Here is a 93443-nt window from a genome sequence, read left to right on the forward strand (position 1 = left end):
GAGTAACTCAGGTGGAAACGCGGCCGCTCTATTTGGTTGATCGATCTCCCATGCGTGCTCCAGACAGAGTATTAAAAGGTTGCTTGAAGACCGATTTTCTTGCTCGGTCATGTTCTCATCCCATCGCTCACCACCCTCGCTACGAGCACAGATATGGGCAACATTGGAATTCAAAGATCGCTCACCTGTTTCAGGATCAACTTTATAAAGCGGGCGCCGGCAAGATGGGTAGGCGCACCTAAATGCGTTTGCATACAGTGCTTTCACTGTCGCTGGAGATGGTGGGCGATGTTCTTTCGGCATTGCGAGCTTCCTTCAAGATGTTGTCTGATCTTAGGCCAACTTTTCACCAGGCAAATAGGGACAAGACCACAATCTTCAGTCGATCCGTCTCGCCTCATCAGTGAGCAAGAGCACGTAGTAACGACGCGTAAGCCTCCTTCCTCCTATCCCAATCCTGATAAACTCTCCCACCTTCGCCCCTCTGATCCAGATTCCCCCAATGCCTCTACAACCCGCCCCACTCTCCCGCCGCTTCTCCGTCGCCCCGATGATGGATTGGACTGACCGCCATTGCCGTTTCTTCCTACGCCTCCTATCGAAGAACGCTCTGCTCTACACCGAAATGGTCACCACCGGCGCGCTGCTCAACGGCGATCACGAACGCTTTCTCCGTCACAACGAAGCCGAGCACCCTCTCGCTCTGCAGCTCGGCGGTAGCGTTCCGCTCGATCTGGCCGCCTGCGCGCGTATGGCCCAGGAGCACGGTTACGACGAGGTCAACCTGAACGTCGGCTGCCCAAGCGATCGTGTGCAAAACAACATGATCGGTGCGTGCCTGATGGGTCACCCGCAGTTAGTGGCAGATTGTGTGAAGGCGATGCAAGACGCGGTGACAATCCCGGTGACGGTAAAGCATCGCATCGGCATCAACGGTCGGGACAGTTACGCGGAGCTGTGCGATTTCGTCGGCACTGTTCGCGATGCCGGATGCACCAGTTTTACCGTGCATGCGCGGATTGCGATTCTGGAGGGGTTGTCGCCGAAGGAGAATCGTGACATTCCGCCGTTGCGCTATGACGTGGCGGCGCAGCTGAAGGCGGATTTTCCGGCGTTGGAGATTGTGCTGAATGGCGGGATCAAGACGATGGAGGCTTGCCACGAGCATTTGCAGACGTTTGACGGTGTGATGTTGGGGCGTGAGGCTTATCACAATCCGTATTTGCTGGCGGAGGTGGATCAGCAGTTGTTCGGCAGTTCGGCGCCGGTGATCAGTCGGGCTGAGGCGTTGGCGCAGTTGCGTCCTTATATAGCCGAGCATTTGCTCGCCGGTGGGGCGATGCATCACATCACGCGGCATGTGCTGGGCCTGGGCACGGGGTTCCCGGGGGCGCGAAAATTCCGTCAGTTGTTGTCGGTGGATATTCACAAGGCCACGGATCCGCTGGCGTTGCTGGATCAGGCGGCTGAGTTGCTTGAAGGTCGTTGATTGATGGTTTGAGTGTGCGGGCGACGCATGAGCGTTGCCCGTTGTTTTGTTGTACTGACAGGATGTCTTTTGTTTATGCCCGCGTTTACTTTTTCTGCTTTCAAGCGTTTCACCCTCCTCGCTTTGTTCAGCTTCACTTCCGACGTTTATGCGCATTGCGATGGCTTTTGTATGGGCCGGACCGATACGCCGTGGGAGGTGACGCAGTTTTCCGGCTTCACTTTGGTGTCTTTAATCCTTGCACCTATTTCGTCTAGCCAGGAAACGACCGACAGTCACAAGCGTGTTTACTCTGCTGAAGAACAGGAAGACGCGCGACTCTATCTCGCCAGCGACGGCATGCTGCAGGCCGCGTATTTCACCTCGGCCTTGCAGCGCTATCGCCTGGAGTCGCCGGATTCGGCGCTAAACGATCTCGCCGTTGCGGCGTTGATCAGCGCTCAGTGATCAGGCGGCCGCTGCTGCGGTCCAGTTGACCCAGCCAAACAGCCACGTCGCCAGAATCAACAAACCAAACGCGATCCGGTACCAGGCGAACGCGGCGTAGCTGTGGTTGGCAATAAACTTCAGCAAGCCACGCACGGCGATCATGGCGAATATGAAGGCAGTGACGAAGCCGAGGGCGAAGACTGGCAGGTCGTTTGGCTGGAACAGGTCGCGGTATTTGTAGCCGGAGTACACGGCGGCGCCGACCATGGTGGGCATGGCGAGGAAGAACGAGAACTCGGTGGCGGCTTTGCGCGACAGGCCGAAGAGCAGACCGCCGATGATGGTCGAGCCGGAACGTGAGGTGCCGGGAATCATCGCCAGGCATTGTACGAATCCGACTTTCAGTGCGTGAGACCAGCGCATGTCGTCGACGTGTTCGACGCTGATCACATGGCTGCGCTGTTCGGCCCACAACATGATGATACCGCCGACGACCAGTGCCACGGCGACGGTGATCGGGTTGAACAGGTATTCGTGGATCGCATCGGCGAACAACACGCCCAGGACCACGGCGGGCAGAAAGGCAATCAGCAAGTTGAGGGTGAAACGCTGGGCATTACGTTCAGTGGGCAGGCCTTTGACGATTTCGAAGATCTTCGGTCGAAACTCCCAAACGACGGCAAGGATGGCACCCAGTTGAATAATGATGTTGAAGGCCATGGCGCGTTCGCCGCCGAATTCCAGCAGGTCGGCGACGATGATCTGGTGGCCGGTACTCGAGATCGGCAAGAACTCGGTCAGGCCTTCTACCGCACCTAATATCAACACCTGGAAAAGGGTCCAGAAATCCATTAATCCTCCGTCAGAGCGCTCTTGATGAGCGACCGGGTAATAACACTCAGGGGTTGAGTATCTGCAGTGAGACCATTGACATACATAAACGCAAAAGTTCATCAGCCACAAAGATTACGTCTTATTAAAAGACACACTCAAGCCATGTTAGTAATCGTCGGCCGACGAACTACGCAGAAAATATTTAGGCCTTTCTGCAGAAAAAAGTTGCTCGGACAATAAAGTGTGATCAATATCACATTATGCAGAGATGGCCAGACAGTGGCAGATGGACATAGACAAAGCCATCGCAATAAGCTCAAAATAGTGGCACCATTGCATATCGCCACCATCTAAGCAGTAGTTCACCCCTCCGAGAAAATCAACTAAAAGCTTGAAAAGCTTAATTATTGTTAGAAAACTCGGGAGACACGTCTAAAATCCGCGCAAATGTTACCAATTGTCAGTCACAGATGAGAACCGGTGCTTTAACATCCCGATGTCAGCACTTAATTCGAGTCAATGCATGATGCTCTCAGGGAACTTAGCGACTAGAAGCCCGCGCCCGACAAACGACGAACCTGGTGTTCTTACTCTGGGTCGTACCCGTGGCGTGGCTGAACATTTCAAAGCGCTAGTCGCCCAGCATTTACGCACTGATATGGCGCTCGAAGCCGATGCGTACACTAGTTCATATCAGTTGAATGAACAGTCTGGTTCGTATCGAGCGATATTCCTGGTTATCGACAGCCCACAAGCCCTCGAAGACAATCTTGCGCTGGTCGAGAACCTGCGCAGCGACAACTTGAAGCCGATCATTTGCGCGGTCATCACCGGTCGCGGCGCCTTCAACAAGATCAAATATTATCTGGCTGGCGCGGATGTTTGTATCAAGCTCAATACCCTTTCCGACGATAGCGCCGAGTTGCTGGGCGAGTTCTTCAACAGCGAAGAATGGCAACGCGATATCGATCTGACGCTTGATCCGACCCGTATCTGCCTGATGGGCACCAGCAAGAAACTCGATATCTCGTTTGCCGAAATGAAGATCCTCGAAGCCTTCGCGCAAACCAGCAATCACATTCTGAGCCATGATGAAATCGCCAGCATCATGGGTCTCAACACCAATTTCTACGACCCTCGCGCACTGGAAAAATCAATCAGTCGCTTGCGTGGAAAAATCAAGGACATGTATGGTACAAACGCGATTCAGAGCATTCGCGGCTATGGCTATCGCCTGCTGCGGGGTCTGATATCGACTGCCTGACTCTCGGGCAGCCTTCCCTTTTGCATACGTACGAAGGATCGTCTGATGCAACCATATAGCTCCCGTTCTGCTTCACGCCTGTTTGAAATCAAGCAATTGAATGAGCGCGACAACACGACCCATAACAATAAAACTCCATAACATAGCAGCAGATCGAGTGGAATTTATCGAGGGCCAATCTTGGGCCCAGACCCTGCCTATCGATTACTTCCGAGGAAGTCATTGCTCGCCTGCCGATTTTTCTTTTAGCCAATTTTGGTGTGTATTTAGGAGAGAGACATGGAAACTAGTACAACCCTCCCAAGGAAATATTTTGTTGTCGTGACTCACAGTACAACGTCGCAACGTGAACTGGAGAGCATGCTGTCCAGTGAACGTTTCAATTCGTTTGAAGGGGTGGATTCGCCCTCTTCCGCTCCAATGGTGATGGAGTTCACATATCCAAACATCAGTCGAAAAAATGTTGCGCGCAGTATTGAACACGATACTCAGCGAATATTGGCCACACTTGAGTCCGAATGGCGGGCAGCGCAATCGGCCAATCCCTTCCAGAATGTCCCGGCGATAAGCGCGGAAACCCGCAATATGCCGCCCGCCATTGAAGGTGATATGCCTGGCAATGAAACCTGGCATCTCAACCCTGATCAGGGTGCACTGGTCAAAGAAGGTGTTGAAATCAGCCTGACTGGCCTGGAAACAGCATTGGTCAGGAAAATGCTCAGCCATGAAGAGCGTGTTGTCAGTCGTGACGAGCTGATTCTCAGCATCGGTCGAGAACCGGAACAATATCGCGGCCTGGAAATGTGCCTGAGTCGTCTGCAAGACAAATTCAAAAGCGCCAGTAATGGTGAGCGACTGTTTCGTGCCGTCAGAAATCGCGGTTATTGCCTGATTCAGGAAGTCGTCGCGTAACCACGAAAATCTCCACGAACAGAACAAACAGAAAAAGTGCGATTACAAAAACAACAAGAGCACTCTGTTTGGCTAGATCTTCCTCCCTGAATTAAACATTCCCTGCCTCCACCCTCCAACAGTAACAAATACAACATACTTTATTCACCCCTCGCTCTACGACCTTTTCTAACACCCTTCTATTTAATTATTAAAAAGTTGGCACTTTGCCATCTTGTTAGAACTCGTCAGACACCATTCCAGCCAATAACTTAGTCTATTGACTGACGACAGTTCGGCATATCGATGTTGTTACCTCAGGACACTCGTTAAAACAAAAACAATAAGTCTGCATAACAACTCGGATTTCAACTGTTGAAACCTGAATGGACGTCTTTTGGGGATACCGTATGGATCTTTCTTTAAGTATCAATCGAAGCACAGGCCTCAAGGGACTGACCTTTTGGGGCCAATGGGCGCTGGCACAAGGCTTTGTGGTGACGCTGTTGTTCATACTCGCTGAGCAGCACACCGGGACGGTCGCGTTCTACTACCGAATGTGTGCAACCCTGGCGGTACTGGCGTCGGTGCCGGCTTATACGTTTAGCGGTGTGTATCGCAAGCGTGACAATTACCTGACCGGCCTCGGTCGGCTGTTCATGGGCTGGTCGATGACCATGGCGGCGTTGGCGTGTATCGCTTTTGTCTGCCAGGCCGATGAGCTGTTTTCACGGCAGGTGATTCTGAGCTGGGCGGTGTATGGCTTCCTCGGTCAGGCATTTCTCTACGCTCCGCTGCATGCGTTTTCCAAGTACTACCAGCGTTCGCGTAAAAGCGAACACAAGACACTGATCGTCGGCACCGGCGAACTGGCGTTGGGTCTGGCGAAGAAGCTCAGCCAACTGGAAAATCTGCCGTTGGTAGGTTTGGTCAGCAATGGCGATGTGTCTGCGCTGAGTTCGGATGCACCGCGCGTTGTCGGCGATCAGGAACAGTTGCTGAAGCTGATAGAGGCGCATGACATCCGTCGCTTGTACATCACCCTGCCGTTGTGTGAAGCCGCGAAAATCGAGGCGATTTATGGTGACTTGCTAGGGGCCAACGTTGATGTGGTGTGGGTGCCGGACTTGAACAGTCTGACCCTGCTCAATCACTCGGTGAAAGTCGTGGACGGTCTGCCGGCGATCTACTTGAACGAGAGCCCGCTGACCAGCCGCCCTACCGCTGCGTTGAGCAAGAGCTTGGTAGAGAAAACCGTGGCGTTTCTGGCGATCATCGCGCTGAGTCCGATCCTGCTGATCATTGCGCTGGCGGTGAAGATCAACTCGCCCGGCCCGGTGTTCTTCAAGCAGGATCGACATGGCTGGAACGGCAAGGTGATCAAGGTCTGGAAGTTCCGCTCGATGCGTGTTCACGATGACCGTGACGTGAAGCAGGCCAGCCGTAATGACTCGCGCATTACCGCAGTCGGTCGCTTTATCCGCCGCACTTCGCTGGATGAGTTGCCGCAACTGTTCAACGTGTTGCAGGGGCATATGGCCCTGGTCGGCCCACGCCCGCACGCCGTCGCGCACAACAACTACTACTCGGGGAAAATCCTCGCGTACATGGCGCGTCACCGGATTAAACCGGGGATCACCGGGTTGGCCCAAATCAGCGGCTGCCGCGGTGAGACAGACACCATCGACAAGATGCAGAAGCGTGTGGAGATTGACCTGCAGTACATCAACAGCTGGTCGTTGTGGCTGGATCTGAAGATCCTGGTGAAGACGCCGTTTACGTTGCTGTCGAAGGATATTTACTGAGGTTCGAAGCTGTATACCGCAAGGGGACGAAAGTCCCCTTTTTTGTGGGTGGGATTTGGGAGCGGGAGTGGATTGTGGAGGGATGTCAAAAAACTTGTGGGAGCGAGCCTGCTCGCGAAAGCGGTGGGTCAGGTAACAATGATGCTGAATGTACTGACGCCTTCGCGAGCAGGCTCGCTCCCACAGGGATTCGGGAATGGTTAGGGATTTGTGGCGTGACAGATAACCAATGTAGGCCTTCGCCTGCTCGCGATGGCGGTGTGTCAGGCAACAGGATGCCGACTGTACGGACGCTATCGCGAGCAGGGTCACTCCTACAGGGGATTCGGGAATGGCTCGGGATTTGTGGTGTGACAAATAACCAATGTGGGAGCGAGCCTGCTCGCGAAAGCGTTGGGTCAGGCAACATTGATGTTGGATGTGCTGACGCCTTCGCGAGCAGGCTCGCTCCCACAAGGATTAGGGAATGGTTAGGGATTTGTGGCGTGACAGATAACCATTGTAGGAGTGAGCCTGCTCGCGATGGCGGTGGGTCAGGTAACAGGATGCCGACTGTACGGACGCTATCGCGAGCAGGCTCACTCCTACAGGGGATTAGTGGTTGGCTTGGGATTTGTGGTGTGACAAATAGCCAATGTGGGAGTGAGCTTGCTCGCGATAGCGGTGGGTCAGGCAACATTGATGCTGACTGTGCTGACGCTTTCGCGAGCAGGCGAAGGCCTACAGGGGATTTGTGGTTGGCTCGGGATTTGTGGTGTGACAAATAGCCAATGTGGGAGCGAGCCTGCTCGCGAAAGCGGTGGGTCAGGCAATGATGATGCTGACTGTGCTGACGCCTTCGCGAGCAGGCTCGCTCCCACAGGTTTTCGGGTGTTCGGGAGATCCGCGCTTACTCAGTAATCTTCTCGAAATTCCGATAAAACATGTCCCCTTCCCGGCTATCGGTCATCGAGTGCAGCTGATAGCTGCGGCTCAGTCGCGCGCCACCGTCACGGGTCAGTGGGGCCCAGACCAGGTTGGCGCGGCGCATGGTCGACATGCTCATCATTTCGTCGAACGGGATCGACAGGTAGATGCCTTTGTCGAAACTACCTTCGCCATACTCGGCACTGCCCGCCGTGGTGATCGTCGCCCACGCGCCAAAGCGCACGCCATTGAAAAACTCGCGCGAGATGTCCAGCGTGCCGCCCCAGTCTCCGGCCAGATAACGCCCGACGCTCACCGCAGCCAATGTATCGAACGGCAAATCGGTATACGCCGTGACATGCCCGGTCACCACCGAGTAATCACGCAGGGCAAAGCCTTGATCGAAATCGCGCTGACGCACCCAGTTCAGGTCCGCGCCCACCGACCAGCGCTCACCGGTCGGGCGGAACAACACTTCACCGCCGACACCGGCAAACATCGATTCCAGATAACCGCCATAGACCATGCCATACCAGTCTTTATCCAACTGCTCGGCATGACTGACCTGGAACAGCGGCATGGTCGTGTTGGACGTGGTTAGGTACTGACGCAAATCCGTGCGCACACGCGGCAAACCGCTCGGCGCATCGTAGCTGAATTTGTCGAAGTTGTTGGCCAGGTTGGCGCTGAGCAAACCGCTCCACCAGGTGTTGCGGTTGAAGCGGTATTCGGCGTCGGCATCGGCGCTCAATTGATAGAGCAAGCCATCCGGGCCGCCGACGTTCTGCTTGAAGCCCAGCCCCACACCATAGCTGAAATGCTGCGGCGCTTCGGTGTAGAGGGTCTTCTCGTTGTGCGGCATCGCCGGGTTGATCTCGGTGGTGCGGTGCAGCGATTCAAGTGGCTCTTCGTTGTTGATCACTTCGCGGAAGGTCTGGCGCGGCAAGCTGGTTTCTTCCAGCGGCAAGTCGTAGCGCTTGTTGACCACGGTGAACCAGTCGATGTCGTCGTTGACGCTGTTGTCGAGAATCCGGCTCGCCCGTCCGACTGCCTTCGACGAATGGAAGTAGCGCTGCTGCTCGCCATAGACGATCAGCTCGGAATCACGCTGGGTAATGCGCTCGACCTTGTAGCCGGCATTCTGCTGCAAACGCTGCGAGACGTTGGCCCAGTTGACCTGATCCATCGCCGTGGCCGGTGCCTTCGCCGGCAGCGGTTCCGGGGTCGGATCGTAAGTCTTCGCCGGTGCCTTGCGGCTGACGAAATTGGTGTGAAAGGTCACGCCGAACATCGCCGTATTACCGCGCTCCCACGCCGCGCTGACATCGACCGAATCGGTGACTTTGAACACCGCGCCAAGGTTGATCGGCGAGTCCTGTTTGATCTCGTTTTCCTTCGGCTCATGCTTGTAGTCGTTGCCTTCGAATTCGAGTTTCAGACTGAGGCGATCCCACGGCGTCTGGTAACTCACGCCACCGAAGAACGACGGCCGGCCACGGAAGTACGAACCCGAGTTGACGTCACCGGTGCCTTCAAGCGCCGGACGGGTATCGAAGCGATCGCTGACGTAGCCCAACGGGTTGTCGATATCGCCGCGATTACCGAGGTAACCCCAGGCAATCCCGGCGCTGAAATCGAAGTTGTCGTAGCGCTTGTTGGCGACGAAAAATTCACTGGAGAACAAACCGGTACCACCGATATCTCGGAAGCCCAGCGCCACGTCGGGCAGCCAGTGACTTTCCTGCCACAGCCGGACTTTGACGTCGACCGCCTTGTCCTTATAGCTTTGACTACCGCTGAGGGCCTCCGAGCCGTACGGCCGGTTGGTGATCGCGGTGTAGCGAAACGAGCCTTCAAGCCAGTCCAGCGGCTGCAACGACACGCTGTAGCGGCTGTACGGATCGGTGCGGTTGGCGTTGACGCTCAACTCGCCGGCCGGGGCCATGCGCGCGGTTGGCGTCTGCAACAGACCGGTGCCACCGAAGTCATTCTGGGTAATGCGCGGCTCGGCATGGGCCAGACCGCAGGGCAATAACAACACAGCTGCAAAACGTAACTTCAACGAACCACCTCGGCCAGCTGCGTGGCAATGAATTCGGCCAACTGCTGATTCAGTTCAGGAAGAGGCGGATCAAGATCATCATTTTTCACCGGCACCAGAATCTTGCTGCCGGCCACCGGGAATTGCCCGGACTCACGATTCCAGTGGGCGATGCCGACACGCCGCGACACGCCGTTGGGCTGGATCAGCCACAGGTAATCGGCTTCGGCATCGGCCAGAATCGAACAGCCTTGCAGGTATTCACGGGCCTCCTGCAACGGCTGATACGGCAGGTGACACGGCTCGGCCACCGCGCCCAGCACTTGTACTTCATCGACGCGCTTCGGATAAACCAGACGATCGCCGTCATCGAGACGAATGTTGCGCGCGAAGCCGACTTCCAGCGCTACCGGATCGAGATCGGCGATCTGCCGCCCCGTCACCGGCATCTGCCGCACTTCTTCGGCAATGCGCTGCGCAAGCGCCGCACGACTCGGCAGATCGAACAGCATCGACATGCGTTGCAGCACCTCGAGATCGAACAGCACGCCAACCTTCAGCCGTGTCTGCTCTTCTATCAGCGACTGCCGCAGCAAGCCGCCCGCCAGCCAATAGCCCTCGGCATTCGGCACGGCTTCGCTGATCACATCGAGCAAGCGTCCGCCCGGTGGCAACTTGACCGGCCCGGGATTGGCGACATCGCCCGACACGGTGACGGCCGCCTGACTCACACTCGCGACCAGCAACAAGCTCGCCGACAACATTTTCAGGCGCATCACGGCAGGTGCCTGCGATCAGGGGTCAGTTGCACGACCTTGACGCGCAACTGCGACGTCAGTTGCTGCTCGCTCTGCAAGATGAAACCGTCACGCGGGTCGACCCAGTAACGATTGGTCGCGCTCAGGCCAATGGCCGGGGCGTCAATGTGTTCATCGACACGCAGCACGGTGTATTCCTTGTCGAGAATCTGCAGGGTCTGTTCGGATCGGCGCGAGAAGCGACTGTTAACGATCACCCCGACTTCCTGCCCCTTGTAGAGGTCGATCCAGCGCCGTGTGGTGAAACCGTCGGCGACGTGATGCAGGCCTTGTTTGAACGGCGCGTCATCGGCCAGCCGCGTGCCATCGAGATCGCCTTCCAGGCCCAGGCCAATGGTGCGCACGGCGAGGCCATTGCGCAGCAGCAGAACCTGTTTGCCCGAGGCGACCCAGAACTGCAGGTCTTCGCGCTCGCGCACCAGCGCCAGCACGCCGGAGCCGGAAGGCGTGGTCAGTTTCAGTTGCGGGTAGTTGACCCCGGCCACTTCGGCCGCCGACACGTCCACTTCATCCGGGCCTACGACTGCCGCTTTAAGGTTGTTCAACGAAGCGCTCATCAGCGGGTTACAGCCGCACAGCAACGAGGCCGCCATCAGGCACAGGCCAACTTTCAAAATATTCAAAGTCGGCGACCTTATTTGCTGTTGTTACTGTATTCGCTCCAGTTCTTCGCAGCGGAAGCGCCAGTGCCGACAATCGATGCCGATGGCACCAATTGGCTGATCAAGCGGTTCCAGCGAGTCACGTTGGCAGGCCCGACATACACCACGTCCTGCGGGCGGACTTCGAAGTGCGAAGCGAGCGCCATGGCGGTCGGCGATTCGGCTTCCAGCTGATAGATCTTGGCCGGTTCGACATCGAGGTTTTCCACGCCACGAATGACATAGACGGCGTTGCCATTGGAGGTGGTCTGGGCCAGGCCACCAACCGATCCGAGCACGTCGGTGAGGTTCATCGTCGCGGTCTTGAAACTCAGTGCACGCGGTTGATTGACCTCGCCCATCACGTAGATGCGCTTGTTGTCGTTGTACGGCAGATACAGCTGATCGCCGCCCTTGAGGTAGACGTTCTGCAACTCGGAATCCTGCTGATTGAGCGAGTCGAGATTGAGCGGATAGGTGCGCCCCTTGCGCGTCAGCAACAGCCCGGACAAATCGGCGTTGTTGGTGTCGATGCCGGCCGAGCCAAGGGCTTCGACCACGCTCAGCGGATTGGTGGAAATCGCTTGCGGGCCGGCCTTGGTTACCGCGCCGGTGACCACGACTTTCTGGCTGGCGAAACGCAACACCGCGACATCCACCTGCGGCTCGGCGATGAATGCCGACAGCCGCTGTTCGATGTCCGAGCGCAGTTGCTGGATGGTCCGGCCGGTGGCCTGGACTTCCTTGATGAACGGGTAATAGAGCGTGCCGTCGGAACGCACCAGTCGGCCGTTGGCATCGATCTGTTGTTGCGCGCCCGATGGCGCCGTCAGCTCGGGGTGATCCCACACGGTGATGTACAGAACATCGTTGTTGCCGATGCGGTATTCGGCCGGGGTCGCCAACAGTTCCGGCGGCAGCGACTCACGCTTTTGCGTGGCGCGGTTCATGGCGATCAGCTTTGGCGTGATCGGGATCAGCTCGACCCGGCTGCTTTCGCTGGCACCCTGGCGGGTGATGTCACTGGTGCTGAGGTATTGACCGGGGGAAAACATGCAACCTTGCAAAGCGAGACTTGCCAACATTAAAAGATAAACACTACGAGTCATAATGGCACTACGCTATTCAAGGGCGAATCCAAAAACAAAGTCACCCGACTTGCGTCGGGCGACCCTGTACTGCACTAACAGAACTTCCTGTTAGTTATGCGTGCCGGTTGTACCGGTGGTACCCGTCGTACCGGTGGTACCGCCGTTGGCACTGCCACCGCTGTTAGACGCCGCTACAGCACTGGCAACCATTGCAGTACTGGCTGCGGGCGCTTGAGAAGCCGCCACGTTGCCACCTACATTGGTTACCGCTGTCAGCGGTGCTTCAGCGGCGGTAGCCCAGTTGCTCAACATCGTCAACAGGGCAACTGCCATCACTTTTTTCATATCAACTCCTTTCTAACATTCGACCTGTTAAAAAACTGGCCTGAGTTAGCGGTGGTGAGTTCAAGTCCGCAAAAAGCGCGAACATGATCCGTCGTTCTTTCACAGTCTTACCCAACTGATAAAAGTCGAACGGCAGGTTTATATCTACGGACTTGCAAAAGGCTTTGCCAGTGTAATTTCCCGACGTTATCTAACAAGCTGACTGAAAATAACATTGGACTAAATGGCCATCATTCCAAGTAGCCCTTGGGATGATTCGATTGCCAGCGCCAAGTGTCAGTGACCATGTCCTGCAAGTTGCGCGTGGCTTTCCAGCCAAGTTCCTTCGCAGCCTTGGAAGCGTCGGCCCAACTCTCGGCGATATCCCCGGAGCGACGCGGCATCATGCGATACGGCACCGGTTGCCCGCAGGCCTGCTCGAACGCGTGGAGCACCTGCAGCACACTGTAGCCATCGCCGGTGCCGAGGTTCCAGGTATGAATGCCGGTGCATTCGGAAATGGACTGCAGCGCCTTCAAATGCCCGTCCGCCAGATCGACGACGTGGATGTAATCGCGCACGCCGGTGCCGTCGACCGTCGGGTAATCGTTACCGAAGATCGACAGCTCTTGCAGGCTGCCGACCGCGACTTGGCTGATGTAAGGCACCAGATTATTGGGGATACCGTTGGGGTCTTCGCCCATATCGCCGCTATGGTGGGCGCCGATCGGGTTGAAGTAGCGCAGCAAGGCGATGCTCCAGCGCGGCTCGGCCAGGCTCAGATCACGCAGGACATTCTCGACGATGAGCTTGGACTGGCCGTAGGGATTGGTCGGATTGCCTGTTGGGAAATCCTCGCGGATCGGCATCTGCTCAGGCTCGCCATACACCGTGGCCGACGAACTGAACACCAGACGGAACACCCCCGCCGCCGCCATTGCCTGGCACAGATTGATGCTGCCGCTGACGTTGGTCTCGTAGTACTCGAGCGGCTTGCGCACACTCTCGCCGACCGCTTTCAGGCCGGCAAAATGCAGCACCGCTTCAATGTTGTGCTCGCGGAAAATCCGGTCGAGCAGTAACCGGTCACAGACATCGCCGCGGATCATCCAGGCACTCTTGCCGCAAATGCCCTCAACGGCGTGCAACGCGGCTTCACTGCTGTTGCAAAGATTATCCAATACAACAACTTCATAACCTGCTTCAAGCAATGCAAGTGTGGTATGCGAGCCGATATAGCCGGCACCACCCGTTACCAGAATCTTCATAGTGCTATCCGTCTTTGGATGAGTGACAAGTAGCGTGTCAAGCCTGTTTTATTGAAGATGTGTCACAATCCACACAAACAGGCGACAACAACCGAAAACAAAACTAGTTCAATGACTGGCAATAAATATTTTTGCAGGTCACACTGTATTGCTTGGTACTTATTAGCACTCCCTGTGCACTCATCACTATCAACAGATACCGACTAAAAATAACTAATAACGCACTTACCGACATCTCATAACATTGTCGTGTTTTACCGCCACTGGCATTTGCCATTAATAACCTGACTCAGGTATTAAAGTAAGCCTTCAATCCAACATTGAACTTGTACGCCCTTTATTAGTGCGCGCATCTGTCGCCTGTGTTCCATGACTGTCCAGGATACTTTTATGATTCGTAAATGTTTGTTCCCCGCTGCCGGCTATGGCACGCGTTTCTTGCCGGCTACCAAAGCCATGCCGAAAGAGATGCTGCCAATCGTCAACAAGCCGTTGATCGAGTACGCCGTTGAAGAAGCGCGGGACGCCGGTCTGCAACACATGGCCATCGTCACCGGTCGCGGCAAGCGTGCGCTGGAAGACCATTTCGACATCAGCTACGAACTCGAACACCAGATCCGTGGTACCGAGAAAGAGAAATTCCTCGCCGGCACCCGCGAGCTGATCGACACCTGCACCTTCTCCTACACCCGTCAGGTGGAAATGAAAGGCCTGGGCCACGCGATTCTCAGCGGTCGTCCGCTGATCGGCGACGAGCCGTTCGCCGTGGTACTGGCCGATGACCTGTGCCTGAACCTCGAAGGTGACGGCGTGCTCACCCAGATGATTGAGCTGTACAAGAAATTCCGCTGCTCGATCGTCGCCATCCAGGAAGTCCCGGCCGACCAGACTCACAAGTACGGCGTGATTGCCGGCGAACTGATGTCCGACGGCATCTATCGGGTCAACAACATGGTGGAAAAACCGGCCCCGCAAGATGCGCCGTCGAACCTGGCGATCATTGGCCGCTACATCCTCACCCCGGACATCTTCGACCTGATCGCCGACACCCAACCGGGCAAGGGCGGCGAGATCCAGATCACCGACGCGCTGATGAAACAGGCGCAGAACGGTTGCGTGCTGGCCTACAAATTCAAAGGCCTGCGCTTTGACTGCGGTGACGCCGAGGGCTATTTGCAGGCGACCAATTTCTGCTACGAAAACGTTTACCTCAAGGGCCGCTGAGACGGCTCCCTTCACCCAACGAGGCCACCATGAACATTGCACAACATTCCGTAGAGATTGAACGCGAGGTGGGTAACCTCGGGGTGATGAGCTGGTTGTCCCGCCATCAACCGTTGCCCAGCGCCAACGAGTCCTGGCTGGGCACGATTCTGCTGGTGGAGCGCATTGGCGTGTTTCCGGCGTCCGGTGATATCCGCCGGCCGCTGCGCGACCCGTATCCGCTGCTCGCGCATTTGAAAAAACTGTATGGCGAGCAAGCGTTGGAGATGGATGATCAGGATGGCCTGAAAGTGATCTTCAGCGACTGGCGTTTTCGCGTGCGGATTTGCTGCAACGATCCGGCGATCATCATCAACGTTGAGACGCGCTGCGATACGCGGCTGATGCCGCAGAAGATTGCGGAATTGCTCGAGCAAGTCGACGCCTTCGAATAACTCCCCTCACCTGATCGTTCCCACGCTCCGCGTGGGAATGCATCCAGTGACGCTCTGCGTCACCCAGCGAAGGGACGCGGAGCGTCCCGGGCGGCATTCCCACGCGGAGCGTGGGAACGATCACCGCTCTGGGGTTTGCGCGTTATTTAGGGGCGGTGTCGCAACGATCCTTGGCGCCCATGATCCAGCCATAAAAGTAATCAGCAATCACCTTCCCGCCCGTGGCCGGCACCGGATGAATCTTGTCCGGGCCGATCATCGCCGCCGCGTAGCGTTTGACGTCCGGCCCGAACGCGCACTGAAGATTGGCGTACCCCAGATGCTGCTCACGCGCCCACGGCTCAAGCACCTGCGCATACGCCGACATCGGATACGCACTGGAGCGCGTGGTGTCCTGGCGCATGATCAGGTTGATACTCGCCTGCGGCTGAATCTCACGCAGCATGCCCACCAGCCCCTGAACGTTCTGCAGATACTGCGCGGGCTTCACGCCGAAACCCTGATCATTGCCACCGAGCATGATCATGTAAACATCAGCGGGGATCTTCGACACGGCAGCTTTCCACTGCACTTGCCATTGCGGGTCCTTGTGATAGAAGTCCGCAGAGGCCGCACCGGAGGCCGCCAGTTTCGAGACACGAACGCCGTTCTGTTCGTTGCTCATCCACAGGCCGAACAACGTCGGCGCGCCCTTCACCACTTCCAGTTTGAAGGACCAGTCTTTCGCTGCAGACAGGCCTGCCAATGGCACTTCCTGAACCCCAGCGCCTGTCAGCGTCATCGGCTGCCAATCTTCTGAAGGTGCCCAGCGGTAGCGGATCTCGCTGGATTCACCAGTACCGAGGTAAAGCAGTTTCGCCTGAGTGACAGCGGTATCGATACGCGGCGTAGGACTCGCATCCACTTGCAACCATGCGCCGGGCCGGCCTGTTACCGTGCGACTGTCCGGGCTTGCTTGCCCCAACTCTGAAACCTTCCAGTCGCCGCCAAAGTACTTGTCACTGCTGCGGGTGTATTTGAAATGCGTGCCGCCAAGCGCCGCGCCGTGGTTGAAACCGACGTAACCCGGGCCGGCAAAACCCACCTCCCCGGCCACGCGCTGCACCAGTTTGTTCAGATAGAAATCCTGCCCGGCGCTGTAGCTGTCGCCGATCACCGAGACCGACAAGACCTTGCCGGCCTTGCCTTCACGCCACTGCGCAAAACGCTCGCGGGCATCGCCTACCTGAACCACCGACGCTGCCACGGGTTGCGCATCATCTACTGCCAACATGCAAAATTTCCTTCAGTCTGGAATGGCCCACTGAATAACGGGATGTACACAGATCAACTGTAGGAGCTGTCGAGTGAAACGAGGCTGCGATCTTTTGATCCTGCGTTTCAAAAACAAAATCAAAAGATCGCAGCGTGCCGCAGCTCCTACAAGAGATCTTGTGTACGACACGGATCCACTGTGGGAGCGACGGTGCGACGATTCGACCTGCTCGCGAAGCTCTTAGCTGCGTTGTGGTTGCACCACTGGAGTGACAGGCACCAACGGTTTCTTCTTCGCCACCCGCTCACCAAGGAACAACACAGAGGTGAAATTGAACCGGCTGAAAATCATCGACAACACCACTGGCCCGAGCAGGCCGCAACTCAAGCCACCGAGCACCAGCAAACTCTCATCCTTCACCCCCAACCGCACCAGCACAAACCGCGACGTCGCCGCGAACAGCACATGAAACAGGAAAATCGCATACGAATAACCACCAAGCCAGGTCAGCGCCTTGGAGCGCATATCACTCGACAGCAAGGCGATGCAGGAGACACAACCCACGGTCAACCCGATCAGACTGCGACGATCAACAATCAACTCACGATCAATCGCCGCGACGTACAGCAACGTCAACGAGATCAACACAAACACCAACGGCCCGATCACCTTGAAGCGCTGCTTCAACGCGTCGACATTCTCTTGCCCAATCATCCCTGCAACGAAAAACGGCAACAGGTAAATCGCGCCGTTAATCCCGAACGCATCGAACTTGAACGGCGGCAACAAAAACAGCAGCGCCGCAAACGCAAACAGCCCATACAGCCGCGTCGCCGAACGCAGCATCCCGCGCCACTCCAGCAGTCCGACGAACATGAAAATGATGAACACCGCTTGCAGGAACCAGAAGTGGTTGATCGGCACCCAGAACGACAACAACGCGTCGATCACCCCGACGTCCTTGTTCACCCCCGGCCCTACCGCTTGCAACACCGAGAACGGCACGCCAACGCAAAACAGCGGCACGATCAAGCGCCGCACCTTGCCGCTGAAGAACGCGGAAAAGTCATTGCCGCGAATTTTGTAGATCGAATAGATGTACCCGGAGATGAACGTGAACAACGGCATACGCACGTACACCATCGAATCGGCGATCACCCGGAACGGCGAGCCGATGTCGATCTTCAACCCGCCGCCCAACGGCCCGATGACGTGATAGAGCACCAGCAACAGGCACGCCAGGCCACGCAGGGTTTCAATCTCCAGGGACTTTTTCTTGCTCGACATAAAGCACCTGCCTCAATTCAGAATTCGTGATTCGACCTGCACCGGTTTGTTCGCCCGCAGCATCAAGCCCAGGCCAACGAACAACACCGGCACCACCATCGAGAAGTGCCGGGCGAAGGAGCCGAAGTCCGGCTCGAACAGACCTTGCACCAGCAGAAACGCCAGCGGAATGGCGATCAGTTCCTTGGGTTTGGTCTGGATCGGCGCGCCCTTGTAATCAGTCGAGGTGATGACTTTGAACAGCAGCAGCGCGGTCATGATCATCAACGCCACGAAGATCACTTGCCCCGGCCCGGACAACAGAATCAGCTCCACCGGAAACGACAAACGGAAGAAGATGATCATCGAGTCCAGCGCTTGCGAAACGAAGTCGCTGCCGCTGAGCCACGACACGATCAAGGATTTCGAGCCCTCCTCGCCCGCCGTGCGCAGTTCGTTGTTACTGGCGCGAATCGATGACACCGGAAAGCCCAGTGCAAGCTGGATCGACATAGCTACCGCGAGATAAAACAGGAACAGCATCAGAAAGAACGTCGTGCGCGACACGTACTTTTTCATCACGCAGACGCCCACCCACGACAGCGAAAACAGGATCCAGTAGGGCCGAATCAGCACGCCGTAAATCACCGCCGAGAGAAAGAATCCGCCGCGATATTTGCGCGTCAGCGAGCTGAGCAGAATGCTCAATACCGCCACCGACACAATGATTTCCTTGGTCAGGTTCTCCAGGAAAAACGAACGCACAATGCCCCACAGACACAGGGTGCCGAAGATCGCCAACGGCATGCGCCGAAACACCACCACCGGAATCGCCGTGAGGAAAAAATTGCAGAACATGCCGTAAGCCCAGGCATTGGTCAGGTTGATCCCGGTGGGCCGCAGCAGGAATGCCGAACACTCGTAGGACGAGCGATCCGGCGAGAACGGGTTCCAGAAATTGCAGTTGTCGGCACGCGCGTAGGACGACCACAAGGTCATCGCATCCGGCCCCGGATCACGCGGGATCAGCAGCGGCATGGCCACCGACAGAAACAACCCGGTGAAGAGGATCAGGAACGACACATACGAATCGAGTCTCTTGCCACGAAACTCAATGCACGGCAGTTTCAGGCCCATGACAATGTGGCCTTTTTCGCCTGGGTCGCTCGGGTCAGCACAGCAATCACCACAAGCTGCACGATGATCGCGAAGACATTGCCCCACGCCGCACCGTAAATCGAATAATGCTTGATCAGCAGATAGCTGACCGGCACTGACACCAGCAGGCAAATCGCCGCACTGGCCAGCGACACCCGACTGTTTTTCGAGGCAATCAAACCGCCCCAGACAATGTCGCCAATCGCACGCAAGGCGAAGGAAAAAATCAGCACGCCGAGGATCGCATTGTCCGGACGCGGCACGCTGGTGGCGACGTAATCGAGCACCACGTTGAAAAACACATAGATCGCCACCGCCACCGCAGCCGACACGACTAGCGAGCGCATGACCCACTTGTTGATGAACAGTTGCTTGACGGTGAATGCCTGCTGATCAGCCTGAAAACGCTTGGCCAACAGCGGAATCCCGACCACCGCGACCACCGCGTACGACAACGCCTGCAAGGTGTTCGCCGCCGACCACGCGTACACGTATTGACCCAGTTTGGCGTACGGTTCGAGGTCGGCGATCAGAAAACGCTCGGCGTACTGACTCAACGCAATCAACCCGGTACCGAGGTAAAAGGGTAATCCCGCTCTCCAGACAGTGGCGGTGGCCAGTGTCCCGGCTTCTCGGCCGTGATGAACGTTCACCACAATCAGGTAACCGGCGATGATCACCAGCACGTTGGCGGCGACCCACAGCCACAACACACTGGCGATTCCCGAGACCCAACCGAGCATCATCCCGCCCACGGCCAGAACCGCCCACAGGCCGGTCTTGATGAAGAACATCAGTGCGCCCGCTGTGGCTTTCTGCGCAGAAAACACGAACGAGTTGATCTCGAACGACAGGTGTTCAGTAAGCAATACCAGCGTCACACAGAGGATCAGCGCGGCGGTCGCTTCAACTGTCTGGAACAGTGAATAAATCAGCACCGTCACCACCGACAGCACCAGCCCCACCGCCAGATACAGCAGCAAAACCTTGTCGACCACGCGGCGCGAACTGCCGCCGACGCTGATCAAGCGATTGATCTCGGAACTGAAACCGACGCTGTAGAACTTCGACGCAATCAGCGATGCTGCGACCACCACGCCGTAAAAACCCAGCGCCTCATACCCGAGGTAATGGGTGATCGCCAACACCAGCAAAAACTTCGCGCCTAACGCTCCGCCGCGAAGCAGCAGCCGAAATATCATCGAACGACACCCTTGATAATGTCGTCCATGGCCACGGTTTTCGCCTCGATTTCACGGCAGGTGTCGGTCAGGCGTTTGCCGAAATTCGACAGCGCATTCGGCGCGTAAACCGTGTCGATGATGGTGTCGACATTGATGTCGCCGCCGTTGATCACCCAGTCCTCGACGCCCATGTCCTGATAGGCGCCGAAGCCTTTGCGCTCGTAGCTGATGTGGTACGCCGGCACGCCGGAAAGCAGCGATTCGATGGCGCCGTGCAGACGCACGGAAATCACCAGGTCCGGTTGGTATTTGGCAATCGTCGCTTTCAACGACAACAAGTCTTCGGTGATGCCCAGTTCGCGATAGAACGCACCGTCATCGTTACCGCGCACCGCGCTCTGTACCGCACAGACGACTTTGCTTTTGTTCTTCAGGCGCTGCAGCAGCAACTTCAAGTTGGCCACGTAAGCGACCTTCTTTTCCTTGCTCCACTCCGGCGGCTTGCGCAGCACTACGCAGACCGTGGCTGGCGACGACGCGCAGCGGGTGAATTTTGCCTGCTGGAGGATTTTGCTCGCCAACGACTGCACCGCCAGATCCGGCGCGCGGTAGACGTTGGCACAGGCATCGAAAATCGCCGAAGAACGATTGTCACGCACAAACACCGCGTCGGCGCTGGCGTAGTGCTCGACGATCTTGCTGCTCTCGCCGTGGAACGGGCCGATGCTTTGCGGCAGGTACACCGACGGCACTTTGCTGAGAATCGCGGTTTCCAGTTGCTTGGCGTGGCCGAGTTTCAGCTTGATGTGTTCGAAGGCGCTTTTCGAGCGCATGTAGCCGCCGCCGACACCGACGATCAAGTCGGTTTTCTTCAGCAGATCCGCCAGCCCGGCGTAGGACTGATTGAGGAACACCGCTTGCTTGACCCGGCCCAAACCCTTGGCCGCCATCACCGGCGCGTCGAAACGCGGGTGCGGCAAGTAGCTGAAAGAGTCCGGATCGGAAGCGACCACGCTGATCGCGGTGTCTTCGCCAAAGTTGCGCTGCACCAGGGCGATGGCCAGATCGACGAGCAAGCCGTCACCGGAGTTGGAGGCACTGTAGCCATGCAAAATCGTTACGTTCATATGCTTGAGTTCTACTTAAAAAGTGGGAGCGCGGTACAAGTCGTAGGTCTGGCGAATCATCAACGCGGCGCTGAAACGCTCGCGGACAATGCTCCGACCTTCGTTGCCGAGGTCGAGCAGGCGTGGCTTCTGGATGATCGTCAGCACATCAGCCAATGCCTGGTGATCACCGGACGGGAAGACATAACCGGAGACTTCATTGGTGACCAGTTCAGGCAGCGACGTGCAGTTGCTGGCGATCACCGGCAAGCCCATGGCCATGCCTTCCAGCGGCACCATGGCGAAACCTTCCCAGCGACTCGGCACGATCAGCGCATCGGCTTTCTGGTACAGCGCCTGCACTTCGCTCGGCGTGACCCATGGCAGGTATTCAACAGAGTCCATCGGTGGGCACTCCACCGCGTCCTCGTTCACCGCGCTGCCGACCACGGTCAGTTTCAAGTCTTTGCGCTGCACGTTGGCGAAGGCCTTGAGCAGCACGTCGAAGCCTTTCTGATAATCGAGGCGACCGACGAAGAGCAGATGAATCGGCTCGGGACTCGCCGCTTTCGGCGCGTCATCCTTGCGATGAATGCCGTTGTAGATCAGCTTCATGCGCTTGCGCTCGATGCCGAAGCGCGCGGCTTTGTCGAGTTCGTACTGGCTGACGCAAATGATCACGTCGGTGACTTTCTGCAGTACTCGCTCGATCCACGCATAGACTTTCTGCTTGGTCGGCGAGCTTTCCATCAGGAACGAAAACGCGTGCGGGCAGTAGACGATTTTCGGCTTGCGCCACGGTCGCAGCAGCACACACACGCACCGGCCGATGACTCCGGAAAAGGTGCTGTGCAAATGCACCACGTCGGGTTTTTCCTTGAGCATGACCTGGGTCAGGCGCCAGGCGAAACGCAGCAACGACGGCACATTGCGCCCGGTGCGCGGGAAGGTGCGGATCTGTTGCGCGCCGATGCCGTGCAACTCTTTGGCCTGATCCTCCGGGACCAGATACACCAGCTCGTAGTTCGCCGCATCGCCTTCGGGCGAAGCCGAAATCGTCCGGATCACCGTCGCGACGCCACCTTTGATCGTCTCTGCCACGTGCAGTATTTTCTTCACAAATCACCCACTTCAAACAGGAAAAAACAGTCGCTGACAGTCAGGATTTGTCGGACGCGTATTCGTAGTTGTAATAACCGTTGCCGCCGTTGCCGTAGTAACTGGCCGCACGCTTCTCGACGCCGTTGAACACCGCGCCTTTCAACTCGATGCCGTTCTGCGCGAAGCGGCGGATGGTCAGTTCGATCTCTTTCGCCGGGTTCACCCCGAAGCGCGTGACGATCAGGCTGATCCCGGCTTCACGGCCAACGATGGCCGCATCAGTCACCGCCAGCAGCGGCGGCGTATCGATGATCACCAGGTCGTAGCGTTCGCTCAGTTCGGCGAGCAGCTCGCGGAAGTTGGCGTGCATCAACAGCTCGGAAGGATTCGGCGGGACCTGACCACGACTGATGAAGTGCAGGTTGTCGATTTCGACCTTGTTGATTGCCTGATCGATGCTGCAGCGCTTGACCAGCAGGTCGGACAAGCCGTTGGTGATCGGCGTGTTGAGGGTTTTGTGCAGGTGACCTTTGCGCATGTCGGCATCGATCAGCACCACGCGCTGACCGCTCAAAGCCATGACCGCCGCGAGGTTGGACGAGACGAAGGTCTTGCCCACTTGCGGGCTCGGCCCGGAAATCATGATGCGGTTGTTGGTCGAATCGAGCCCGGCGAAGTGCAGGCAGGTGCGCAGGCTGCGGATCGATTCGATCGACAGATCCGTCGGATTGCGCAGGGCCAACAGATACGCTGGCTTGTCGACACCGTCGCGGGCGCGGCCTTTTTTGTTGTCTTCTTCATCCTGCAAGGCGCTGTACGGGATCGACGCGTACACCGGCAAACCGAGTTGTTCGATGGCTTCCGGGCCTTCGAGACCCCGGCTCAGGGATTTGCGCAGCAGCACCAGAGCGACGCCGACGAAGGCGCCGAGGAAGGTCGCAATCAGCACAATCAGGGCTTTTTTCGGTTTGACCGGGCTGGTCAGGTCGACATCCGCCGCATCGACCAGACGCACGTTACCCACGGCACCGGCGCGGACGATGTCCAGCTCCTGGGATTTGTTCAGCAACTGCGTGTAGATCTGCGAAGCGACTTCGACATCGCGGGTCAGGTTGAGCAATTCCTGCTGTGTCGCGGGTAGATCGCCGACCTTGCCTTCCAGCGACTTCTGTTGCTGGGTCAGTTCGCCGATCTGGCTCATCAACGCGCGATAGGCCGGGTGCTGTTTGGTAAACTTGCGGTCCATCTCCGCCTGCTGCATTTTCAGCTCGGAGATTCGCGTTTCCAGCGCCACCGACTGACCGAGCACCGACTGGGTTTCCAGCGAGATGTTCACGGTCTTGCCGTGGGTCTGATAGGCGTTCAGCGCATCGCTGGCCTTGGCCAGATCACGTTTGACCTGCGGCAACTGGCTCTGCAGGAAGGCCAGACTCTGCGCCGCTTCCGCCGAGGTACGACGCACGTTCTGATCGACATAAAGCGCGGCGATCTTGTTGAGAATCTTCACCGCTTCAGCGGCGTCGCTGCTGGCCAGCGCCAGTTTGATAATCCCCGATTCCTTGCCCTGCTCGGAGATATCCAGTGCGTCCTGATAACCCTGAATGGTCACGATCCGTGGGTTGCGCACCACCTCGAAACGCGTACCGGGATTCGCCAGCAACTGGCTGATCTGCCCTTCTACACCGTCCTGCGCGAACGCTTCGCCGGCGACGCCTTCGACCAGCAGGTTGTCGTTGTCATCAAGCAACTGGAAGTGCTTCTGTTCGCCGGCGATCAGGGTGAGTTTCTTGCCCAGCAGTTCTTTCGGCAGATTGAGCCGGGCGAACTCCAGACGCTCACCGCCCCAGGCGTAACTGTTCAGGCCGAAACGCGGTGCGGCGACGCTGGTCTCGGTCTCGCCGCGATAACGCCGGGCGAGAAAGCCGCCAATCATCGGGAAGGTATTGGGGGTGACATCGATGTCCAGGCGCAAGTCGTCGACAGTCTTGCCGATCACCGCGCGGGATTTGATGATGCCGATTTCGGTCACCGACGGCGATTGCCCACCGAGCATGCTGTTGAGGTCGGAGAACCCGAGCATGTCGTTCTTTTTTGGCTCGACCTGCACCAGCGCATTCGCCAGGTACACGGGCGTGGCCAACACTGCGTAGGCCACACCGGTAACCATGAAGGCGCCGGTGAGCGCGCCGATCAACCATTTCTGGTCGATCAAACTGCCGAATATGCCGAGAAGATCAATACTGTCTTGATCATTGTCGCGGGTGCCGATGACGGACGGTAACTGCATAAGTCTGTTCTTACCATTCATTGATCTGAAGAATATTCATCAACGCGCGAGGCGTTGTGCCCATGAGCTAACAGCATCTTCAATCAATGCATGGGCATGAATAAAAGCGGCCTTGCCTTGACGATACGGATCTTGTATTTCGCGCTCGCTCTGCCATTTGCCGAGCAGAAATACTTTGCCTCTGGCGTGAGAGGCAATCTTCAATACTTGATTAACATGCTGTTTTTCCATCACCAGAATCAGGTCTGATTCATTGACGATGTCTGCGGTCAGTTGCCGTGCGATGAAGCCTTCGGCGTTATGGCCATGGTCTTCCAGCACTTGCCGGGCGGACGCTTCGACGCCCTCGCCCACCCGTGCCGACAGGCCTGCGGAGGAGACGGTGATCGCTGAGGGGGCCAGCGCGTTACGCAGCATCAGTTCTGCCGTCGGACTACGGCATATATTGCCCACGCAAACGACAAGGATCTTTCTGAACAAGGTTTTACTTTCCTGTGTAATGTCAAACGGCCAACATCCCGAGAGCAATTTAATGAACCCTCAGATCTTTCTTCACTCGGAAATAGATTCGCCCTGTTAGTACCGAAGCATTAAGTACCACAGCGTTTAAAAGCCCCCCAACCACTATTAACGGACTAAAAATAACTGTGATTTTCGGCTGATTGTTTTCCGACAAAAAATAACATTCGCGCACTTAGTGCCATCACCTCACTCGAAAATTGAGCAACGAGATCATTTATTCGCAGTTGTCACTTCTCTTCGGGAGAGCAGACATGAAAACAACACATCTCAAAAAACTCGGCGCGTTGGCACTGATGGTGGCCGGGGCTACAACTCAGGCTCACGCCAGCGAACTGTTGCCCAACCTTCCGGCGAAGAACATCGGCGTGCAGGTGAAGATCCAGAACTTCACGGCCGCCGACGCCGCGCAGATCAAATCGGCAGGCTTCGGTTTTGTCCGCTTCGGTGTGTGGAGCGACAGCCTGACCGCCAAGGCTTATCAGAAACAGGTCAGCGACGCCTTTGCGGCGGCGCAATCTGCGGGCCTGCCGGTGTTGCTGACGGTCCGCGCGATCAAGGCGTTGCCCGCCACATCGAGCGCCGAGCTGACCACTGCCGGTGAAGGTTTCGCCAAAGCTGTGACCGGGCTGCAACAGTCGTACAGCGCGCAACTGGTGGCGATCGAGTTATGGAATGAACCGGACCTGGAAACCTACTGGCCGACGCGCAATTTCGACACCACGTTTGTGCCGTTCATGAGCGGTGTGTGCAAGTCGCTGCAGGAGCAACCGCCATCGACGCCGGTGATCGGTTACGGCTTCGCCCGTCCACCCAGCGCAGGCTCGGCTGCGACCGTGGCGCTTAACCGCATCGTCAGCGAATACCCCAAATGCCTGAGCGCCGTGTCCTATCACCCCTATGGCATGACGGCTACGCAGATCAGCAACGCGCAGAACTTCATTCAGCAGAACTTTCATGTGCCGGGGATCATCAGTGAGTGGGGTATCTCGGCACTTGCTTCCAACGGCGGGCCTGAAGGCCAAGCGAGCAAGATCAACGCGTTTATTGGCGATGTTAAAAAACTCAACATCCCGCTGACCTCCATCTACGAATGGAAGAACAGTGATTCGGGCAGCAACGATCGCGAGAAGAACTTCGGCCTGCTGACCTCTGACGGTCAGCCGAAACCGGCACGGATGTCCGTCGAAGCCCTGTTGAACGCCCAGTAGCGCATGCACAACCGGCCTGTACGCAGGTCGGTTACTTTGAACCTGTTGGCCGTTTTGGCATCGTATTCATCGATAACCCGCCCCACCTTTCAAACAATCGTTTTCAGGTTGTTGCCGCAGGGGCCATCGATACACGTACCCGCCCTTGAGTGGCTGTCAGCGCTCGGGTAATGTCATCAGACCCATAGGACAGAGCACGCCCATGACTTCCAAGCTGGAACAACTCAAACAATTCACCACCGTTGTTGCCGACACCGGCGACTTCGAAGCGATCTCCCGTGTCAAACCGGTCGACGCCACCACCAACCCTTCCCTGCTGCTCAAAGCGGCGGCCATTCCGGCCTACGCCGAGCTGCTGAACGCCTGCGTCAGCGACTGCAAGGGCGATGTCGGCCTGGCCAGCGACCGTTTCGGCGTCGCAGTGGGTCAGGAAATTCTCAAAGTGATTCCGGGCCGCATCTCCACCGAAGTGGATGCGCGGCTGTCGTTCGACAAGGATGCCGTGCTGAAACGCGCGCATCGCTTGATCGAGCTGTACGACAAGGCCGGCATTGGCCGTGATCGCGTACTGATCAAGATCGCCTCGACCTGGGAAGGCATTCGCGCCGCCGAAGTGCTGGAGAAGGAAGGCATCCAGACCAACCTGACCCTGCTGTTCTCCTTCGCTCAGGCCGCCGCTTGCGCTGACGCTGGCGTGTTCCTGATTTCGCCATTCGTGGGCCGCATCTACGACTGGTACAAGAAGGCCAACGGCAACGACTACACCGGCGCCGATGATCCGGGCGTACAGTCGGTCACCCGCATCTACAACTACTACAAGTCCAATGACTACAAGACCGTGGTCATGGGCGCGAGCTTCCGCAACCTCAATCAGATCGAGCAACTGGCCGGCTGCGACCGCCTGACCATCAGCCCGGACCTGATCGACAAACTGGCGGCCGACACCGGCAAGCTGGAGCGCAAACTGGCACCGGGCAACGCCGGTGAAGCCCGTCTGAGCCTCAACGAAGCGCAATTCCGCTGGTTGTCCAACGAGGACGCAATGGCCACCGAGAAACTGGCTGAGGGCATTCGTCAGTTTGCTCGCGACCAGGAGAAGCTTGAGGCGCTGCTGCAGGCCAAGCTGTGATTTGAGTGGGTGAAATGCAAAAAGGGCGAACCTGTGAGGGTTCGCCCTTTTTTGTGGGTGCTGGATAATTTTAGTGTTCTTGCCGACCGCTTTCGCGAGCAGGCTCGCTCCCACAGGGGGATTGGTGATCGACGCCGCGTCAGTGTGGGAGCGAGCCTGCTCGCGAAGAGGCCCGTCCGATCGGCATCACTTAATGCCTTTCCAGAGCATTCACCAGATCATGAAACGCTTCACGATTGGAATCGTTCAGGCCCATGAGGATCTTGTGCGCTTCGAGCACCTTGATCCGCACCACTTCTTCCGACTGGTCCTGATCCGGCAGATCGTCCAGGCACTCCGGGCATGGCACCGGGTGGTTGACGATGTTGAACACCTGCTCGAAGCCCATCGATTGCAACAGACGGGTGATGTCTTCGTGGGTGGTGACGACAGTCGGCAGCAGGCCGACCTTCTGCCGCGACAGGATCGACAGTTTGGCCAACAGGCCCAACGTCGTGCTATCGATGCTGCGGGTTTCGGTCAAATCGATCACGATCGCGTTGAAATTCAGCGCGGTGAAGATTTTCTCAATAGTCGCATCCAACGCCGAACACAGGGTCAGGCGAACTTCACCGACGAATTTCAGGACGAAGGTGCCGTCCTGCTCGGCGAACTGGATTCTACCGGTACTCATTAAAGATTCCTGCTCAACACCAACAGGGCGATATCATCCGGCATCTCCCCTAGCGTGGCCAATCCAAAAACTTGCCGCAGACCATCCAGGCTGCCGCCCGCCGACTTCACCCGTTGAGGCAAAGCGGCTTCTTTTTCCTTGAGCGTAGGTTCTGGCAAAAGATCCAGAATGCCATCGGACATCAGCGTCAGGCTGAACGTCGGCGGCAGCTCAAGCACGTGGTCTTCGTAGGTGGCTTCATTGAAGAGTCCCACCGGCAGACCACGCCCTTCGAGATAACGAACACTGTCAGGCGTGTACAACACAGGCAACGGCAGATGGCCGCCGATGCTATAGGTCAACAAACCGGTCTCCTCGTCGATGACTCCACCGACCATTGTGACGTGTTTACCCAGCTTACAACTGATCAGCCCCCGGTTGATATGACCAAGGACTTCCGAAGGCTTGAATTCCGGCAAAGTGCCGTTGCGCTTGGATTCGAACAACAGGCGCGTGGTCATGAACTTCAGCAGCACGGTGACGAAGGCTGAAGAGGCGCCATGACCGGATACATCCGCCAGATAGAAAGCAACCCGGCGCTCGTCGACACGGAAATAGTCGACAAAATCCCCCGACAGGTACAACGACGGGATGATCTGGTGCGCGAATTTGAATTCGTCGATGCTCCACGGGCTTTCCGGCAGCATGTTCATCTGCACCTGGCGACCGGCGTTCTGGTCTTCCTGGAGCAGGTTCAGGCTGGCCTCAAGCTCGCGGTTGGCCTTTTCCAGCTTCTCGCGGTAGCGCTGGTTTTCCACCAGCAGGCGCGCACGATCCAAGGCCCGGCGCACAGAGTGCTCGAGCACAGCCAGATCTTCGAGAGGCTTGATCAGGTAGTCCGCCGCGCCCAGGCGCAGGGCCTCGACCGCGTCGTTCATCACGCCGGCACCCGACACCACGATCACCGGCGTCTGCGGCGACCGCTCGGTGACCTGACGGATCAGTTCAAGACCGCCCATCTGCGGCATGCGCAGATCGCAGATGACCAGGTCGGGCGTGTCTTGCTCGAATACCTGAAGACCCTGTTGGCCGTTGCTGGCCTGCAGGACGCTGAAACCACTGTCTTCCAAATAGGCCGCGAGGCTCGCGCGCACTACTTCGTCATCATCGATTATCAGCAGCGTGGCACTGGTTTTTGGCATGTGGGCAAACGGCGCCAGAATTAGGTTGGCGTAGTTGGCGGGGCATTCGGCCCTGCGCAGACTACTGGATTCGCTTTCTAGCCTCTCTACTGCACCGCTTTCGAGCATTGGCTGCAAACGCGGTTACACCAGAGGTGCCCTTCTATGGCGCAGACGGTACTCCCATCCGCAGAGCGTTTCAAGCATGCGCCGATGGTCGCTTGACGACTTTACTTGTCAAATCACCGAGAGTTATAAGAACAGCTCAAACCGTAACCCAATGGAAGGACGAACCTATGAGTCAAACCAGTCGGGACTACAGTGAAAAGCGCGATTTCATCCGCATGCGGGTCGATGCCGATGTCGTGTTGATTCATGAAGGCGATCAGATTTCAGGGGTGTGCATCGATCTCTCCAGCAGTGGCATGCAGGTCGAAGCGCCGCGCCAGTTCGCGGTCGGCGACCGCTTGAGCGTGCGCATCGACTCCGAACACGCGGCGCTCAGCGGACTTGAAGCCGAGACCGAAGTGGTCTGGGTCAGGGCACAGGATGGTGGCAGCCAGAAACTCGGCCTGACCATCCTCAAGATGAAATAGCTGCACACAAAAAAGGCGACCCTGAGGTCGCCTTTGTTTTTACCGGTCGAGATTAAAAATCGTCTTCGACCTGGCCATCCTTCACTTTGAACTCGCGGTTCTGCAAGTAAGCGTTGCGGATGAAGGTGTACTTGTCGCCGCTGATCAGCTTCTCGCTCGACAGCAGGCTGGCGCGGGTGTCGACGATGTTCAGACCGAAGATCGAGTTACGCGTAGGCACGTGGTCGATGTAGCGATACATACCGGTGTAGCTGTCGACGTACTTGGACGGCGCATCGCGCAACGTGCTCGGCCCCATCAGCGGCAGCATCACGTACGGACCGCTACCTACGCCCCAGTAACCGAGGGTCTGACCGAAGTCTTCGTCGCTACGGTTAAGGCCCATCTGGGTACCGACATCGAAGAAGCCGAGCAGACCGAAAGTGGTATTGAAGATCAGGCGAGCGGTGTCGACGCCCGCAGCAGCCGGTTTGGCTTGCAGGATGTTGTTGGCAAGGTTGGTGACGTCACCGACGTTGCGGAACATGTTGTGGATGCCGTCTTCGAGGAACTGCGGCGTGACAAACTCATAGCCCTGGGCCAGTGGCTTCAGCGCGTAAGTGTCAACGAAGTCGTTGAACTGGAAAATCGGGCGGTTGACGCTTTCCCAAGGGTCTTCTTCCGTTGCTGCCTGAGTGGCGAACGGCGCCAGCAACAGACCGGCACATACACTTAGCTGAGCGAGCGGATAGCTCCAGCGCATAGAAAAACTCCTTGGATATGTACTGTCGCGGACATCGGGGCCCGGGCATTAAGGCCGCTAGTATAAGCGCAAATGCCCGTTTGGACAGTCAGCCAATTGTGCAAAGTTGTAGGACGCTTCCCACCCCGAGCTTCACATAGCCGTCACGCAACTGTCACCTGGAATGACTAGCCTTAGCGCTATTTCAGGGACGTTGCCATGACACACGCCGAAACCTTGCCCGTCGCCACGTCCAGCCTGACCGCCGTACTGTTTGGACTCAGCGGTTGTCTGGTGGATTTCGGTGCTCGCGCCCGGCAACAGACGATCGCCCTGCCCGAGCATGCCGAAGCCACACCGGGCGCGCTCGACAGCCTGCACAATTTGCAGCGCCAGCAGATTCCCTGCGCCTGGCTGGATGAACTGCCCCCTGCCCTCGCCCAATCGTTGTCGGCCTTACTGCCGGCGTCGATCAAACCTGCGCAACATTCGGCAACACTCAATCCGTGGCCTGCGCCAAATGCCTGCTGGCAAGCCTTGATGGACCTGAACGTCGCCACTCTGGACGGCTGCGTACTGGTCAGTGGCGAACCGCGCCTGCTGCAGGCCGGCCTGAATGCCGGGCTATGGACCATCGGCCTCGCCTCCTGCGGCTCCCTGTGCGGCCTGGCGCCGAGCGAATGGCAAGCCTTGAGCCAGAAAGAACGCGAACAGTTGCGTGGCAAGGCGACCGTGCAGTTATTCGGGCTGGGCGTGCACTCGGTCATCGATCATCTGGGCGAACTCGACACCTGCCTGGCAGACATCAGCCTGCGCCGCCTCAAAGGTGAAAAGCCCTGACCGGGATCATGCAGGTTTGCCGGGAGTGGATTAATCTAAAGGTCAGCCATAGACCTTTGGCGCGCGGCTGCGGTCAATGCCAGTGCCTATTGATAAAAGGAAACCACCATGCCCGCCCAAGAACTGCAAAAACAGCTCGAGACCCTGCGCGAGCAGCTGGAGCAGAATCCGCCGCTGTCGGAAGCCGAGCGTGAGGATTTGCATGCGCTGATGGCGCAGATTGAACTGGAACTTGAACTCGAAACCAAGACCAACGATTCGAATATTGCCGACGGCGTGAACCTCGCCGTTGAACGCTTTGAAGTTGACCATCCAACCATAGCCGGCACCCTGCGCAACATCGTCAATGCGCTGGGCAGCATGGGGATCTGATTCCCGCCGAAACGCAAAAAGCCCTGCCATCACTGGCAGGGCTTTTTCATGTCTACGATTTGCAATGCAGTCCCCTGTGGGAGCGAGCCTGCTCGCGAAGGCGTCGTGTCAGTCGACATCAACGTTGAATGACACACCGCATTCGCGAGCAGGCTCGCTCCCACATTGGATATCGCACATTCTGGATCTTATTGGCGCACCAGGCGGTGATTCGGCAGCTGTACGCTTTCAGTGCTGCGATACGGGTTGATGTCCAGACCGCCGCGACGCACGTAACGGGCAAATACCGTCAGCTTTTCTGGCTTCAGCAGTCGCTGCAGATCAAGGAAAATCCGCTCCACACACTGCTCATGGAAGTCCGAATGCTGGCGGAAGCTGACGATATATTCCAGCAGACTGGCATGATCCAGCGCCGAGCCACGATATTCCACCACCACTGTGCCCCAGTCCGGCTGACTGGTCACCGGGCAATTTGATTTGAGCAGGTGGCTATAGACCGTCTCTTCGACAACCCGCGATTCATCGCAACGCAACAGTTCCGGGCGCGGATGCTCATAGTTGCTGACGCTGATATCCAGATCGTCGATGCACACGCCCGGCAGCGCCACGACGCCCTCCGCTTCAACATCCTTCAGGCTGCGAACCCGTACACCCACCGGTTTGCCGGCAGCGGCCGACAAATCCTTGACCAGCGTTGCTTCCAAAGAAGTGACGTCGGCAAACGGCGTCTGGTTCAGCGAGTTCAAATACAGCTTGAACGACTTCGATTCGATGATATTCGGCGAATCCGCCGGGATGCTGAATTCGCCGATCGCCACCACCGGTTTACCCGACGGCAGCAGCCACGACAACTCGAAGCAGTTCCAGAAATCCACACCTTTATACGGCAGGGTTTCGGCGGTCAGACCCAGCTCGGCCCATTTCGCGGTGCGCGGAATCGGGAACAGCAGGGACGGCGTGTACGTGGCGATGTATTCGCTGGATTTGCCCAGCGGCGAGTGTTCGGCTGCGGGATGCATGGCAGAAACCTGACTGAAGAATCAGCGGATTCTACCAGCCTTTGCCCGCGCCTTTGAGTGCTTACTGACTGACAGTCAGTTTGCCGACCATGCCCGCCTGATAATGCCCGGGAATATTGCAGGCGAATTCCAGGCTGGTCGCCTTGCTGAAGGTCCAGGTCAGTTCGGCGGTTTTGCCCGGCTCGACCAACACACTGTTGGGATCGTCGTGCTTCATGCCGTGGCCCATCGCCGCGTGATCCATACCCGCCATGTCGTGGGACATTTCCTTCATGCCAGTAGGCGTGAGCATGCCGCTTTGCTGCATCTGCAACATTTCCTGCTGGTGTTTGGCATGCATCGCCGCGTCGCCGAGGTTGAATTCGTGCAGCAATTGGCCTTTATTCACCAGCACAAAGCGAACGGTCTCACCGGCCTTGATCTGAATCGCCTTGGGATCGAAGGACATATCGCCCATCACCACTTCAATGCTGCGCGAGGCTTTGGCGGCCGGTGCTGGCTGGCCGAAATCATAGGTGTGCGCGGGAGCTGCAAACGCCGTCGAACTCATTGCCAACAAACAGATGGCCAGGGATTGGCGTAAAAACATGGTCGTTCTCCAACAAGATAAGGTTCAGCTTATGGGAAACTTTAGCCGGCCTGCGCTGGCATCTACCTGACAGGCAGATTACAACTTTGTCAGGTTGGCGTTTGACGCCAGCGCTCACGGTATAAAGCTTTAGTTTCTACCCCCCCGAATAAACCCGAGCTGCTCATGAAACTGTTGATCGTCGAAGACCAAGCGAAAACCGGCCAATACCTGCGCCAGGGCCTGACCGAGGCCGGGTTCAACACGGAACTGGTGGCCGACGGCAACAGCGGCCAGCAACTGGCACTGAGCGGTGACTACGCGTTGCTGATCCTCGACGTGATGCTCCCGGGACGCAACGGCTGGCAGATTCTGCAAGCAGTGCGCAGCGCCGGGCTGGATACGCCGGTACTTTTTCTCACGGCCAAAGACGCCGTGGAAGACAGGGTTCATGGCCTCGAACTCGGTGCCGACGACTATCTGGTCAAGCCCTTCGCTTTCTCCGAACTGCTCGCGCGGGTGCGCAGCCTGTTGCGTCGCGGCAGTGCCACACCGCAGGAAACCAGCCTGCAACTGGCCGATTTGCGCCTGGACCTGATCCGCCGCCGGGTTGAACGCTGCGGTCAGCGCATCGACCTGACCGCCAAGGAATTCGCACTATTGGAGATGCTCCTGCGTCGCCAGGGCGAAGTGCTGCCGAAATCGCTGATCGCCTCGCAAGTCTGGGACATGAATTTTGACAGCGACACCAATGTCATCGAAGTGGCGATCCGCCGTTTGCGTCTGAAAATCGACGACGAGTTTCCCAACAAATTGATCCACACCGTACGCGGCATGGGTTACGTGCTCGAAGAGCGTGGCGCCTGATGCGTCGTTTGTCCCTGAGTTCGCGCCTGGCCCTGTTGTTTGCCGCCTGCACCGCCGTGGTTTCACTGTTTGCCGGGGTGCTGTTCAACCGCGCCAGCGAGGCGCACTTCATTGAACTCGATCAACAGCAACTGGACGGCAAACTGATCGGCCTGCGCCGCGCCCTGCAGGATCTTCAACCTGCTCAACGTGAGGCGCGGCTGGCGGATGAGCTGAGTCGTCAGGCCGATCTGTCGCTGCGCATCACCGGCAGTGACGGCCAACGCTGGTACGACAGCTCGACGCAGATTCCCCAGGATTTGCCGCCAGAATCCGGCCTGTCGACCGTGAGTCACGACGGCACCGACTATCGCGTGCTCAACGCCCCGCTCTACCCGGAAAAAGCCGATTCACCGCAATTGAACTTGCTGCTGGACATCACCCATCACCAGCATTTCCTGCAACGCATGCAGCACCTGATCTGGCTGACCGTCGGGTTGTCAGCGCTGGCCACCGCTTTGCTCGGTGCCTGGGCCGCACGCAGCGGCTTGCGGCCATTGCGACGCATGAGCGCGGTCGCCCGTGGGATTTCCGCACAATCGCTGAATGCCCGACTGCCGGAAGCGCAAATGCCGCCCGAGCTTGCGGAAATGGCCCACAGCTTCAACGCCATGCTCGCACGCCTCGACGACTCGTTTCAGCGGCTCTCGGCGTTTTCCGCTGACATCGCCCATGAGCTGCGTACACCGCTGTCGAACCTGCTCACTCACACTCAGGTCACCCTCACCCGCCCACGGCCAATCGAGGATTACCGCGAAGCGCTGCACAGCAATCTCGAAGAACTGCAATGGATGGCGCAATTGGTCAACGACATGTTGTACCTGGCCAAGGCTGATCACGGTTTGCTGATGCCCAAGCGCGAACCCTTGGAATTGGCGGATGAAACCGATCTGCTGCTGGAGTTTTTTGCGCCGCTGGCGGAGGACGCCGGGGTCAAGCTGACGCGCGACGGCAATGCACGGATCGCAGGTGATCGCAGCATGTTGCGCCGGGCCTTGTCGAATCTGCTGGATAACGCGCTGCGGTTTACCCCGGCTGAGGGTTATGTGAGCTTGCGGATCGTTGATCAAGCGAGCGTTGTGCGCATTTCAGTCGAAAACAGTGGCGAGGGAGTTTCTGCGCAGTTGTTGCCACGCCTGTTTGATCGATTTTATCGGGCCGATCCGGCGCGACAGGAAGGCAGCAATGAGCATGCGGGATTGGGGCTGGCGATTACTCAATCCATCGTCCGCGCCCATGGTGGGCAAATTCGTTGCGAATCTGAAGCGGGATGGACGCGGTTTGTGATTGAGTTGCCTCGAACCTGATCGTTCCCACGCTCTGCGTGGGAATGCAGCCCGGGACGCTCCGCGTCCCTTCCAGAGCCGAACGCGGAGCGTCCGTTGAGGCGTTCCCACGCAGAGCGTGGGAACGAGCATGGAATCGCTTAAGAATATCTCAGCGCGTGAGCCGGCTCGATCTTCGCCGCCCGCCAGGCCGGATACACCGTCGCCAAAAAGCTCAGAATAAAGCCCGCCGAACAGATCAACAGCACATCCCCACCCTGCAATTCCGACGGCAGATTGCTGACGAAATACACATCCGAACTGAAGATATGCTGCCCGCTGACTCGCTCGATCCAGCCCACGATCTGACTGACATTCAGCGCGGCGATCACGCCCAACACGCCGCCAATGATCGTACCGACAATGCCGATCACCGTGCCCTGCACCATGAAGATCGCCATGATCTGCCGTGGCGTGGCGCCGATGGTACGCAAAATCGCGATGTCCGCGCCCTTGTCGTTCACCACCATGATCAGGGTCGCGATGATGTTGAACGCCGCCACCGCGACGATCATCAGCAACAGCAGGCCGATCATGGTTTTTTCCATTTTCATCGCACTGAACAGACTGCCCTGGGTGTGGGTCCAGTCGTCAGCCTTGAAGTCCGCACCCAAACCGGCGGCGATGTCCGAGGAGACTTTCGGTGCGGCGTACAGGTCTTTCACCGCCAGACGCACGCTCTGCACCTGATTCGGCTCCCAGTGCTGCATGGTCGCGGCATCTGCGACGTGGATCAGGCCCATTGAGCCGTCCAGTTCGGCGCCAACCTTGAATACGCCGACCACGTTCAGTCGCTGCATACGCGGGGTGATGCCACCCGGCGCAGTGCTGACTTCCGGGACGATCAAGGTGATTTTGTCGCCGACATTGAGGCGGAATCGCCGCGCGGTGATTTCACCAATCACCACGCCGAACTCGCCGGGTTTCAAGGCATCCAGACGGCCCTGAACAATGTGCTGGGCAACGATGGAGACCTTGCCTTCCTGCGCCGGATCGACGCCGCTGATCTGGATCGGCTGCATCAAGCCCTTGTAGGAGAGCATGCCTTCCATCTCAGTGAACGGCACGGCGGCAGTCACTTCAGGATTTTTCATCGCGGCGGCGGCCACTGGCTGCCAGTCATCGATCGGCTTGACGCCAACGATGGTCGCGTGCGGCACCATGCCGAGGATGCGCGAGCTCATTTCGCGCTGGAAGCCGTTCATCACCGACAACACCACGATCATCGCCAGCACGCCGAGGGCGAGGCCGATCATCGAGGTCATCGAAATGAACGAAACAAAGCGATTGCGGCGCTTGGCGCGGGTATAGCGCGTGCCGATAAAGATCGATAACGGTCTGAACATTCGCTGGGGCACCGTATAAAAATAAAAGACCCGACGCCTTTGCAGGCGCCGGGTTTCAGCCAATCAGATAGGCGTGAGGCGACCTTCTTGCAGGTGCAGTACGCGATCCATCTGGCGGGCCAGATTCATGTCGTGAGTCACCACCAGAAACGCGGTGCGCATTGAGGTGCTGAGTTCCAGCATCAAATCCTGAATGCCCTGGGCGGTGTGGGAGTCGAGGTTGCCGGTCGGCTCGTCGAGCATCACCAGACCTGGCTTGTTCACCAGAGCGCGAGCAATGGCCACACGTTGACGCTCGCCACCGGACAATTCCGCCGGTTTGTGTTCCAGGCGATGACCGAGGCCGACGCGTTCCAGCAATGCCGTGGCGCGCTGACGGGCTTCCGGGATCGGCGTCTTGCCGATCAGCAGCGGCATGCAGACGTTTTCCAGTGCGGTGAATTCCGGCAGCAAGTGGTGGAACTGGTAAACGAAACCGAGCGAACGGTTACGCAGCAGGCCACGTTTCTTCTCGCTCAGTGCCGACAGCTCTTCACCGTCGAGCCAGACGCTGCCCTTGGTCGGCGTATCGAGACCGCCCAACAGGTTGAGCAACGTACTTTTGCCCGAACCCGAGGTGCCGACGATCGCCACACGCTCGCCCGGGTGCAACTCCAGTTGCAGGCCGGCCAGTACTTCTACCGATTCCGGGCCTTCCTCGTAGGATTTGCCCAGGTTGCGGCAGCTCAAGATTGCTTGTTCACTCATGCCCGACTCACTCATAACGTAGCGCCTCCGCCGGCTGGGTGCGCGCGGCACGCCAGGCGGGATACAGGGTGGCGAGAAAACTCAGGACCAACGCCGCCGCACAGACCATGACCACGTCCTGGCTCTGCACCTGCGACGGAAGATAATCAATGAAATACACGTCAGCATTAAGGAATTTGTGGCCGATCAGGCCTTCCAGTGCCGAGATCGCGGCGCTGACATTAAGCGCGGCGAGAATCCCGAGCACCGCGCCAATCGCCGTACCGACCACGCCGATCACCGTGCCTTGCACCATGAACGTGCGCATGATCGTGCCCGGCGTCGCGCCCAATGTGCGCAGAATGGCGATGTCGCCCTTCTTGTCATTCACCACCATCACCAGCGTGGAAATGATGTTGAACGCAGCGACGGCGACGATCAGCAGCAACAGCAGGCCGATCATGGCTTTTTCCATGCGGATCGCCTGATACAGATTGCCGTGGGTGCGCGTCCAGTCGCGGGCGTAGTAATGATCCTCGCCGAGTTGCTGGGCGATGTTCCATGCTACGCGCGGCGCCTGAAACAGGTCGTCGAACTTCAGGCGAATGCCCTGCACCTGATCAGGCTTCCAGCGGTGCATCTTCGCCAGATCCTGCAGGTTGGTCACACCCAGATAACCATCGAGCTCACCGGCGCCGACATGGAAAATGCCGACCACGGTGAAACGCTTCATGCGCGGAAACATCCCGGCCGGGGTCACACTGACCTCCGGCGCAACAAAGGTGACTTTGTCACCGATGCCCACGCCGAGTTTGGTCGCGGCCTTGTCGCCAATCACGATACCGAAGCTGCCCGGCGTCAGATCGTCGAGTTTGCCCTGCTTCATGAAGTTGTCGATGATCGACACATTGCGCTCGAGCGCAGGGTCGATGGCGTTGAGCAACACCTTGGACACCTGACCGTTATTGGTCAGCAGGCCCTGCATCTGGGTGAACGGGGCAACTGCCGTCACCTGCGGGTTCTGTTTGACCTTGGTGGCCAGGCTTTGCCAATCGTTGATCGGTTCGGTGGATTCAATGGTCGCGTGGGGCACCATGCCCAGCACGCGGGTGCGCATCTCATGATCGAAGCCATTCATCACAGAGAGCACGACGATCATCACGACCACGCCAAGGGCGAGCCCGATCATCGAAGTCAGGGAAATGAATGACACAAAATGATTGCGACGCTTTGCACGGGTATAACGCGTGCCGATAAATACGAAGAGAGGTCTGAACATGTCGGGGCTTGTTCGGAGGGAAAAGGAACGTCCTTGTGGCGGGGGTCGATAACCAGCTTTACACTCAGACCACCGCCGCTACCATGGGTTCGCCATGTCGACATTAGATGAAGAAGATCGCCGCGAATACTACCGTATCGAGGACACGATCGCACTGGAAATTCGGCCCCTGTCCGCTCCCGAAGCCGCAGGCCAGGAAGTGTTGCAGGATGCTTCCCCACTCTTCAACCTGCTCAGCGAACTGCACCTGAGCGAATTCGAGTCGCAGCACCTGTTGCGCCAGATCAGCGAGCGCGACCGGGCCATCGCCGCGTTCCTGAAATCCCAGAACAAGCGCATCGACCTGCTCAGCCAGGTGGTCGCCCTGACCGTGCTCGGCCATATCGGCGAGCCGCAACCGGTGATCATCTCTGAAGGCGGGATCGACTTTCAGTATCCGACGCCGATCGCCACCGGCGCACACCTGTCGGTGAAACTGGTGCTGATGCCGCAAGCGCTGGGCCTGCTGCTGCGCGCCCGTGTCACCCATTGCGACCGCAAGGGCGAGGGGTACGACGTTGGCACCGAGTTCGAACACTTGACCGACGCCCAGCGCCAGTTGCTCGCCCGCTATATCTTGCAGAAGCAGGCACAGGAACGACGTCTGGCCCGCGAACAGAACGAATCTGGCATTTAACTTAAGGAAGCACCGTGACCCTCATCTACGGCCACCGCGGCGCCAAGGGCGAAGCACCGGAAAACACCCTGAGCAGTTTTCAGGAATGTCTCAAGCACGGCGTACGCCGTTGCGAACTCGATCTGCACCTGTCCAAGGACGGCGAGTTGATGGTCATCCACGACCCGACCCTCAAGCGCACCACGGAACGTCGTGGCAAAGTCGTCGAGCACACCGCCGCCGAGCTGGTGACCTACGACGCGCGCAAGGGCGGCCCGGGCTGGATCAAGCCGTGCCCGATTCCGACGCTGGAAGAGCTGTTCGAAAAGTGCGATTTCGATCACTGGCAACTGGAAGTCAAAAGCGCTTCACGCACTCGCGCGGCAACCACCGTGCTGGCGATTCGTGAAATGGCCCAACGGCATGGCCTGCTCGACAAGGTGACGATCACCTCGAGTTCGCGGGAAGTGCTGAAAGCGGCGCTGGATCTGGTGCCGGATGTGTCACGGGGACTGGTCGCCGAATACGCCTGGCTCGACCCCTTGAAGGTCGCGGCCAGCTATGGCTGTGAGATTCTCGCGTTGAACTGGACGCTGTGTACGCCGGAACGCCTGCAGAAGGCGCAGCGTCAGGGGCTGCATGTGTCGGTGTGGACCGTCAACGAGCCTGCGCTGATGCGCAGACTCGCCGACTTCGGCGTTGACAGCCTGATTACAGACTTTCCCGGTTTGGCCACTGCCACCCTCGAGAATTGCTGAAATCGGTCTCCCCGGCCGGCTCAGGCCACCGGCCGGAGCCCGTCAAAAAAGCCGGTTGAGGCCGTCGTACGCCGCTACCCGATAGGCTTCAGCCATGGTCGGGTAGTTGAACGTCGTGTTGACGAAGTACTTCAGGGTGTTCAGTTCGCCCGGCTGGCTCATGATCGCCTGACCGATGTGGACGATCTCCGAAGCCTGGTAACCGAAGCAGTGAACGCCCAGCACTTCCAGGGTTTCACGGTGGAACAGGATCTTCAGCATGCCTTGCGGCTCGCCGGCGATCTGCGCACGCGCCATGCTCTTGAAGAACGCCTTGCCCACTTCATACGGCACTTTGGCCTGGGTCAGCTCCTGCTCGTTCTTGCCGATCGAGCTGATCTCCGGAATGGTGTAGATGCCGGTCGGCACGTCATTCACAAAGCGCCAGCTACCGTTATCAACGATGCTACCAGCGGCCGAACGACCCTGGTCGTGGGCGGCACTGGCCAGGCTCGGCCAGCCGATCACGTCACCGGCGCCGTAGATGTTCGGCACGCAGGTACGGTAAGCCTCGTCGACTTCGATCTGGCCACGGCTATTGACCTTGACGCCGATGTTTTCCAGACCCAGCGTGTCGGTGTTACCGGTACGGCCGTTGCACCAGAGCAAGGCGTCGGCCTTGATCTTCTTGCCGGACTTGAGGTGCAGGATCACGCCGTTATCGACACCTTCAACGCGATCGTAATCTTCGTTGTGGCGCACGGTGATGTTGTTGTTGCTGAAGTGGTAGCTCAACGCCTGGGAGATTTCCGAGTCGAGGAAGCTCAGCAACTGACCACGGTTGTCGACCAACTCGACCAGCACACCCAGACCGCTGAAGATCGACGCGTATTCGCAACCGATCACGCCGGCACCGTAAACGATCAGTTTGCGCGGGGTGTGGTTGAGGCTGAGGATGGTGTCGCTATCGTAGATACGCGGGTGGTGGAAATCGATGTCCGCCGGGCGATAAGGACGCGAACCGGTGGCGATGATGATGTGCTTGGCCACCAGTTTTTCGACCACACCGTTGGCGCAGACCACTTCGATGGTTTGTTCGTCGGCGAAGCTGCCGGTGCCGAAGAACACGTCGACGCGGTTACGGGCGTAGTAGCCGGTACGCGAAGCGACTTGTTTGGAAATAACCTTTTCAGCGCTTTTCAACACGTCCGGGAAGGAGAACCAGCGTGGCTCGCCGATCGCCCGGAACATCGGGTTGGTGTTGAACTGCATGATCTGCCGCACCGAGTGACGCAGTGCCTTGGACGGGATGGTACCGAGGTGGGTGCAGTTGCCGCCGACCTGGCGACGGCTGTCGACCATCGCGACCTTGCGCCCTGCTTTGGCGGCGTTCATTGCCGCGCCTTCTCCCGCCGGGCCGGAACCCAGCACCACCACGTCGTAGTTGTAGACAGCCATGCGTACTCCTCAGAACAGGCCGCGGTGCCAGCAGCACCGGCGGCTAAATCACGCCGAACGGCGGCGCGAAGGAACAATTGGGGGTCAATCAAGAACCCGGACACAGTCTATAGAAGCGTCAACGCCGCGCACATTAACCCTTGGTCGCGTCGTAGGCTACTTTTGCCTGCACTACAACGCCAGCTTTCGTATTGTTCTCAGTCAGTTTTCTTGCCACTGAGGCGTTCGAAAGCCGTGTTGGTGCGGACGACAAAACCTGTATCGGCACGAATTACAAAGAATGCACCAATCTCATGTTTTTCGGCATAGTCCCACGCCCTTTCCGGGCCAAGAATCAGCAACAGCGTCGATAGTCCATCAGCCATCAGCGCTGAAGGATGAATCACCGTGACTGACGCCAGGCTGTGTAGGACCGGTGCCCCCGTGCGGGCATCAAAGGTGTGGGAATAGCGCCGACCGTCCTGCAGGAAATAGTTGCGGTAGTCGCCGGAGGTGGAAACGCCGTAGCCGTCGACATTGATGATGCGCTCGGCGACTTGCTGATCGTCGCGGGGCTCTTCCAGAGCGATGCGCCACGATGAGCCGTCAAGCTTGCGACCCTTTGCCTTTAGCTCACCCGTGGCTTCTGCGAGGTAATCGTGGATACCGAGGGTGTCGAGTCTCGCCGCGATAGTATCGACGGCATAACCAGCGGCGATGCTGTTGAAATCGACCTCGACGGCGGCATCCTTGCACAACTGATCGCCATTGATATGCAGATGCTGGTGACCAACCCGCTGCATCACCTCGGCCAGCGCAGCGGCATCAGGGACTTTCTCTTCACGACCTTGCGGGCCAAAGCCCCAGAGGTTCATCAGCGGTTCAACAGTCAGGTCGTAGGAGCCTTCGCTTTGCGCTGAGAGTTGTTCGCCAGTTCGGACCAATTCGAGTACCGACGCAGGCATTTTCTGACAGCTGTTGGCGGGCAAAGCGTTGAAGCGCTCGATGTCCGAATCATTGCGATAGGTGGATAACTGCCGGTCGACTTCGCCAAGGATGCCCTCCACCTCACTGCGAACCTGCGTCGCTTCAGGCATGCCTGCGTGACGCAGGTACTTGATCGAATACGTGCTACCCATGGTAGGCCCGCCGAAGCTTTCCATGGACTCGCCATTACCGCAGCCAGCCAATACGCCAGCCAGCATCACAAGCCAAAACAAGCGTCCAGTGAACAATTATTCATCTCTCCGTAAAACCGCGGCGGCCATTATGAATTAAAGGATCTGCAACATCTCTATACAAAATCCAATAGCGAGTACCTGAACATGTCCTCCACCACGGGCAAAGGCAAAGCGATCTTTCGCGTTGTCAGCGGCAACTTTCTCGAAATGTTCGACTTCATGGTCTATGGCTTTTACGCCACGGCCATCGCCAAAACCTTCTTCCCCACCGACAGTGCCTTCGCTTCGCTGATGCTTTCGCTGGCTACTTTTGGTGCCGGTTTCCTGATGCGTCCGCTGGGGGCGATTTTCCTCGGCGCCTACATTGACCGCCATGGTCGTCGCCAAGGACTGATCATCACCCTCGCGCTGATGGCTGCCGGTACGGTGCTGATTGCCTGTGTGCCGGGCTACGCGACCCTCGGCGTCGCCGCACCGCTGCTCGTACTGTTCGGTCGCTTGTTGCAAGGCTTCTCGGCCGGCGTGGAGCTGGGCGGTGTGTCGGTGTATCTGGCAGAAATCGCCACACCGGGCCGCAAGGGCTTCTTTGTCAGCTGGCAGTCTGCGAGCCAGCAAGCAGCGGTGGTCTTCGCCGGATTGCTCGGTGTAGGTCTCAACCATTGGCTGAGCCCGGAACAAATGGGTGACTGGGGCTGGCGCGTGCCGTTCCTGATCGGCTGCATGATTGTGCCGGTGATCTTCGTCATTCGTCGTTCGCTGGAAGAAACCCCGGAATTCCAGGCACGGAAACATCGCCCTACCCTGCGGGAAATTGTCCGCTCGATTGGTCAGAACTTTGGCATCGTCATCGCTGGCATGGCGCTGGTAGTGATGACCACGGTGTCTTTCTACCTGATCACCGCGTACACCCCGACCTTCGGCAAGGCTGAGCTGCACTTGTCGGACTTCGATGCGTTGCTGGTGACGGTGTGTATCGGTCTGTCGAACTTCTTCTGGTTGCCGGTGATGGGTTCGGTGTCTGACAAGATCGGACGTAAACCCCTACTGCTGGCGGCGACGATTCTGGCGATTCTTACAGCCTATCCGGCGCTGTCGTGGCTGGTGGCGAACCCGAGTTTCAGCCATTTGCTGATCGTCGAGTTGTGGCTGTCGTTCCTGTACGGCTCGTACAACGGTGCGATGGTGGTGGCGCTGACCGAGATCATGCCGGTGGAAGTGCGTACGACCGGGTTCTCGCTGGCCTATAGCCTGGCGACGGCGACGTTTGGCGGGTTTACCCCGGCGGCGTGTACGTATCTGATTCATGTGCTGGATAACAAGGCTGCGCCGGGGATCTGGCTGAGTGGCGCGGCGGTGTTGGGGTTGATTGCGACGCTGGTGTTGTTTCGTGGCAACAAGCATGAACTGCGCACGGCGCAAGCAGCCGTGCCTGGCGGCGCCCGATAGGACGCTTTCGCGAGCAGGCTCGCTCCCACAGGGGATTTTCTGAGCGACACAGATCCAGCGTGGGAGCGAGCCTGCTCGCGAAGGGGCCAGCACTGACAACACAACTCTAAAAGGCACACAAACAAAAACGCCCCGACCAAAGTCGGGGCGTTTTCATGTGCAGCTATCGCTTAGCGCGGGAACGCTGGCGGATTCACATCAGCCATGTCTTCCATCACGCGGATAACCTGGCAGCTGTAACCGAACTCGTTGTCGTACCAGACGTACAGAACAACGCGGTTGTCCTGCACGATGGTCGCTTCAGCGTCGACTACACCGGCGTGGCGCGAGCCGACGAAGTCGGTCGAAACCACTTCCTGCGAATTGACGAAGTCGATTTGCTTGTGCAGATCGGAGTGCAGCGCCATGTAGCGCAGGTACTCGTTCATCTCTTCACGGGTGGCGGCTTTCTCAAGGTTCAGGTTGAGAATGGCCATCGACACGTTTGGCGTTGGAACACGGATCGCGTTACCGGTCAGTTTGCCGGCCAGCTCAGGCAGGGCCTTGGCAGCAGCGGTGGCAGCACCGGTCTCGGTGATGACCATGTTCAGCGCGGCGCTACGACCACGGCGATCGCCCTTGTGGAAGTTGTCGATCAGGTTCTGGTCGTTGGTGTACGAGTGAACGGTTTCGACGTGACCATTGATGATGCCGAACTTGTCATTCACAGCTTTGAGCACCGGCACGATGGCGTTGGTGGTGCAGGAAGCGGCGGAGACGATCTTGTCGTCAGCGGTGATTTCACCGTGGTTGATGCCGTGAACGATGTTCTTCAGCTTGCCTTTGCCAGGCGCGGTCAGAACGACGCGGTCGATACCCGGGCACTGCAAGTGCTGGCCCAGGCCATCGGCGTCACGCCATACACCGGTGTTGTCCACCAGCAGCGCGTCTTTGATGCCGTACTGGGTGTAATCCACTTCAGTCGGGTTCTTCGCGTAGATCACCTGGATCAGGTTACCGTTGGCAGTGATGGTGTTGTTTTCTTCGTCGATGGTAATGGTGCCGTTGAACGAACCATGTACCGAGTCGCGACGCAGCAGGCTGGCGCGTTTGGTCAGGTCGTTTTCGGCGCCTTTGCGCACGACGATGGCGCGCAGACGCAGGCCGTCGCCACCACCGGTTTTTTCGATCAGGATGCGCGCCAGCAGACGGCCGATACGACCGAAGCCGTACAGCACAACGTCGGTGCCTTTACGTGCGGAAGCGTTTTGCTGGCCAACCACGTCAGCCATTTCTTCACGAACGAACTGCTCGGCGCTGCGGCCATTGCCTTCGTTGCGGAATTTGAACGCCAACTTGCCCAGATCTACCGAAGCCGCGCCGAGCTTGAGCTCGCTCATGGCTTTGAGCAGCGGGAATGTTTCGTGGACGGAGAGTTCGCTGTCGTCGGAAGAACGGTGGCGCGCAAAGCGGTGAGCTTTGAGAATCGCGATGACAGACTGGTTGATCAGGCTGCGGCCATAGATCGAGCTCACCACGTTGTTATTGCGGTAGAGCTGACCGATAAGCGGAATCATCGCTTCTGCGAGTGCTTCACGGTCGATCCATTCACCAAGACACTGGTCGGGCTTCTGAGTCACGGTAACCTTCCACATGTAGGGGCAGAAAAAAGGGGCTACATTATGCCGCCGACAACCTCCTGTAGCAATGCGCGCTTGTCGCGAAATCGGTAACAAAATTCCGTTCAAAAAAATTACGCCTCTCTCAAGCCCAGTAAATCCGGGGCTTTCAGCGCAGTCAATTTTTCGACGACTGTTAGACGATGTCTGTAACCCTCCGTAACACCACCGCGTTTCGGCACTACATAACCACAAAAAAACGGCTGGTTTTTATGGTTACCACTACATTTCGTCCAAACGGCGAAGATAGACGTAGTCTGCAACTGACAGGCGGCACCTGACGCCGCTACAATTACCGACTTTGTCGCAAAGCCTGGAGCTCAACCTTCCGTGCCCGTTCTGCGTCTACCGCTACTCCCTGCCGAGGCAGGTAAACAGCATTGGGGCAATTTGCCCGGTGCTGCCCTCAGTCTGGCGATTGCCGAGGCTGCCAGCGCTGCCAAGCGCTTCACCCTGCTACTGACCGCCGACAGCCAGAGCGCTGAACGACTGGAACAGGAGCTGAGTTTCTTCGCCCCGGATTTGCCCGTGCTGCATTTCCCCGACTGGGAAACCCTGCCGTACGACCTGTTTTCGCCGCATCAGGACATCATTTCCCAGCGCATCGCCAGCCTGTATAGGCTGCCGGAACTGGAACATGGCGTGCTGGTGGTGCCGATCACCACGGCCCTGCATCGTCTGGCGCCGACCAAATTCCTGCTCGGCAGCAGCCTGGTGCTGGATGTCGGTCAGAAGCTCGACGTTGAACAGATGCGCTCGCGTCTCGAAGCCAGCGGCTATCGCTACGTCGACACGGTGTATGAGCACGGCGAGTTCACCGTGCGCGGCGCGTTGATCGACCTGTTCCCGATGGGCAGCAAGTTGCCCTATCGCATCGACCTGTTCGATGACGAAATCGAAACCCTGCGTACTTTCGATCCGGAAAACCAGCGCTCCATCGACAAGGTCGACTCGGTCAAGCTGCTGCCGGCCCGTGAGTTTCCGCTGCAAAAAGACGCGGTCACCCGCTTCAAGGCGCGCTTCCGTGAGCGCTTTGACGTCGACTTCCGTCGCTGCCCGATCTTTCAGGATCTGAGCAGCGGGATTACTCCGGCCGGTATCGAGTACTACCTGCCGCTGTTCTTCGACGAAACCTCGACCCTGTTCGATTACCTGCCGCAAGACACGCAAGTGTTCTCGCTGCCGGGCATCGAGCAAGCGGCGGAGAATTTCTGGAACGACGTGCGTAATCGTTATGAAGAGCGCCGCGTCGATCCATCGCGTCCTTTATTGCCACCCGCCGAATTGTTCCTGCCGGTGGAAGATTGTTTCGCCCGCCTGAAGAGTTGGCCGCGTGTGGTTGCCAGTCAGCAAGACGTCGAAACCGGCGTCGGCCGCGAGCGATTCCCCGCGCAGGCGCTGCCGAACCTGGCGATCGAAGCCAAAGCCACGCAACCGCTGGCGGCGCTGTCGGCATTTCTCGATGAATTCCCCGGCCGCGTGCTGTTCACCGCTGAATCCGCCGGCCGTCGCGAAGTCCTGCTGGAGTTGCTTGAGCGTCTGAAGCTGCGACCGAAAACCGTCGACAGCTGGCCGGACTTCGTCGCGAGCAAGGATCGCCTGGCGATCACCATTGCCCCGCTCGATGAAGGTCTGATGCTGGATGACCCGGCGCTGGCACTGGTCGCGGAAAGCCCGCTGTTCGGCCAACGCGTGATGCAACGTCGCCGCCGCGAGAAACGTGCCGACGGCAACAACGATGCAGTAATCAAGAACCTCACCGAGCTGCGTGAAGGCGCCCCGGTGGTGCACATCGATCACGGTGTCGGCCGCTATCTGGGCCTGACGATTCTGGAAATCGACAATCAGGCGGCCGAATTCCTCACCCTCGAATACGCCGAGAACGCCAAACTCTATGTGCCGGTGGCCAACCTGCATTTGATTGCGCGCTACACCGGCAGCGACGATGCGCTGGCCCCGCTGCACCGCCTCGGCTCCGAGGTTTGGCAGAAAGCCAAACGCAAAGCCGCCGAACAGGTGCGCGATGTCGCCGCCGAACTGCTCGACATCTATGCCCGCCGCGCCGCTCGCGAAGGCTACGCATTCGCCGACCCGAAGGCCGATTACGCGACGTTCAGCGCCGGTTTCCCGTTCGAAGAAACCCCGGATCAGCAATCGACCATCGAAGCCGTGCGCGAAGACATGCTCGCGCCGAAACCGATGGATCGACTGGTCTGCGGTGACGTCGGTTTCGGCAAGACCGAAGTGGCCATGCGCGCGGCGTTCATCGCTGTGCATGGCGGTCGTCAAGTGGCGATTCTGGTACCGACCACCCTGCTCGCCCAGCAGCACTACAACAGCTTCCGCGATCGCTTCGCCGACTGGCCGGTGACCGTGGAGGTAATGAGCCGCTTCAAATCGGCCAAGGAAGTGAATGCGGCGATTGCCGATCTGGCGGAAGGCAAGATCGACATCGTCATCGGCACGCACAAGCTGCTGTCCGACGACGTCAAAATCAAAAACCTCGGGTTGGTGATCATCGACGAAGAGCACCGTTTCGGTGTCCGTCAGAAAGAACAGCTCAAGGCCCTGCGCAGCGAAGTCGACATTCTTACGCTGACCGCCACACCGATTCCGCGCACGCTGAACATGGCGGTGTCGGGCATGCGCGATCTGTCGATCATCGCCACGCCGCCGGCGCGTCGCTTGTCGGTGCGCACCTTCGTCATGGAGCAGAACAAGAGCACGGTCAAAGAGGCCCTGCTCCGCGAACTGCTGCGTGGCGGTCAGGTTTACTACCTGCACAACGATGTGAAAACCATCGAGAAATGCGCTGCCGATCTCGCCGAACTGGTACCGGAAGCACGTATCGGCATCGGTCACGGACAGATGCGCGAGCGCGAACTCGAACAGGTGATGAGCGACTTCTATCACAAGCGTTTCAACGTGCTGATCGCCTCGACCATCATCGAGACCGGCATTGACGTGCCGAGCGCCAACACCATCATCATCGAGCGCGCCGACAAGTTCGGCCTGGCGCAACTGCACCAGTTGCGTGGTCGCGTTGGCCGTAGCCACCACCAGGCTTACGCGTACCTGCTGACGCCGCCGCGCCAGCAAATCACCTCGGACGCGGAAAAGCGTCTGGAGGCGATCGCCAACACCCAGGACCTCGGCGCCGGTTTCGTACTGGCCACCAACGACCTGGAAATCCGTGGCGCCGGTGAACTGCTCGGCGATGGCCAGAGCGGGCAGATTCAAGCCGTCGGTTTCACGCTGTATATGGAAATGCTTGAGCGCGCTGTGAAGTCGATCCGCAAGGGCGAGCAACCGAACCTTGATCAACCGCTGGGCGGTGGCCCGGAGGTCAATCTGCGCGTACCGGCGCTGATACCGGAAGACTATCTGCCGGATGTCCACGCACGCCTGATTCTGTACAAGCGCATCGCGTCGGCGACCGATGAGGAAGGCCTGAAGGATCTGCAAGTCGAGATGATCGACCGTTTCGGCTTGTTGCCGGAACCGACGAAGAATCTGGTGCGGATCACGGCGTTGAAGTTGCAGGCCGAACAATTGGGCATCAAGAAAGTCGATGGCGGGCCGCAAGGTGGACGTATCGAGTTCGAAGCGCAGACGCCGGTCGACCCGATGACGCTGATCAAGCTGATCCAGAGCCAGCCAAAACGCTACAAATTCGAAGGCGCGACGATGTTCAAGTTCCAGGTGCCGATGGAACGCCCGGAAGAGCGCTTTAATACTGTAGAGGCGCTGTTTGAGCGCCTCCTCCCGAAATCTGTTTAAAGGACGCCGCATGCGCCTGTTTCGCTCGCTGACTTTGCTACTCACCCTGGTAGCACCTTCGGTTTTTGCCGATGACCTGTATCAGGTCGAAATGATTCTGGTGCGCCAGAACGCTGTGCCGGCCATCGTCAGCCGTGCCGCGCCGGAAGACTGGGCCGCTGGCGCTCAGCGCCTGGGCGATGACAGCAAACGCACACCTGCGCTGAATGACGTGGTGACCAAACTCACCGCCAGCGGCGATTACAGCGTGCTGATGCACAAGGCCTGGCAGCAAACCCTCGGTGAAGCGCCGGCGAAAGTCGCGGTCAGCGACGGCCAGGAGCAGTTCGGCCAGTTCCCGATCGAAGGCACGCTGGAGATGAAGCTCGGGCGCTTCACCGACGTGACTGCCGACTTCTGGGTCAATCAGATCGACGCCAATGGCCTGGTCACTGCCAGCGAGCGCCTGAAACAGGACAGCCACACCAAGAATGGCCAGCTCAACTATCTCGACAACGGCCATCTGGCCCTGCTGATCAAGATCACTTCCCTGACCGCGCCTGCGCCACGGGAAGCGCCTGAAGCGATTCCGGACTGATCGAAGTCCTTATGAACCCGCCGCTGAGCAAACCGTTGGCGCCCTCTTGGGTCAGCCGATTCAAGGAACAGAGCCTGGAGCGTGGCCGCCGCTACGCCGTGGAAAACCGGGTACGCATCGCCCAGGTCGGCGATGCAACGATTACCGCCAGTTGCGAAGGCTCTGGCGGTAACGTTTACCGTCAGACGATTCATCTGCGCGAGTCAGCCAAAGGCACTTTGCTGCTGGTGGACGCTGGCTGCACCTGCCCGGTTCGCACCAACTGCAAACATTGCGCAGCGGTGTTGCTGAAAGTGCAGGAAACCCTCGACTACCCCGCCGCCGCCAAAGACGCCGAACTCTTGGAAAAGCTGCAAGCCGTGCTGGAAAACCGCAGCCCGAAAGCGCCGCCGCAAGTGCTGGTCGATAATGTTCAGCCGATGCCGCGCCTGTGGCTGGCCAGCGTCGAGTTCAGCGCTTTCGAACCGCGTAACGGCAAAATGCAGCGCTATATTCAGCACCGCGCGGCGTTGTCGTTCAGTTATCTGGATGAGTACGTCAGCGGGCAGAAGCACAGCGACATCCTGATCCGTCAGGAAACCCAGACGTTGCGGATAAAACGTCACCCGGAAGTCGAACAGTCCTACCGCGAACAGTTAAGAATCCTCGGCTTTCGCATCGCCACGCGGCAGAGCAAAGCGCTGCCGGAAAGCGCCGGCGAGCTGTACGAGATGGTCAATGACAGCGCCTGGCTGACGTTTACCCTCAACGATCTGCCGAAACTGCGCAGCCAAGGTTGGGAGCTGCAGATCGATGAGGAATTCGGCTTCGATCTGACCGCCGTGGATGACTGGTATGCCACGGTCGAACAGGTGCCGGATCGCGACTGGTTCGATCTGGAACTGGGCATCATCGTCAACGGTGAGCGCCTGAGCCTGTTGCCGATCCTGCTCAACCTGATGCGCTCGCACGCGGAAATCCTCAACCCGGAACGCCTCGCCCGTCGCCGCGATGATGAACTGATTCTGGTCAACATTCCGCAACGCACCAGCGAGCATGGGCCGTTGCAAGTGGCTTTGCCGTTGGGCCGGTTGAAGCCGGTATTGATGACGCTCGGCGAGTTCTATTTGCAAGAGCCGGGCGAAACTACCCTGCGCCTGAGCAAGGCCGATGCCACGCGTCTCAATTCACTGGAAGGTCTTCCGCTGCTGTGGGAGGGCGGCGAACATATCCGCACGTTTGCCCAACGTCTGCGTGATATTCGTGATTTCAGCGCAGAAGCCCCAGAGGGCTTGAATGCGACACTGCGCCCGTATCAGCTCGAAGGCTTGAGCTGGATGCAATCGCTACGGCAACTGGAAGTCGGCGGGATTCTTGCGGACGACATGGGCTTGGGCAAAACCCTACAGACTCTGGCGCATATTCTCAGTGAGAAAATCGCCGGTCGCCTCGATCGCCCGTGCATGGTGGTGATGCCGACCAGCCTGATTCCGAACTGGCTCGATGAGGCGGCGCACTTCACCCCGCAACTGAAAGTAGTTGCGCTGTACGGCGCCACTCGCAAAAAGCACTTCGACAATCTGGCGGATTACGACCTGATCCTCACCACTTACGCACTACTACCCAAAGACGTCGAACGTCTGGCCAAGCAGCCGCTGCATGTGTTGGTGCTGGATGAGGCGCAGTACATCAAAAACCCGAACAGCAAAGCCGCTCAAGCCGCACGCGAGCTCAATGCACGCCAGCGCCTGTGCCTCAGCGGTACGCCGCTGGAAAACCACTTGGGTGAGTTGTGGTCACTGTTCCATTTCCTGCTGCCGGGCTGGCTCGGCGACGTGAAAAGCTTCAACGCCGATTACCGCGTGCCGATTGAAAAGCGCGGTAGCGAAGTCAGACTTCAGCACCTCAACGGTCGAATAAAACCGTTCCTGCTGCGCCGGACCAAAGAGCAGGTCGCGACCGAACTGCCGCCGAAAACCGAGATCATCCATTGGGTCGATCTCAACGAAGCGCAGCGCGATGTGTATGAAACCATGCGCCTGGCGATGGACAAGAAAGTCCGCGACGAGATCACCCGTAAAGGCGTGGCGCGCAGTCAGATCATCATTCTTGAGGCGCTGCTCAAGCTGCGTCAGGTTTGCTGCGATCTGCGTCTGGTCAACGACGCCACCCTGCCCGCTCGCGGCAGCACCTCGGGCAAGCTCGACAGCCTGATGGAAATGCTCGAGGAGTTGTTCGAGGAAGGCCGGCGGATCCTGCTGTTTTCGCAATTCACCTCGATGCTGTCCTTGATCGAAGACGAGCTGAAAAAACGTAATGTCGCTTACGCGCTACTGACCGGCCAAACCCGAGATCGGCGTACGCCGGTTAAGGAATTCCAGAGCGGCAAGCGTCAGATCTTTCTAATCAGTCTGAAGGCTGGTGGCGTGGGCTTGAACCTGACGGAAGCGGATACGGTGATTCACTACGACCCGTGGTGGAACCCGGCGACCGAGAATCAGGCGACGGATCGGGCGTATCGGATTGGTCAGGAGAAACCGGTGTTCGTTTACAAGATGATTGCCCGGGGCACGGTGGAAGAGAAGATTCAGCACCTGCAAAAGGAAAAATCCGACTTGGCGGCAGGCGTGCTGGATGGGCGCAAGGCCGGGGACTGGAAGTTGCAGAGTGATGATATCGAAGCGTTGTTTGCGCCGTTGCCGGATAAGCTCGATAAGCGTTGAGATATTTGTCGCCTGTTAAATAGCTTTCGCGAGCAGGCTCGCTCCCACATTAGATTTGTGTGATTCACAAGATCCCTATGAACACTGGATTGGTGAATGCCACAGATCCAGTGTGGGAGCGAGCCTGCTCGCGAATGGCTCACCTCGGTCTAACGGTTAAAACCCAGGCTCAACCCTTGGATACAGGCAACGGCGCAAACAATGCCTCAATGTCACTCTGCTCCAGCTTCCAGCCACCCGTCGTCCCACCCTCAAGCACCGCCCCGGCCAACGCGGCTTTCTCCTGCTGCAACGCCTGTATTTTTTCCTCTACCGTGCCGCGAGCGATCAACTTGTAAACAAACACCGGGTTGTTTTGCCCGATTCGATACGCGCGATCGGTGGCCTGATTTTCCACCGCCGGATTCCACCAAGGGTCGAAGTGGATCACCGTGTCTGCGGCGGTCAGGTTCAAACCGGTGCCCCCGGCCTTCAGACTGATCAGAAACAGCGGCACCTTGCCGCCCTGAAAATCCTTCACCGGTGTGCGCCGATCCGTGGTGTCACCGGTCAGCAGCGAATAGGCAATGTCACGTTGCTGCAATTCTTCCTCGATCAAGGCCAACATCGAAGTGAACTGCGAGAACAGCAGGATCCTGCGCCCTTCGCCGAGCAGCTCTTCAAGCATCTCCATCAAACTGACCAACTTGCCACTGCCGGAGCGCAGCGCCTTCGCCGTCAGCGGCATCTTGATCAGGCGCAAGTCGCAACAAACCTGCCGCAGCTTGAGCAAGGCATCGAGAATGATGATCTGACTGCGCGCCACGCCACTGCGGGCAATTTCGTCGCGGACTTTTTTGTCCATCGCCACGCGAACCGTTTCATAGACATCGCGCTGGCCGTCGCTGAGATCGACCCAATGGATGATTTCGGTTTTCGGCGGCAACTCGGTGGCGACCTGATCCTTTTTGCGACGCAACAAAAACGGCTTGATGCGTGCCGTCAGGTGCTGCATGCGCTGAACATTGCCGTGCTTTTCGATTGGTGTGCGGTAATCGCGATTGAAGGACTTGCTGTCGCCAAGCCAACCGGGCATGAGGAAATGAAACTGCGACCACAGCTCGCCCAAGTGGTTTTCCAATGGCGTGCCGCTCAGGCACAAGCGCTGGCGGGCTTGCAGGTCACGGGCCGCTTGCGCCGCTTTGCTGATCGGGTTCTTGATGTTCTGCGCTTCGTCGAGAATCAGCACGCTCCACAGCTGCGGCTGCAAGGTCTCCAGATCCCTCGGCAATAACGCGTAAGTGGTCAGTACCAGATCGTACTCAGCCAGATCAGCGAAATCCTTCTGCCGCCCCGAGCCGTGCAGCGCCAATACTTTCAACTGGGGGGTGAAACGCTCGGCCTCGTCGAGCCAGTTGGGAATCAGGCTGGTCGGCATCACCGCCAGAGCCGGGCAATCAAGGCGACCGGCGTGTTTTTCCGTGAGCAGATGCGCCAGGGTTTGCAGCGTTTTGCCCAGCCCCATGTCATCGCCCAAAATACCGCCGACCTCAAGCTCGCGCAGAGTCTGCATCCAGTTCAGGCCTTCGAGCTGATACGGGCGCAGTTGCGCGTTAAGGCCCGCCGGTGCAGCGACGTGGGTGTGACTGGAATTCTGCAAGCGCTTGGCGAAGGTGCGCAGCCGCTCGCCTCCCTGCCAATCCAGCGGCACGCCATCGAGCATACTCAAGCGCGCGGCATCCGGGACACTCAAGCGCAGTGCATCGCCCTGATGACCGCCCAGGTACAACTCGCCCAGCGTGGCCATCAGCGGTTTGACCCGACTCAGCGGCAGCGCGACCTTGGCGCCTGAAGGGTCGCCAAAACCGCTGGGTTTCAGTTCGATCAGGAGTTTTTCGTCATCGCTGCGTTGTGCCAGATTGACCGGGTCAAGCAAGCGCGGCTGGGTGCGCAACAAGTGCAGAAGGATCGGCAGCAAACTGTAGCGCTGGCCATTGACGACGATACCCAACTGCAAATCAAACCACTGATGCCCGGCCTCTTCTTCGACCTCGGCGTACCAATGCTCAACCGGTTGCACATTGAAATGAAAGCCGGGACTCATCTCCACTTCCCAGTTCGAGGCGCGCAACGTGGCAAGCCCTTCGTGCATAAACCCGAGCCAGGCGGAATCATCCGGCAACGTGAACATCTCACCGGGACGATCCAGCGAGCTCTTGCGCGTGGCTTTCTTGAAGCCGAGCCTTTGCAGTATCTGGCGCAGTTTCTTTTCCACCGCAGGCTGGCGTTGAATGCGCTGGGTTTCGGTACCGTTGAGGATCATCACTTCCGGGTTGCGATCCACCGTCGGCTGGCCGTTGTAGGTAAACACCAGGGCGGCGCGGTGCTCCAGAACGTATTCCCAGCGCGAGCGCTCCCGACCGCTGACGAGGGTCAGTTGTGGCTGAGGAAGTACGTCGTCGATGATTCGTTCGGTCAGTTGGTGTGGCGGCGGGATTCTCGTCGCGGCGCTCATGCGATGGCTGAACTGCATGGCCTGACGCGCCGGAATGTCCGGCGCCAGAGTCAAATGGCTGGCCAGTTTTTCTTCCAGCTCATTGAACAGAGGGCCAATCTGCCGCTGTTCACGATCCAGGTAATAAAGCGGCTCCAGCGCCAGTACGGTTTCCTGCGCCGCCTCGGCACTGCTCCACTGCGCGCGGAACCCGCCGTCAGCCTGCTCGGCCCAGGCGAACTGGCCGATGCGCTTCGCGCCCGGCACCAACGGTCGCAGATCCTCGAAATCGAGGAACAGCCGCGAGGTGCGCAGGAGCATTTCCAGCAGTTCGGCGCCGCTGCTGCCTTCCAGCGGATAGCCGCTGTAATAGGCGTGGTGAGAGTGCATGGCAACCAGCAGCCTGGCAATGCGCAGATCCAGCTCGGACAGGTAGCCGGGCTGACGCATTAGCATTTCCGCTAGCGAATACATCGTTTTGACTTCGCGTAACTCGCCGCTCTTGAGCTGGGAAACCTTGAAAATATCGAGCAGCCACTTGCCGCTCACAGGCGTTGGCTTGAGCTTGTAAAACAGGCGCGTGCCTGCGGTTTGCGCGCCTTCTTCAGCAGGCTTGGCCGGCACGGGAATGGTCGAAAGCCAATGTTCCAGCGCCCGCCCCAAAGGGATCTGTGCGTCACTTTCAGACGCATCATCAGCACTGCCCTGCAGGTGATAGAGCACCGCAGCGCAATGCTTGCAGTCGATTACGACAGGACAGCTGCACAAGCAACGCAAGTTGACGGAACCCAGCCGATCTTCGGACAGGTAAATGCTTTGTTCATATGCCTGACTTTCCGAACCGACGCAGAACGCCTCGATCTTTCTGTCATTGATTTCGATGATCTCTACCCGGTCCTCGGCGGCATAAGCGCGAGCCTTGGCCAGCGCCTTGCTACTGAATGCCTGAGTCCAGGCCAACGACTTGAGCCGTTCGATGAGAATGCTCATGGGCAGTCCTTAGCCGGCCAACACCCGCGCCAATGCCGACTTCACCTTGCCCATGCCGTCATGCAACGCCTGCTCGATCTCGGCCATGGTGATCACTTCGGTGGTCTTGCCCGCTGCCGGGTTCACCACCAGTGCCAGACAGGCGTAATCCAGATCCAGTTCGCGGGCCAGTGCCGCTTCCGGCATACCGGTCATGCCGACGATGTCACAGCCATCACGCTCAAGACGCACGATCTCGGCGACCGTTTCCAGACGCGGGCCCTGGGTGCAGGCATACACGCCCTGATCGCTGTACTCACAACCTTCGGCAGCCACAGCGGCGATCAATTGCTGACGCAACGGTTCGCTGTAGGGGAAGCTGAAGTCGATATGGGTGACGTGCTCCAGATCATCGGCGAAAAAGGTGTGCTCGCGGCCGCTGGTGTAGTCGACGATCTGGTGCGGCACGCAGAAATGCCCGGTGCCCATCTCAGGGTGAATACCGCCCACCGCGTTCACCGCGATGATTGCCTCGGCACCGGCCTGCTTCAAGGCCCACAGGTTGGCGCGGTAGTTGACCTTGTGCGGCGGGAAGCGATGCGGGTGGCCATGACGTGCAAGGAACAACACTTCCTTGCCAGCGTACTCGCCAATCTGCACGTCGGCCGATGGCGCGCCATAGGGCGTGTCCACCGCCAGCGATTGGCGAATGGTCAAGCCTTCGAGCTGGGTCAGGCCGGTGCCACCGATGATTGCGTAAACCGTCATAGCGAAAAATCCTTAATCGATCAGTTGAGCGTCTTTGAGCGCGCCGATGGCGGTGAGCCAGCGCGGATCCTGCCGGTAATCAGTACTGGCGAATGCCTGGCCGCGCATGCGCGCGATGCGCGCGGATGGCTTGACCTTCATCCGTTGTGCGGCCCTCAGGGCCAGTTCGGCAGCGGCGCGGTCGTTGCACACCAGGCCCATGTCGCAACCGGCAGTCAAAGCGGCTTCGATGCGGCTGGCGGCGTCGCCGACCACGTGGGCGCCGGCCATCGACAGGTCGTCGCTGAAAATTACGCCGTCGAACTGCAACTCGCCGCGCAGAATGTCCTGCAACCAGCGGCGGGAGAAACCGGCTGGCTGCGAGTCAACCTGCGGATAGATGACGTGCGCTGGCATGATCGCGGCCAGTTGTTTACTGAGTTTGGCGAACGGCACGAGGTCGTTGGCGCGGATCTCGTCGAGGCTGCGCTCGTCGTTCGGGATCGCGACGTGGGAATCCGCTTCTGCCCAGCCGTGGCCAGGGAAGTGCTTGCCGGTGGCCGCCATGCCCGCGCTGTTCATGCCGCGAATGAATGCACCGGCGAGCAGTGCGGCACGCTCGGGATCGCCCTCGAACGAACGAGTGCCGACGACGGCGCTGCGCTGGTAATCGAGGTCGAGCACCGGGGCGAAGCTCAGGTCGAGCCCAACCGCGAGTACCTCGGTGGCCATGATCCAGCCGCATTGCTCGGCGAGGTACTCGGCATTCGGGTTATCGGCGATGGCGCGCATGGCCGGCAGACGCACGAAGCCCTGACGCAGACGCTGCACGCGACCGCCCTCCTGATCCACCGCCAGCAAAAGATCCGGGCGAATCGCGCGAATCGACGCACTGAGTTCACGCACTTGGCGCGGATGCTCGATGTTGCGCGCGAAGATGATCAAGCCGCCCACTTCGGGCTGACGCAACAGTTGGCGATCTTCGGCCGTCAGCCAGATACCGGCGACGTCCACCATCAACGAGCCTTGCAGGCCAGCAGTCATAGAAATTCCTTGAAAACGAAAAACCCGATCCGCAGAAAATCGCTACCGTGAGCCATGCTCGGCAGGTCGGCAATTTCTATGAAGATCGGGTTCAGAACGAGAGTCGGCATGGGCGGCTAGCTTAGCGGATACAAGCTGCCGCGCCCACCCGTGTGCGGTTAAACCTTGGCGGCGACCGGCGTCGATTTGCTGCGCGGACGCAGTTGCGCGGTGGCCATGGCTGTGTCAGTGACGCCGGTTTCGGCGCGCATGCCTGCAGCGAGGAATGGCACCATCAGGCGCATCACTTGTTCGATGGAGGTGTTGACGCCGAAATCGGTCTCGGCGATTGCGCGCAAAGCCTTGATGCCGGACATGCTGAACGCGGCGGCGCCGAGCATGAAGTGCACGCGCCAGAACAGCTCGATCGGCGGAATGCGTGGTGCGGCTTCGTTGACCAGCAACATGTAGCGACGGAATACCTTGCCGTACATGTCTTCCAGGTAGCGGCGCAAATGGCCCTGGCTCTGGCTGAACGCGAGACCGAGCAGGCGCATGAAGATCGACAGATCATTGCCGCTGCGTGGCTGAACCACGAGGGCCTGTTCGACAAGGATTTCCAGCAGCTCTTCGAGGGTTGGCTTGTTTTCAGGCTTGGCCTGACGACGCTCCAGCTCTTTATCGAGACTGATGCAGAACGGCCCGAGGAAGCGCGAGAAAACCGCCTGGATCAGGGCTTTTTTTGAACCGAAGTGATAGTTCACCGCTGCCAGATTGACGCCAGCCTTGCTGGTAATCAAACGCAATGAGGTTTCAGCGAAACCTTTCTCCGCGAACAACTGCTCAGCAGCATCAAGAATGCGTTCAACGGTTTCCGACTGGGCCATGGCTACTCCGCCTGACAAACACTTGTTTGAAACATACGTTTCAGCCTGTGCCTTGTCAAGCCTGCCAGTTCGTTTTGGGAATGGTCGGTCAGCTATTTAACCACACAAGGCCGACGCTTTATTAAACGCTTCTTCTGACCGTCCGGCGGCAGGCAAAAAAACGGGCATTGCCAAGCACGCTTCACTGTATATAATCCCAGTCACTGTATAAAAAGACAGAGCGATCAATATGCTAAAGCTGACGCCACGCCAAGCCGAGATTCTGGCCTTTATCAAACGCTGCCTCGAAGACCACGGCTACCCGCCGACCCGTGCGGAAATCGCTCAGGAACTTGGCTTCAAGTCGCCGAACGCGGCTGAAGAACATCTCAAGGCACTGGCCCGCAAAGGTGCCATCGAGATGACCCCTGGGGCTTCTCGCGGTATTCGCATTCCCGGCTTCGAAGCCAAGGCCGACGACTCCACCCTGCCGATCATTGGCCGGGTCGCTGCCGGCGCGCCAATCCTCGCCCAGCAGCATATCGAGGAATCCTGCAACATCAACCCGACCTTCTTTCACCCTCGTGCCGACTACCTGTTACGCGTGCACGGCATGAGCATGAAGGACATCGGCATTTTCGACGGCGACCTCCTCGCGGTGCACACCACCCGTGAAGCGCGTAACGGCCAGGTTGTCGTCGCACGCATCGGCGATGAAGTAACGGTCAAACGCTTCAAGCGTGAAGGCAGCAAGGTCTGGCTGATTGCCGAAAACCCCGAGTTCGCCCCTATCGAAGTTGACCTGAAAGATCAGGAACTGGTGATCGAAGGCTTGAGTGTCGGCGTCATTCGCCGCTAAAGGAGGCTTTATGCAGTTCCCGCACCCCCCTCAGCAAACACAACTGCCTTTATTCGAAGCGTTTCTGGCGCAACCGATGGCGCCGGCTCTGAAAGATGTGGTCGAGCGCCCGTGGAATGCCGAACCCGAAGTATTCAGTGAGCTGTCACTGCGGGGTGCTGCCGGGAACTGCCTGAACCTGCTAGCCCCGATCCTTCGCGAACTCAGTGAAGATCAGGACGCGCGCTGGCTGACGCTGATAGCGCCTCCTGCAAGCCTGACCCAGACATGGCTGCGGGATGCCGGTTTGAATCGCGAGCGTATTCTGCTGCTGCAACCAAGGGGCGCTCAAAGCGCTCAGCAACTGGCATGCGAAGCCCTGAAACTGGGTCGCAGTCACACCGTAGTCACTTGGCTCAACCCGCTGAACGCAAATTCACGGCAACAACTGATCAACGCCGCACGCACGGGCGATGCTCAGAGCCTGAATATTCGTTTGGGTTGATTGGTGGTTATACGCGCTGTGTGAAGCGCAGGGCTTCTCCAGGGAAAGAGAAGCCGATCTGAAGCGGTAACGGCAAAAATTAAAGAGACGCCAGGATCAATGAAGAACCCGCGGCCCCTCTTCCTTATCAAACTCGCCTTCAACCATACGGCCGGCCATCTGCACGCCGACGCTTAACATCGCCTTGGCGATTTCCACATGCTGACCTTGCAGGAACGCCTTGGCATCCTCGGAGAAATCCAGCGTCACCAAAGAACCCTCGTCCTCAGCCCTGCGCAGCTCGATTCGGCCGTCTGGTAACTCGACAATTTCTAGAAAGGACGTTGGCATATAGGTCTGTTCTCCACGAAAGGCAGGGATTATATAGACATCATTCAGGCTTCGCTCGGGATCTTGACCAGCAGCATGTTTCAGATTGCCACCGTGTCAATCACCCTCAGCACTCGTTCAAGCCTTCGCGAAAGCGAATCGCCAAGCCTTTCAGATTCTGCCGCCAGCTCTCCAGCTCCTCTCGACTCAGCTCTTCTGGCGACTCATCTTCATCCAGATTAATCGCCTGAATCAGCGGCTGAGTCACGTCCCCTTTGGGCTTGTGTGGCACCCGTGGCGGCTGAAACAGCGCCGAATGCGCAGCCAGCAGTTTCGCCAACCAGGTTTCAGAGTTACCTGCCAGCTCGACCATTTCGGCCAACTCGGGAATCGCGATCGACTCCAGCACTTCACGCGTCAGCAGCATCTCGGCCCGCGGCGCATTGGCCTGCGGCAGACGATAGAAACCCGCGATCTCATGACAAAGCCCCAACAAGGCGCCGTACAGGTGAAACAACGCCGATTCTCGACCAGCCTGAATCAACGCCAGAGAATTCATCGCCCGCCCTTCTTCAGCGCGAGCCAGGGCTTCGAGCGACAGGCCGGCGAAATAGATCTTCTGATTGGTACGGGTATAGAGTTCGTGAGCCATGACGGCACTCTCCACAACGAAATAATTGCTTCACACAGGCCGGACAGTGTCGTGGATCAGTCGATCCTACCGCAAGCACAAAACAAAAAGGCCGCATGAAAACCCGTGGGTTGTCATGCGGCCTTTCAGTATCAGACTAACGCTTACTCGGCTTTGGCCTTCGTACGCTTGTCTTCAACCGTCCACTTACCGCCGTCGAAGTACGCCTTCCAACCGGTAGGCTTGCCGTCGACTTCGGTCTGCACGTATTGCTCTTTGGTCTTGCGGCTGTAGCGAATAACCGCTGGCAGACCATCAGGATCCTTCTTCGGCGCGTCGCAGAGGAAATGATACTTCGGATCGATTTCGTCCTTGTGCGGCACAATCTCGATCACCAGCGGAGCACGGGTCTCACGGTTTTTCGGGAACTGGCTGGCGGCCAGGAACAGACCAGAGGCGCCATCACGGAGGATGTAGGTGTCGTTGACCTTTTCGCATTTCAGCTCAGGCATCTTCACCGGATCCATCTTCGGTGGCGCTGCATCACCGCTTTTCAGCAGTTTGCGGGTGTTCTTGCACTCAGGGTTGGTGCAACCGAAGAACTTGCCGAAACGGCCAGTCTTGAGCTGCATCTCGCTGCCGCACTTGTCGCATTCCAGGCTCGGACCTTCGTAGCCTTTGATGCGATAGCTGCCCTCTTCGATTTCGTAGCCTGCGCAATCCGGGTTGTTACCGCAGATGTGCAGCTTGCGCTTCTCGTCGAGCAGATAAGCGTCCATCGCCGTGCTGCAAATCGGGCAGCGATGCTTGCCACGCAGCACCAGCGATTCCGACTCACCTTCGTCGTCCGCAGCGATCTCGTCGCCCGGCACCAGGTTGACGGTGGCCTTGCAGCGTTCTTTCGGCGGCAGGCTGTAGCCCGAGCACCCGAGGAACACGCCAGTCGACGCAGTACGAATCTGCATCGGACGGCCGCAAGTGGTGCAAGGAATATCGGTCATGACCGGCTGGTTGGCGCGCATGCCGCTGTCCGGGTTTTCGGCTACTTCGAGTTTCTTTTTGAAATCGCCGTAGAACTCGTCCAGCACACTTTTCCAGTCGCGCTCACCCTGTGCCACGTCATCGAGGTTCTCTTCCATGCCGGCAGTGAAGCCGTAGTCCATGAGGTTGGAGAAGCTTTCCGACAGACGCTCGGTGACGATGTCGCCCATCTTTTCCGAGTAGAAACGACGGTTGTGCAAGGTCACATAACCGCGATCCTGAATGGTCGAAATGATCGCAGCGTAAGTCGAGGGACGACCAATGCCACGTTTTTCCATTTCTTTAACCAGGCTGGCTTCCGAGTAACGCGCCGGCGGCTTGGTGAAGTGCTGCGACGGATCAAGCTTGATCAGCTTCATCACGTCGCCCTGAGCCATATCAGGCAGAACGTCGTCGTCGCCTGGTTTGGCAATCTGCGGCATGACGCGGGTGTAACCGTCGAACTTGAGGATACGGCCCTTGGCGCGCAGCTCGAAGTCGCCAGCGCCGACGCTGACAGTGGTCGACAGGTATTGCGCCGGCAGCATCTGGCAAGCGAGGAACTGGCGCCAGATCAATTCGTAGAGGCGCTCAGCGTCACGCTCCATGCCTGCGAGCTTGCTCGGCGTGGTGTTGGCGTCGGAAGGACGGATCGCTTCGTGAGCCTCCTGTGCGCCTTCTTTGCTGCTGTAGACGTTTGGCGTTTCCGGCAGGTACTTCTTGCCGAACTCGTCTTCGATATAAGTGCGCGCCATCGCCACGGCATCAGCCGAGAGGTTGGTCGAGTCGGTACGCATATAAGTGATGTAGCCGGCTTCGTACAGACGCTGGGCCATCATCATGGTTTTCTTCACGCCGAAGCCCAGACGGTTGCTCGCAGCCTGTTGCAGGGTCGACGTGATGAACGGCGCCGAAGGCTTGCTGCTGGTCGGCTTGTCTTCGCGTTTGACGATGCTGTAGCTGGAAGACTTGAGCTTCTCCAGCGCAGCCATGGCCTGGGCTTCGTTGAGCGGCTTGAAGGCCTCGCCTTTCTCGCGAGCCACTTCGAAACGCACGGTCGAGCCTTTCGTGGTGCCGAGATCGGCGTGCACTTCCCAGTACTCTTCCGGGTTGAACGCACGAATTTCGCGCTCACGCTCCACGACCAGCTTCACGGCAACCGATTGCACGCGACCGGCGGACAGGCCACGAGCGATTTTCGCCCACAGCAGCGGCGAGACCATGTAACCCACAACGCGGTCGAGGAAACGACGCGCCTGCTGCGCGTTGACACGATCGATGTCCAGCTCGCCCGGTTCCGAGAAGGCTTCCTGAATCGCCTTCTTGGTGATTTCGTTGAACACCACGCGCTTGTAGCGGCTGTCGTCACCTCCGATGGCTTCGCGCAGGTGCCAGGCAATGGCTTCCCCCTCGCGATCCAAGTCGGTTGCGAGATAGATGGTGTCAGCATCTTTGGCGAGCCGGCGCAGCTCTTCGATGACCTTCTCTTTACCCGGGAGGATCTCGTACTTGGCTTTCCAGCCATGATCGGGATCGACACCCATACGCGAGACCAGCTGCTTGCGCGCTTTCTCTTTCGGCGAGAGCACCGGACCTTCGCCCGCAGCAGCCTTGCCGCGCTTGGCGGCTGGCTCTTTGCTGGCGCTAGCCGAACCGCTGGTGGGCAGGTCTCGGATATGGCCGATACTCGACTTCACCACGTATTGGTTACCCAGATACTTGTTGATGGTCTTGGCCTTAGCCGGGGATTCCACAATGACCAGCGATTTGCCCATGGATCAGAAAATTCCTGAATTCTAGAAGTGAAAGGCGGTTGGCGCCTGACGCGGCACCGCTATATATAGTTGATACAAGGTGAGGTCAAGCACAGGGTTCTGTGCGCCCTCGCCTTATGCCTTGGAAAAAAGGCTCGGTTCGGCTTGCACCAAAGCAAAGCGTGGCACCTGCTCGCCGTCAACTTCGACTGACTCGAGAAACATGCTCAGTGGACGCACCCAAAAGCCGTAATCGCCATACAGGGCTTGGTAAAAGACCACTTCTTCTTCGGTCTCGGAATGCCGCGCAACACTGAATACACGGTACTGCGGTCCTTTGTAATGTTGGTAGAGCCCAGGTTGTATCGGCATGCTTCGGCCCTCACTCAAATTTTTTCAAAATAAAAACAAAATAAATCCACAAAAACAAAAACCGGGGCACTTGGCCCCGGCTTCCATCGACGAGACGCTTAAACGCGTTCGAAGACAGTGGAGATGCCTTGGCCGAGACCAATGCACATAGTGGCCACCCCGAAGGTGCCGCTATTCTGCTTCATCACGTTCAGCAAGGTGCCGGAAATACGGGCACCGGAGCAACCGAACGGGTGACCCAGGGCGATCGCGCCGCCGTGCAGGTTAACCTTCTCGTTCATCTTGTCGAGCACTTTCAGATCTTTCAGCACTGGCAGGGCCTGTGCGGCGAAAGCTTCGTTGAGCTCGAAGAAGTCGATATCGTTGATCCCAAGGCCCGCACGCTTCAGGGCTTTTTGTGTTGCCGGAACTGGACCATAGCCCATGATCGCCGGATCCACACCCGCCACTGCCATCGAACGGATAACCGCCATTGGCTGGATACCCAAGTCCTGCGCACGCTGCGCCGACATCACGATCATGCACGAAGCACCATCGGTGATCTGCGACGAAGTACCGGCAGTCACGGTGCCGCCCTTTGGATTGAAGGCTGGCTTGAGAGCCGCCAGACTTTCCAGGGTGGTTTCCGGACGAATGGTTTCGTCGTAGTCGAACAGTTTCAGGAACCCGTTCTCGTCGTAGCCCTGCATCGGGATGATTTCGTCTTTGAACTTGCCTTCCACCGTGGCCTTGTGGGCCAACTGGTGGGAACGCACGCCGAAAGCGTCTTGCTGTTCGCGAGTGATGCCGTGCATTTTGCCGAGCATTTCCGCGGTCAGGCCCATCATGCCCGAGGCTTTCGCCGCGTACAGCGACATGTGCGGGTTCGGATCGACACCGTGCATCATGCTCACGTGGCCCATATGCTCGACGCCGCCAACCACGAACACGTCACCGTTGCCGGTCATGATCGCTTGCGCAGCAGTGTGCAATGCGCTCATCGACGAGCCACACAGACGGCTGACGGTCTGACCGGCCGAGGTGTGCGGGATCTGGGTCATCAGCGACGCCATGCGCGCGATGTTCCAGCCCTGCTCCAGGGTCTGGTTGACACAGCCCCAGATCACGTCCTCGACTTCAGCAGGATCAACCTTGGCGCTGCGTTCCAGCAGTTTGCTGATCAGGTGCGCCGACATGTCTTCGGCGCGGGTGTTGCGGTGCATGCCGCCCTTGGAGCGGCCCATCGGAGTACGACCGAAGTCGACAATCACGACGTCTCTTGGATTCAAGCTCATAAAATTTCACTCTCGCTCAAAAGTTGGGACGCTTAACCGAAGAACCGTTGGCCGGTTTTGGCCATTTCACGCAGTTTCGCGGTCGGGTGGTACAGCGCGCCCAAATCAGCGTACTGGTCAGCCAGGGCAACGAACTCGGCAACACCGATCGAATCGATGTAGCGCAGCGCACCGCCACGGAATGGAGGGAAACCGATACCGTAGACCAGACCCATGTCGGCTTCGGCAGCGGTTTCAACGATGCCGTCTTCCAGGCAACGCACGGTTTCCAGGCACAGCGGGATCATCATCCAGTTGATGATGTCTTCGTCAGTGACTTCGCGCTGCTCGTAAACGATCGGCTTGAGCACTTCCAGCACCGATGGATCGGCGACTTTCTTCTGCTTGCCTTTCTTGTCGGCCTCGTAAGCGTAGAAGCCCTTGCCGTTCTTCTGGCCCAGGCGCTTGGCTTCGTAAAGCACGTCGATGGCCGAACGACGGTCATCCTTCATGCGATCCGGGAAACCTTCAGCCATTACGTCACGACCGTGGTGACCGGTGTCGATGCCGACCACGTCCATCAGGTATGCCGGGCCCATCGGCCAGCCGAATTTTTCCATGACCTTGTCGATACGGACGAAGTCGACACCGGCGCTGACCAGCTTGGCGAAACCGCCGAAGTACGGGAACAGTACGCGGTTGACCAGGAAGCCCGGGCAGTCGTTGACGACGATCGGGTTCTTGCCCATTTTCTTGGCGTAGGCAACGGTGGTGGCAACGGCCAGCTCACTCGACTTCTCGCCACGGATCACTTCAACCAGCGGCATCATGTGCACCGGGTTGAAGAAGTGCATGCCGACGAAGTTTTCCGGACGCTTGAGGGCCTTGGCCAGCAGGCTGATGGAAATGGTCGAAGTGTTGGACGCGAGGATGGTGCCCTCTTTGACCTGACCTTCCACTTCAGCCAACACGGCTTGCTTGACCTTAGGGTTCTCGACGACAGCTTCGACAACCAGATCGACGTGACCGAAATCGCCGTAGGACAGGGTCGGACGAATGGCGTTTAGCACTTCAGCCATTTTTGCAGCGGTCATGCGACCTTTATCAACGCGGCCAACCAGCAGCTTGGCGGCTTCGGCCAGACCCTGCTCGATGCCGTGCTCGTTGATGTCTTTCATCAGGATCGGCGTACCTTTGGAGGCCGACTGATAAGCGATACCACCGCCCATGATGCCGGCGCCGAGTACAGCGGCCTGCTTCACGTCTTTGGCGATTTCGTCGTAGGCCTTGGCCTTTTTCTTCAGTTCCTGATCGTTCAGGAACAGGCCGATCAAGCTCTGCGCGGCAGAGGTCTTGGCCAGTTTGACGAAACCGGCAGCTTCGACTTCCAGCGCCTTGTCACGACCGAAGTTCGCGGCTTTCTGGATGGTCTTGATCGCTTCAACCGGCGCCGGGTAGTTCGGGCCCGCTTGACCGGCGACGAAACCTTTGGCGGTTTCGAAAGCCATCATCTGTTCAATGGCGTTCAGCTTGAGTTTTTCAAGTTTCGGCTGACGCTTGGCCTTGAAGTCGAACTCGCCGGAGATGGCGCGCTTGATCAGTTCAAGGGCAGCTTCCTGCAGTTTTTCAGGAGCAACCACGGCGTCGACGGCGCTGACTTTCAGGGCGTCTTCAGGGCGGTTTTCCTTACCGGAGGCAATCCATTCGATGGCGTTGTCGACACCGATCAGACGCGGCAGACGCACGGTGCCACCGAAGCCTGGGTAGATGCCCAGTTTGACTTCCGGCAGACCGATCTTGGCCTTGGTCGACATGACGCGATAGTCAGCCGCCAGGCACATTTCCAGGCCGCCGCCCAGCGCGATGCCATTGATGGCCACAACGGTCGGAACGTTGAGGTCTTCGAAATCGCTGAAGATCTTGTTGGCTTCGAGATTGCCAGCAACCAGCTCGGCATCCGGCAGCTTGAAGTTGTCGACAAATTCGGTGATGTCGGCGCCGACGATGAACACGTCCTTGCCACTGCTGACGATCACGCCCTTGATCGAAGCATCTGCCTTGATGGTGTCTACGGCCTGACGCAGTTCGTTCAGGGTTAGACGGTTGAACTTGTTGACGGACTCACCCTTGAGGTCGAATTTCAATTCGACGATGCCACTTTCAAGAGCTTTAACCGTGATGGCTTTACCTTCGTAAATCATCAACTGATCTCCACGATATGGAAGCTGAACAGTACACGTCGGACGCAGGCGAATGGCTCGGCAGGACGCTTTTTCGTCGATGCTGACGCCAATCCACCCGGCACACCCGCCAACGCGATAGTCGGGATTCTGTAGGAGCAGTCTGTAAGACAAACGCTCAATTCATACGCCCGTTTGATTTGGGTACGTCACCTTCACGGAATTTCCGACAATTGTCAATCGCCCAAAATACGGGTTGAAATGCGACTTTGCGGTCATTTCTGTAAGACGAAGACCCGCAACACGCGTCTGCATGTGAAGCCATTCATAGAATCAATAGTTAGAAAAGTCGCCCTAATTCGCAGCAGCCCTTGTTTAAAGGGCTACGCTGGGTGGACGACAGGGAAATGCGCTGACTGACTCAGCATCAAAAAGATTTCCGGCCTGCCTGGCCACCCCAGCCCGATGAATCATGTCGGGCTTTTTATTGCGCGTCTGCCGGACGTTCCCCACCGTTGCAGTGGGAAAAGTCCGCGCGTCATGCCAGTGCTTTCAGGGTGGCATCGATATCCAGCAAAACCGTGGCGTCGCCCTTCTCGCCCCAATACAAGGCGATCATCTGCTTGTCTGCCTCGACTTTGAAAACGTTGCCCGGCAATTTTTCGAAATGATTAAGCAGCGCAGGGTCCTCGCAGACTTCCTGCCACTGATTGACCCATACACCCGGCGACTTCTGCCAGTAAGTCCAGCAGGCAGGCGACTTGCCACGGCGCGGCCGATGATACTGCGCGCACGGGTTCGGCGGCTCTTGCGCCAGCCAGTGCGGCCATTCCTGAGGCGCCAGTTGCATGGCCAGACCGATGCGGCGCGCCTCCATGCGCAGGGCGATGCGACCGCTTTGCGCGCGCGATGGGCGCAACCACGCCAGCGGACTTAAAACCACCAGCAGGATTGACACCACCAACCAGACCGTCATATCTCTATTCCCAATTCTTGGTGAGCGCATTGTGTCACTTTGGAACCAATGCGCTTGAAACCAGCCATACTTAACAATATTGAACCCTCACGAGGAGCACCTCATGCCCTACCACCACATCCTGGTCGCCGTAGATCTGACCGAAGAGTGCGACCCTGTGATTCACCGCGCCCGCGAGCTATCGGTGAGCAATGGCGCCAAGCTTTCGCTGGTGCATATCGTTGAGCCGATGGCCATGGCGTTCGGCGGCGACGTGCCGATGGATCTGTCACAACTGCAACAACAGCAGTTCGATCAGGCCAAGGAACGACTTGAGCGTTTGAAACAAAAGTACACTGAGCTTGAAGGTGCCAATTGCCACCTGACCTATGGCCAGCCACGCCAGGAAATCCATCATTTCGCCAAAGAACAAACGTGCGATCTGATCGTGGTCGGTAGCCATGGTCGTCATGGTCTGGCGCTGTTGCTCGGCTCGACCGCGAATGACGTTCTGCACGGCGCGCCATGCGACGTATTAGCGGTACACCTGGTCAAACGTTGAAACACTGATCATTGGGGGAGCGAGCCTGCTCGCGAAGGCGTTGGCACATTCAGCATTAATGCCGCCTGACACACCGCATTCGCGAGCAGGCTCGCTCCCACATTGGATCTCCACCCGCATATGAAAAGCCCGGCGCTCATCACTGAACGCCGGGCTTTTTCACATCAGGATCAATCAGGCATCCAGCTCGGCCCAACGCTCCATCAACGCATCCAGCTCAGCCTGCAACTGCTCCAGCGAAGCAATTACTTTGGCCGTCTCTGCCGCAGGGCGCTGATAGAAGCCAGCTTCAGCCATTTCGGCTTCCACGGCAGCGATCTGCTGCTCCTTGGCGTCGATATCGCCCGGCAGCGCTTCCAGCTCGCGTTGCAGCTTGTAGCTCAGCTTTTTCTTGGCAGCCGGAGCAGCAGCGACAGGCGCAGCAGCCACAGCCGGTTCAGCGGTAACCACCGCCGAATTCAAGTCAGCCTTGCCCGACTTGCTTTCAGTCACGCCCAACAGGCGCGGCGATCCGCCCTGACGGATCCAGTCCTGATAGCCGCCGACGTATTCACGCACCTTGCCTTCACCTTCGAAGACCAGGGTGCTGGTGACGACGTTGTCGAGGAATGCCCGGTCGTGGCTGACCATCAGCACGGTGCCGTTGAAAGTCAGCAGCACTTCTTCGAGCAGCTCGAGGGTTTCCACGTCGAGGTCGTTGGTCGGTTCGTCGAGTACCAGCAGGTTCGCCGGTTTGCTGAATAGCTTGGCCAGCAACAGACGCGCACGCTCACCACCCGACAGCGCTTTGACCGGCGTGCGGGCACGTTGCGGGCTGAACAGGAAGTCGCCGAGGTAGCTCAGCACGTGACGGCTCTGACCGTCGATATCGATGAAGTCGCGACCTTCAGCGACGTTGTCGATTACGGTCTTTTCCAGATCCAGCTGATGACGCAATTGGTCGAAGTACGCCACGTCGATGCGCGTGCCCTCTTCCACTTTGCCGCTGGTCGGTTGCAGACCGCTGAGCATCAGTTTTAGCAGGGTGGTCTTGCCGGTACCGTTGGCGCCGAGCAGACCGATACGGTCGCCGCGCGTCAGCACCATCGAGAAATCCTTGATCAGGAACGGGCCGCCCGGGTGAGCGAAACTCACGTTCTCGAGGACCATCACCTGCTTGCCGGACTTGTCGGCAGTGTCCAGCTGAATGTTGGCCTTGCCGGTGCGTTCACGACGCTCGCTGCGCTCGACGCGCAGGGCTTTCAGGGCGCGGACGCGGCCCTCGTTACGGGTCCGGCGCGCCTTGATGCCCTGGCGGATCCAGACTTCTTCCTGGGCCAGTTTCTTGTCGAACAGCGCGTTGGCGGTCTCTTCAGCGGCCAGCGCGGCTTCTTTGTGCACGAGGAAGCTGGCGTAGTCGCCGTTCCAGTCGATCAGGCCGCCGCGATCCAGTTCGAGGATGCGTGTGGCGAGGTTTTGCAGGAAGGAACGGTCGTGCGTGATGAACAGCACGGCGCCCTGGAAATCTTTCAGCGCTTCTTCGAGCCAGGCAATCGCACCGATGTCCAAGTGGTTGGTCGGTTCGTCGAGCAGCAGCAGATCCGGCTCGGACACCAGCGCCTGTGCCAGCAGCACGCGACGACGCCAGCCGCCGGACAACTGGGCGAGGGTCTTGTCGGCCGGCAGTTGCAGACGGCTCAAGGTGCTTTCAACCAGCGTCTGCAAACGCCAGCCATCACGGGCTTCGAGGTCTTGCTGAACATGCATCAGCTTGTTCAGGTCTTCTTCAGTGACGCAGTTCTGCGCGAGGTGATGGTACTCGGCGAGCAACGCACCCACGCCATCAAGGCCTTCAGCGACCACGTCGAACACCGTCCGATCGTCGGCCACTGGCAGTTCTTGCGGCAATTCGCCGATTTTCAGACCGGGGGCACGCCACACCGAGCCTTCATCGGGCTTCTGGTCGCCCTTGACCAGTTTCATCATGCTGGACTTGCCAGTGCCGTTGCGGCCGATGATGCACACCCGCTCACCACGGGCGATCTGCCAGGACACCTTGTCCAACAACGGCATAGCGCCGAACGCAAGGGACACATCGCTGAATTTGAGCAGGGTCATGAGCTTCTCCAAAAACCGGGCGCGCATTCTACCTGAGTTAGGGCTTCAGCAGGCCGGCAATTTGTCTGTCGAAGCACTCTGCACAACATTTGTTGCGAACTTGTGCTGCGAGGCCCGCAAAGCTTTCGCCGCTTGCTGGCAAAAGGCTAAGCTACAGACAATTCAGTGCTGATTCGTGTCGGCACTTGTCATGATTTCTCTGCCCGGATGTCTCATGCGCAGTCGCCTTTTCAGTGTTTTGTCCTGTTTGCTACTTACCGCCGCTGCCGCTCAATCCGCCCAGGCGGTGGACCTGTCCACCCAACGCCAGTATTACGATGAAGCCAAGCGCGCCTTGGCCAAAGGCGATACCGGCCCGTACTTCCGCTACAGCCAGGCGTTGGCCGATTACCCGCTGGAACCGTACCTGGCCTACGACGAACTGACCGCGCGCCTGAAAACCGCGAGCAACGCCGAGATCGAGAAATTCCTCGCCGAACACGGTGACCTGCCCCAGGCCAACTGGATGAAGCTGCGCTGGTTGCGTTGGCTAGCCGACCGCGGCGACTGGGCGACCTTCGTCAAATACTACGACCCGAAACTCAACTTCACCGAGCTGGATTGCCTCAATGCGCAATACCAGATCACCCACAACAAGAAAGCCGAGGGTTACGCCAACGCCGACAAGCTGTGGCTGACGGGCAAATCGCAACCCGCCGCGTGTGACGCGCTGTTCGGTATCTGGGCCGCCGACGGCCAGCTCACCGAGCAGAAACGCTGGGAGCGCACCAAACTCGCCGCTCAGACGCGCAACTATCCACTGGCCAACAGTCTGGTCAATGGCCTGACCACCCTCGCCCCACGCGGTCGCTTGCTGGTGGATGTGGCGCAGAAACCGGAACTGCTCAATCAACCTTCGCGCTTCACCCCGGCCGATGAGCCGATGTCCGACGTGGTCAGCCTCGGCCTGCGTCGCCTCGCGCGTCAGGATCCGGACAAGGCCATGGCCCTGCTCGACGGCTACGCCAGCAGCATGCATTTCTCTCGCGATGAAAAAGTCGCGATCGCCCGGGAAATCGGCCTGACTCTCGCCCGGCGCTTCGACAGCCGCGCGCTGGACGTGATGACCAAATACGACCCGGAGCTGCGCGACAACACCGTCTCGGAATGGCGTTTGCGCCTGCTGTTGCGTCTGGCCCGTTGGGACGATGCGTATCAGTTGACCCGCCGTCTGCCGCAGGATCTGGCCACCACCAACCGCTGGCGCTACTGGCAGGCACGCAGTCTGGAACTGGCCCAGCCGCAGAACCCGGAAGCGCAGACGCTGTACAAAGGACTCGCCCGGGAACGTGATTTCTACGGATTCCTCGCCGCCGACCGCTCGCAATCGCCGTACTCGCTGAACAACAAGCCATTGGTCCTCAGTCAGGCGCTGGTCAACAAGGTTCGCAACACGCCGGGCGTGCGTCGCGCGCTGGAATTCCATGCTCGCGGACAGATCGTCGACGGGCGTCGCGAGTGGTACCACGTCAGCCGCCATTTCAATCGCGATGAAATGGTTGCCCAGGCGAAACTGGCTTACGACCTGAAATGGTACTTCCCGGCGATCCGCACCATCAGTCAGGCGCAGTACTGGGACGATCTGGATATCCGCTTCCCGATGGCCCACCGCGAAACGCTCGTGCGTGAAGCCAAGGTACGTGGTCTGCATTCGAGCTGGGTGTTCGCCATTACCCGCCAGGAAAGTGCCTTTATGGACGACGCGCGCTCCGGCGTTGGCGCCAGTGGCCTAATGCAATTGATGCCCGGCACCGCCAAGGAAACCGCGCGCAAGTTCAGCATCCCGCTGGCCTCGCCGCAGCAAGTGCTGGACCCGGACAAAAACATTCAGCTCGGCGCTGCTTACCTGAGTCAGGTGCACAGCCAGTTCAACGGCAACCGCGTCCTCGCCTCCGCCGCCTACAACGCAGGCCCTGGCCGAGTGCGCCAATGGCTGCGCGGCGCTGATCACCTGAGCTTCGACGTCTGGGTGGAAAGCATCCCGTTCGACGAAACCCGTCAGTACGTGCAGAACGTGTTGTCGTACTCGGTGATTTATGGCCAGAAGCTCAACTCGCCACAGCCGCTGGTGGATTGGCATGAGCGCTACTTCGACGATCAGTGATCAAGCAACTGACGCCAAGAAACGAAAAATGCCCGTATCGCAAGATACGGGCATTTTTATTTACACAACCTGATCGGTGACTTAGTGAATGGCAGGGTCGGTGACAGGACTCGTTGAAGCGCTCTTGCCATCATTGAACTGCAACGCCGCCAACCGCGCATACAGCGGATTGCTGGCAATCAGCTCCTGATGAGTACCAATGGCCACAAGCTTGCCCTGATCCATCACCGCAATCCGGTCAGCGTTTTTCACCGTGGCCAGTCGATGCGCGATCACCAGTGTAGTGCGGTTCTGCATCAGGCTTGGCAGCGCTTCCTGAATCAAGTGTTCGCTCTGCGCATCGAGGGCGCTGGTGGCTTCGTCCAGCAGCAGGATCGGTGCGTCGACCAGCAACGCCCGGGCAATCGCCAGACGCTGACGCTGACCGCCGGAAAGACCGAGGCCACCATCGCCGAGATGGGTCTGGTAACCGTTGGGCATTTTCTCGATGAAGTCGTGGGCGTGAGCAATTTTTGCCGCGTCCTTGACTTGGTCCAGCGTCGCCCCCGGATTGCCGTAACGAATATTCTCTTCAACGCTGCCGAAAAACAGCGCCGGCGACTGCGAGACCAAAGCGAAGTGACGGCGCAGGTCCAGCGGATCGAGGCTGGTCAGCGGCACACCATCGATCAGGATCCGCCCCTCCAGCGGGTCATAGAAGCGCAACAGCAAGTCGTACACCGTGGACTTGCCGGCGCCTGACGGCCCCACCAGCGCGAGTGTTTCGCCCGCCCGAATGGTCAGATTCAAGCCGTTGACTGCGTAGCTTTCCGGACGCGAAGGGTAGGAAAAACGCACGTCCTGCAATTGCAATTCGCCCCGCACGCGCTCCGGCAGGGTCACAAGCCCGGCGGTTGGCGGCTGGATGATATTTTCCGAACCCAGCAATTCAGCGATGCGCTCGGCGGCACCCGCCGCGCGCTGCAGTTCGCCAATCACCTCACTCAACGTACCAATCGCACTGCCGACAATCAGGCTGTAAAAAACAAACGCGGCCAGTTCGCCACCGGTGATGCGCCCGGCGATCACGTCCATACCGCCGACCCACAACATCACCGCCACCGCACCGAGCACCAGCACGATCACCATGGTGATCATCCACGAACGCTGAAAGATGCGTTTGCGCGCCGTGTCAAACGCGTCCTCGACCGTCGTCGCAAAACGTCGCTCGTCCTGCACCTGATGGTTGTAGGCCTGCACGGTTTTGATCTGGCCGAGAGTTTCCGACACATAGCTGCCGATATCGGCGACGCGGTCCTGGCTCAGCCGCGACAGGTTTCGTACACGCCGACCGAAAATCAGGATCGGCGCGACCACGAACGGCAAGGCAATCACCACGATGCTGGTGAGTTTTGCGTTGGTCACGAACAGCAGGATGACACCGCCAATCACCATCAGCAGGTTGCGCAGGAACATCGACAGCGACGAGCCGATCACCGATTGCAGCAGCGTCGTGTCGGCGGTCAGTCGCGACTGGATCTCCGAACTGCGGTTGTTCTCGTAGAAGCCGGGATGCAGATAGACCAGGTGATTGAACACCTCACGGCGAATATCGGCCACGCAACGCTCGCCGATCCACGACACCCAGTAAAACCGCGCGAACGTGCCGACCGCCAAACCCAGCACCATCAGCATGAAGATGCCGATGCTCTGGTTGAGCTGATGCGGCGACTGGGTCATGAAACCGCGGTCGACCAACAGTTTTATCCCCTGCCCCATCGACAGCGTAACGGCGGCGGTGACGATCAACGCCAGCAGCGCAGCGATGACTTGCCAGCGGTAAGGGGCCAGAAATCGACGGGTCAGACGCAAAGCGCGACGGTGTCGTGATGAAAGCTTCGGGGTCATTCAGGTACACATCCGTGTTGATGAAAGGGCTAGCCTAAACCTTCTTGCGGCGGAACTCTGTAAATCACAATGAGTCAGGTTAAATATGCCCCCAAAGACTAGGCCATAGTTACTATTGGTCTAAAGTCCCGGTTGAGACGAGCGGTCGTTTCTGTTTGAGTGGAGATGCCTCCACTGACAGACCGCAGGAGTTTGTCACAGCCCGGTCACGTGGAGGTTTTACCCTAGGCGCACAACCTGATGAGGAGACAGGCCATGTCCTTGCAACACAGCAGCGATGACAAAGTAATTGAAGTGATCCGCACCAGGCCCGACCAAACTCTGGGTTGCTCGATTATCGATAAAGATGGGCGTGAGGTACCGATCACTGAAGACATGATCCAGCAAGCGTGCAGCGAACTGGAGAAGCGATTGGTCAAGCCTGCCGAACAAGAGTGATATAGCCACCGTCTTCTTGACCCGGCCCCTTTGGCCGGGTTTTTTCTGTCTGCAGATCAGGTATTTGTGGCGCGGCCTTCGCGAGCAGGCTCGCTCCCACAGGGGATCTTCAGTGAATCACAGATCCATGTGGGAGCGAGCCTGCTCGCGAAAGGGCCGACCCGGTTTCTAGACAGCCACCGCCCCCAGCGCCGCCACGATCCTCGCCAACTCTGGCGACGCCCCTTCAATCCGCACCTTCAGCCCTTCAATCTCACGCCGCACCGGATACTGTTTGCGCAACACATCAAACGCCGCCCGCTGCTCACCGACATTACCTACGAGGCTGCGGCGAAAATCCGCATCATCGCGGCGCGGGTCGTAGACACCACGGCACAACATCGCCAGCGCCCAGGCCGGATCACTGTCGCCATGCAGGGTCACTTGTGACAACCACGGTGACGGCAGCAACTCGCTGAGTTGAATACTCGCTGGCTGGCCGATGAATTGGCAGTAAGCCTGATAGATCTGCGCCGTTCCGCGCTGTTTGCCATCAAGGCTGTAACCGGCAATGTGCGGTGTGGCCAATACGCAGAGATCAGCCAGTGCAACATCGACTTCAGGCTCAGCTTCCCAGACGTCGAGAACGGCCTGCAGGTCTTCACGCTCCAGCAGCACTTTGCGCAACGCGACGTTATCCACAACCGGACCACGCGCTGCGTTGATCAACCAAGCGCCGGGCTTGAGTTGCTGCAAACGCTGCTGATCGAACAGATGCCAAGTGGCCCCGTCGCCGCTGCGGGTCAATGGCGTGTGCAGACTGATCACATCGCACTGCTCGATGATCTGCTCCAGGCTGACGTAATCGCCGCCTTCGGCAGACTGACGCGGCGGATCGCAGACTTTGACATTCCAGCCCAACCCTTTCAGAACCTTGATCAGGCGCCCTCCCACCTCACCGGCGCCGACGACACCATAGGTGCGCTGAGTCAGATCGACGCCTTCTATTTCGGCGAGGGTCATCAGGCTACCCAGCACGTAATCGACCACGCCCCGGGCATTACAGCCAGGCGCACTCGACCAAGTGATGCCGGCCTCATTGAAGTACTCGAGATCCAAATGATCAGTACCAATGGTGCAGGTGCCGACAAAGCGAACCTTGCTGCCCTCCAGCAACGCGCGGTTGACGTTGGTCACCGAGCGCACAAGCAACACGTCGGCCTGCTCGACCGTTGCACGGTCGATGGAACGGCCCGGGACCCGGCGGATCTCGCCGAAACCGGCAAAAAAGGCATCGAGCAGCGGGATATTTTCGTCGGCAACAATCAGCATGGCGGGCTCCTTTGGCGGATCGGCAGTTTAGGTGCAGATCGGTCGCCGGGCCAGCGGGCTTTGCGCTTACAAATCCGCAACAGAGGATTTTTCCTGACCAAGGCGTCAGCGGCGTAGAATGCGGCGCCTTGCGCATCAACACCTGTGGACGCTTTGCCCGTGAATTCTGTAACTGATCAACCTGTCGCTGTTTCCCTGACCCGCCCCGCGCGTATTCGCCTGGAGTTCAAGAACCTGCTCGCCCTGGCGTTGCCGATCATCATCGCGCAACTGGCGACCACGGCCATGGGCTTCGTCGATGCGGTGATGGCTGGCCGCGTCGGGCCAAAAGATCTGGCGGCGGTGGCGCTGGGCAACTCGATCTGGGTGCCGGTGTTTCTTTTGATGACCGGCACCCTGCTGGCAACCACGCCGAAAGTCGCCCAGCGTTTTGGCGCCGGTACCCACAGCGAAATCGGTCCGCTCGTGCGTCAGGCGTTGTGGCTGGCGCTGGTGGTCGGGCTGATCGCGACAGCGATGCTGGTCGCCGCCGAACCGGTGCTGCACCTGATGAAGGTCGATCCCGAGCTGATCGGCCCGTGCATGCAATACCTGCACGGCATCGCCAGCGGTCTGCCGGCGGTGGCGTTCTATCACGTGCTGCGCTGCACCAGTGACGGTATCGGTCGTACGCGTCCGGCAATGGTGCTGGGCCTGTGCGGTCTGGCGCTGAATATTCCACTGAACTACATCTTCATCTATGGCCACTTCGGCGTGCCGGCCATGGGCGGCGTTGGCTGCGGCTGGGCCACGGCGATCGTGATGTGGGTGATGGCGCTGGGTCTGGCCGGTTATGAGCGCTGGGCGCCGGCCTATCGTTCGAGCGAGATTTTCAGCCGTTTCGACTGGCCGCAATGGGCAGTGATCAAGCGTCTGCTGGGGATTGGTCTGCCGATCGGCATCGCGGTGTTTGCCGAGTCGAGTATTTTCGCCGTGATCGCGCTGTTGATCGGCAGCCTCGGCGCTACCGTGGTGGCCGGGCACCAGATTGCGCTGAACGTCAGTTCGCTGGTGTTCATGATTCCGTACTCATTGGGTATGGCGGTGACCGTGCGTGTCGGTCAGGCGTTGGGCCGCGAAGAACCGCGTGAGGCGCGCTTTGCCGCTGGCGTCGGTATGGGCACCGCACTGGCCTACGCCTGTCTGTCGGCGAGCATGATGCTGTTGCTGCGCGAGCCGATTGCGGCTATCTACACCGCTGACCCAACAGTGATTCACATTGCGGCAATGCTGATTGTGTACTCGGCGCTGTTCCAGTTTTCCGACGCGATCCAGGTCACCGCTGCCGGCGCACTGCGTGGTTATCAGGACACTCGGGTGACGATGATCCTGACCCTGTTCGCCTATTGGGGCATTGGTTTGCCGGTGGGTTACGCCCTCGGCCTGACCGACTGGCTCGGCGAGCCACGCGGCCCGAGCGGCTTGTGGCAGGGTTTGATCGTTGGCTTGAGCTGTGCGGCGTTGATGCTGTCGATCCGTTTGACGCGTAGCGCGCGCAAACGTATTCGGATCAGTCGCTCGGCGGGCTAAGTCCTTTAAACCGGGACGAAAAAATGTGGGAGCCAGCTTGCTGGCGAATGCGGTGTATCAGTCGCCATCAATAGTGACTGAGATACCGCTTTCGCGAGCAGGCTCGCTCCCACATTTGGTTTTGCTTTCGCCTGGGATTCAGGCGTGTTTCTTGCGGATCCAATACAGGTAAGTACCGGCCTCTTCATGTTGGCTCACCAGTTCATGGTCGAGAAACACGCAGAATTTGGGGATATCGCGTTTGGTCGATGGATCGGTGGCGATCACTTTGAGCAGGCCGCCGGGCGCCAGGTCACGGATATGCTGGTGCAGCATCATCACCGGTTCCGGGCAATTGAGGCCGGTGGCGTCGAGGGTACCGTCGACCGGGGTATCGATCATTTCACTCATGATTCACTCCTGAAACTGGCCGGCATTGTCGCGCATTGCCGGGTATTCGGTCATCTGTGGCGTTACGCCACACCTCTGTAGGAGCTGCCGAAGGCTGCGATCTTTGCTTTTCAAGATCAAAAGATCGCAGCCTGCGGCAGCTCCTACAGGGTTTTGTGTTGTTTCAGCGGGATTTGGCTTTCTTGATGTCATGCCGACGCAAGTGGCAGGTCACTTCTTCGCGGTCGTGATACAGCTGTTTGCAGCCGATATCGACCTTGATCCCGCGTGCCTTGAAACCATCGGCAATGCGTTCGAGCAAACGCTTCACTTCGGCGTAACGCTGCTTCATCGGCAACTTCAGGTTGACCACCGCCTCGCGGCAATGCCCCTCGCCGATCCACTCTTCGAGCATCGCGGCGTTACGCGCCGGTTTCTCGACGATGTCGCAGACCATCCAGTCCACCGGCTGCTTAGGCTTGAAGGTAAAACCGTCGGCCATCAAATGCTGCACCAAGCCAGTGTCCATCAGGCTTTCAGCCATCGGGCCGTTGTCGATGGCGGTCACCAGCATGCCGCGATTGACCAGTTGCCAGGTCCAGCCGCCCGGCGCGGCACCGAGGTCAACGCCGGTCATGTCGCTGTGCAGGCGATCTTCCCACTGATCACGCGGGATAAAGTGGTGCCACGCCTCTTCCAGCTTCAGCGTCGAACGGCTCGGCGCCTCACGCGGGAACTTCAAGCGCGGAATGCCCATCGGCCACATCGCCGAATTACCGGCATCGGCCATGCCGAGAAACACTTCACGACCGCTCTTGAAGGTCAGCAGCAGACGCGGTTTATTCGCGTCTTCCACCAGTTTGCCGGCGCCGATCAGAGCCTTGCGCAGCGGGCCTTCGAATTTCTTGCAGAAGTTCGACAGCTCTTTGCCGTCATTGGTATCAACGACTTCCAGCCACAGGCTGCCGCACACCGGGAATTCGGCCATGTGCGCGAGGATCACGCTGATGCGATCAGTTTCCGGCAGATCGATGAACACCCCGCGCGCCCATTGGCGCGGGAAGATCAGCTCGGCGAAACGCTGGCCGCGCATCAGGCGTTCGGCGCCGTCTTCTTCGGTGCAGACAAACTCGGCGCAGGCGGTAGCCGCTTTGGCCTTGGCGTAGCCGGCCACGTTGAGTTGCGCGGCGAGGTCGGAAATCTCCGAACAGACTTCGCCTTCGAAGCCTGGCCGGCAATGCATGAATAGGGTGTTCATTCTTACTCCTGGGCAGAGGGCGGTGATTCGGCCCCTGCGCGATGCTCAGGCCTTGCGTTGCAGCAAAGCCTGTCACGAAAACCGGCGCATGATAGCCGATGTCGGAACCTTGGACTTGCCCATAGAGTCCAGTTATTAGCCAGCTAATGAAAACAGGGCTACGTTGATAGCTCTGCCCGTCCCCTCAATCCGTAGCCGTGCGGATTCAAAGGAGTGATTGTAATGCCGTCCTTCGATAGCCTGAAAACGCTCAAAACCCTGCAAATCGACGACAAGACCTACCACTACTTCAGCCTGCCGGATGCCGCCAAAAGCCTGGGCGACCTCGACAAGCTGCCGATGTCACTGAAAGTCCTGCTGGAAAACCTGCTGCGCTGGGAAGATGAAAAAACTGTCACCGGCGCCGATCTCAAAGCGATTGCCGCGTGGCTCAAGGAGCGTCGCTCCGATCGCGAAATTCAGTACCGCCCTGCCCGCGTCCTGATGCAGGATTTTACCGGCGTACCCGCCGTGGTCGACCTTGCCGCCATGCGCGCAGCGATGGCCAAGGCCGGCGGCGATCCGCAGCGAATCAATCCGTTGTCGCCAGTGGATCTGGTGATCGACCACTCGGTAATGGTCGACAAGTTCGCCACCGCCAGCGCTTTCGAACAGAACGTCGACATCGAAATGCAACGCAACGGCGAACGTTATGCGTTCCTCCGTTGGGGCCAGAGCGCTTTCGACAATTTCAGCGTGGTGCCGCCGGGCACCGGCATCTGCCACCAGGTCAACCTCGAATACCTCGGCCGCACCGTGTGGACCAAGGATGAGGACGGCCGCACTTATGCGTTCCCCGACACGCTGGTCGGTACCGATTCGCACACAACGATGATCAACGGCCTCGGCGTACTCGGCTGGGGCGTCGGCGGGATCGAAGCCGAAGCGGCGATGCTCGGGCAACCGGTGTCGATGCTGATTCCGGAAGTGATCGGCTTCAAACTGACCGGCAAACTGAAGGAAGGCATCACCGCTACCGACCTGGTGCTGACCGTCACGCAGATGCTGCGCAAGAAAGGCGTAGTGGGCAAATTCGTCGAGTTCTACGGTGACGGCCTCGCTGATCTGCCACTGGCCGACCGTGCGACCATCGCCAACATGGCCCCGGAATATGGCGCGACGTGCGGCTTCTTCCCGGTTGATGACGTGACCCTGGAATACTTGCGCCTGTCCGGCCGGCCACCGGAAGTGGTGAAACTGGTCGAGGCGTACACCAAAGCGCAAGGACTGTGGCGCCTGCCCGGTCAGGAGCCGGTATTCACCGATAGCCTCGCACTGGACATGGGCAGCGTCGAAGCGAGTCTGGCCGGACCGAAACGCCCGCAGGATCGTGTGTCACTGCCGAACGTACCGCAAGCCTTCAGCGACTTCATCGATCTGCAATTCAAACCCACCAGCAAGGAAGAAGGACGCCTGGAAAGCGAAGGCGGTGGCGGTGTCGCGGTAGGCAATGCCGATCTGGTCGGGGAAACCGAATACGAATACGAAGGCCACACCTATCGCCTGAAAAACGGCGCCGTGGTCATTGCCGCGATCACCTCTTGCACCAATACCTCCAACCCGAGCGTGATGATGGCCGCCGGGTTACTGGCGAAAAAAGCCGTCGAGAAAGGGCTGACCCGCAAACCGTGGGTGAAGAGTTCGCTGGCGCCGGGTTCGAAAGTGGTCACCGACTACTACAAGGCTGCGGGGTTGACGCAATACCTCGATCAGCTCGGGTTTTCACTGGTCGGCTACGGCTGCACCACCTGCATCGGCAACTCCGGGCCGCTGACCGAGCCGATCGAGAAAGCCATCCAGAAAGCCGACCTCACCGTCGCTTCGGTGCTCTCCGGCAACCGCAACTTCGAAGGCCGCGTGCATCCGTTGGTGAAAACCAACTGGCTGGCCTCGCCGCCACTGGTGGTCGCCTACGCTTTGGCCGGCAGCGTGCGCAGCGACATCAGCAGCGAACCGTTGGGCGAAGATCAGCAGGGCAATCCGGTGTACCTGCGCGATATCTGGCCATCGAGTAAAGAGATCGCTGATGCGGTGAATCACGTCAGCACGGCAATGTTCCACAAGGAATACGCCGAAGTGTTTGCCGGTGATGAACAATGGCAGGCCATCGAGGTGCCGCAAGCGGCGACTTACGTGTGGCAGGACGATTCGACCTACATCCAGCATCCACCGTTCTTCGACGATATTTCCGGGCCGCTGCCGGAAATCAAGGATGTCAAAGGTGCGCGGGTGTTGGCCCTGCTCGGCGATTCGGTGACCACCGACCACATCTCCCCTGCCGGCAACATCAAGGCTGACAGCCCGGCCGGGCGTTATCTGCGCGAAAAAGGCGTCGAGCCGCGGGACTTCAACTCCTACGGATCACGGCGTGGCAATCATGAAGTGATGATGCGCGGCACCTTCGCCAACATCCGTATCCGCAATGAAATGCTCGGCGGTGAAGAGGGTGGCAACACGATCTACATGCCGACCGGGGAGAAACTGGCGATCTACGATGCAGCGATGAAGTACCAGGCTTCGGGCACGCCGCTGGTGGTGATTGCCGGGCAAGAATACGGCACCGGTTCCAGCCGTGACTGGGCGGCCAAGGGCACCAATCTGCTGGGCGTGAAAGCGGTGATCGCGGAAAGCTTCGAACGGATTCACCGTTCCAACCTGGTGGGCATGGGTGTGCTGCCGCTGCAGTTCAAGCTTGATCAGAACCGCAAGAGCCTCAACCTCACCGGCAAGGAAACCTTTGAAATCCAGGGTCTGACCGGCGTCGAGCTGACACCGCGAATGAACTTGCCGTTGGTGATTACTCGTGAGGATGGCAAGCAGGAGAAAATCGAAGTGTTGTGCCGCATCGATACGTTGAATGAGGTGGAGTACTTCAAGTCGGGCGGGATTTTGCATTACGTCTTGCGCCAGTTGATCGCCTCATAACGCACAAACCAATGTAGGAGCTGCCGCAGGCTGCGAGCTTTTGACTTTGGCTTTTTAAAGCAAGATCAAAAGATCGCAGCCTGCGGCAGCTCCTACATGCAGACGAAAAAAAACCCGCCGAAGCGGGTTTTTCCCAAGACCATTATCGACTCCCTGTCGGCAGCGATCCTTGCAAATGGTCGATCATCCCTGATCCTGAAACACTCCCTGTGTCTCAGTTGATGTGTGTAGATTACGCAGTGGATCCAATCGGCAATAGTCGTAAAAGCTACCAGTGCGTGTAAGACATTCGCCATAGCAACCCTTCCGAAAATCCTTAGCCGTGTCAGGCATCGAGCATTGAAGCGGCGATCTGTGCGACTTTCAGCTGCCCTGAGGCTTGCTCCAGCGCGTCATCCTCCAAAAACCACGCAGCCGACAAACCGGCGAACGCCAGCACCCACTGCAGCAGCCTGCGGCGATCTAGCCCGGCAGCTCCGACAATCACATCCAACTGCCGGCGAAAACGCGCGGGATCCGTCGCCGTCGGCAAGTCCGGGTTACACATCAGGTTGGCGTAGTCAAAACCACGTTCGCCCCTGACCCGCTTCGGATCGATTGCCAACCAGCCACGCGATTCGAAATCCAGAACATTGTCGTGATGCATGTCGCCGTGCAGCACCACCACATCCTGTGGATCGGCGAGCAAGGTTTCCGCGGTTTGCAGGCTCAGACTGTAGAGACCGTCATGTTGGGCAGCAGCGACTCGCAGCGAAGCAAACCATGGCCCCAACTCCACCAGCGGCGGCGGTGGCGTTACGCGCGGTGCATGCAATCGTGCCAACGCCGAACAGAGAATCCGGCTCGCCTCGTCATCTTCGCCATTCACTGCCATCTGCATCAGCGAGCGTCGGCCCATGGCGCGTTCCATCAGCAGGCCATCTTCGTGATGCGCCAACACCCGCGCGGAACCGTCACCGCCCCACCAGGTCATCAGCCGATTGCCGTACTTCTCGTCGACATCCAGCGCCACCTTGAGCATGGCCGGCCTGTCGTTCACGCGTACCGGCAGCAGACGGCTGCCGGGCGTGATGATCGGCGCGCCGTCCGGCACCAGTGCCCAGCGTTTCAGCCAAGGTTCGAAAATGTCAGCCACCGTCACGCTCGCGGGCCTTGGCGCTCTCGGCAAGAAACTGTTCGAGCCGGCTCAACTGCTCCTCCCAGCCACGGCTGTCCATGAAATAGGCCTCTTTCTGGCGAACGTCGGGAATATGCGCGAAACCTGACTCGGAAACCTTGAGCAGTGTGCCGTCCTCATAATCCTGCAGCTCGAACTTGACCAGCGTGGTCGGCTCTTGGGAATAGTCAATCTTCGGATTGACTGCATACGGATGCCAGCGGAACGAAAACAGTTGCTGCGGCTCGACCCGCTCGATCAACACGTTCCACAACACATGTTCATAACCCGGATACGTGACCTGCCCTTGCGTCCATTCACCAGCAATAAACCGCCTGCCCTCCAGCGCCACGCCAAACCACTGGCCAAACGCCTCGGCATCGACCAATGCACGCCAGACATGCGAACGCGACGCCTTGAGCGTGATTTTGCGTTCGAAACTATTGGGTACTGGTTTCATACGTCACCTCCTGTTCTGAACACTAGGCCTCTATGACCACATGTCCAATGTGAAGTTGTATCAGAGCGGTGCAGTCATTCATCAGCAAGGAAACATCAAGCTGCAGTTTTCTGACCGGTACTGTGATGGATCCAGGCACCCTTCGCCCAACGAAACTGTTACCTTTTCCAGCGAATTTGAATCAACAAGGACGAATCATGCCGCCATCCCTCGCCGAACGTTACCGCGGTGCCCTGCTTGGTCTGGCATGCGGCGACGCTGTCGGTACTACGGTTGAGTTCAAACCACGGGGATCATTCCAACCGTTGACCGATATGGTCGGCGGTGGCCCGTTCCACCTCAAGCCAGGGCAGTGGACCGATGACACCTCGATGGCCCTGTGTCTGGCAGAAAGCCTGCTGAACAAGAATGGCTTCAATGCTGCCGATCAGATGGGCCGCTACCTCAACTGGTGGCAATGGGGCTATCTCAGCTCGACCGGTGAATGTTTCGATATCGGCATGACCGTCAGTCAGGCGCTGGCGCAATATCAGCAAACCGCTGATCCCTTCGCCGGCTCGACCGACCCGTACAGTGCCGGCAACGGTTCACTGATGCGTCTGGCTCCGGTGGTGCTGTTCTACTTTCCCGACGCCCGGCAAATCCAGAGCTTTGCCGCCGACAGTTCGCGAACCACCCACGCAGCACCAGAAGCCATCGAAAGTTGCCAATTGTTGGCCGGATTGCTCGCCAGAGCGCTTGAAGGCGCGAGCAAAGCAGAACTGCGGCAGCTGCCTTTCGCCAGCTTCTCGCAACCCAAGGTCGCCGCCATTGCGCGTGGCGATTTCCTCGGTCTGTCCGAGGCAGACATCAAAGGCAGTGGCTACAGCGTGCAGTCGCTGGAAGCGGCGTTGTGGTGCTTTCACCACACGGACAGCTTCGAAGCGGCCATTTTGCGGGCGGCCAACCTGGGCGATGACGCCGATACCACCGCCGCGATTACCGGACAGTTGGCCGGCGCCTATTACGGCGTGCGGGGGATTCCTGAACACTGGCTGGAAAAGCTGCACGACGTTGAAGAGATTGCGGCGACCGCCGACCGTTTGCTTGCGGCTTCCCGAGTGCGCCCGCCGGAATAAGCGCAACACACCCGCTACACTGCTCGGCACTTACTTCGATACAGCGAGATTTGACTATGTCCCCACGCCTGCTTCTGGCCCTCACGCCCCTCCTGTTCACCCCCCTCGCCCATGCCGCCGTCGACTGCGCCAATGCCAGCGACCAGGCGACAATGAATCAGTGCGCCGGGCAGGACTTCAAAGCGGCGGACAAGGAGTTGAACACGGTGTACCAGCAGATCAGCGGGCGTTTGAAGGACAACCCGGATGGCAAGAAGCTATTGGTCAGTGCACAGCGGGCGTGGCTCGGGTTTCGGGATGCCGAGTGCAAGTTCTCATCGTCCGGGGTAACTGGCGGGAGCGTTTATCCGTGGGTCTACAGCAGTTGTCTGACCGGGGTGACCAAGGTGCGGGTCGAGGCGCTGAAACAGTATTTGAAGTGTGAAGAAGGTGACATGAGCTACCCGGTGCCTGGGGCCTGATTTTTTGCCACGGTTTTGAGGAATCTTTCGCGAGCAGGCTCTCACATTGGAACGCGTTTCAAATGTGGGTCAACGCCCGTACGACCCTTCCCGGACAGTGTCCGATGAAAAAATCGAGCGCATTCTGGAAGCAGTCCGATTAACGCCGACATCAAGTGGACTGCAGCCCTTTGAATTGCTCGTAGTGACCAATGCAGAGGTTCGCGAAAAGATCAAAGCCGTCAGCTGGAATCAGCAGCAGGTTACCGACTGCTCTCATTTGTTGGTGTTCGCCGCGTGGGATGACATCACTGCGGAGCGGGTCAACATGATGTTTGACCTGACTAACGAAGTTCGCGGGACCGTTAATGAAGGATGGGAAAATTATCGTCAGATGCTCTTGGGCATTGTCGCTGGACGTGGCAAGGAGGCTAATTATCAGGCGGCCGCGCGGCAGGCTTATATCGGTTTGGGCTCGGCTTTGATCGCCGCGGCGTTTGAAGAGGTCGATGCCACACCGATGGAAGGTTTCGACCCGGCAGCCATCGATGAAATTCTCGGACTCGCGGCCCGCAACTTGCGCAGTGTAGTGATTCTGCCGCTGGGCCATAGAGCCACTGAGGGAGACTGGCTGGTCAACCTGAAAAAGGTTCGCCGCTCGCGGGAAAACTTCATAACCGAAATCAAGTAAACCCGGTAAGAGCGGGCGACTCAAACATGCCTGTCGCGTGTGTCCCGCTCTAATCAATCCCTGACCCCGTCATCGATACCAGCGGCCACCGAGTGGATCGCGTCCCTCCTGCGCTCTCGACTTGTTTCGAATTCGAGAGCCCATCGACCTTGGAATTCTCCCCATAGCGAATGAACTGAGAATGATGCTATGGCCCCCCGGCATCACGATGCCAAGAGCGACCTTCACAAAACAAGAACAATTTATTATTGCCATTCGATAATTTAACATCGAGAATTAGTCATCCCAATGACACCGCAAGGATTTTTCATGAGTACTCGTAACAACGGATTGGCACTGCAGCGCATGCATTGGGTCGGACTACTGGCAGCGATTCTTGTCTGGGTTTTGGGGGTGACCGAGGTCGGTGGCAACGCTTCGATCTGGTTCTTCAAAACGGATGAAATGCTCGCGGCGCTGCTCTACGCCTTCGCCGAAAACTCGCCGCAATTACTTGACCCGTTTGTCGAAGGTGCCCTGCTTGCCCCCGACACATGGCTCTCGCCACTGGTCACTGCGCTGCTCGTCGTTCTGGATTTCCTGCCCGTCCTGCTTTCGACCTACGTGCTCTGGCTGACCGGGTTGTTTTTCCTGCGCTTGTCCCGCGGCGAAACCTGGACCGAGCGCAATATCAAGGTGTTATGGCGAGTGGGGATTTTGTGCATCATTTCACCGGCCGCCTACCCGCTGGTAGAGACCCTGCAAGGTTTGGCCCTGTCTATTGATCTGCCGCCAGGGGATCGTATTTTTCAGTTCTCGGTCGGCCTGTCTTCCACTTCTGCCTACGAGATTGTCAAAGGCGTATTGCTCTGTTTGTTTTCAATTATCATGCGCGATGCAAAAGTACTCAGCGATGAGCAAAGCCAATACATATAGAACAATACAATGACCATTATCGTCCGCCTTGACGTTGTCATGGCCACGCAAAAAATTCGCTCGAAAGAATTGGCCAGCCTGCTGGGCATCACCGAGGCCAACCTGTCATTACTGAAAAATGGCAAGGTCAAGGGCGTGAAAATGGCCACCCTGGACAAGCTCTGCGCAGCACTCGATTGCCAGCCAGGCGATTTGCTGGAATACCAGAAAGACTGAACCTTGCGCATCCGCGCGAGTTAATTGTCGTCAGTCCACACCGTTTTACTCTTATTCAATCCTTAGTTTGTAAGGCGACTTTGTCATGACCCGGTTTTTATTCTGCGCGCTGTTTTTCCTGACAGCGTTGATCAGCGGCTGCGCCACGCAAATGGACGTAGCGCTAAATGCCACACCTGATCCGGATTATCATTTTGATCGAAAGGCGACTGTACTGGTGACGTCTGCGACTGGCAGCGATGAAAACGCGCTGAATGCCCGTTACTATCTTCGCGACATGGTTAATGCGTTGAAAGACAGGGGCTTCCAAGAGGTTTATACCGACGCCAGTCTGCCGAAGAACCATGCGCCGATAAAAATGACCGTCAGCCTCGATGTCGGCAGCCGACAGGTGACTTACCGATATACCGCCACCGAGTATGGGCAAGTGCCGAACAGCACCTCTACCGTGTGCAAGACCAGCAAGAAAAAGGACGATCGGCTGACGTGCACGAGTAAACCGAACACGACCTATGGTCCGATAGGTACCTCGGAGCGCACCGGTTACACCACGCTCAGCACCTTCGTTGCCACTGCACGCGATGAAGTCAGTAAGCGCCCGGTCTACCTGCTTCGCGCTTCGTCATATAACGAAGACTGCCAATCCTCCAAGGTCGAAGACTTTCTAGTGGAGCAAGGCCTGCAGAACCTCAACTTCGAGGACCGTGTTCAGCGCAACTACACCGTCACGATGCCCGAGGGTTATCGCTGCAAATAGGCTTTGCAGGGCAACTCACAGCCTCAGCTCAACCAGCATGAGCCGAGGCTGCGAACCGTTAGACGTGCGGGTCTCCAGGCGCTTTGGTCGGCGCCGCGTATTGCGGCTTGAGATGACCGTCCTGATCCAGCAGCCAGGCATCCATGATCTGCCGCACCACAGGACCGGCGACACGACCACCAGCCTCACCGTTCTCGATCATCACCGAGATCGCAATCTTCGGATGCTCAGCCGGCGCAAAGCCAACGAACAAGGCGTTATCGCGGTGGCGCTCGAGGGTTTTCTCGCGGTTGTAGCGTTCGCCTTGCTTGATCGCCACCACCTGCGCCGTACCACTCTTGCCAGCGATACGGTATTGCGCACCGGCCGCGGCCGCACGAGCAATGCCTCGGGCATCGTGCATCACCATCTGCATGCCGTGATTGACCTGCTCCCAATCTCGCGGATCCTTGAGCAGGATGTTCGGCATCGGATGCTCATCGACCGGAGCGACGCCATCGACGGTTTTGGCCAGGTGCGGCCGGTTCCATACACCTTTGTTGGCGATCAATGCCGTGGCCTGAGCCAGTTGCAGTGGCGTGACTTGCATGTAGCCCTGGCCGATGCCGAGGATGACCGTTTCGCCCGGGTACCAGGCTTGTCGGCGAGTCGCGCGTTTCCACGCTTGCGATGGCATCAGGCCGGGCGACTCTTCGAACATGTCCAGAGAGACTTTCTCGCCGAGGCCGAACATCGCCATGTAATCGTGCAGGCGATCGATACCGAGCTTGTGGGCCAGGTCATAGAAGTAGGTGTCGTTGGAACGCATGATCGCCGCGTCCATGTCCACCCAGCCGTCGCCGCTGTGGTTCCAGTTGCGGTACTTGTGATCAAAGTCCGGGAGCTGGTAATAACCGGGGTCGAAGACGCGGGTTTGCGGCGTCACCACACCGGCATCGAGGCCAGCGATGGCCACTTCTGGCTTGATGGTCGATCCCGGCGCGTAGAGTCCGCGCAGTACACGGTTGAACAGCGGCCGGTCGATCGAATCCCGCAGTGCCGAGTATTCCTTGGAGCTGATACCGGTGACGAACAAATTCGGGTCGAAGCTCGGATTGCTGACCATGGCCAACACTTCACCAGTCGACGGATCGAGCGCTACCACGGAACCACGACGATCACCCAGCGCGGCTTCGGCAGCTTCCTGCAGCTTGATATCAAGGCTCAGGACGATGTTCTGGCCGGGGACCGGGTCGGTGTGTTTGAGCACGCGGAGTACGCGTCCTTGGGCATTGGTTTCCACCTCTTCGTAACCAACGTGGCCGTGTAGCTGGGCTTCATAGAAACGTTCGATGCCGGTTTTGCCAATCGATTGGGTACCGCGGTACTCCACCGAGTCGAGGGTTTTGGATTCTTTTTCGTTGATCCGGCCGACGTAACCGATCGAGTGGGCGAAGTGCGCGCCGAGCGGGTAATGGCGAACGAACTGCGGCTCGACGTCCAGGCCCGGAAGGCGGAACTCGTTGACGGCCAGTACGGCAATTTGCTCTTCCGTCAGCTCATAGAACAGCGTCACCGGCGTAAACGGGTGGCGGGACTGCTTCATGGCTTTATCGAAGACTGTGCGATCTTCCGCAGGCAGGTGCAGGAGATTGATGACTTCGTCCAGTTCTTGATTGACGTCGGTGGCGCGTTCGCGGGTGATGGTCAGGTTGAAACTGGGACGGTTATCCGCGAGCAGTACACCATTGCGATCGTAGATCAAGCCGCGTGTCGGCGGGATCGGTAAGACGTGGACGCGATTGTTTTCAGAGATGGTCGAGTGGTAGTCGAATTCCACCACTTGCAGGATGTACAGGCGCACGACCAGGGCGCAGCTGACGGCGAGGACGAACATGGCGCAGGCGATCAACCGCTTGTTGACCAGACGCGTCTCTTTTTCGTGATCCTTGATCGGGATGGGCTCAGGCATTTCTACAGCAACTCTTTGACATAAACATAAATGAGTGCCGATCCATGGGCATGACATCAGTCCGTTAAAAAACGAGCTGCACCATACCAAAAACTGCTCGCTCACTCAGAAGGAATTTCCCCAATGGCATCTCTTGCGACGGTTGGGGGCAGGTCAATGCGCTGTAAGAACTTTCCTGCGGGCAAAACAAAACCCCAACTGCTTTCGCAATTGGGGTTTCGGAATTTAATCTTGACGATGACCTACTCTCACATGGGGAAACCCCACACTACCATCGGCGATGCATCGTTTCACTGCTGAGTTCGGGATGGGATCAGGTGGTTCCAACGCTCTATGGTCGTCAAGAAATTCGGGTACTGAGTCGTGGCCAAGTGGCCTCGCTTCAGCAAATTGGGTATGTGACAGCTTTCGGTGTTTTGTGCTGCTTTTTTAAGTGCAGTCGAACTTTCGGTTCGTTTCGTCTTCACACACCGCAATCTGGTGCCTTTTCAGGTCAGCAAATTGCTTGGGTGTTATATGGTCAAGCCTCACGGGCAATTAGTATTGGTTAGCTCAACGCCTCACAGCGCTTACACACCCAACCTATCAACGTCGTAGTCTTCGACGGCCCTTCAGGGAACTCAAGGTTCCAGTGAGATCTCATCTTGAGGCAAGTTTCCCGCTTAGATGCTTTCAGCGGTTATCTTTCCCGAACATAGCTACCCGGCAATGCCACTGGCGTGACAACCGGAACACCAGAGGTTCGTCCACTCCGGTCCTCTCGTACTAGGAGCAGCCCCTCTCAAATCTCAAACGTCCACGGCAGATAGGGACCGAACTGTCTCACGACGTTCTAAACCCAGCTCGCGTACCACTTTAAATGGCGAACAGCCATACCCTTGGGACCGGCTTCAGCCCCAGGATGTGATGAGCCGACATCGAGGTGCCAAACACCGCCGTCGATATGAACTCTTGGGCGGTATCAGCCTGTTATCCCCGGAGTACCTTTTATCCGTTGAGCGATGGCCCTTCCATACAGAACCACCGGATCACTAAGACCTACTTTCGTACCTGCTCGACGTGTCTGTCTCGCAGTCAAGCGCGCTTTTGCCTTTATACTCTACGACCGATTTCCGACCGGTCTGAGCGCACCTTCGTACTCCTCCGTTACTCTTTAGGAGGAGACCGCCCCAGTCAAACTACCCACCATACACTGTCCTCGATCCGGATAACGGACCTGAGTTAGAACCTCAAAGTTGCCAGGGTGGTATTTCAAGGATGGCTCCACGCGAACTGGCGTCCACGCTTCAAAGCCTCCCACCTATCCTACACAAGCAAATTCAAAGTCCAGTGCAAAGCTATAGTAAAGGTTCACGGGGTCTTTCCGTCTAGCCGCGGATACACTGCATCTTCACAGCGATTTCAATTTCACTGAGTCTCGGGTGGAGACAGCGCCGCCATCGTTACGCCATTCGTGCAGGTCGGAACTTACCCGACAAGGAATTTCGCTACCTTAGGACCGTTATAGTTACGGCCGCCGTTTACCGGGGCTTCGATCAAGAGCTTCGCGTTAGCTAACCCCATCAATTAACCTTCCGGCACCGGGCAGGCGTCACACCCTATACGTCCACTTTCGTGTTTGCAGAGTGCTGTGTTTTTAATAAACAGTCGCAGCGGCCTGGTATCTTCGACCGGCATGAGCTTACGGAGCAAGTCCTTCACCCTCACCGGCGCACCTTCTCCCGAAGTTACGGTGCCATTTTGCCTAGTTCCTTCACCCGAGTTCTCTCAAGCGCCTTGGTATTCTCTACCCAACCACCTGTGTCGGTTTGGGGTACGGTTCCTGGTTACCTGAAGCTTAGAAGCTTTTCTTGGAAGCATGGCATCA

Annotated in this window: 79 protein-coding genes, 2 rRNA genes and 1 pseudogene (2 of these 82 only partly in view); 34 read left to right on the plus strand and 48 right to left on the minus strand. The window is 58.3% G+C overall.

The genetic code is table 11. From position 1 onward, the window contains the following. On the minus strand, positions 1-111 hold the 5' portion of the coding sequence (locus HU718_RS20530) for a glycine-rich domain-containing protein (protein WP_186615799.1). 1026 nt of this gene lie to the left of the window's left edge; 111 of the gene's 1137 nt are visible here — the first part of the coding sequence; the start codon lies at positions 109-111; its stop codon lies beyond the left edge, outside the window. Between the two features lie 391 nt (positions 112-502). Between HU718_RS20530 and dusA the strand changes: the two genes are divergently transcribed. Both dusA and HU718_RS20540 read left to right on the plus strand, forming a co-directional pair. Further along, positions 503-1489, plus strand: coding sequence for a tRNA dihydrouridine(20/20a) synthase DusA (gene dusA / locus HU718_RS20535; protein WP_186615796.1), 987 nt, complete (start codon positions 503-505; stop codon positions 1487-1489). 75 nt (positions 1490-1564) lie between these two features. Beyond that, entirely contained in the window at positions 1565-1936 is a 372-nt protein-coding gene (locus tag HU718_RS20540; RefSeq protein ID WP_186615867.1) for a DUF2388 domain-containing protein, read from the plus strand. On the opposite strand, the gene HU718_RS20545 is transcribed toward HU718_RS20540, so the two are convergent. Continuing rightward, positions 1937-2770 carry an undecaprenyl-diphosphate phosphatase gene (locus tag HU718_RS20545; RefSeq protein ID WP_095114324.1) on the minus strand — a complete coding sequence of 278 codons (834 nt, stop codon included), beginning with the start codon at positions 2768-2770 and terminating at the stop codon, positions 1937-1939. It lies immediately after the preceding gene. Positions 2771-3275: 505 nt separating this feature from the next. Between HU718_RS20545 and HU718_RS20550 the strand changes: the two genes are divergently transcribed. The 3 genes from HU718_RS20550 to HU718_RS20560 all read left to right on the plus strand — a co-directional run bounded on the left by HU718_RS20550 (position 3276) and on the right by HU718_RS20560 (position 6712). Next, positions 3276-4016, plus strand: coding sequence for a winged helix-turn-helix domain-containing protein (locus HU718_RS20550; RefSeq protein WP_186615794.1), 741 nt, complete (start codon positions 3276-3278; stop codon positions 4014-4016). 279 nt (positions 4017-4295) lie between these two features. Continuing rightward, positions 4296-4928 carry a winged helix-turn-helix domain-containing protein gene (locus tag HU718_RS20555; protein WP_122596996.1) on the plus strand — a complete coding sequence of 211 codons (633 nt, stop codon included), beginning with the start codon at positions 4296-4298 and terminating at the stop codon, positions 4926-4928. Between the two features lie 389 nt (positions 4929-5317). Next, positions 5318-6712 (plus strand): undecaprenyl-phosphate glucose phosphotransferase, encoded by a 1395-nt coding sequence (locus tag HU718_RS20560; RefSeq protein ID WP_186615792.1) that lies wholly within the window; start codon positions 5318-5320, stop codon positions 6710-6712. An 889-nt stretch (positions 6713-7601) separates the two neighbouring features. Here HU718_RS20560 and HU718_RS20565 read toward each other — a convergent pair. The 6 genes from HU718_RS20565 to galE all read right to left on the minus strand — a co-directional run bounded on the left by HU718_RS20565 (position 7602) and on the right by galE (position 13801). Beyond that, entirely contained in the window at positions 7602-9680 is a 2079-nt protein-coding gene (locus HU718_RS20565) for a YjbH domain-containing protein (RefSeq protein ID WP_186615790.1), read from the minus strand. Beyond that, positions 9677-10435 carry a capsule biosynthesis GfcC family protein gene (locus HU718_RS20570; protein ID WP_186615866.1) on the minus strand — a complete coding sequence of 253 codons (759 nt, stop codon included), beginning with the start codon at positions 10433-10435 and terminating at the stop codon, positions 9677-9679. Before HU718_RS20570 ends, HU718_RS20565 begins: the two co-directional genes overlap by 4 nt. Further along, positions 10435-11100 carry a YjbF family lipoprotein gene (locus HU718_RS20575; protein WP_150731631.1) on the minus strand — a complete coding sequence of 222 codons (666 nt, stop codon included), beginning with the start codon at positions 11098-11100 and terminating at the stop codon, positions 10435-10437. Before HU718_RS20575 ends, HU718_RS20570 begins: the two co-directional genes overlap by 1 nt. Before the next feature lie 11 nt (positions 11101-11111). Next, positions 11112-12227 carry a polysaccharide biosynthesis/export family protein gene (locus tag HU718_RS20580; RefSeq protein ID WP_174244467.1) on the minus strand — a complete coding sequence of 372 codons (1116 nt, stop codon included), beginning with the start codon at positions 12225-12227 and terminating at the stop codon, positions 11112-11114. A gap of 90 nt (positions 12228-12317) precedes the next feature. Next, a complete protein-coding gene (locus HU718_RS20585; protein ID WP_186615788.1) occupies positions 12318-12554 on the minus strand; it encodes a hypothetical protein in 237 nt (78 codons plus the stop codon). Between the two features lie 230 nt (positions 12555-12784). Continuing rightward, entirely contained in the window at positions 12785-13801 is a 1017-nt protein-coding gene (gene galE, locus HU718_RS20590) for a UDP-glucose 4-epimerase GalE (RefSeq protein ID WP_186615786.1), read from the minus strand. Between the two features lie 390 nt (positions 13802-14191). Between galE and galU the strand changes: the two genes are divergently transcribed. Both galU and HU718_RS20600 read left to right on the plus strand, forming a co-directional pair. Continuing rightward, positions 14192-15025, plus strand: a complete 834-nt coding sequence (gene galU / locus HU718_RS20595) for a UTP--glucose-1-phosphate uridylyltransferase GalU (protein WP_007910549.1) — start codon at positions 14192-14194, stop codon at positions 15023-15025. Between the two features lie 29 nt (positions 15026-15054). Beyond that, a complete protein-coding gene (locus tag HU718_RS20600) occupies positions 15055-15459 on the plus strand; it encodes a phosphohexomutase domain-containing protein (RefSeq protein ID WP_093433750.1) in 405 nt (134 codons plus the stop codon). Positions 15460-15601: 142 nt separating this feature from the next. Here the strand turns inward: HU718_RS20600 and HU718_RS20605 are convergent, their stop codons facing one another. The 8 genes from HU718_RS20605 to HU718_RS20640 all read right to left on the minus strand — a co-directional run bounded on the left by HU718_RS20605 (position 15602) and on the right by HU718_RS20640 (position 25296). Further along, complete coding sequence (locus HU718_RS20605; RefSeq protein ID WP_186615784.1) at positions 15602-16732, minus strand: SGNH/GDSL hydrolase family protein; 1131 nt, start codon at positions 16730-16732, stop codon at positions 15602-15604. 222 nt (positions 16733-16954) lie between these two features. Next, entirely contained in the window at positions 16955-18001 is a 1047-nt protein-coding gene (locus HU718_RS20610) for an acyltransferase family protein (RefSeq protein WP_186615782.1), read from the minus strand. A gap of 12 nt (positions 18002-18013) precedes the next feature. Continuing rightward, positions 18014-19117, minus strand: a complete 1104-nt coding sequence (locus tag HU718_RS20615) for a hypothetical protein (RefSeq protein WP_016986717.1) — start codon at positions 19115-19117, stop codon at positions 18014-18016. After that, positions 19108-20340, minus strand: coding sequence for an MATE family efflux transporter (locus HU718_RS20620; RefSeq protein WP_186615780.1), 1233 nt, complete (start codon positions 20338-20340; stop codon positions 19108-19110). The genes HU718_RS20615 and HU718_RS20620 overlap by 10 nt, the downstream gene beginning before the upstream one ends. After that, positions 20337-21449, minus strand: coding sequence for a polysaccharide pyruvyl transferase family protein (locus tag HU718_RS20625; protein WP_116030878.1), 1113 nt, complete (start codon positions 21447-21449; stop codon positions 20337-20339). Before HU718_RS20625 ends, HU718_RS20620 begins: the two co-directional genes overlap by 4 nt. Before the next feature lie 15 nt (positions 21450-21464). Continuing rightward, positions 21465-22547 carry a glycosyltransferase gene (locus HU718_RS20630; RefSeq protein ID WP_186615778.1) on the minus strand — a complete coding sequence of 361 codons (1083 nt, stop codon included), beginning with the start codon at positions 22545-22547 and terminating at the stop codon, positions 21465-21467. A 40-nt stretch (positions 22548-22587) separates the two neighbouring features. Then, entirely contained in the window at positions 22588-24816 is a 2229-nt protein-coding gene (locus HU718_RS20635) for a polysaccharide biosynthesis tyrosine autokinase (RefSeq protein ID WP_150708075.1), read from the minus strand. A 39-nt stretch (positions 24817-24855) separates the two neighbouring features. Next, complete coding sequence (locus HU718_RS20640) at positions 24856-25296, minus strand: low molecular weight protein-tyrosine-phosphatase (protein ID WP_077573818.1); 441 nt, start codon at positions 25294-25296, stop codon at positions 24856-24858. 293 nt (positions 25297-25589) lie between these two features. On the opposite strand from HU718_RS20640, the gene HU718_RS20645 reads away from it, so the two are divergent. Both HU718_RS20645 and tal read left to right on the plus strand, forming a co-directional pair. Further along, a complete protein-coding gene (locus HU718_RS20645) occupies positions 25590-26546 on the plus strand; it encodes a cellulase family glycosylhydrolase (protein WP_186615776.1) in 957 nt (318 codons plus the stop codon). Between the two features lie 202 nt (positions 26547-26748). Further along, positions 26749-27675, plus strand: a complete 927-nt coding sequence (gene tal, locus HU718_RS20650) for a transaldolase (protein ID WP_102902254.1) — start codon at positions 26749-26751, stop codon at positions 27673-27675. 190 nt (positions 27676-27865) lie between these two features. Here tal and rssC read toward each other — a convergent pair whose 3' ends face one another. Both rssC and rssB read right to left on the minus strand, forming a co-directional pair. Continuing rightward, positions 27866-28348, minus strand: coding sequence for an anti-sigma factor antagonist RssC (gene rssC, locus HU718_RS20655; RefSeq protein ID WP_003226553.1), 483 nt, complete (start codon positions 28346-28348; stop codon positions 27866-27868). Next, a complete protein-coding gene (gene rssB, locus HU718_RS20660; protein ID WP_095050481.1) occupies positions 28348-29529 on the minus strand; it encodes a two-component system response regulator RssB in 1182 nt (393 codons plus the stop codon). The genes rssC and rssB overlap by 1 nt, the downstream gene beginning before the upstream one ends. Positions 29530-29804: 275 nt before the next feature. On the opposite strand from rssB, the gene HU718_RS20665 reads away from it, so the two are divergent. After that, a complete protein-coding gene (locus HU718_RS20665) occupies positions 29805-30104 on the plus strand; it encodes a PilZ domain-containing protein (RefSeq protein WP_186615774.1) in 300 nt (99 codons plus the stop codon). Positions 30105-30156: 52 nt separating this feature from the next. Here the strand turns inward: HU718_RS20665 and HU718_RS20670 are convergent, their stop codons facing one another. Further along, on the minus strand, positions 30157-30846 hold the full coding sequence (locus HU718_RS20670) for an MlaA family lipoprotein (RefSeq protein WP_095121066.1): 690 nt from the start codon (positions 30844-30846) through the stop codon (positions 30157-30159). Between the two features lie 198 nt (positions 30847-31044). On the opposite strand from HU718_RS20670, the gene pcrP reads away from it, so the two are divergent. The 3 genes and pseudogenes from pcrP to HU718_RS29695 all read left to right on the plus strand — a co-directional run. After that, positions 31045-31665, plus strand: a complete 621-nt coding sequence (pcrP, locus tag HU718_RS20675; protein ID WP_186615772.1) for an HAD superfamily inactivated hydrolase PcrP — start codon at positions 31045-31047, stop codon at positions 31663-31665. 108 nt (positions 31666-31773) lie between these two features. Beyond that, positions 31774-32037: a DUF4404 family protein gene (locus HU718_RS20680; protein WP_116256590.1), complete on the plus strand. Its 264-nt coding sequence runs from the start codon at positions 31774-31776 to the stop codon at positions 32035-32037. A 64-nt stretch (positions 32038-32101) separates the two neighbouring features. Beyond that, positions 32102-32200, plus strand: a pseudogene (locus tag HU718_RS29695) (metal ABC transporter ATP-binding protein); the annotation flags it as partial. A 25-nt stretch (positions 32201-32225) separates the two neighbouring features. Here HU718_RS29695 and queF read toward each other — a convergent pair. Together queF and copI are read right to left on the minus strand one after the other, a co-directional pair. Beyond that, positions 32226-33056, minus strand: coding sequence for an NADPH-dependent 7-cyano-7-deazaguanine reductase QueF (gene queF, locus HU718_RS20685; RefSeq protein ID WP_186615770.1), 831 nt, complete (start codon positions 33054-33056; stop codon positions 32226-32228). Between the two features lie 61 nt (positions 33057-33117). Continuing rightward, complete coding sequence (copI, locus tag HU718_RS20690) at positions 33118-33645, minus strand: copper-resistant cuproprotein CopI (protein WP_122607472.1); 528 nt, start codon at positions 33643-33645, stop codon at positions 33118-33120. 165 nt (positions 33646-33810) lie between these two features. On the opposite strand from copI, the gene HU718_RS20695 reads away from it, so the two are divergent. Together HU718_RS20695 and HU718_RS20700 are read left to right on the plus strand one after the other, a co-directional pair. After that, positions 33811-34491, plus strand: coding sequence for a heavy metal response regulator transcription factor (locus HU718_RS20695; RefSeq protein WP_150708079.1), 681 nt, complete (start codon positions 33811-33813; stop codon positions 34489-34491). Then, positions 34491-35837: a heavy metal sensor histidine kinase gene (locus tag HU718_RS20700; RefSeq protein WP_186615768.1), complete on the plus strand. Its 1347-nt coding sequence runs from the start codon at positions 34491-34493 to the stop codon at positions 35835-35837. The genes HU718_RS20695 and HU718_RS20700 overlap by 1 nt, the downstream gene beginning before the upstream one ends. Before the next feature lie 119 nt (positions 35838-35956). Here the strand turns inward: HU718_RS20700 and HU718_RS20705 are convergent, their stop codons facing one another. From HU718_RS20705 to HU718_RS20715, 3 genes are all read right to left on the minus strand, one after another. Continuing rightward, positions 35957-37201, minus strand: a complete 1245-nt coding sequence (locus HU718_RS20705; protein WP_034156425.1) for a lipoprotein-releasing ABC transporter permease subunit — start codon at positions 37199-37201, stop codon at positions 35957-35959. A 63-nt stretch (positions 37202-37264) separates the two neighbouring features. Continuing rightward, positions 37265-37963, minus strand: a complete 699-nt coding sequence (lolD, locus tag HU718_RS20710; protein WP_016986734.1) for a lipoprotein-releasing ABC transporter ATP-binding protein LolD — start codon at positions 37961-37963, stop codon at positions 37265-37267. Continuing rightward, on the minus strand, positions 37956-39206 hold the full coding sequence (locus HU718_RS20715) for a lipoprotein-releasing ABC transporter permease subunit (protein WP_150730818.1): 1251 nt from the start codon (positions 39204-39206) through the stop codon (positions 37956-37958). Before HU718_RS20715 ends, lolD begins: the two co-directional genes overlap by 8 nt. A 94-nt stretch (positions 39207-39300) precedes the next feature. Here HU718_RS20715 and HU718_RS20720 point away from each other — a divergent pair, with 94 nt between their 5' ends. Beyond that, entirely contained in the window at positions 39301-39882 is a 582-nt protein-coding gene (locus tag HU718_RS20720) for a PilZ domain-containing protein (RefSeq protein ID WP_016986736.1), read from the plus strand. A 14-nt stretch (positions 39883-39896) separates the two neighbouring features. Next, positions 39897-40619, plus strand: a complete 723-nt coding sequence (locus HU718_RS20725; protein ID WP_095121056.1) for a glycerophosphodiester phosphodiesterase — start codon at positions 39897-39899, stop codon at positions 40617-40619. A gap of 42 nt (positions 40620-40661) precedes the next feature. Here HU718_RS20725 and sthA read toward each other — a convergent pair whose 3' ends face one another. Further along, complete coding sequence (gene sthA / locus HU718_RS20730; protein ID WP_038362239.1) at positions 40662-42056, minus strand: Si-specific NAD(P)(+) transhydrogenase; 1395 nt, start codon at positions 42054-42056, stop codon at positions 40662-40664. A 197-nt stretch (positions 42057-42253) separates the two neighbouring features. Then, a complete protein-coding gene (locus tag HU718_RS20735; protein ID WP_186615865.1) occupies positions 42254-43240 on the minus strand; it encodes an FAD:protein FMN transferase in 987 nt (328 codons plus the stop codon). A gap of 120 nt (positions 43241-43360) precedes the next feature. On the opposite strand from HU718_RS20735, the gene HU718_RS20740 reads away from it, so the two are divergent. Continuing rightward, entirely contained in the window at positions 43361-44662 is a 1302-nt protein-coding gene (locus HU718_RS20740) for an MFS transporter (RefSeq protein WP_186615766.1), read from the plus strand. 170 nt (positions 44663-44832) lie between these two features. Here the strand turns inward: HU718_RS20740 and HU718_RS20745 are convergent, their stop codons facing one another. Further along, positions 44833-46296 (minus strand): glyceraldehyde-3-phosphate dehydrogenase, encoded by a 1464-nt coding sequence (locus tag HU718_RS20745; RefSeq protein ID WP_016986741.1) that lies wholly within the window; start codon positions 46294-46296, stop codon positions 44833-44835. Between the two features lie 354 nt (positions 46297-46650). On the opposite strand from HU718_RS20745, the gene mfd reads away from it, so the two are divergent. Genes mfd through HU718_RS20760 form a run of 3 tightly spaced genes read left to right on the plus strand, consistent with a single transcriptional unit; the run spans position 46651 to position 53379 of the window. Further along, positions 46651-50100, plus strand: a complete 3450-nt coding sequence (gene mfd / locus HU718_RS20750; RefSeq protein WP_186615764.1) for a transcription-repair coupling factor — start codon at positions 46651-46653, stop codon at positions 50098-50100. Positions 50101-50110: 10 nt separating this feature from the next. Beyond that, on the plus strand, positions 50111-50677 hold the full coding sequence (locus tag HU718_RS20755) for a CsiV family protein (RefSeq protein WP_016986743.1): 567 nt from the start codon (positions 50111-50113) through the stop codon (positions 50675-50677). A gap of 11 nt (positions 50678-50688) precedes the next feature. Further along, positions 50689-53379 (plus strand): DEAD/DEAH box helicase, encoded by a 2691-nt coding sequence (locus HU718_RS20760; RefSeq protein WP_186615762.1) that lies wholly within the window; start codon positions 50689-50691, stop codon positions 53377-53379. 169 nt (positions 53380-53548) lie between these two features. Here HU718_RS20760 and HU718_RS20765 read toward each other — a convergent pair whose 3' ends face one another. The 4 genes from HU718_RS20765 to HU718_RS20780 form a co-directional block, all read right to left on the minus strand. Then, positions 53549-56842 carry a DEAD/DEAH box helicase gene (locus HU718_RS20765; protein WP_186615760.1) on the minus strand — a complete coding sequence of 1098 codons (3294 nt, stop codon included), beginning with the start codon at positions 56840-56842 and terminating at the stop codon, positions 53549-53551. Between the two features lie 9 nt (positions 56843-56851). Continuing rightward, the gene (locus HU718_RS20770; RefSeq protein WP_150730825.1) at positions 56852-57589 is read right to left on the minus strand and encodes an S-methyl-5'-thioinosine phosphorylase; all 738 of its coding nucleotides are present in this window, start codon (positions 57587-57589) and stop codon (positions 56852-56854) included. 12 nt (positions 57590-57601) lie between these two features. After that, complete coding sequence (gene nagZ, locus HU718_RS20775) at positions 57602-58612, minus strand: beta-N-acetylhexosaminidase (RefSeq protein WP_186615758.1); 1011 nt, start codon at positions 58610-58612, stop codon at positions 57602-57604. A gap of 158 nt (positions 58613-58770) precedes the next feature. After that, complete coding sequence (locus HU718_RS20780) at positions 58771-59478, minus strand: TetR/AcrR family transcriptional regulator (protein WP_016986747.1); 708 nt, start codon at positions 59476-59478, stop codon at positions 58771-58773. 229 nt (positions 59479-59707) lie between these two features. Between HU718_RS20780 and lexA the strand changes: the two genes are divergently transcribed. Next, positions 59708-60316, plus strand: coding sequence for a transcriptional repressor LexA (gene lexA / locus HU718_RS20785; protein ID WP_095121048.1), 609 nt, complete (start codon positions 59708-59710; stop codon positions 60314-60316). Between the two features lie 10 nt (positions 60317-60326). Then, a complete protein-coding gene (gene sulA / locus HU718_RS20790) occupies positions 60327-60800 on the plus strand; it encodes an SOS-induced cell division inhibitor SulA (protein ID WP_186615756.1) in 474 nt (157 codons plus the stop codon). Between the two features lie 96 nt (positions 60801-60896). Here the strand turns inward: sulA and HU718_RS20795 are convergent, their stop codons facing one another. The 7 genes from HU718_RS20795 to HU718_RS20825 form a co-directional block, all read right to left on the minus strand. Beyond that, a complete protein-coding gene (locus HU718_RS20795; RefSeq protein WP_003226592.1) occupies positions 60897-61130 on the minus strand; it encodes a hypothetical protein in 234 nt (77 codons plus the stop codon). Between the two features lie 106 nt (positions 61131-61236). Next, positions 61237-61761, minus strand: a complete 525-nt coding sequence (locus tag HU718_RS20800; protein ID WP_150708089.1) for a DUF6586 family protein — start codon at positions 61759-61761, stop codon at positions 61237-61239. Positions 61762-61904: 143 nt separating this feature from the next. Beyond that, complete coding sequence (gene topA, locus HU718_RS20805) at positions 61905-64535, minus strand: type I DNA topoisomerase (protein WP_186615754.1); 2631 nt, start codon at positions 64533-64535, stop codon at positions 61905-61907. Positions 64536-64649: 114 nt separating this feature from the next. After that, positions 64650-64886, minus strand: coding sequence for a DUF1653 domain-containing protein (locus HU718_RS20810; protein WP_007910467.1), 237 nt, complete (start codon positions 64884-64886; stop codon positions 64650-64652). A gap of 98 nt (positions 64887-64984) precedes the next feature. Next, the gene (gene fadA, locus HU718_RS20815) at positions 64985-66160 is read right to left on the minus strand and encodes an acetyl-CoA C-acyltransferase FadA (protein WP_186615752.1); all 1176 of its coding nucleotides are present in this window, start codon (positions 66158-66160) and stop codon (positions 64985-64987) included. A 32-nt stretch (positions 66161-66192) separates the two neighbouring features. Next, positions 66193-68340 carry a fatty acid oxidation complex subunit alpha FadB gene (fadB, locus tag HU718_RS20820; protein WP_186615750.1) on the minus strand — a complete coding sequence of 716 codons (2148 nt, stop codon included), beginning with the start codon at positions 68338-68340 and terminating at the stop codon, positions 66193-66195. A 517-nt stretch (positions 68341-68857) separates the two neighbouring features. After that, complete coding sequence (locus tag HU718_RS20825) at positions 68858-69295, minus strand: hypothetical protein (protein WP_186615748.1); 438 nt, start codon at positions 69293-69295, stop codon at positions 68858-68860. 103 nt (positions 69296-69398) lie between these two features. Between HU718_RS20825 and HU718_RS20830 the strand changes: the two genes are divergently transcribed. Next, entirely contained in the window at positions 69399-69836 is a 438-nt protein-coding gene (locus HU718_RS20830) for a universal stress protein (protein ID WP_150708091.1), read from the plus strand. A 174-nt stretch (positions 69837-70010) separates the two neighbouring features. On the opposite strand, the gene HU718_RS20835 is transcribed toward HU718_RS20830, so the two are convergent. Continuing rightward, on the minus strand, positions 70011-71933 hold the full coding sequence (locus HU718_RS20835; RefSeq protein WP_186615746.1) for an ATP-binding cassette domain-containing protein: 1923 nt from the start codon (positions 71931-71933) through the stop codon (positions 70011-70013). Between the two features lie 214 nt (positions 71934-72147). Between HU718_RS20835 and HU718_RS20840 the strand changes: the two genes are divergently transcribed. Then, on the plus strand, positions 72148-74076 hold the full coding sequence (locus tag HU718_RS20840; RefSeq protein ID WP_102902231.1) for a transglycosylase SLT domain-containing protein: 1929 nt from the start codon (positions 72148-72150) through the stop codon (positions 74074-74076). 81 nt (positions 74077-74157) lie between these two features. Here HU718_RS20840 and HU718_RS20845 read toward each other — a convergent pair whose 3' ends face one another. Beyond that, positions 74158-75963 (minus strand): ABC transporter transmembrane domain-containing protein, encoded by a 1806-nt coding sequence (locus tag HU718_RS20845; RefSeq protein ID WP_186615744.1) that lies wholly within the window; start codon positions 75961-75963, stop codon positions 74158-74160. 255 nt (positions 75964-76218) lie between these two features. On the opposite strand from HU718_RS20845, the gene HU718_RS20850 reads away from it, so the two are divergent. Next, on the plus strand, positions 76219-76401 hold the full coding sequence (locus tag HU718_RS20850) for a PA1571 family protein (protein ID WP_186615742.1): 183 nt from the start codon (positions 76219-76221) through the stop codon (positions 76399-76401). 168 nt (positions 76402-76569) lie between these two features. Here HU718_RS20850 and pdxB read toward each other — a convergent pair whose 3' ends face one another. Continuing rightward, positions 76570-77712: a 4-phosphoerythronate dehydrogenase PdxB gene (gene pdxB, locus HU718_RS20855; RefSeq protein ID WP_186615740.1), complete on the minus strand. Its 1143-nt coding sequence runs from the start codon at positions 77710-77712 to the stop codon at positions 76570-76572. A gap of 159 nt (positions 77713-77871) precedes the next feature. Between pdxB and HU718_RS20860 the strand changes: the two genes are divergently transcribed. After that, entirely contained in the window at positions 77872-79281 is a 1410-nt protein-coding gene (locus HU718_RS20860; RefSeq protein ID WP_150709091.1) for an MATE family efflux transporter, read from the plus strand. Positions 79282-79419: 138 nt separating this feature from the next. Here HU718_RS20860 and tusA read toward each other — a convergent pair whose 3' ends face one another. Both tusA and rlmM read right to left on the minus strand, forming a co-directional pair. Further along, positions 79420-79671, minus strand: coding sequence for a sulfurtransferase TusA (gene tusA, locus HU718_RS20865; RefSeq protein WP_038369409.1), 252 nt, complete (start codon positions 79669-79671; stop codon positions 79420-79422). Positions 79672-79834: 163 nt separating this feature from the next. After that, positions 79835-80908 (minus strand): 23S rRNA (cytidine(2498)-2'-O)-methyltransferase RlmM, encoded by a 1074-nt coding sequence (gene rlmM, locus HU718_RS20870; protein ID WP_186615738.1) that lies wholly within the window; start codon positions 80906-80908, stop codon positions 79835-79837. A 222-nt stretch (positions 80909-81130) separates the two neighbouring features. Here rlmM and acnA point away from each other — a divergent pair, with 222 nt between their 5' ends. Then, positions 81131-83872: an aconitate hydratase AcnA gene (gene acnA, locus HU718_RS20875; RefSeq protein WP_186615736.1), complete on the plus strand. Its 2742-nt coding sequence runs from the start codon at positions 81131-81133 to the stop codon at positions 83870-83872. 325 nt (positions 83873-84197) lie between these two features. Here the strand turns inward: acnA and HU718_RS20880 are convergent, their stop codons facing one another. Continuing rightward, complete coding sequence (locus HU718_RS20880) at positions 84198-85013, minus strand: aminoglycoside phosphotransferase family protein (RefSeq protein WP_186615734.1); 816 nt, start codon at positions 85011-85013, stop codon at positions 84198-84200. Then, positions 85000-85488: an SRPBCC family protein gene (locus HU718_RS20885; RefSeq protein WP_095121031.1), complete on the minus strand. Its 489-nt coding sequence runs from the start codon at positions 85486-85488 to the stop codon at positions 85000-85002. Before HU718_RS20885 ends, HU718_RS20880 begins: the two co-directional genes overlap by 14 nt. A gap of 197 nt (positions 85489-85685) precedes the next feature. On the opposite strand from HU718_RS20885, the gene HU718_RS20890 reads away from it, so the two are divergent. The 6 genes from HU718_RS20890 (at position 85686) to HU718_RS20915 (ending at position 89625) form a co-directional block, all read left to right on the plus strand. After that, entirely contained in the window at positions 85686-86606 is a 921-nt protein-coding gene (locus HU718_RS20890; RefSeq protein ID WP_186615732.1) for an ADP-ribosylglycohydrolase family protein, read from the plus strand. Between the two features lie 56 nt (positions 86607-86662). Next, positions 86663-87067, plus strand: a complete 405-nt coding sequence (locus HU718_RS20895) for a lysozyme inhibitor LprI family protein (RefSeq protein ID WP_186615730.1) — start codon at positions 86663-86665, stop codon at positions 87065-87067. Positions 87068-87113: 46 nt separating this feature from the next. After that, on the plus strand, positions 87114-87737 hold the full coding sequence (locus HU718_RS20900; RefSeq protein ID WP_186615728.1) for an NAD(P)H-dependent oxidoreductase: 624 nt from the start codon (positions 87114-87116) through the stop codon (positions 87735-87737). A 309-nt stretch (positions 87738-88046) separates the two neighbouring features. Further along, positions 88047-88652 (plus strand): hypothetical protein, encoded by a 606-nt coding sequence (locus HU718_RS20905; protein ID WP_038369423.1) that lies wholly within the window; start codon positions 88047-88049, stop codon positions 88650-88652. A gap of 9 nt (positions 88653-88661) precedes the next feature. Then, a complete protein-coding gene (locus HU718_RS20910) occupies positions 88662-88868 on the plus strand; it encodes a helix-turn-helix domain-containing protein (protein WP_007910409.1) in 207 nt (68 codons plus the stop codon). An 85-nt stretch (positions 88869-88953) separates the two neighbouring features. Next, complete coding sequence (locus tag HU718_RS20915) at positions 88954-89625, plus strand: hypothetical protein (protein ID WP_102902006.1); 672 nt, start codon at positions 88954-88956, stop codon at positions 89623-89625. A 58-nt stretch (positions 89626-89683) separates the two neighbouring features. On the opposite strand, the gene mrdA is transcribed toward HU718_RS20915, so the two are convergent. The 3 genes from mrdA to HU718_RS20930 form a co-directional block, all read right to left on the minus strand. Beyond that, a complete protein-coding gene (gene mrdA / locus HU718_RS20920; protein WP_186615726.1) occupies positions 89684-91576 on the minus strand; it encodes a penicillin-binding protein 2 in 1893 nt (630 codons plus the stop codon). A 229-nt stretch (positions 91577-91805) separates the two neighbouring features. Then, a 5S ribosomal RNA gene (gene rrf, locus HU718_RS20925) occupies positions 91806-91921 on the minus strand. A 171-nt stretch (positions 91922-92092) separates the two neighbouring features. Further along, positions 92093-93443 (minus strand): 23S ribosomal RNA (locus tag HU718_RS20930); it runs 1543 nt beyond the window's last position.

Origin of the sequence: Pseudomonas tensinigenes, assembly GCF_014268445.2 — a bacterium.
Taxonomy (GTDB): Bacteria; Pseudomonadota; Gammaproteobacteria; order Pseudomonadales; family Pseudomonadaceae; genus Aquipseudomonas; species Aquipseudomonas tensinigenes.

Excerpts from the sequence above, each read along its gene's own strand:
- HU718_RS20670 (WP_095121066.1), bottom strand. The coding sequence starts at position 30,846 with ATGCGCTGGAGCTATCCGCTCGCTCAGCTAAGTGTATGTGCCGGTCTG.
- rlmM (WP_186615738.1), bottom strand. The coding sequence starts at position 80,908 with ATGAACACCCTATTCATGCATTGCCGGCCAGGCTTCGAAGGCGAAGTC.
- HU718_RS20545 (WP_095114324.1), bottom strand. The coding sequence starts at position 2,770 with ATGGATTTCTGGACCCTTTTCCAGGTGTTGATATTAGGTGCGGTAGAA.
- HU718_RS20740 (WP_186615766.1), top strand. The coding sequence starts at position 43,361 with ATGTCCTCCACCACGGGCAAAGGCAAAGCGATCTTTCGCGTTGTCAGC.
- HU718_RS20845 (WP_186615744.1), bottom strand. The coding sequence starts at position 75,963 with ATGACCCCGAAGCTTTCATCACGACACCGTCGCGCTTTGCGTCTGACC.
- tusA (WP_038369409.1), bottom strand. The coding sequence starts at position 79,671 with ATGAGTGAAATGATCGATACCCCGGTCGACGGTACCCTCGACGCCACC.
- HU718_RS20560 (WP_186615792.1), top strand. The coding sequence starts at position 5,318 with ATGGATCTTTCTTTAAGTATCAATCGAAGCACAGGCCTCAAGGGACTG.
- lolD (WP_016986734.1), bottom strand. The coding sequence starts at position 37,963 with ATGAGTGAGTCGGGCATGAGTGAACAAGCAATCTTGAGCTGCCGCAAC.
- HU718_RS20615 (WP_016986717.1), bottom strand. The coding sequence starts at position 19,117 with ATGGGCCTGAAACTGCCGTGCATTGAGTTTCGTGGCAAGAGACTCGAT.
- HU718_RS20770 (WP_150730825.1), bottom strand. The coding sequence starts at position 57,589 with ATGACGGTTTACGCAATCATCGGTGGCACCGGCCTGACCCAGCTCGAA.
- fadA (WP_186615752.1), bottom strand. The coding sequence starts at position 66,160 with ATGAGCTTGAATCCAAGAGACGTCGTGATTGTCGACTTCGGTCGTACT.
- lexA (WP_095121048.1), top strand. The coding sequence starts at position 59,708 with ATGCTAAAGCTGACGCCACGCCAAGCCGAGATTCTGGCCTTTATCAAA.
- mrdA (WP_186615726.1), bottom strand. The coding sequence starts at position 91,576 with ATGCCTGAGCCCATCCCGATCAAGGATCACGAAAAAGAGACGCGTCTG.
- HU718_RS20610 (WP_186615782.1), bottom strand. The coding sequence starts at position 18,001 with ATGTCGAGCAAGAAAAAGTCCCTGGAGATTGAAACCCTGCGTGGCCTG.
- HU718_RS20825 (WP_186615748.1), bottom strand. The coding sequence starts at position 69,295 with ATGACGGTCTGGTTGGTGGTGTCAATCCTGCTGGTGGTTTTAAGTCCG.
- HU718_RS20840 (WP_102902231.1), top strand. The coding sequence starts at position 72,148 with ATGCGCAGTCGCCTTTTCAGTGTTTTGTCCTGTTTGCTACTTACCGCC.
- HU718_RS20680 (WP_116256590.1), top strand. The coding sequence starts at position 31,774 with ATGCCCGCCCAAGAACTGCAAAAACAGCTCGAGACCCTGCGCGAGCAG.
- HU718_RS20885 (WP_095121031.1), bottom strand. The coding sequence starts at position 85,488 with ATGAAACCAGTACCCAATAGTTTCGAACGCAAAATCACGCTCAAGGCG.
- HU718_RS20915 (WP_102902006.1), top strand. The coding sequence starts at position 88,954 with ATGACCCGGTTTTTATTCTGCGCGCTGTTTTTCCTGACAGCGTTGATC.
- rssB (WP_095050481.1), bottom strand. The coding sequence starts at position 29,529 with ATGCCAAAAACCAGTGCCACGCTGCTGATAATCGATGATGACGAAGTA.
- HU718_RS20835 (WP_186615746.1), bottom strand. The coding sequence starts at position 71,933 with ATGACCCTGCTCAAATTCAGCGATGTGTCCCTTGCGTTCGGCGCTATG.
- acnA (WP_186615736.1), top strand. The coding sequence starts at position 81,131 with ATGCCGTCCTTCGATAGCCTGAAAACGCTCAAAACCCTGCAAATCGAC.
- queF (WP_186615770.1), bottom strand. The coding sequence starts at position 33,056 with ATGCATCCCGCAGCCGAACACTCGCCGCTGGGCAAATCCAGCGAATAC.
- HU718_RS20705 (WP_034156425.1), bottom strand. The coding sequence starts at position 37,201 with ATGTTCAGACCGTTATCGATCTTTATCGGCACGCGCTATACCCGCGCC.
- HU718_RS20540 (WP_186615867.1), top strand. The coding sequence starts at position 1,565 with ATGCCCGCGTTTACTTTTTCTGCTTTCAAGCGTTTCACCCTCCTCGCT.
- HU718_RS20735 (WP_186615865.1), bottom strand. The coding sequence starts at position 43,240 with ATGCTGGCTGGCGTATTGGCTGGCTGCGGTAATGGCGAGTCCATGGAA.
- pdxB (WP_186615740.1), bottom strand. The coding sequence starts at position 77,712 with ATGCTGATTGTTGCCGACGAAAATATCCCGCTGCTCGATGCCTTTTTT.
- HU718_RS20910 (WP_007910409.1), top strand. The coding sequence starts at position 88,662 with ATGACCATTATCGTCCGCCTTGACGTTGTCATGGCCACGCAAAAAATT.
- HU718_RS20760 (WP_186615762.1), top strand. The coding sequence starts at position 50,689 with ATGAACCCGCCGCTGAGCAAACCGTTGGCGCCCTCTTGGGTCAGCCGA.
- HU718_RS20810 (WP_007910467.1), bottom strand. The coding sequence starts at position 64,886 with ATGCCGATACAACCTGGGCTCTACCAACATTACAAAGGACCGCAGTAC.
- HU718_RS20585 (WP_186615788.1), bottom strand. The coding sequence starts at position 12,554 with ATGAAAAAAGTGATGGCAGTTGCCCTGTTGACGATGTTGAGCAACTGG.
- rssC (WP_003226553.1), bottom strand. The coding sequence starts at position 28,348 with ATGAGTACCGGTAGAATCCAGTTCGCCGAGCAGGACGGCACCTTCGTC.
- HU718_RS20830 (WP_150708091.1), top strand. The coding sequence starts at position 69,399 with ATGCCCTACCACCACATCCTGGTCGCCGTAGATCTGACCGAAGAGTGC.
- HU718_RS20555 (WP_122596996.1), top strand. The coding sequence starts at position 4,296 with ATGGAAACTAGTACAACCCTCCCAAGGAAATATTTTGTTGTCGTGACT.
- HU718_RS20850 (WP_186615742.1), top strand. The coding sequence starts at position 76,219 with ATGTCCTTGCAACACAGCAGCGATGACAAAGTAATTGAAGTGATCCGC.
- HU718_RS20795 (WP_003226592.1), bottom strand. The coding sequence starts at position 61,130 with ATGCCAACGTCCTTTCTAGAAATTGTCGAGTTACCAGACGGCCGAATC.
- copI (WP_122607472.1), bottom strand. The coding sequence starts at position 33,645 with ATGTTTTTACGCCAATCCCTGGCCATCTGTTTGTTGGCAATGAGTTCG.
- HU718_RS20745 (WP_016986741.1), bottom strand. The coding sequence starts at position 46,296 with ATGTGGAAGGTTACCGTGACTCAGAAGCCCGACCAGTGTCTTGGTGAA.
- HU718_RS20635 (WP_150708075.1), bottom strand. The coding sequence starts at position 24,816 with ATGCAGTTACCGTCCGTCATCGGCACCCGCGACAATGATCAAGACAGT.
- HU718_RS20895 (WP_186615730.1), top strand. The coding sequence starts at position 86,663 with ATGTCCCCACGCCTGCTTCTGGCCCTCACGCCCCTCCTGTTCACCCCC.
- HU718_RS20780 (WP_016986747.1), bottom strand. The coding sequence starts at position 59,478 with ATGGCCCAGTCGGAAACCGTTGAACGCATTCTTGATGCTGCTGAGCAG.
- HU718_RS20600 (WP_093433750.1), top strand. The coding sequence starts at position 15,055 with ATGAACATTGCACAACATTCCGTAGAGATTGAACGCGAGGTGGGTAAC.
- galE (WP_186615786.1), bottom strand. The coding sequence starts at position 13,801 with ATGAAGATTCTGGTAACGGGTGGTGCCGGCTATATCGGCTCGCATACC.
- tal (WP_102902254.1), top strand. The coding sequence starts at position 26,749 with ATGACTTCCAAGCTGGAACAACTCAAACAATTCACCACCGTTGTTGCC.
- HU718_RS20720 (WP_016986736.1), top strand. The coding sequence starts at position 39,301 with ATGTCGACATTAGATGAAGAAGATCGCCGCGAATACTACCGTATCGAG.
- sthA (WP_038362239.1), bottom strand. The coding sequence starts at position 42,056 with ATGGCTGTCTACAACTACGACGTGGTGGTGCTGGGTTCCGGCCCGGCG.
- nagZ (WP_186615758.1), bottom strand. The coding sequence starts at position 58,612 with ATGACTGCTGGCCTGCAAGGCTCGTTGATGGTGGACGTCGCCGGTATC.
- HU718_RS20800 (WP_150708089.1), bottom strand. The coding sequence starts at position 61,761 with ATGGCTCACGAACTCTATACCCGTACCAATCAGAAGATCTATTTCGCC.
- HU718_RS20890 (WP_186615732.1), top strand. The coding sequence starts at position 85,686 with ATGCCGCCATCCCTCGCCGAACGTTACCGCGGTGCCCTGCTTGGTCTG.
- HU718_RS20695 (WP_150708079.1), top strand. The coding sequence starts at position 33,811 with ATGAAACTGTTGATCGTCGAAGACCAAGCGAAAACCGGCCAATACCTG.
- dusA (WP_186615796.1), top strand. The coding sequence starts at position 503 with ATGCCTCTACAACCCGCCCCACTCTCCCGCCGCTTCTCCGTCGCCCCG.
- galU (WP_007910549.1), top strand. The coding sequence starts at position 14,192 with ATGATTCGTAAATGTTTGTTCCCCGCTGCCGGCTATGGCACGCGTTTC.
- HU718_RS20700 (WP_186615768.1), top strand. The coding sequence starts at position 34,491 with ATGCGTCGTTTGTCCCTGAGTTCGCGCCTGGCCCTGTTGTTTGCCGCC.
- topA (WP_186615754.1), bottom strand. The coding sequence starts at position 64,535 with ATGGGCAAATCGCTGGTCATTGTGGAATCCCCGGCTAAGGCCAAGACC.
- HU718_RS20550 (WP_186615794.1), top strand. The coding sequence starts at position 3,276 with ATGATGCTCTCAGGGAACTTAGCGACTAGAAGCCCGCGCCCGACAAAC.
- HU718_RS20645 (WP_186615776.1), top strand. The coding sequence starts at position 25,590 with ATGAAAACAACACATCTCAAAAAACTCGGCGCGTTGGCACTGATGGTG.
- HU718_RS20665 (WP_186615774.1), top strand. The coding sequence starts at position 29,805 with ATGAGTCAAACCAGTCGGGACTACAGTGAAAAGCGCGATTTCATCCGC.
- HU718_RS20570 (WP_186615866.1), bottom strand. The coding sequence starts at position 10,435 with ATGCGCCTGAAAATGTTGTCGGCGAGCTTGTTGCTGGTCGCGAGTGTG.
- HU718_RS20755 (WP_016986743.1), top strand. The coding sequence starts at position 50,111 with ATGCGCCTGTTTCGCTCGCTGACTTTGCTACTCACCCTGGTAGCACCT.
- sulA (WP_186615756.1), top strand. The coding sequence starts at position 60,327 with ATGCAGTTCCCGCACCCCCCTCAGCAAACACAACTGCCTTTATTCGAA.
- HU718_RS20715 (WP_150730818.1), bottom strand. The coding sequence starts at position 39,206 with ATGTTCAGACCTCTCTTCGTATTTATCGGCACGCGTTATACCCGTGCA.
- HU718_RS20620 (WP_186615780.1), bottom strand. The coding sequence starts at position 20,340 with ATGATATTTCGGCTGCTGCTTCGCGGCGGAGCGTTAGGCGCGAAGTTT.
- HU718_RS20765 (WP_186615760.1), bottom strand. The coding sequence starts at position 56,842 with ATGAGCATTCTCATCGAACGGCTCAAGTCGTTGGCCTGGACTCAGGCA.
- HU718_RS20905 (WP_038369423.1), top strand. The coding sequence starts at position 88,047 with ATGAGTACTCGTAACAACGGATTGGCACTGCAGCGCATGCATTGGGTC.
- HU718_RS20605 (WP_186615784.1), bottom strand. The coding sequence starts at position 16,732 with ATGTTGGCAGTAGATGATGCGCAACCCGTGGCAGCGTCGGTGGTTCAG.
- fadB (WP_186615750.1), bottom strand. The coding sequence starts at position 68,340 with ATGATTTACGAAGGTAAAGCCATCACGGTTAAAGCTCTTGAAAGTGGC.
- pcrP (WP_186615772.1), top strand. The coding sequence starts at position 31,045 with ATGACACACGCCGAAACCTTGCCCGTCGCCACGTCCAGCCTGACCGCC.
- HU718_RS20580 (WP_174244467.1), bottom strand. The coding sequence starts at position 12,227 with ATGACTCGTAGTGTTTATCTTTTAATGTTGGCAAGTCTCGCTTTGCAA.
- HU718_RS20625 (WP_116030878.1), bottom strand. The coding sequence starts at position 21,449 with ATGAACGTAACGATTTTGCATGGCTACAGTGCCTCCAACTCCGGTGAC.